This window comes from Nocardia sp. NPDC055029 (genome assembly GCF_053608525.1).
Genome location: NZ_JBSGVQ010000017.1, coordinates 1 through 114,082 on the forward strand (window position 1 = coordinate 1; position 114,082 = coordinate 114,082).

At 69.2% G+C, this 114,082-nt stretch carries 111 protein-coding genes (1 of these 111 cut by a window edge); 57 read left to right on the forward strand and 54 right to left on the reverse strand.

The window, feature by feature from the left end:
• From ACWF9G_RS16750 to ACWF9G_RS16760, 3 genes are all read left to right on the forward strand, one after another.
• Positions 1-491, forward strand: a 491-nt coding sequence (locus ACWF9G_RS16750) for a MarR family winged helix-turn-helix transcriptional regulator (RefSeq protein WP_452516230.1), incomplete at its 5' end; no start/stop codon positions are given.
• A gap of 95 nt (positions 492-586) precedes the next feature.
• Complete coding sequence (locus tag ACWF9G_RS16755; RefSeq protein WP_379307892.1) at positions 587-1,036, forward strand: hypothetical protein; 450 nt, start codon at positions 587-589, stop codon at positions 1,034-1,036.
• A 12-nt stretch (positions 1,037-1,048) separates the two neighbouring features.
• A complete protein-coding gene (locus ACWF9G_RS16760) occupies positions 1,049-1,357 on the forward strand; it encodes an antibiotic biosynthesis monooxygenase family protein (RefSeq protein WP_452516232.1) in 309 nt (102 codons plus the stop codon).
• Positions 1,358-1,417: 60 nt separating this feature from the next.
• On the opposite strand, the gene ACWF9G_RS16765 is transcribed toward ACWF9G_RS16760, so the two are convergent.
• Positions 1,418-1,753 (reverse strand): ArsR/SmtB family transcription factor, encoded by a 336-nt coding sequence (locus tag ACWF9G_RS16765; RefSeq protein WP_379307894.1) that lies wholly within the window; start codon positions 1,751-1,753, stop codon positions 1,418-1,420.
• Positions 1,754-1,813: 60 nt separating this feature from the next.
• Positions 1,814-2,950, reverse strand: coding sequence for a cytochrome P450 (locus ACWF9G_RS16770; RefSeq protein ID WP_452516234.1), 1,137 nt, complete (start codon positions 2,948-2,950; stop codon positions 1,814-1,816).
• A gap of 183 nt (positions 2,951-3,133) precedes the next feature.
• Between ACWF9G_RS16770 and ACWF9G_RS16775 the strand changes: the two genes are divergently transcribed.
• The 6 genes from ACWF9G_RS16775 to ACWF9G_RS16800 all read left to right on the forward strand — a co-directional run bounded on the left by ACWF9G_RS16775 (position 3,134) and on the right by ACWF9G_RS16800 (position 8,792).
• Positions 3,134-4,177 (forward strand): 3-oxoacyl-ACP synthase III family protein, encoded by a 1,044-nt coding sequence (locus ACWF9G_RS16775; protein WP_452516236.1) that lies wholly within the window; start codon positions 3,134-3,136, stop codon positions 4,175-4,177.
• Positions 4,178-4,207: 30 nt separating this feature from the next.
• Positions 4,208-5,050 carry a hypothetical protein gene (locus tag ACWF9G_RS16780; RefSeq protein WP_379307897.1) on the forward strand — a complete coding sequence of 281 codons (843 nt, stop codon included), beginning with the start codon at positions 4,208-4,210 and terminating at the stop codon, positions 5,048-5,050.
• Between the two features lie 143 nt (positions 5,051-5,193).
• A complete protein-coding gene (locus ACWF9G_RS16785; RefSeq protein ID WP_452516239.1) occupies positions 5,194-5,424 on the forward strand; it encodes a hypothetical protein in 231 nt (76 codons plus the stop codon).
• A 79-nt stretch (positions 5,425-5,503) separates the two neighbouring features.
• Positions 5,504-6,523: an NAD-dependent epimerase/dehydratase family protein gene (locus ACWF9G_RS16790; protein WP_452516240.1), complete on the forward strand. Its 1,020-nt coding sequence runs from the start codon at positions 5,504-5,506 to the stop codon at positions 6,521-6,523.
• Positions 6,520-7,278 (forward strand): glycosyltransferase family A protein, encoded by a 759-nt coding sequence (locus ACWF9G_RS16795; RefSeq protein ID WP_452516242.1) that lies wholly within the window; start codon positions 6,520-6,522, stop codon positions 7,276-7,278. The genes ACWF9G_RS16790 and ACWF9G_RS16795 overlap by 4 nt, the downstream gene beginning before the upstream one ends.
• On the forward strand, positions 7,275-8,792 hold the full coding sequence (locus tag ACWF9G_RS16800) for a class I adenylate-forming enzyme family protein (protein WP_452516243.1): 1,518 nt from the start codon (positions 7,275-7,277) through the stop codon (positions 8,790-8,792). The genes ACWF9G_RS16795 and ACWF9G_RS16800 overlap by 4 nt, the downstream gene beginning before the upstream one ends.
• 61 nt (positions 8,793-8,853) lie before the next feature.
• Here the strand turns inward: ACWF9G_RS16800 and ACWF9G_RS16805 are convergent, their stop codons facing one another.
• Entirely contained in the window at positions 8,854-10,182 is a 1,329-nt protein-coding gene (locus ACWF9G_RS16805; RefSeq protein ID WP_452516244.1) for a phthiocerol/phthiodiolone dimycocerosyl transferase family protein, read from the reverse strand.
• A gap of 77 nt (positions 10,183-10,259) precedes the next feature.
• On the opposite strand from ACWF9G_RS16805, the gene ACWF9G_RS16810 reads away from it, so the two are divergent.
• The 4 genes from ACWF9G_RS16810 (at position 10,260) to ACWF9G_RS16825 (ending at position 12,443) form a co-directional block, all read left to right on the forward strand.
• Positions 10,260-10,538, forward strand: coding sequence for a hypothetical protein (locus ACWF9G_RS16810; RefSeq protein ID WP_379307903.1), 279 nt, complete (start codon positions 10,260-10,262; stop codon positions 10,536-10,538).
• Complete coding sequence (locus ACWF9G_RS16815) at positions 10,535-10,858, forward strand: hypothetical protein (protein ID WP_379084836.1); 324 nt, start codon at positions 10,535-10,537, stop codon at positions 10,856-10,858. The genes ACWF9G_RS16810 and ACWF9G_RS16815 overlap by 4 nt, the downstream gene beginning before the upstream one ends.
• Before the next feature lie 56 nt (positions 10,859-10,914).
• Positions 10,915-11,592 (forward strand): pentapeptide repeat-containing protein, encoded by a 678-nt coding sequence (locus ACWF9G_RS16820; protein WP_379307904.1) that lies wholly within the window; start codon positions 10,915-10,917, stop codon positions 11,590-11,592.
• Between the two features lie 83 nt (positions 11,593-11,675).
• Positions 11,676-12,443, forward strand: coding sequence for a peptidase inhibitor family I36 protein (locus ACWF9G_RS16825; protein ID WP_452516247.1), 768 nt, complete (start codon positions 11,676-11,678; stop codon positions 12,441-12,443).
• Positions 12,444-12,516: 73 nt separating this feature from the next.
• Here the strand turns inward: ACWF9G_RS16825 and ACWF9G_RS16830 are convergent, their stop codons facing one another.
• From ACWF9G_RS16830 to secA, 3 genes are all read right to left on the reverse strand, one after another.
• Positions 12,517-12,924 carry a type II toxin-antitoxin system VapC family toxin gene (locus ACWF9G_RS16830; protein WP_452516248.1) on the reverse strand — a complete coding sequence of 136 codons (408 nt, stop codon included), beginning with the start codon at positions 12,922-12,924 and terminating at the stop codon, positions 12,517-12,519.
• On the reverse strand, positions 12,921-13,187 hold the full coding sequence (locus tag ACWF9G_RS16835) for a hypothetical protein (RefSeq protein WP_379311251.1): 267 nt from the start codon (positions 13,185-13,187) through the stop codon (positions 12,921-12,923). The genes ACWF9G_RS16830 and ACWF9G_RS16835 overlap by 4 nt, the downstream gene beginning before the upstream one ends.
• Positions 13,188-13,317: 130 nt before the next feature.
• A complete protein-coding gene (gene secA, locus ACWF9G_RS16840; protein WP_452516250.1) occupies positions 13,318-16,116 on the reverse strand; it encodes a preprotein translocase subunit SecA in 2,799 nt (932 codons plus the stop codon).
• Positions 16,117-16,363: 247 nt separating this feature from the next.
• Between secA and ACWF9G_RS16845 the strand changes: the two genes are divergently transcribed.
• The 6 genes from ACWF9G_RS16845 to bluB all read left to right on the forward strand — a co-directional run bounded on the left by ACWF9G_RS16845 (position 16,364) and on the right by bluB (position 23,239).
• A complete protein-coding gene (locus tag ACWF9G_RS16845) occupies positions 16,364-17,773 on the forward strand; it encodes a WS/DGAT/MGAT family O-acyltransferase (protein WP_379311249.1) in 1,410 nt (469 codons plus the stop codon).
• Positions 17,774-17,783: 10 nt separating this feature from the next.
• Positions 17,784-18,317, forward strand: a complete 534-nt coding sequence (locus ACWF9G_RS16850; RefSeq protein ID WP_452516372.1) for a DUF6912 family protein — start codon at positions 17,784-17,786, stop codon at positions 18,315-18,317.
• Positions 18,318-18,555: 238 nt separating this feature from the next.
• On the forward strand, positions 18,556-19,686 hold the full coding sequence (locus ACWF9G_RS16855) for a ferredoxin reductase (protein ID WP_379311248.1): 1,131 nt from the start codon (positions 18,556-18,558) through the stop codon (positions 19,684-19,686).
• A gap of 194 nt (positions 19,687-19,880) precedes the next feature.
• Positions 19,881-21,236 (forward strand): fatty acid desaturase family protein, encoded by a 1,356-nt coding sequence (locus ACWF9G_RS16860; RefSeq protein ID WP_452516251.1) that lies wholly within the window; start codon positions 19,881-19,883, stop codon positions 21,234-21,236.
• A gap of 99 nt (positions 21,237-21,335) precedes the next feature.
• Positions 21,336-22,580 carry a fatty acid desaturase family protein gene (locus ACWF9G_RS16865; protein ID WP_379311246.1) on the forward strand — a complete coding sequence of 415 codons (1,245 nt, stop codon included), beginning with the start codon at positions 21,336-21,338 and terminating at the stop codon, positions 22,578-22,580.
• Positions 22,581-22,603: 23 nt separating this feature from the next.
• Positions 22,604-23,239 carry a 5,6-dimethylbenzimidazole synthase gene (gene bluB, locus ACWF9G_RS16870; RefSeq protein WP_452516253.1) on the forward strand — a complete coding sequence of 212 codons (636 nt, stop codon included), beginning with the start codon at positions 22,604-22,606 and terminating at the stop codon, positions 23,237-23,239.
• A 49-nt stretch (positions 23,240-23,288) separates the two neighbouring features.
• On the opposite strand, the gene hpf is transcribed toward bluB, so the two are convergent.
• From hpf to ACWF9G_RS16900, 6 genes are all read right to left on the reverse strand, one after another.
• Positions 23,289-23,987 (reverse strand): ribosome hibernation-promoting factor, HPF/YfiA family, encoded by a 699-nt coding sequence (gene hpf / locus ACWF9G_RS16875; RefSeq protein ID WP_452516254.1) that lies wholly within the window; start codon positions 23,985-23,987, stop codon positions 23,289-23,291.
• Positions 23,988-24,172: 185 nt separating this feature from the next.
• Positions 24,173-24,817, reverse strand: coding sequence for a ComF family protein (locus ACWF9G_RS16880; protein WP_452516256.1), 645 nt, complete (start codon positions 24,815-24,817; stop codon positions 24,173-24,175).
• A 32-nt stretch (positions 24,818-24,849) separates the two neighbouring features.
• Entirely contained in the window at positions 24,850-26,661 is a 1,812-nt protein-coding gene (gene lpqB / locus ACWF9G_RS16885; protein WP_452516257.1) for an MtrAB system accessory lipoprotein LpqB, read from the reverse strand.
• Entirely contained in the window at positions 26,658-28,418 is a 1,761-nt protein-coding gene (gene mtrB / locus ACWF9G_RS16890) for an MtrAB system histidine kinase MtrB (RefSeq protein ID WP_452516259.1), read from the reverse strand. The genes lpqB and mtrB overlap by 4 nt, the downstream gene beginning before the upstream one ends.
• Positions 28,419-28,539: 121 nt before the next feature.
• Entirely contained in the window at positions 28,540-29,217 is a 678-nt protein-coding gene (mtrA, locus tag ACWF9G_RS16895) for an MtrAB system response regulator MtrA (protein WP_019048752.1), read from the reverse strand.
• A 77-nt stretch (positions 29,218-29,294) separates the two neighbouring features.
• Positions 29,295-29,942: a dTMP kinase gene (locus ACWF9G_RS16900; protein ID WP_452516260.1), complete on the reverse strand. Its 648-nt coding sequence runs from the start codon at positions 29,940-29,942 to the stop codon at positions 29,295-29,297.
• A 230-nt stretch (positions 29,943-30,172) separates the two neighbouring features.
• Here ACWF9G_RS16900 and ACWF9G_RS16905 point away from each other — a divergent pair, with 230 nt between their 5' ends.
• Positions 30,173-30,424: a hypothetical protein gene (locus ACWF9G_RS16905; RefSeq protein ID WP_379303658.1), complete on the forward strand. Its 252-nt coding sequence runs from the start codon at positions 30,173-30,175 to the stop codon at positions 30,422-30,424.
• A 196-nt stretch (positions 30,425-30,620) separates the two neighbouring features.
• Positions 30,621-30,863, forward strand: coding sequence for a hypothetical protein (locus ACWF9G_RS16910; protein WP_452516261.1), 243 nt, complete (start codon positions 30,621-30,623; stop codon positions 30,861-30,863).
• A 155-nt stretch (positions 30,864-31,018) separates the two neighbouring features.
• On the opposite strand, the gene ahcY is transcribed toward ACWF9G_RS16910, so the two are convergent.
• From ahcY to cofD, 9 genes are all read right to left on the reverse strand, one after another.
• Positions 31,019-32,500 carry an adenosylhomocysteinase gene (ahcY, locus tag ACWF9G_RS16915; protein WP_452516262.1) on the reverse strand — a complete coding sequence of 494 codons (1,482 nt, stop codon included), beginning with the start codon at positions 32,498-32,500 and terminating at the stop codon, positions 31,019-31,021.
• Between the two features lie 79 nt (positions 32,501-32,579).
• A complete protein-coding gene (locus tag ACWF9G_RS16920; protein WP_452516264.1) occupies positions 32,580-33,737 on the reverse strand; it encodes an alkane 1-monooxygenase in 1,158 nt (385 codons plus the stop codon).
• A 122-nt stretch (positions 33,738-33,859) separates the two neighbouring features.
• Positions 33,860-34,528 carry a TetR family transcriptional regulator gene (locus tag ACWF9G_RS16925; protein ID WP_452516266.1) on the reverse strand — a complete coding sequence of 223 codons (669 nt, stop codon included), beginning with the start codon at positions 34,526-34,528 and terminating at the stop codon, positions 33,860-33,862.
• A complete protein-coding gene (locus ACWF9G_RS16930) occupies positions 34,525-34,707 on the reverse strand; it encodes a rubredoxin (protein ID WP_189026616.1) in 183 nt (60 codons plus the stop codon). Before ACWF9G_RS16930 ends, ACWF9G_RS16925 begins: the two co-directional genes overlap by 4 nt.
• A complete protein-coding gene (locus tag ACWF9G_RS16935) occupies positions 34,704-34,877 on the reverse strand; it encodes a rubredoxin (protein WP_379303666.1) in 174 nt (57 codons plus the stop codon). The genes ACWF9G_RS16930 and ACWF9G_RS16935 overlap by 4 nt, the downstream gene beginning before the upstream one ends.
• Positions 34,874-36,109 (reverse strand): alkane 1-monooxygenase, encoded by a 1,236-nt coding sequence (locus tag ACWF9G_RS16940; protein ID WP_452516268.1) that lies wholly within the window; start codon positions 36,107-36,109, stop codon positions 34,874-34,876. The genes ACWF9G_RS16935 and ACWF9G_RS16940 overlap by 4 nt, the downstream gene beginning before the upstream one ends.
• Before the next feature lie 196 nt (positions 36,110-36,305).
• The gene (locus tag ACWF9G_RS16945; RefSeq protein ID WP_452516269.1) at positions 36,306-36,827 is read right to left on the reverse strand and encodes an NUDIX hydrolase; all 522 of its coding nucleotides are present in this window, start codon (positions 36,825-36,827) and stop codon (positions 36,306-36,308) included.
• Entirely contained in the window at positions 36,824-38,170 is a 1,347-nt protein-coding gene (locus ACWF9G_RS16950; RefSeq protein WP_452516271.1) for a coenzyme F420-0:L-glutamate ligase, read from the reverse strand. The genes ACWF9G_RS16945 and ACWF9G_RS16950 overlap by 4 nt, the downstream gene beginning before the upstream one ends.
• Positions 38,167-39,153, reverse strand: coding sequence for a 2-phospho-L-lactate transferase (cofD, locus tag ACWF9G_RS16955; protein WP_452516273.1), 987 nt, complete (start codon positions 39,151-39,153; stop codon positions 38,167-38,169). Before cofD ends, ACWF9G_RS16950 begins: the two co-directional genes overlap by 4 nt.
• A gap of 500 nt (positions 39,154-39,653) precedes the next feature.
• Between cofD and ACWF9G_RS16960 the strand changes: the two genes are divergently transcribed.
• From ACWF9G_RS16960 to ACWF9G_RS16995, 8 genes are all read left to right on the forward strand, one after another.
• Positions 39,654-39,887, forward strand: coding sequence for a WhiB family transcriptional regulator (locus tag ACWF9G_RS16960; protein ID WP_133733920.1), 234 nt, complete (start codon positions 39,654-39,656; stop codon positions 39,885-39,887).
• A gap of 146 nt (positions 39,888-40,033) precedes the next feature.
• Positions 40,034-40,516: a metallopeptidase family protein gene (locus ACWF9G_RS16965; protein ID WP_194826429.1), complete on the forward strand. Its 483-nt coding sequence runs from the start codon at positions 40,034-40,036 to the stop codon at positions 40,514-40,516.
• Between the two features lie 86 nt (positions 40,517-40,602).
• Positions 40,603-40,977 carry a DUF3499 domain-containing protein gene (locus ACWF9G_RS16970; RefSeq protein WP_452516374.1) on the forward strand — a complete coding sequence of 125 codons (375 nt, stop codon included), beginning with the start codon at positions 40,603-40,605 and terminating at the stop codon, positions 40,975-40,977.
• A gap of 185 nt (positions 40,978-41,162) precedes the next feature.
• A complete protein-coding gene (locus tag ACWF9G_RS16975; RefSeq protein ID WP_452516275.1) occupies positions 41,163-42,542 on the forward strand; it encodes a phosphomannomutase/phosphoglucomutase in 1,380 nt (459 codons plus the stop codon).
• A gap of 85 nt (positions 42,543-42,627) precedes the next feature.
• A complete protein-coding gene (locus ACWF9G_RS16980; RefSeq protein WP_379303678.1) occupies positions 42,628-43,848 on the forward strand; it encodes a tobH protein in 1,221 nt (406 codons plus the stop codon).
• On the forward strand, positions 43,848-45,068 hold the full coding sequence (manA, locus tag ACWF9G_RS16985) for a mannose-6-phosphate isomerase, class I (RefSeq protein ID WP_379303680.1): 1,221 nt from the start codon (positions 43,848-43,850) through the stop codon (positions 45,066-45,068). Before ACWF9G_RS16980 ends, manA begins: the two co-directional genes overlap by 1 nt.
• An 80-nt stretch (positions 45,069-45,148) precedes the next feature.
• Entirely contained in the window at positions 45,149-46,069 is a 921-nt protein-coding gene (locus ACWF9G_RS16990) for a cation diffusion facilitator family transporter (protein ID WP_452516276.1), read from the forward strand.
• Between the two features lie 120 nt (positions 46,070-46,189).
• Positions 46,190-47,140, forward strand: a complete 951-nt coding sequence (locus tag ACWF9G_RS16995) for a cation diffusion facilitator family transporter (RefSeq protein ID WP_452516278.1) — start codon at positions 46,190-46,192, stop codon at positions 47,138-47,140.
• On the opposite strand, the gene ACWF9G_RS17000 is transcribed toward ACWF9G_RS16995, so the two are convergent.
• Both ACWF9G_RS17000 and ACWF9G_RS17005 read right to left on the reverse strand, forming a co-directional pair.
• Entirely contained in the window at positions 47,131-48,600 is a 1,470-nt protein-coding gene (locus tag ACWF9G_RS17000) for a phytoene desaturase family protein (RefSeq protein WP_452516280.1), read from the reverse strand. The genes ACWF9G_RS16995 and ACWF9G_RS17000 overlap by 10 nt on opposite strands.
• 144 nt (positions 48,601-48,744) lie before the next feature.
• The gene (locus ACWF9G_RS17005; protein WP_379303688.1) at positions 48,745-49,320 is read right to left on the reverse strand and encodes a TetR/AcrR family transcriptional regulator; all 576 of its coding nucleotides are present in this window, start codon (positions 49,318-49,320) and stop codon (positions 48,745-48,747) included.
• Positions 49,321-49,431: 111 nt separating this feature from the next.
• Here ACWF9G_RS17005 and ACWF9G_RS17010 point away from each other — a divergent pair, with 111 nt between their 5' ends.
• Complete coding sequence (locus ACWF9G_RS17010; protein WP_379303690.1) at positions 49,432-49,854, forward strand: DUF4267 domain-containing protein; 423 nt, start codon at positions 49,432-49,434, stop codon at positions 49,852-49,854.
• Between the two features lie 79 nt (positions 49,855-49,933).
• Positions 49,934-50,152 carry a DUF4287 domain-containing protein gene (locus ACWF9G_RS17015; RefSeq protein ID WP_379303692.1) on the forward strand — a complete coding sequence of 73 codons (219 nt, stop codon included), beginning with the start codon at positions 49,934-49,936 and terminating at the stop codon, positions 50,150-50,152.
• A gap of 50 nt (positions 50,153-50,202) precedes the next feature.
• Here ACWF9G_RS17015 and ACWF9G_RS17020 read toward each other — a convergent pair whose 3' ends face one another.
• Positions 50,203-51,555, reverse strand: a complete 1,353-nt coding sequence (locus ACWF9G_RS17020; RefSeq protein ID WP_452516282.1) for a cation:dicarboxylate symporter family transporter — start codon at positions 51,553-51,555, stop codon at positions 50,203-50,205.
• Positions 51,556-51,634: 79 nt separating this feature from the next.
• Between ACWF9G_RS17020 and ACWF9G_RS17025 the strand changes: the two genes are divergently transcribed.
• From ACWF9G_RS17025 to ACWF9G_RS17055, 7 genes are all read left to right on the forward strand, one after another.
• The gene (locus ACWF9G_RS17025) at positions 51,635-53,188 is read left to right on the forward strand and encodes a sensor histidine kinase (protein WP_379303696.1); all 1,554 of its coding nucleotides are present in this window, start codon (positions 51,635-51,637) and stop codon (positions 53,186-53,188) included.
• Complete coding sequence (locus ACWF9G_RS17030) at positions 53,185-53,883, forward strand: response regulator (RefSeq protein ID WP_189026580.1); 699 nt, start codon at positions 53,185-53,187, stop codon at positions 53,881-53,883. Before ACWF9G_RS17025 ends, ACWF9G_RS17030 begins: the two co-directional genes overlap by 4 nt.
• Before the next feature lie 41 nt (positions 53,884-53,924).
• Positions 53,925-54,089 (forward strand): hypothetical protein, encoded by a 165-nt coding sequence (locus tag ACWF9G_RS17035; RefSeq protein WP_452516284.1) that lies wholly within the window; start codon positions 53,925-53,927, stop codon positions 54,087-54,089.
• A gap of 171 nt (positions 54,090-54,260) precedes the next feature.
• Positions 54,261-54,596: a WXG100 family type VII secretion target gene (locus ACWF9G_RS17040; RefSeq protein WP_452516286.1), complete on the forward strand. Its 336-nt coding sequence runs from the start codon at positions 54,261-54,263 to the stop codon at positions 54,594-54,596.
• A 1-nt stretch (position 54,597) separates the two neighbouring features.
• Positions 54,598-54,873 (forward strand): WXG100 family type VII secretion target, encoded by a 276-nt coding sequence (locus ACWF9G_RS17045; RefSeq protein WP_452516288.1) that lies wholly within the window; start codon positions 54,598-54,600, stop codon positions 54,871-54,873.
• A 6-nt stretch (positions 54,874-54,879) separates the two neighbouring features.
• Complete coding sequence (locus ACWF9G_RS17050) at positions 54,880-56,172, forward strand: putative toxin (protein ID WP_452516289.1); 1,293 nt, start codon at positions 54,880-54,882, stop codon at positions 56,170-56,172.
• Positions 56,169-56,789, forward strand: a complete 621-nt coding sequence (locus ACWF9G_RS17055) for a HEAT repeat domain-containing protein (RefSeq protein WP_452516291.1) — start codon at positions 56,169-56,171, stop codon at positions 56,787-56,789. The genes ACWF9G_RS17050 and ACWF9G_RS17055 overlap by 4 nt, the downstream gene beginning before the upstream one ends.
• Positions 56,790-56,802: 13 nt before the next feature.
• On the opposite strand, the gene ACWF9G_RS17060 is transcribed toward ACWF9G_RS17055, so the two are convergent.
• From ACWF9G_RS17060 to ACWF9G_RS17075, 4 genes are all read right to left on the reverse strand, one after another.
• Positions 56,803-57,213: a hypothetical protein gene (locus tag ACWF9G_RS17060; protein ID WP_452516293.1), complete on the reverse strand. Its 411-nt coding sequence runs from the start codon at positions 57,211-57,213 to the stop codon at positions 56,803-56,805.
• Between the two features lie 385 nt (positions 57,214-57,598).
• A complete protein-coding gene (locus ACWF9G_RS17065; protein ID WP_452516294.1) occupies positions 57,599-58,927 on the reverse strand; it encodes a cytochrome P450 in 1,329 nt (442 codons plus the stop codon).
• 114 nt (positions 58,928-59,041) lie between these two features.
• Complete coding sequence (locus ACWF9G_RS17070) at positions 59,042-59,755, reverse strand: TIGR03089 family protein (protein WP_379303712.1); 714 nt, start codon at positions 59,753-59,755, stop codon at positions 59,042-59,044.
• 3 nt (positions 59,756-59,758) lie between these two features.
• On the reverse strand, positions 59,759-61,177 hold the full coding sequence (locus tag ACWF9G_RS17075; protein ID WP_379303952.1) for an LCP family protein: 1,419 nt from the start codon (positions 61,175-61,177) through the stop codon (positions 59,759-59,761).
• Between the two features lie 228 nt (positions 61,178-61,405).
• Between ACWF9G_RS17075 and rfbD the strand changes: the two genes are divergently transcribed.
• From rfbD to ACWF9G_RS17090, 3 genes are read left to right on the forward strand one after another with little or no spacing between them, the layout of a single operon-like run.
• Positions 61,406-62,257: a dTDP-4-dehydrorhamnose reductase gene (gene rfbD / locus ACWF9G_RS17080; protein ID WP_452516296.1), complete on the forward strand. Its 852-nt coding sequence runs from the start codon at positions 61,406-61,408 to the stop codon at positions 62,255-62,257.
• A gap of 11 nt (positions 62,258-62,268) precedes the next feature.
• Positions 62,269-63,165: a glycosyltransferase family 2 protein gene (locus ACWF9G_RS17085; RefSeq protein WP_378852908.1), complete on the forward strand. Its 897-nt coding sequence runs from the start codon at positions 62,269-62,271 to the stop codon at positions 63,163-63,165.
• Positions 63,166-63,200: 35 nt separating this feature from the next.
• The gene (locus ACWF9G_RS17090; RefSeq protein WP_452516298.1) at positions 63,201-64,280 is read left to right on the forward strand and encodes a sugar phosphate nucleotidyltransferase; all 1,080 of its coding nucleotides are present in this window, start codon (positions 63,201-63,203) and stop codon (positions 64,278-64,280) included.
• Between the two features lie 87 nt (positions 64,281-64,367).
• Here the strand turns inward: ACWF9G_RS17090 and ACWF9G_RS17095 are convergent, their stop codons facing one another.
• From ACWF9G_RS17095 to ACWF9G_RS17135, 9 genes are all read right to left on the reverse strand, one after another.
• Positions 64,368-64,751 (reverse strand): type II toxin-antitoxin system death-on-curing family toxin, encoded by a 384-nt coding sequence (locus tag ACWF9G_RS17095; protein WP_452516300.1) that lies wholly within the window; start codon positions 64,749-64,751, stop codon positions 64,368-64,370.
• Positions 64,751-64,963, reverse strand: a complete 213-nt coding sequence (locus ACWF9G_RS17100; RefSeq protein ID WP_379303721.1) for a toxin-antitoxin system HicB family antitoxin — start codon at positions 64,961-64,963, stop codon at positions 64,751-64,753. Before ACWF9G_RS17100 ends, ACWF9G_RS17095 begins: the two co-directional genes overlap by 1 nt.
• Before the next feature lie 110 nt (positions 64,964-65,073).
• The gene (locus ACWF9G_RS17105) at positions 65,074-66,651 is read right to left on the reverse strand and encodes a carboxylesterase/lipase family protein (RefSeq protein ID WP_452516301.1); all 1,578 of its coding nucleotides are present in this window, start codon (positions 66,649-66,651) and stop codon (positions 65,074-65,076) included.
• A gap of 297 nt (positions 66,652-66,948) precedes the next feature.
• Positions 66,949-70,674 (reverse strand): ABC transporter ATP-binding protein, encoded by a 3,726-nt coding sequence (locus ACWF9G_RS17110; RefSeq protein ID WP_452516303.1) that lies wholly within the window; start codon positions 70,672-70,674, stop codon positions 66,949-66,951.
• On the reverse strand, positions 70,671-72,014 hold the full coding sequence (locus ACWF9G_RS17115) for an LLM class flavin-dependent oxidoreductase (RefSeq protein ID WP_452516305.1): 1,344 nt from the start codon (positions 72,012-72,014) through the stop codon (positions 70,671-70,673). The genes ACWF9G_RS17110 and ACWF9G_RS17115 overlap by 4 nt, the downstream gene beginning before the upstream one ends.
• A 32-nt stretch (positions 72,015-72,046) precedes the next feature.
• Positions 72,047-72,808, reverse strand: a complete 762-nt coding sequence (locus ACWF9G_RS17120) for an ABC transporter ATP-binding protein (RefSeq protein ID WP_452516307.1) — start codon at positions 72,806-72,808, stop codon at positions 72,047-72,049.
• Positions 72,784-73,635: an ABC transporter permease gene (locus ACWF9G_RS17125; RefSeq protein WP_452516309.1), complete on the reverse strand. Its 852-nt coding sequence runs from the start codon at positions 73,633-73,635 to the stop codon at positions 72,784-72,786. The genes ACWF9G_RS17120 and ACWF9G_RS17125 overlap by 25 nt, the downstream gene beginning before the upstream one ends.
• Positions 73,632-74,675, reverse strand: coding sequence for an ABC transporter substrate-binding protein (locus tag ACWF9G_RS17130; RefSeq protein WP_452516311.1), 1,044 nt, complete (start codon positions 74,673-74,675; stop codon positions 73,632-73,634). Before ACWF9G_RS17130 ends, ACWF9G_RS17125 begins: the two co-directional genes overlap by 4 nt.
• Positions 74,676-74,847: 172 nt before the next feature.
• The gene (locus tag ACWF9G_RS17135; RefSeq protein WP_452516313.1) at positions 74,848-75,981 is read right to left on the reverse strand and encodes an ROK family protein; all 1,134 of its coding nucleotides are present in this window, start codon (positions 75,979-75,981) and stop codon (positions 74,848-74,850) included.
• A 104-nt stretch (positions 75,982-76,085) separates the two neighbouring features.
• Here ACWF9G_RS17135 and ACWF9G_RS17140 point away from each other — a divergent pair, with 104 nt between their 5' ends.
• Positions 76,086-76,307, forward strand: coding sequence for an FmdB family zinc ribbon protein (locus ACWF9G_RS17140; RefSeq protein ID WP_189026561.1), 222 nt, complete (start codon positions 76,086-76,088; stop codon positions 76,305-76,307).
• A 2-nt stretch (positions 76,308-76,309) separates the two neighbouring features.
• Here ACWF9G_RS17140 and ACWF9G_RS17145 read toward each other — a convergent pair whose 3' ends face one another.
• Entirely contained in the window at positions 76,310-76,894 is a 585-nt protein-coding gene (locus ACWF9G_RS17145; RefSeq protein WP_452516315.1) for a TetR/AcrR family transcriptional regulator, read from the reverse strand.
• Positions 76,895-76,969: 75 nt separating this feature from the next.
• On the opposite strand from ACWF9G_RS17145, the gene ACWF9G_RS17150 reads away from it, so the two are divergent.
• On the forward strand, positions 76,970-77,311 hold the full coding sequence (locus ACWF9G_RS17150) for a DoxX family protein (RefSeq protein ID WP_379303728.1): 342 nt from the start codon (positions 76,970-76,972) through the stop codon (positions 77,309-77,311).
• A 3-nt stretch (positions 77,312-77,314) separates the two neighbouring features.
• Here ACWF9G_RS17150 and ACWF9G_RS17155 read toward each other — a convergent pair whose 3' ends face one another.
• From ACWF9G_RS17155 to ACWF9G_RS17170, 4 genes are all read right to left on the reverse strand, one after another.
• Positions 77,315-77,590: a SelT/SelW/SelH family protein gene (locus tag ACWF9G_RS17155; protein WP_132369677.1), complete on the reverse strand. Its 276-nt coding sequence runs from the start codon at positions 77,588-77,590 to the stop codon at positions 77,315-77,317.
• A gap of 12 nt (positions 77,591-77,602) precedes the next feature.
• Positions 77,603-78,001 carry a YchJ family protein gene (locus tag ACWF9G_RS17160; RefSeq protein WP_452516317.1) on the reverse strand — a complete coding sequence of 133 codons (399 nt, stop codon included), beginning with the start codon at positions 77,999-78,001 and terminating at the stop codon, positions 77,603-77,605.
• Between the two features lie 35 nt (positions 78,002-78,036).
• Complete coding sequence (locus ACWF9G_RS17165) at positions 78,037-78,462, reverse strand: hypothetical protein (RefSeq protein ID WP_379303732.1); 426 nt, start codon at positions 78,460-78,462, stop codon at positions 78,037-78,039.
• Between the two features lie 118 nt (positions 78,463-78,580).
• Positions 78,581-80,980, reverse strand: a complete 2,400-nt coding sequence (locus ACWF9G_RS17170) for an AAA family ATPase (protein ID WP_452516319.1) — start codon at positions 80,978-80,980, stop codon at positions 78,581-78,583.
• A 423-nt stretch (positions 80,981-81,403) separates the two neighbouring features.
• Here ACWF9G_RS17170 and ACWF9G_RS17175 point away from each other — a divergent pair, with 423 nt between their 5' ends.
• The 5 genes from ACWF9G_RS17175 (at position 81,404) to ACWF9G_RS17195 (ending at position 91,961) form a co-directional block, all read left to right on the forward strand.
• Positions 81,404-84,403: a DUF5691 domain-containing protein gene (locus ACWF9G_RS17175; RefSeq protein WP_452516320.1), complete on the forward strand. Its 3,000-nt coding sequence runs from the start codon at positions 81,404-81,406 to the stop codon at positions 84,401-84,403.
• Positions 84,400-85,500, forward strand: coding sequence for an ATP-binding protein (locus tag ACWF9G_RS17180; protein ID WP_452516322.1), 1,101 nt, complete (start codon positions 84,400-84,402; stop codon positions 85,498-85,500). The genes ACWF9G_RS17175 and ACWF9G_RS17180 overlap by 4 nt, the downstream gene beginning before the upstream one ends.
• Positions 85,501-85,547: 47 nt before the next feature.
• Positions 85,548-88,070, forward strand: a complete 2,523-nt coding sequence (locus ACWF9G_RS17185) for a DUF5682 family protein (protein WP_452516324.1) — start codon at positions 85,548-85,550, stop codon at positions 88,068-88,070.
• Positions 88,071-88,353: 283 nt separating this feature from the next.
• Positions 88,354-89,517: a VWA domain-containing protein gene (locus ACWF9G_RS17190; protein ID WP_452516326.1), complete on the forward strand. Its 1,164-nt coding sequence runs from the start codon at positions 88,354-88,356 to the stop codon at positions 89,515-89,517.
• Positions 89,518-89,573: 56 nt separating this feature from the next.
• Positions 89,574-91,961: an ADP-ribosylglycohydrolase family protein gene (locus tag ACWF9G_RS17195; protein WP_452516327.1), complete on the forward strand. Its 2,388-nt coding sequence runs from the start codon at positions 89,574-89,576 to the stop codon at positions 91,959-91,961.
• Positions 91,962-92,025: 64 nt separating this feature from the next.
• On the opposite strand, the gene ACWF9G_RS17200 is transcribed toward ACWF9G_RS17195, so the two are convergent.
• The 7 genes from ACWF9G_RS17200 to ACWF9G_RS17230 all read right to left on the reverse strand — a co-directional run bounded on the left by ACWF9G_RS17200 (position 92,026) and on the right by ACWF9G_RS17230 (position 99,599).
• Positions 92,026-94,545 (reverse strand): ABC transporter permease, encoded by a 2,520-nt coding sequence (locus tag ACWF9G_RS17200; RefSeq protein ID WP_452516329.1) that lies wholly within the window; start codon positions 94,543-94,545, stop codon positions 92,026-92,028.
• A 62-nt stretch (positions 94,546-94,607) separates the two neighbouring features.
• Positions 94,608-95,384, reverse strand: coding sequence for an ABC transporter ATP-binding protein (locus ACWF9G_RS17205; protein WP_452516330.1), 777 nt, complete (start codon positions 95,382-95,384; stop codon positions 94,608-94,610).
• Positions 95,385-95,439: 55 nt separating this feature from the next.
• The gene (locus ACWF9G_RS17210) at positions 95,440-96,354 is read right to left on the reverse strand and encodes a hydroxymethylglutaryl-CoA lyase (protein ID WP_452516332.1); all 915 of its coding nucleotides are present in this window, start codon (positions 96,352-96,354) and stop codon (positions 95,440-95,442) included.
• On the reverse strand, positions 96,354-96,521 hold the full coding sequence (locus tag ACWF9G_RS17215; protein WP_452516333.1) for a hypothetical protein: 168 nt from the start codon (positions 96,519-96,521) through the stop codon (positions 96,354-96,356). The genes ACWF9G_RS17210 and ACWF9G_RS17215 overlap by 1 nt, the downstream gene beginning before the upstream one ends.
• Positions 96,518-97,729 carry a CaiB/BaiF CoA transferase family protein gene (locus ACWF9G_RS17220; RefSeq protein WP_452516335.1) on the reverse strand — a complete coding sequence of 404 codons (1,212 nt, stop codon included), beginning with the start codon at positions 97,727-97,729 and terminating at the stop codon, positions 96,518-96,520. The genes ACWF9G_RS17215 and ACWF9G_RS17220 overlap by 4 nt, the downstream gene beginning before the upstream one ends.
• 68 nt (positions 97,730-97,797) lie before the next feature.
• Positions 97,798-98,730: a TauD/TfdA dioxygenase family protein gene (locus ACWF9G_RS17225; RefSeq protein ID WP_452516337.1), complete on the reverse strand. Its 933-nt coding sequence runs from the start codon at positions 98,728-98,730 to the stop codon at positions 97,798-97,800.
• A 98-nt stretch (positions 98,731-98,828) separates the two neighbouring features.
• Positions 98,829-99,599, reverse strand: coding sequence for a deoxyribonuclease IV (locus ACWF9G_RS17230; protein WP_379303756.1), 771 nt, complete (start codon positions 99,597-99,599; stop codon positions 98,829-98,831).
• Between the two features lie 117 nt (positions 99,600-99,716).
• Here ACWF9G_RS17230 and ACWF9G_RS17235 point away from each other — a divergent pair, with 117 nt between their 5' ends.
• The 3 genes from ACWF9G_RS17235 (at position 99,717) to ACWF9G_RS17245 (ending at position 105,121) form a co-directional block, all read left to right on the forward strand.
• Positions 99,717-100,871, forward strand: a complete 1,155-nt coding sequence (locus ACWF9G_RS17235) for a serine/threonine-protein kinase (protein ID WP_379303758.1) — start codon at positions 99,717-99,719, stop codon at positions 100,869-100,871.
• Positions 100,872-101,031: 160 nt separating this feature from the next.
• Positions 101,032-102,894 (forward strand): serine/threonine-protein kinase, encoded by a 1,863-nt coding sequence (locus ACWF9G_RS17240; protein ID WP_452516339.1) that lies wholly within the window; start codon positions 101,032-101,034, stop codon positions 102,892-102,894.
• A gap of 4 nt (positions 102,895-102,898) precedes the next feature.
• The gene (locus ACWF9G_RS17245) at positions 102,899-105,121 is read left to right on the forward strand and encodes a protein kinase domain-containing protein (RefSeq protein WP_452516341.1); all 2,223 of its coding nucleotides are present in this window, start codon (positions 102,899-102,901) and stop codon (positions 105,119-105,121) included.
• On the opposite strand, the gene ACWF9G_RS17250 is transcribed toward ACWF9G_RS17245, so the two are convergent.
• Both ACWF9G_RS17250 and ACWF9G_RS17255 read right to left on the reverse strand, forming a co-directional pair.
• Entirely contained in the window at positions 105,118-105,954 is an 837-nt protein-coding gene (locus ACWF9G_RS17250; protein WP_379303764.1) for a GNAT family N-acetyltransferase, read from the reverse strand. The genes ACWF9G_RS17245 and ACWF9G_RS17250 overlap by 4 nt on opposite strands.
• Positions 105,955-106,007: 53 nt before the next feature.
• Entirely contained in the window at positions 106,008-106,295 is a 288-nt protein-coding gene (locus tag ACWF9G_RS17255) for a hypothetical protein (RefSeq protein ID WP_379303766.1), read from the reverse strand.
• Positions 106,296-106,571: 276 nt separating this feature from the next.
• On the opposite strand from ACWF9G_RS17255, the gene ACWF9G_RS17260 reads away from it, so the two are divergent.
• On the forward strand, positions 106,572-107,165 hold the full coding sequence (locus ACWF9G_RS17260) for a hypothetical protein (protein ID WP_452516343.1): 594 nt from the start codon (positions 106,572-106,574) through the stop codon (positions 107,163-107,165).
• A 51-nt stretch (positions 107,166-107,216) separates the two neighbouring features.
• On the opposite strand, the gene ACWF9G_RS17265 is transcribed toward ACWF9G_RS17260, so the two are convergent.
• Positions 107,217-108,344, reverse strand: coding sequence for an acyl-CoA dehydrogenase family protein (locus tag ACWF9G_RS17265; RefSeq protein ID WP_379303769.1), 1,128 nt, complete (start codon positions 108,342-108,344; stop codon positions 107,217-107,219).
• 9 nt (positions 108,345-108,353) lie between these two features.
• Positions 108,354-109,526, reverse strand: a complete 1,173-nt coding sequence (locus ACWF9G_RS17270; RefSeq protein ID WP_452516345.1) for an acyl-CoA dehydrogenase family protein — start codon at positions 109,524-109,526, stop codon at positions 108,354-108,356.
• A gap of 199 nt (positions 109,527-109,725) precedes the next feature.
• Here ACWF9G_RS17270 and ACWF9G_RS17275 point away from each other — a divergent pair, with 199 nt between their 5' ends.
• Complete coding sequence (locus ACWF9G_RS17275; RefSeq protein WP_452516347.1) at positions 109,726-110,526, forward strand: hypothetical protein; 801 nt, start codon at positions 109,726-109,728, stop codon at positions 110,524-110,526.
• Positions 110,527-110,588: 62 nt separating this feature from the next.
• Here the strand turns inward: ACWF9G_RS17275 and ACWF9G_RS17280 are convergent, their stop codons facing one another.
• Entirely contained in the window at positions 110,589-111,455 is an 867-nt protein-coding gene (locus ACWF9G_RS17280; protein ID WP_452516349.1) for an SMP-30/gluconolactonase/LRE family protein, read from the reverse strand.
• 228 nt (positions 111,456-111,683) lie between these two features.
• Between ACWF9G_RS17280 and ACWF9G_RS17285 the strand changes: the two genes are divergently transcribed.
• The 4 genes in view from ACWF9G_RS17285 to ACWF9G_RS17300 are tightly spaced (at most 17 nt apart) and all read left to right on the forward strand, a layout consistent with a single transcriptional unit that may run on beyond the window.
• The gene (locus ACWF9G_RS17285; protein ID WP_452516351.1) at positions 111,684-112,283 is read left to right on the forward strand and encodes an alpha/beta hydrolase; all 600 of its coding nucleotides are present in this window, start codon (positions 111,684-111,686) and stop codon (positions 112,281-112,283) included.
• Between the two features lie 17 nt (positions 112,284-112,300).
• The gene (locus tag ACWF9G_RS17290; RefSeq protein ID WP_379081493.1) at positions 112,301-112,699 is read left to right on the forward strand and encodes a hypothetical protein; all 399 of its coding nucleotides are present in this window, start codon (positions 112,301-112,303) and stop codon (positions 112,697-112,699) included.
• On the forward strand, positions 112,692-114,053 hold the full coding sequence (locus ACWF9G_RS17295; protein WP_452516353.1) for a WXG100 family type VII secretion target: 1,362 nt from the start codon (positions 112,692-112,694) through the stop codon (positions 114,051-114,053). The genes ACWF9G_RS17290 and ACWF9G_RS17295 overlap by 8 nt, the downstream gene beginning before the upstream one ends.
• Positions 114,050-114,082, forward strand: the 5' portion of a protein-coding gene (locus tag ACWF9G_RS17300) for an ESX secretion-associated protein EspG (protein WP_452516355.1). The gene runs 672 nt beyond the window's last position; the window shows 33 of its 705 coding nt (coding positions 1-33); it begins with the start codon at positions 114,050-114,052; the stop codon falls past the right edge of the window. The genes ACWF9G_RS17295 and ACWF9G_RS17300 overlap by 4 nt, the downstream gene beginning before the upstream one ends.

The following is a 114,082-nucleotide window of genomic DNA, read 5'->3' on the forward strand; positions in this document are numbered from 1 at the left end:
GGCCTGTCATCGCCGGGCGCGGGCGCATGCGGGAAAATGGCTCGGTGACCACCGAGAATCCCCGCCCCCGGCCGCCGGCGATGAGCCCGACCATCCTGGTGATCACGCTGTCGCGGCGGGTCGAGGCGGAGTTGAGCGCGGGGCTGGCGCCGCTGGATCTCACGGTGGCGCGGCTCGGGTTGCTCGGGCATATCAACGGGGTGCCGGGGGCGTCGTTCAGCGAGCTGGCGCGGATGTCGGGGACCAGCGTGCAGAGCGTGCATACGGCGGTGAAGTCTCTCGTCGCGGCGGGGCTGGTGCAGGATCGCACCGCGCGGGCCGGGTCCGCGTCGGCGATCGAGCTCACCGAGGCGGGGAAGCAGCTGCTCGGCGAGGCGCGAAAAGTGGTGACACAGGTGGACACTCAGCTTTTCGGGCCGGCGGCCGACCCGATTCAGCGGCGGGTCGGCGCGGCCATCGTCGCCGCGTTCACCGGCGCGTCGCCGCCCTGACCTGCGCCGTCCGCGGACGTGACACATCCAACCTTCAATGTTGTTGAAACTCGCGCTAAGCTTCAGCCACATTGAAGGTCGGAGGGAGTCGGTAGGTGGAACATCTGTTGTTGTCCGTGCATGTGGTCGCGGGCATCGTCTTCGTCGGGGGTTCGGCGGTCGCGACCAGCCTGTTCCCCCGCTATGCCCCGGTCACCGCGGACGGGCCCGATCCTGAGTCGGTGCGCAGCAGGTCCGTGGCCGTCGCCATGCACCGGATCACCGGCAACTACGCCAAACTCGCGATCATCGTCCCGGTGATCGGCATCGTGCTGGCCACGATCCAGGGCCGGATGAACGAAATCTGGATCACCACCGCCATGGTGACCACGGCTATCGCGGGCGGCCTGCTCGCCGTGCAGATCCACCCGATGCAGCGCCAAGCGCTCGACGAACCCGACGACGGCAAGCGCCTGCGCGTGCTGTCGATGCTGGCAGGCATCTACAACCTGCTCTGGACGGCCGTTGTCGTCCTCATGATCGTCCGTCCCGGATCCGCGAGCTGAAGGAGTTTCGACATGACCGACCAGGGTGTCACTTTCATCAACGTCATCGAGGTGTCCGCCGACGAGGTCGACGGTTTCGTCGCGCAGTGGCGCGAGCGGGTCGCGCTGATGCGCACCGCGCCCGGCTTCCGCGATGTCCGCCTGCACCGCGCACTGCTCCCCGATTCCCGCTTCCAGCTGGTGAACGTCGCGCACTGGGACAGCGCGGAGGCCTGCGAGGCCGCCGGGCTCAACCCGACGGTCGTCGCGTCCGTCGACCAGGCGCGCCAGGTCGCGCGCGCCAACCCCGCGCTCTACCAGGTGGTCGCCGAATTCCCCTGAGCCACGACCGTTCAGACCGGCACGTCGAACCCCGCCCCGGCCGAGGCGGGGTTCGCGGCGTCAGGCGTGTTTGGCGCCGATGGTGTGGAGTATTTCGTGGATGATCGGGTCGGTCAGGCGGTTGGTGACCGTGCGGCCCTCGCGGGTCGAGGTGACGCAGCCCTCGTAGCGCAGGACGCGCAGGGCTTGGGAGATCGCGTTCTCGGTGCGGCCGATCGCGGCGGCCAGTTCGCCGACGCTGATGCCGGGGGTGCGGTGCAGGCAGAGCAGGATTTCCAGGCGGTTCGGATCCGAGAGCAGGTCGAATCGCTGGGCCCATGCGGCGATCTCGACGTCGCCGATCGCGCGCCGGCCGAGTTCGACAGGCGACCCTTCCAGTGTGCGTGGCTCTCCCATGACGAACCTCAGCTTAATCGCCGACTGGACGACCCCGCTATTACCTGGCCAGGGTGGTACTCAGTCCGCGAGGCGGATGCGCAGGGTCTCGTAGGTGGGGATGAAGACCTTGCGGCGGTAGCGGCGCTCGACGATCTCCCACGGCCTGCCCGCCGCGGTGAGCGCCGCGAGCAACGCGGTGAGCTCGGAGTGGACGAGCTGCGCGCCCAGGCACAGATGACGGCCCCCGCCGAACCAGAGCTGCCGGGTCTCGGGCACGTAGTCGCGGTGCACGCTGAACTCGCCGACCGCGTTGTTGATCGTCCAGGTGAGGATCTTGACGTGCTCGCCGGCGCGTAGCTCGCGCCCGGCGATGGTCACGTCGGCGGTGACCGAGCGTCCGACCAGATAGGCCGGACTGGTCACCCGCAGCGTCTCGCGGATCGCGTCGGGCAGCCGCTCGGGCGCGGCGAGCAGCGCCCGGTGCTGACCGGTGTCGTGCATGATCGCGACCATCCTGGTCATCGCGCTGGCCAGGGTGTCGGTGCCGGCCACGGCCATGAGAATCGCCAGCCCCGCCGCGTGCTCGACATCCAGACCCAGCTCCCGGCAGCGCCCGAGGGTGGTGTCGGGATCCGCGCGTGCGTAGGCGCTAGGGACATTGACAGCCAATTGCCCCGCCAGTTCCTTCGCGCGGGCCACCGCGACCGGGTCGAGGGTGGTCGAGGCCATGGTGCCGAAGCCGAGGTTGACCAGCTCCTCGACATGGTGGAACAGCCGCAGGAACAGCGCGTCCAGGTCGTCGGTGTGGTCGCCGCCGATGGCCGCGGCGATGTCCTCGGGGCGCATGCCGACCAGGTCGGACACGCTGCGCCCGACCAGGATCTGGGCGCGGGCGGCGATGTCGACGGTCTCGCCCGCGGCGAGCCGATCTCGCAGATCCCGCAGGTCGGGGCCGATGACACGCTCGACGAGGGCATCGGTGTGGGTGAGTGTGAACAGATCACGCACCGTGGTCCGCAGCTCGGTGTGGCCTGGTCCTTCGAACAGGTCCTCGACCCAGTCGCCGATGACCTGCGCCCACCAGTGTCCGGCGGCGCCCTCGGCGACGATGCTGAAATGCGTACTGTCGTTGTAGATCTGGCGCGCGACCAGCGGATCGGCAACGAACCAGCCGAGTTTGGGGACCTTGCGAATCGGCCGCGCGATCCTGCCCAACAGCAGAACGCCAGGCAACCAGGGCTGACCTGCGGCTAGTAGGGTGAGTTCATGGCGTCGGGCAGCACTCCACACCCCGGCACAATCTAGTTGACCGTGACCGAATAGTGAAGGTCTGTGACTAGGATCGGCGAGATGCGCTGATGGCGGACTGTGCATCGCGCGATATTCGGAAGTGAACACATGGTGAGATCGACAATCGAAGCCGTCGGCGCGTATCTGCCGGCCCGCGAGGTGACCACAGCGGAGTTGATGAGCCGATTGGCCGTCGACGCGCCGTTGGACCTGGAGAAGGTCAGCGGGGTCGTGGCGCGGCGCGTCCGCGGCGTCGACCCGGATGGCACGGCGGAGGACTCGTTCACCATCGCCCTCGCCGCCGCCCGTAGCGCGCTGGCGAATTCCCGGTACGACGCCGCCGACCTGGACGTCGTCATCTCCTGCTCGATCACCCGCACCCGCGGCGAGAACTTCTGCTTCGCGCCGTCATTCGCGCTGCTGCTGCGCAACACGCTCGGAGCGACGCGGGCCATCCACTTCGACGTGTCCAACGCGTGCGCCGGGATGATGACCGGAGTTCTGTTGCTGGACAGAATGATTCGATCCGGCGCGGTCCGGCGGGGCATGGTGGTCTCCGGCGAGTGCATCACGCCGATCTCCGACACCGCGGTGCGTGAGATCTCGGAGAAATACGATCCGCAGTTCGCCTCGCTCACCGTCGGTGACGCGGGCGCTGCCGTGATCCTCGACGGCACCGACGGACCCGGCATCGACTACGTCGAGCTCAACACCAGTGCGGCGTTCGCGAAGCTGTGCCTCGGCATGCCGAGCGATCAGGGTCCCGGTGTCGCGCTCTACACCGACAACCGCGCGATGCACAACGAGTCGCGGTACCTGCTGTGGACCTCGCGTCAGCGCGAATTCCTCACCGCCCGAGGCTCGGGCTTCGCCGACGAGGGCTACGACTACCTGATCCATCACCAGTTCAGCGGTCCCGCGGTGGAATTGATCGACAAGATCGCCGAGCGCGAGTTCGACTCGGTGATGCCGCCGAAGCTGGCGGTGCTCGACCGCTATGGAAACACCGCGTCGACTTCGCATTTCGTGGTGCTGCACGACGCATTGCGGCAGGGTCTGCTCGCGCCGGGGTCCAAGGTGCTGCTCGTGCCTGCCGCCTCCGGGGTGGTCGCCGGGTTCCTGTCGGTGACAATCGGCGATCTGCGGGTATAGGACAGTATGGGAATCATCATTTCTTCGGCCGTGACACAGACCGGCGGAGTCAGTTCGGTGGGCCAGGCGGCCGCCGCCGCGCGTGCCGCGCTGACCGGCGCGGGCTGCACACCGGAACAGATCGACGCGCTGATCAATGTCGGGGTGTACCGCGACGCGAACCTCGTCGAGCCCGCCGTGGCAGCGCTCATCCAGCAGGCGGCGGGCATCGGCCTGGAGTACCGGCCCGGTGACGTACCGTGTCTGTCGTTCGACCTGATGAACGGGGCATGCGGCGTGGTCAATGCCGTCGGTGTCGCCGCGTCGCTGCTGGCCGACCTGCCCGCCGGGCACGTGGTCATCGTCTCCGGCGACGCGCACCCGTCGATGCGGGCCGACGCCGACTTCCCGTTCGAACCCGTCGGCGCGGCACTGGTGCTCGAGAATTCCACCGCCGCTGTCGGTTTCGGCGGCGTGCACGTGAGCGCCGGTGACGCGCCGCCCGACCCGCAGGGGTATGTGAACCTGTCGACGATGGGCTCCACCGGCCGGTCGGCGTTGACGGTGGAACTCGGTACCGACACCACCGAACTCGTCGAGCACGCGGTCGCCGCGGCGCGCGAAGCGCTGGCCGCCGACGATATCGACGCGGCCCAGGTCGTGCTCGTGTGCGGCAAACCGACACCCGGCTTCGCCGCCGCGCTGGCCGCCGAGCTCGGTGTCGGCGCCGTGGTGACCGACGACCTGGCCGGTGACGCGCACACCTCCGCGCTGACGGCCGCCTATGTGGCGGCCCGCGATGCCGGGCTGGCGCAGCGGCCGCTGCTGTTCGTCGCGGCCGACGGCGGACCCACCGCAGCGGCGGTCACCTACCGCGGGCCGGGGGTGCGGTGATGACAACACACGCCGCTTCGAGAGCGGACGGAAACACGGAGAGGTGGACGGTGGCGGCACCGCAACACGGTCAGGCACGGCATCGCGCGGCTACGGCGAGCGCCCCCAGCAGAGGGACCGTACTCGCGCTGCGGACGATCCCTGTGCTGGGCTGGGCATTCGTGATACTCGGGATGGTGCGCCCGTTTCGTTCGCGCCTGCTGAAGATCGCGTTCTGGATCGACCTGGCGCTCAGCGTCGGCGCGCACCTGGCGCAGATTCCCGCCGCGCGCCGCGTGGCCGCCGAGCGGGGAATCGGGCCGCGGCGGGCCGCCGCGATGACGATGCTGTTCGGTGCGACGTGGTGGAAGACGCTGGGCGAGACCGAGCGGTGAGCCCGGCGTGGACAGCGGCGCGGCGACCGAATCGGTGTGCCCAGCTGTCCGCGCCGCGTCGACGCCTTATGGTGACGCGATGACTGTGCTGGTGACGGGGGCGAGCGGCTTCGTCGGCGGGGAGATCGTGCGCGGGCTGCTCGCGCGCGGTGTGCCGGTCAGGGCGATGGTGCGCGATCCCGCGTCCGCGCCTGCCGGCGCCGAGGTGGCGGTGGCCGATCTCGCGGACGCCGCCGCCCTGGCCCGTGCCGTGTCCGGGGTGCGGGCCGTGGTGCACGCCGCGGCGCTGCTCGGGGAATTCGGGCGGCCCGCGGAGTTCTTCGCGGTCAATGTGGCCGGGACCGATCGGCTGATGCAGGAGGCCGCGGCGGCGGGCGTGACGCGGTTCGTCTTCATCGGCAGTCCGAGTGCGCTGATGGCGCCCGAGGGCGGTGACCAGCTCGGCATCGACGAGACGGTGCCCTACCCCGCCCGGTTCCTGAACAGCTATTGCGAGACCAAGGCGGTGGCCGAGCAGCTGGTGCTCGCGGCCGATACGCCGGAATTCACGACGTGCTCGCTGCGGCCGCGCGCGGTGTGGGGGCCCGGTGACCGCCGCGGGCCGATCGTGCAGCTCCTGGCGAAGTTGCGGGCGGGCCGGTTGCCCGACCTGTCCGGCGGCCGGGATGTGCTGGCGTCGCTGTGCTACATCGACCATCTCGTGCAGGCGGTGGAACTGGCGCTCGAGGCCGAGAAGGTCGGTGGGCGAGCCTATTTCGTCGCCGATGCCGAACCGGTGTCGGTGTGGCCGACGATGGCCGCGGTGGCGCAGCGGTTCGGGTTGACCCCGCCGAGTATCGCCGTGCCCCCGCCGGTGCTGAGTGGTGCGCTGGCGGCGATCGAAACGGTGTGGCGGATTCCGGCGGTCGCGCAGCGCTGGACGCCCCCGCTGTCGCGGTACGCGGTCGCGCTCGTCACGCGGTCGGCGACCTACGACATCTCGCGGGCCGAACGGGAACTCGGCTACCGGCCGACGGTGTCGTTCGCCGACGGTCTCGAGCGCTTCCACGAGTGGGTCGCCGGGATCGGCGGTCTCGACCGGCTGGTGGCCGACCTGTGAACAGCGGTGCGCTCTGGGTGGTGATTCCCGCGTTCGACGAGGAGCGCGGGATCGGTGCGACCTTGACAGCGATTGCTGCGCAACGGGATACCGACTTCTCCGTGGTCGTGGTCGACAACAACTCCAGTGACGGCACCGTCGAGATCGTGCGGGCGTTCGCCGCGGCGCATCCGGTCCCGGCGATCGAGGTGATCACCGAGCCGCAGAAGGGCACCGGCGCCGCCGCGGACACCGGGATGCGGTACGCGATCGCGCAGGGGGCGACCTTGCTTGCCCGCACCGACGCCGACTGCCTGCCCGCGCCCGACTGGACCCAGCGGATCAAGGCGGGGTTCGATTCCGGGCTGCGGCTGGTCAGCGGGCAGCTGATTCCGCGGACCGACGAAGGAGTTTCGTGGCGTGATCGCACCATCATCCGGGTCGCGCTGGAGGTGGCGTCGGCCTTCGGGAAGGTGCGCTCGGGCAATCGCGATCCGAAATATCTCGGCCCCTACGTGATGACGCCCGGGTGCAATATGGCGATCACCGCCGAGTTGTACCTTGCCGCAGGCGGATTCCCGCGTACCGCGATCGAGGATCTGCACGAGGACCGCGCGCTGGTCAACGCGGTGCGCACGATCACCACCGAGTACGGGTTGCGCCGTGATGTCCGGGTGTACGGGTCCAACCGGCGGGTGCGCGCATGGGGCATCCGCAAGACGCTGGCCTGGTACGCCGACCACCGGTACCGGCCCGAGGTGGTCGATATTCGATGACGACCGACTTTCTCGAACGCCTCGCCATGCAGGCCGACCGTATTCCCGACGCGTCAGCGCTCGGCACGGTCGGCACGCGCGCGCTCACCTATCGCGAGCTCGTCGATACCGTCGGCAGGGTCGCCTACAACCTCGGGGCTGCCGGGTTCCTACCCGGTGATCGGATGCTGTTCTCGATCCGGCCGAGCGTGTCCTCGGTGACGCTGATCTTCGGGGTGATCGCGGCGGGCGGGACCATCGTCTTCGTCGACCCCGGCGTCGGACCCGAACTGTTCGCCCGGCGGGTGACACTGGTCGAGCCAACCTGGGCGGCGACCGAATCACTGCTGTACGCGGTGAGCGGCCCCTTGGCCGGTTTCGGGCGCAGGCGTGGGCTGAGCCTCCCCCGGTTCGGCGCACTCGACGTGCGGCACATCCACAGCGGTCCCTGGCTGCCGGGGACGCCGTCCGATTCGATTCCGTTGCCCCGCTTCACCGGTGCCGCGGCGGGCACGGCGGACGTGCCCGCCGATCCCGAGGCGGCCGCGCTGATCGTGTTCACCTCTGGCACCACCGACGAGCCGAAAGCCGTTGTGCACACCCGTGCTTCGCTCGGTGCGGGGCTGGCCGCGATGAGCGGGCGGACCAGTCTCGCGCCCGGCGCCTTCCTACACACCGAACAGCTCATGATGGGGTTGCCCGCGCTCATGGCGGGTGCGCGCTGGGCGATGCCGCCGTATCCGCGGTTCGGCACCCACATCGACCCCGTCCGGTTCACCCAGGCCCTGCACAGCGCCACCCACGCGTTCTACACGCCCGCCGACCTCGCCGTCGCGCTCGACGCGCTCGAGTCCGGCGAGATCTCCCCGCCGCCGTACCTGCGCCAGGCCGCGCTCGGCGGCGCTCCCGTCACCTCTTCCTTGCTGCGACGGGCCCGGAAGTCGTTGCCCAGCACCGAGTTTCTCGCGATCTACGGGATGACGGAGATCCTGCCTGTCGCCGTCACCAACGATGTCGCCAAGCTCGCGCACTCCGGCGATCTGCTCGGCGCTCCCGTACCAGGAGTGGTGGCCCGGATCGCCGACGACGGCGAACTCGTGCTGGCCGGACCGAATCTGTGCCGCGGCTACCTCGGCGCCGACCCGCTCCCGGAGGTCCGTACCGGCGATCTGGCGCGCTGGGACGGTGGCCAGCTCGTGCTCACCGGACGCAAGAAGGACATGATGATCCGCGGGAAGACCAACATCTACCCGGGGCTCTACGAGCCGGTGATCACGGCGATCGACGGCGTCCGCGAGGCGATCATGATCGGCATCCCCGACGAGATCGGCGACGAACGCATCGTCCTCGCCGTCGTCACCGACCCGGACGCCGGTGACGTCGCCACCCTGCTGCGCACACGGTTGCCGCAGATCATCGACACCACCGCGGTTCCCGACGACATCGTGATCGTCGACCGGATCCCGGTCAGCGGCCGCACGAACAAACCCGACCGAGCTGCGCTCCGGGAGATGCTGCGCGAACAGCTCACCTAGGGCAGCTTTCGAAGTCCGCCGACCGGTCCCGATTGCGACCGATCGGCGGGATCGTGACCGTTCAGCGCGGTGGTCGACGGGATTCGTTGGTGGTGGCTCGGCTCGTGGTGAGCGGGGCGAGGGTGTGGTCGGCCAGGGATTCGATGGTGGGGCGCGGGAGCATGGTGTCGACGTAGCAGAAGGTGATCGACAGGGTGGTGTCGAAGGTGGCTACGGCGACGGTGAGGGCGCTGGCGCAGGAGTTGGTGCCCGCGACGGTGAGGGCTGTGATCGGCAGGGGGCCGGGGGTTTCGGGTGGGGTGAGGCGGCCGAGGTTGCTGAGGGTGACGTTCCACGGGGCTCGGCGGTCTACGAGTTCGACGGCGCGCCTGCCTGTTTCGAGGGAACGGGGGCAGCCGTAGCGGATGGCGGCCAGGCCGGTCAGGTCGGCGTGGTGAACGAGACGTCGGTCCAATTGGGTTTTCGCCGCGCGGGCCGCGTCCCACAGTGAGCGGTTCGGACCGAAGGGGACGAAGGTCGGGAGTACGGCGGTGAACATGCCGGGTTCGTCATCGGCCGGTGGTGGTCGCAGCCGGGACCGCAGGTCGACCGGAATGCCGATCCCCGCCACGCCGGATCGGCCAGGGCGGTTCAGCTCGCCCAGTGCCTGGGCGAGGGCGGCGGCGAGCGCGGCATTGACGGTGACGCCGGCTCGGTGGCAGCGGGCGCGGAGGTCGGCGAGCTGGTCGCCTTCGATGGTGCGGTGCACGGTGCGGGTGCGGCGCACGGGCAGCGGGGGTAGGTCGCCGGGGAGGCCGACGGGGCGCCGGACAGTCGCGGTGAGCTGACCCGCGAGATTCGTGCGCAGGCACCGGAGCAGACGGGTGTGTACCGGCGGGATCAGGTCGTCGGCGGCCGGGATCGGTGGCCGGGTGGCGGCGGGGCCGGGTGCGCCGAAGGCGACGGCAAGGATGCGTGACGCGAGCGAGGCCATCGAACGGCCGTCGATCAGCACGTGCGAGAAGACCAGGATCAGGTCGTGTAGTTCGTCGGAAGTGCCTGGGCGCCAAGCCAGATCGACGAGACGACCCGGTGCCGTCGACAGGTCGACCGGTGCGGTGAGCTGGTCGTCGAAGACGGTGCGCCATTCCTCGGGATCGGCGACGATGCGGTGCAGGACCGGCAGGTGCGGGTCGTCCGAGGGGACGAAGCGAGGACCGTCGACGACGATCACGCGCAGCAGCGGGTATTCGGCGACGACGGCGTCCGCCGCCTCCTCCAGGCGATACGCGCCGATCGGGCCACGCACCCGCAACCGGACCACGCAGTTGGCCGGTGAAAGTTGATCGACCAGCCAGAACCAGCGTTCCGACGGCGACAGCGGGCGATCGATCTCGCCGGCGCGCACCATTTCCCTCCCCTTCCTCCGCACCTCGTCCAGATCCGCGGCGCTTTCCTACACACTTACTACGTGCGTATTATCGACATATGGGTTTCGAGTGGCCTGATTGGGCGATCGCTCACCTGATCGGCATCGAACCCAGCGAGGTTCGGCAGGTCCTCGCAGCGTCACGACGGTGGCCACGCCCGGCCTTCGACGGCCAGGTGACCGTTCTGACGGTGTGGGGGCGCACCACGGCCGGACGCCCGTTGATCGTGGTCACACGGCAGCGCGACGACTGGACGTGGGTGATCATCGGCGCACGAGCGATGCGCGCCGAGGAACTGGCGCAATTCGAGCAGTGGGAAAGTGGGAACCGGTCATGAGCGATCAGGACTATCCATCGAGCAAAGAAGAACTCGCCGACTACATGGACCGGCTGAGTTTCTCCGATGCGCCCGCCGAAGCTCCGCCCCGCCTGCCCGCCAACGAGGACATCATGGTGACCACCTCCATCCGGTTGCCGCTCGGCCTGCATTCCCGGTTGAAGGATCTCGCCGACGAACGGCGCGTCGGTGTATCGACCCTGCTCAGGGAGTGGGCCGAAGCCGCGGTCGCCGAGATCGACGACGAGGATCAGATGATCTCGCTCGCCGAGGCGAAGCGGGCGCTGTCCCGGGTCCACCCCATTCATCGGGCCAGCTGAGCGCCAACGTCGCGGGATCGTTCTCGGGCGAGAACCGGGGGGTGTAAACATGCCTCATGATGTTCTGGCGGCGCCGATCGAAAGGCGAGCTGCATACCGTCCCCCGCTGGCCCACCGACCCGGATGCCAGGAAGGCCCTGGCGCACTATCTCGACCGGCTGCCGACCGATCCGGCCGTGCCGCGGACCACCGAAATGCTGTTCAACGGTTGGGGACTCGACCTCGGCGGCAGTGATCTGTCCGGGCTCGATCTCGGCGGGGCCGAACTCGGCGAGGCGCGGCTGACCGGGGTCCGGCTGGTCGATACCGATCTCTACGGCGCCTGGATGTTGTCGACGGATCTGTCGGGGGCCGATCTCACCGGTGCCGATCTCGGCAAGGCCCAAGCCCGCGACTGCACGCTGCGCGAAGCCCGGCTGCACGGTGCGCGGCTGATGAAAGCCGACTTCGCGACCTCCGACTTCCATCGCGCCGACCTCACCGGCGCCGACCTGCGGCGAGCGACGTTCGGCGACACCGATTTCCGCGGCGCGAGCCTGCGCGAAGCGCGGATGGACAATGCCAGTTTCCGCGGCGCCCGATTGGCCGGCTGCGAGGTAGCGGGCGCGGTCGGCGCGATCGACGGTCCCGTCGATGTCGGCGAGCGCAGTCCGCAGTGGCTCGACGGTGCCGCCTTGGCGTCATGGTTCGCCTCGTCGGGCGCACCGGGCGTGACGGTTCGTTCGTTGCACTGAGAAATCGAAGCCACGCCCGAGCGCGGGTGACGTAGGCGTGAGAATCGTTGCGCAGGTAGGTAATCCGCGCGCATTCTGGCGCCGTGCAGAAGGTCTTCGCGGTGATGCTCGCCCTGGTTGTCGGATTCGGCGTCGTCGGCTGCAAGCACGACGCCGCCGGCGAGGACACGGCCGAAGTGGTGGAAGAAATCGTGTGCGAAATGGTGGTGCCGATCGTCGACGCCGTCCTGGTGAAATTGAAAGCCGGGGTGACGGTGACGGCGGCACTGATCGCCGGGGCCACCGGGCTCGTGCTGAGCAAAGCCTGCTCCTATCTGCTCGACCGCATCGGCCAGGCCCCGGACGAGGAGCACGAGGTCACCCTCGACAACGGCAAGGGTTCACAGACCACCAAGATCACCGGCAACACCTTCACCAGCGTCACGCAGGACTGGTGCGACAGGACCGGCGGCTGCACCGGCTACGACCGCTGCCCCACCTCCTACGTCTGCCTGTTCACCGGCAGCGAGGGCACCGGCAAGATGTCACTGTTCAAGATCGGCTCCCCCGACCTGGGCAACCAGCACATCGACGCCGCGACGATCTCGGTCTACAACCGCACCGGCAAAACAGCCACCCTCTTCGCCGCCCGCAACAACAAGGGCGACACCCACACCATCGAGAAATCGGACAGGGGCGACCTCCCCGAAGCCTGGCAGGCCACCGCCCGCTCGATCACCGTCGGCCCCCTCCCGACCACCACATCGAGCACCACCACCGGCCCGAGCACCCCACCGCCGTCCACCTCGCGCACCCCGAATTCGTCGACACCGTCGACCTCCAAGACACCAACCGCCGTCCCGACATCCTGAAATTTGGTCAGCGGCCGCGCCGTATCGCCACGATGGGAGATTCGGCAGAATGCCGATACGCCGGTCACAGCATTCAGGCCGAACCCACCTGCACCATCCGGACCGTGCAGGCGACTCCTGGCGCGTTCGCCAAGCGTGAGTCCGTGGTGAGCAGTTCGCAACCGTAGGCTTCGGCTGCTGCGACATAGGCGGCGTCGTAGGCGGTCAGGTTGTCACGGAGGTCCCAGATTCTGGGGACGAGTACGCGGGTGACGGGAACCTCGGGATCCAGGCTGCCGAGGGCGGTGACGGCGCGTTCGGCCTGGACGGGGGTGATCGTGCCGGCGCGGGTGAACCGGCGGATCACCGACAGAACCTCGACGGTCCAGTGTTGCGGGGCGATCCAGCGATTGTCGGCTTCCAGGGCTGCCCGGCAGGCATCACCGAGCGGACCAGGATTCAGGAGAGCGTGAACGAAGACCGACGCATCGACCACGATCACTCGCGGATCTCCGACTCGTCCAGCGCCGAATCCCGTTCGGCACGTTCGGCATCCAGCGCCACGACGACGTCCCGCGCGGTGAACGCGACGTCCACCGCGGCGGGGCTGAACTGTTTGAGCACGGCGATATTGTCCTGGCGCCGAGCTTCATCGCGGACCAGGTCGAAGAGAAATGCCTGCAGCGACTGCCCACGCTGGCGCGCCAGCGCCACCAGCTGATCACGGAGCGGCTCCGGTACGTCGCGAATCTGCAGGGCAACCATGCATGCAATTGTACATGCAGACGCTGGTGGAGAACATGCCCAGCCGCGCCGCAGGAGAACTCGTCGCCACGACGCGACAAAGGCTCCCACGGATAACCATGGGAGCCTTTGTCATTCAGTTACCACACGCTCAGCGCCGGCGCTTGCCCTTGGAGTCGGCGCGGGCGGCTTCGCGGCGTTCGCGGCGGGTGCCGGACTGGTGGCCGCCGTATTCCTGGGCGTCGGAGTGGGATTCGGCGCGGCCGTCTTCGGCGGGGCCCGAGTAGTTCAGGCCGCGGGGGGACGCGTCGGAGATGCCCTTGGCGCGCAGGGCGGGTGGGGCCTGGGTTTCGGCGGGGGCGTCCTGGGGGCGCGGGGCGCCGACCGGGGAACGCAGGCCCTGGCCGACCGAGACGCCCTCGGGCTGGGGCTGCTGGACCTCTACCTGGAGGTTGAACAGGAAGCCGACCGACTCCTCCTTCAGGCCCTCCAGCATCGCGGCGAACATGTCGAAGCCCTCGCGCTGGTACTCGACCAGCGGGTCGCGCTGGGCCATCGCGCGCAGGCCGATGCCCTCCTTGAGGTAGTCCATCTCGTAGAGGTGCTCGCGCCACTTGCGGTCCAGGACCGAGAGCAGGACCTGGCGCTCCAGGTTGCGCATCGCGCCTTCGCCCGCCAGGCCGTCGATCTCCTGCTCGCGCTTCTCGTACGCGGTGTGCGCGTCGTCGAGCAGCGCTTCGCGGAGTTCGTCGCGGGTGAGTTCGCCCGCCTCACCGGTGGCGGTCTCGCCCGCGAGTTCCTTGTGGTCCAGGCTCACCGGGTACAGCGTCTTGAGCGCGGTCCACAGCTTGTCCAGATCCCAGTCCTCGACATAACCCTCGGCGGTGGCGCCGTCGACGTAGGCGGTGGTCACGTCGGTGATCATGTTCTGGACCTGACCCTCCATGTCCTCACCACGCAGGATCCGGTTGCGCTCGCCGTAGATGACGGTGCGCTGCTGGTTCATCACCTCGTCGTACTTCAAGACGTTCTTGCGGATCTCGAAGTTCTGCTGCTCGACCTGGGTCTGGGCGGACTTGATGGCCTTGGACACCATCTTCGCCTCGATCGGCACGTCGTCGGGCAGGTTCAGGCGGGTCATGATCGCCTCGAGCGCGGCGCCGTTGAAGCGGCGCATCAGCTCGTCACCCAGCGACAGGTAGAAGCGGGACTCGCCCGGGTCGCCCTGGCGGCCGGAACGACCACGCAGCTGGTTGTCGATACGACGCGACTCGTGGCGCTCGGTGCCGAGCACGTAGAGGCCACCGGCGTCGCGCACGGCGTCGGCGTCCGCGGCGGTCTGCTCCTTGACCTGCTCGAGCGCCGAGTGCCAGGCGGCCTCGTACTCGTCGGGGGTGTTCACCGGGTCGAGGCCCTGCTTGCGCAGCAGGACGTCGGCGATGATGTCGGCGTTGCCGCCGAGCACGATGTCGGTACCACGACCGGCCATGTTGGTGGCGACGGTGACCGCGCCGGGCCGACCGGCCTCGGCGATGATCTGGGCTTCCTGCTCGTGGAACTTCGCGTTCAGCACCGAGTGCGCCACACCGCGCTTGGTGAACTGCTTGGACAGGTACTCCGAGCGCTCGACGCTGGTGGTACCGATCAGGACCGGCTGGCCCTTCTCGTGCCGCTCCACCACATCGTCGACGACGGCGCTGAACTTGGCCTCTTCCGACTTGTAGATCAGGTCGGCCTGGTCCTTGCGGACCATCGGCTTGTTCGTCGGGATCGGGACGACGCCGAGGCTGTAGATCGAGTGCAGCTCGGCGGCCTCGGTCTCGGCGGTACCGGTCATGCCGGACAGCTTGTCGTAGAGGCGGAAGTAGTTCTGCAGGGTGATCGTGGCCAGAGTCTGGTTCTCCGGCTGGATCTCGACCTTCTCCTTGGCCTCGATCGCCTGGTGCATGCCCTCGTTGTAGCGGCGGCCGACCAGGATGCGGCCGGTGAACTCGTCGACGATGATCACTTCGCCGTCGCGGACGATGTAGTCCTTGTCGCGGGTGTAGAGCTCCTTGGCCTTGATGGCGTTGTTCAGGTAGCTCACCAGCGGGGAGTTGGCGGCCTCGTAGAGGTTGTCGATACCGAGCTGGTCCTCGACGAACTCCACGCCGGCCTCGTGCACGCCGATGGTGCGCTTCTTGATGTCCACCTCGTAGTGGACGTCCTTCTTCAGCAGCGGCGCGATGCGCGCGAACTCGGCGTACCACTTGGACGAGGCGTCGGCCGGGCCCGAGATGATCAGCGGGGTACGTGCCTCGTCGATGAGGATGGAGTCGACCTCGTCGACCACGGCGAAGTTGTGGCCGCGCTGCACGAGATCGTCCAGCGAGTGGGTCATGTTGTCGCGCAGGTAGTCGAAGCCGAACTCGTTGTTCGTGCCGTAGGTGACGTCGGCGTGGTAGGCGACGCGGCGCTCGGCCGGGGTCATACCGCCGAGGATCACGCCGACCTCGAGGCCGAGGAAGCGGTGCACGCGGCCCATCCACTCGGCGTCGCGCTTGGCGAGGTAGTCGTTGACGGTGACGACGTGGACGCCCTCGCCGGAGATCGCGTTCAGATACGCGGGGAGCACACAGGTCAGGGTCTTGCCCTCACCGGTCTTCATCTCCGAGATGTTGCCGAGGTGCAGCGAGGCGCCACCCATGATCTGGACCTTGTAGTGCTTCTGGTTCAGCACTCGCCAGGACGCCTCGCGGGCCACCGCGAACGCCTCGAGCAGCAGGTCGTCGAGGGTCTCACCGTCGGCGTGGCGCTGCTTGAACTCGGCGGTCTTGGCGCGCAGCTCGTCGTCGGTCAGCTGCTCGATCTCCTCGCCGTACGCGATGACCTCGTCGGCGAGGTTCGAGAGCCGCTTGACCGTGCGACCTTCACCAATCCGTAGCAACCTCGTCAGTGTCAGCGCAGGCACGGGTCTCGTCAGTCCTCTGGTCGGGGTGTGTTCGGCTGGTTGGCCACAGTGTTGATGGCCATGGTAGTCCGCAGACCACCGTACCCGGCGGCGCGGACCCATGCCCGGCGTACCGGAGACAGACATCGGCCCTGGTCACGGCGCCCGACGGGCCTCGTTGCCCGGCACCGCGATTCACCTGCCGTGACGTAGGATGTAGCGCGTGCCTGGTCGGGGTCAGCTGGCACCGGAAGGAGTATCAGAGCGCGTGATCACGAGATTGACGCCGCAGGATGCGTCGTTCTACCGGCTCGAATCGAGCAGCAACCCGATCCACATCGGCTCTCTCGCGATCCTCCAGAACTCCGAGCCCGATGCATCCGGCCAGGTCCTGGACTACGACAAGCTCATCGACCTGGTCGAAACCCGGCTGCCGCTGGTCCCCCGCTACCGCCGCAAGGTCCGCGAGATCCCACTCACCCTCGGCAGGCCGGTGTGGGTGGACGACAGCCGCTTCGACATCAGCTATCACATCCGCCGCTCGGCGCTGCCAGGTCCGGGCAGCGACGAACAGCTCTACGACCTGGTCGCCCGGCTCGCGTCCCGCCCGCTGGATCAGGGCAGGCCGCTGTGGGAGATGTATCTGATCGAGGGGCTCGCCGACGGCCGCAGCGCGGTGTTCACCAAATCGCATTCGGCGCTCGTCGACGGTGACACCGCGCTCGAGATCGGACACGTGATCCTCGACAACAGCCCCCTGCCACGGGAGCTGGCCGACGTCGTGTGGCGCGCGCCGCGCGAACCCACCGACGTGGAACTGCTGGCCGGCGCGCTGTCGCACCTCGCCGCGCAGCCACGCGAGGCCTACGAGGTCGCCCGCGACGCGGGCTCCAACGCGTTCGGGCTGGTCAGGGGCACCAGGATGGCGGTGAAGGCGGCGGCAAACGCGGTGCGCGCCGCGACCTCGGGCGTCGCGGACAGCCCGCTCAACGCCCGCACCTCGCGCAGCCGCCGCTTCGATGTCGTGCGCACCGACCTCGACGACTACCGCACCATCCGGCGCCACTTCGACTGCTCGATCAACGACACGGTGCTCGCCGTGGTCACCGGCGCGCTGCGCAACTGGCTGCTCTCGCGCAACGAGGCGCTGGTCGAGTCGACGAATCTGCGGGCCGTCGTACCGATGTCGGTGTACGTCGACGGCGGCGACCAGCTGGCGCCTGCCAGCGAGGTGTCCTCGTTCCTCATCGACCTGCCGGTGGGCGAACCGAATCCGGTGATGCGCCTGTCGCACATCGCGCACGCCACCGAAGCCGCAGGTCGGCAGCGTCGGGGGGTGCGGGCGCGCACGCTGGTGCACCTGGCCGGGTTCGCGCCTGCCAGCCTGCACGCGATGAGTGTGCGGGCGGCGAGTACCTTCGCCGACAACACGTTCAACCTGGTGATCACCAACGCGCCGGGACCACAGACCGCGATGTACATCGGCGGGGCGCGCATGCTGGAGATGTATCCGGTATCGCCGCTGCTGCGCAATCAGACGTTGAGTTTCGGGCTCACCTCGTACGACGGTCAGGTCTTCTACGGACTCAACGCCGACCGCGACGCCATGGCCGACATCGACGTTCTCGCGGCGTCGGTGCACGAATCGATGGAGGAGTTGCTCGGTGCCTGTCTCTGAGAACGGCAAGTTGCGCGTCTACATCCCGGCGACGATCCCGATGCTGCGCCAGCTCGTCGACGAGCGGGAGGTGTTCCCGCTCGGCGCCACCGCGTTCGCCGTGACGCCCGCCCTGCGCGAGGCCTACGCCGCCGGTGACGACGAGGAACTGGCCGAGGTGGCGATGCAGGAGGCGGCCAGGGCCTCGCTGCGGCTGCTGGCCGCCGAACGCGACGGGCTCGACGACGCCGAGGGCGAAGCGGCCACCCCGGGCAGCCCGGTGTACCGGCGCGCGGTGATCGCCGCCGACGTCACCGGCGCGAAGCTGCGGCCCGACCTCGACGACGCGGTGGTGAAGCTGGCCGGGCCGATCACCTACGACCAGGTCGCGTCCGTGCATGTCGACCTGGCCGACGCGGAGCCGCAGGTCGCCAAGGCCGTCGACGTCATCGACGCCGCCGATCTCGGCGACACCGACGCGGAATTCGTCCTGGGTGACGCCGAAGATCACCAGCTCGCCTGGTACGCCACCCAGGAGCTGCCCTTCCTGCTCGATCTGCTTTAGCAGTGCCGTGGGAGGCACGCCACGATTCGACGATGTCTCGCGAGCACATGGGTAACTCGTCGGGTACGAGCTAACACGCCCACCCTGATACCGCCGGCCGCATCCGATCTGCCGACGCTCCTGAGTCTGGCCTGAAGTCGCGGGGAGGCGGACAGCCACGAAACCTACGATGCCGTAACCTGGCAGCGAGCGAGCTACCCCACGGCGGCTCCGAGCACACAGGGAGACAACGGCAAGCATGGTCATGAACAAGTTCCGGGAATGGCTCGAAGCACCGGCCGCGCAGGTCGGCGACCGCGGCGGCAAGCTCAACGTGCTGCGTGGCGCGGTGGCCCGGGTGACCACTCCCCTGCTGCCCGACGACTACCTGCACTTGGCCAACCCGCTGTGGTCGGCGCGGGAGCTGCGGGGGCGGATCGTCGAGGTGCAGAAGGAGACCGCCGACTCGGCGACGCTGGTGATCAAGCCGGGCTGGGGCTTCGACTTCAAGTACCAGCCAGGCCAGTACATCGGCATCGGCATCCTGATCGACGGCCGCTGGAACTGGCGTTCGTACTCGCTGACCTGCCCGCCGGACTGGACCGGCGAGGGCGGCAAGCGGCTCATCTCCATCGCGGTGAAGGCGATGCCGGAGGGCAAGCTGTCCAGCCACCTTGTCAACGGGGTGGCCGCGGGCACCATCGTGCGCCTGCAAGCGCCGCAGGGCGGGTTCGTGATGCCGGAGCCGCCGCCGGCGAAGGTGCTCTTCCTCACCGCGGGCAGCGGCATCACCCCCGTGATGTCGATGCTGCGGACGATGGACCGGCGCAACGGCGTCAGCGACGTGGTGCACGTGCACTCGGCGCCCACCGACGCCGACGTCATGTTCGGCGCCGAACTGCGCGCGCTGCACGCCAAGCACCCGAGCTTCGTCTCGCACCTGCAGCTGACCGATGAGCAGGGCCTGTTCTCCCTGGCGAGCCTCGACGAGCTCTACCCCGACTGGCGCGAGCGCGAGACCTGGGCGTGCGGCCCCGCGCCGATGCTCGACGCGATCGAACAGCATTGGAAGACAGCGGGAATCCCCGGCAAGCTGCACATCGAACGCTTCGAGGTCGAACGTTCCGCGATCGGCGAGGGCGGCACCGTGACCTTCGGCACCACCGGCCGCACCCTCACCGTCGACGGCGCGACCAGCCTGCTCGAAGCGGGCGAGTCCGTCGGCGTGCAGCTGCCCTTCGGCTGCCGCATGGGTATCTGCCAGACCTGCGTGGTCACCCTGTCCGCCGGACACGCCCGCGACCTGCGCAACGGCGACGAACGCCAGCCGGGCGACAAGGTACAGACCTGCATCTCGGCCGCGGCGGGCGACTGCACGCTCGACATCTGAGCATCCCCTCCGCTGAGGACAGCAGGTACCCTCGGAGTCATGCGCCGGCCATATCAATGGCCGGCAGCGGCTGGTCTAGGCCTACCTCGCGCCGACCGGCGCAGCAGGGCCGAGAACACAGCGGCGTAGCCGCGGCGTTCTCGGCCCGCCTCCATTCTGAACCGACCAGCCGCCAACCGACAGAGAGGACCCCGGTGGCCATCACCGATATCCAGGCCTTCGCCCATCTCACGGCCGCCGACATCGAGACACTGGGGAAAGAGCTCGATTCGATCCGCCGTTCGGTGGAGACCTCCCGCGGCGCGCGCGACGCGAAGTACATCCGGCGCACCATCGCCGCACAGCGGGCACTCGAGGTGGCGGGCCGCGCGGTGCTGTTCGGCAGCCGTAACCGCTGGGCGTGGCTCGGCGGCACCGCGCTGCTGTCGGTGGCCAAGATCATCGAGAACATGGAGCTCGGGCACAACGTCAGCCACGGGCAGTGGGACTGGATGAACGATCCGGAGATCCACTCCACCAGCTGGGAGTGGGACATGACCGGGACCTCGGCGCAGTGGCGCCGGGCGCACAACTACTCCCATCACACCTACACCAACGTCCTCGGCAAGGACGAGGACCTGGGCTTCGGCATCCTGCGGATGACCCGCGACGAGGTCTGGCACCCGAAGCACCTGGTACAGCCCGCGGCGAATCTGCTGCTGGCCGCCACCTTCGAGTGGGGCATCGCGCTCCACGACCTCGGCATCGAGAAGGAGCTCGCCGGAGTTCCGCAGAAGCAGCTGCTGTCCGAGCCCAACAAGGAGTTCGCCCGTAAGGCGGGCCGTCAGGTGGTCAAGGACTTCGTGCTGTACCCGGCGCTGACCGGGCCCGCGTGGAAGTCGACACTGAAGGCCAACGCGACCGCGAACCTGGTCCGCAACCTGTGGGCGTACGCGGTGATCTTCTGCGGGCACTTCCCCGACGGCGCGGAGAAGTTCACGATCTCCCAGCTCGACGGCGAGACCCAGGGCGAGTGGTACCTGCGCCAGATGCTGGGCAGCGCCAATTTCAAGGCCGGTCCGGTGATGGCCTTCATGAGCGGCAATCTCTGCTACCAGATCGAGCACCACCTGTTCCCCGACCTGCCGAGCAACCGGTACCCGGAGGTCGCGGTGCGGGTGCGCGAACTGTGCGACAAGTACGACCTGCCCTACACCACCGGTTCGCTGGGCAAGCAGTACCTGCTGGCGTTCCGGACCATCCACAAGCTGGCACTGCCCGACCGGTTCCTCAAGCGGACCGCCGACGACGCGCCCGAGACGTCCTCGGAGCGCAAATTCGCCGGAATCTCGCTGCCGGACGCGCTGCGGGTCGACCCGGAGTCGGGCAAGCGCTTCGGGCTGCGCTCGGCACTGCACGACGCGAAGGTGTCGCTGGAGATCAAGGCCAGGCACGAGAAGGAAGTGCTGCGCGAGGCCAAGGCGACACTGAAGGCGCGGGCGCGGCAGGAAAAGCTGGCGTTGCGCGAGGCGAAGCGGGCGCTGGGCGAGCGTGCCCGCCGTCGCGGGTGAGATAACATCTCGGTCTCTTTTTCGCAATAGGATGCTTCACACAATTCAGCGCTCGAATCGCCAACCTACGCTCTCGTAACCTACGGTAGTGTAGCCGCCATGGCGATCTCGGATGTCAAGGAATACGCGCACCTCACCGCCGCGGATGTCGAAGCTCTCGGTGCGGAGTTCGACGCGATCCGCCGCGAAATCGAATCTTCGCGGGGGGTCGCCGACGCGCGATATATCCGCAATGTCATCCGGCTACAGCGAGCGCTGGAGATCAGCGGCCGCACGGTGCTGTTCGCCAGCTTCCTGCCGCCGGCCTGGCTGGCCGGCGTCGCCCTGCTCGGCACTGCCAAGATCATCGAGAACATGGAGATCGGGCACAACGTCATGCACGGGCAGTGGGACTGGATGAACGATCCGGAAGTCCACTCCACCTCGTGGGAATGGGACAACGCGGGCCCGTCGGCGCACTGGAAGATCACCCACAACTTCCTGCACCACAAGTACACCAACGTCCTGGGCATGGACGACGACATCGGCTACGGCCTGCTGCGCGTCACCCGTGACCAGCGCTGGATGCCGTTCTACCTGGGCAACCCGGTCTACAACCTGCTGCTGCAGATGCTGTTCGAGTACGGCGTCGCGATCCAGCATCTGGAACTGGGCAAGGTCGCCAAGAAGAAGTGGGACAAGGACTCGCCGGAGTGGCGGCAGTTCGACGCCGACCGCAAGCTGGTGCTCAAGAAGATCGGCAAGCAGGCCGCCAAGGACTACCTGATCTTCCCGCTGCTCACCGGCCCGTCGTTCCTCACCACCCTCACCGCCAATATGGCCGCCAACGTGATGCGCAACGTGTGGACCAACGCGGTGATCTTCTGCGGGCACTTCCCCGACGGCGCGGAGAAGTTCACCAAGGCCGACATCGAGAACGAGACGCAGGGCGAGTGGTACCTGCGCCAGATGCTGGGCAGCGCCAACATCTCCGGCGGCAAGGTCATGCACTTCATGACCGGCAACCTCAGCCACCAGATCGAGCACCACCTGTTCCCCGACCTGCCGAGCAACCGCTACGCCGCCATCGCCGTGCGGGTGCGCGAGCTGGCCGAGAAGTACGACCTGCCCTACACCACCGGGTCGATGCCGGTGCAGTACTTCAAGTCGTGGCGCACGATCCTCAAGTTGTCGCTGCCCAACAAGTACCTGCGCCACACCACCGACGACGCCCCGGAAACCAAGTCGGAGAAGCTGTTCGGTGGCAACGCCGTCACCACAGTCGACCCGGTGACCGGCCGTCGCCGTGGTCTGCGCACCGCGCTGTCCGCCGGGCGCAAGCTGGCCCGCCGCTCGATGGCCTGACGGCCTGAGGTTGACTGGTCGGCGTGTGTGCCGACCAGTTGAGCGTCTACGACGCGATCCGCCTGCGCCGTGATGTGCGCGCCGAATTCACCGGCGAGCTCGTCGACGACGAGACGCTGTGGCGGATCCTGGACGCGGCCCATCGCGCGCCCAGTGTCGGCAACTCCCAGCCGTGGGATTTCGTCGTTGTCCGGCAGCCGGACACCCTGCGCCGCTTCGCCGACCATGTCGCGGACAAGCGGGTCGAGTTCAGGGACGCGCTGCCTGCCGACCGGGCCGAGACGTTCGAGCCGATCAAGATCGACGGGATCGTCGAGAGCGGCACCGGCGTCGTGGTCACCCATGACGACCGGCGCGGCGGACCGCAGATCCTGGGCCGGGCGAGCGTGCCCGAGACCGGGGTGTACTCGACGGTGCTGGCGATCCAGAACCTGTGGCTCGCGGCGACCGCCGAGCAGGTCGGCGTCGGCTGGGTGTCGTTCTACAATCCGGACTTCCTGCGCGAGCTGGTCGACCTGCCCGCCGGCATCAAGCCGGTGGCCTGGCTGTGCGTCGGGCCGGTGCGCAAGTTTCAGCGGGTGCCCGACCTGGAACGGTTCGGGTGGCGCTCGGGTCGCTCGCTCACCGAGGCCGTGCATCACGAAACCTTCGGGGGCTGAACACGATCCGGGCACCCGCCGGTGGCGGGTGCCCGGAGGTGTGACGGTGTCAGGCCAGTCTGATCAGGCCGTAGTCGAATGCGTGTCTGCGGTAGACCACCGAGGGCCGGTCGCTCTCGCGGTCGTGGAACAGGAAGAAGTCGTGTCCGACCAGTTCCATCTGATACAGCGCGTCGTCCACCGACATCGGTGTCGCGTTGTGCACCTTGGTGCGCACGATGTGGCCGGGACCGCCTTCGTCTTCGGCGTCCTCGGCATGGGCGTGCGCGGCAGCGCCGTTCGCCTGGGTGAACAGGGATTCGTCGACCAGTGTGGCGGTGGCCCGTGCGACCGAGACGGGCGTCTTGTCGCCGTAGTGCACGACGCGCCGCTTGTCCTTGGACCGGCGCAGTCTGGTCTCGATCTTCTGGGTGGCCGAGTCCAGCGCGGCGTAGAAGCTGTCTGCACAGGCTTCCGCGCGCACGATCGGTCCACGGCCGCGCGCGGTGATCTCCACACGCTGACAGGCCTTGCGTTGACGACGGTTGCGTTCGTGGAAAAGTTCCACATCGAAGAGGAAAATCGACGGATCGAAGCGCTCGAGGCGAGCCAGCTTCTCCGCGACATGGATTCGATAGTGGTCGGGGACTTCGACATTCCGACCGGAGACCACCACTTCGGCGTTCGGGCTCTCGGTCGTGTCGGGGGCACTGTCAGCCAGTGCCGTAGGGTCAGCATCTCGCACTGATGCCCGTGAAGAAGTCGTCACGCGTACCTCCCGGATATGGCCGCACACGATAGAGCGAATGCGGCGGGATTGAGCTGTGCCGATCGGGAATCGCTCGGCACCAGATGTCCGCGGCGCCACCTCCCAAACTTGTCGTTCGGTGTGTGTGTCCGCGACGCTAGTCCGCCACGGGCAAGCGCGCCACTGTTCACGCAAATTTCGCGTCGTCAAGCCGCGCAGGTCACCAAAACGGCACGCGGACGTACGCCGATTCGACCAAGAACGCGCACCGATTCGGTGACAGTCGCCCCGGTGGTGAGCACATCGTCGACCACAACGACCTCGGCGTTCGGCGCGAGACCAGCGGGTCCGAGCGCACCGGCGACCGTCGTGATCTTGTCGCGCAGATTGTGCGCGCGCTCAAAGGTCGTCAAGCCCACCGAATCGCGCACGCCGGGCCGCATCCGCAGCAGCGGCACGGCCCGGCAATCGATCAGCCATTGCGCCGCGGCCACCGCCGACCGCGCCACCGGGTCGCCGCCACGGCGCCGGGCGGCCGCGGCGCGGGTGGGGGCGGGGACGAGAACCAGCGGCCGATCGGGGGCCCGCAAACGGGCGAGAGCGACGGCCAGCGCCAGGCCGAGCGGTGCGGCCAGATCGCGTCTGCCGCGTTCCTTGGCGGCCAGCACAGCGCGTCGGGCTGGACCGCGATAGGGGCCGAGCGCCCAGCACGGGACACCGGGATCGGTGCGCGGCCTGACCCGCACCGGATCCAGGCTCAGCTCGGCCGCGCAGTAGGCGCACCAGGCCGCGCCCGCCGTCGCGCAGCCGGCGCAGTGCACGGGCACCACCAGATCGAGCAGGGCTCTCATAGCGCGTGAGTATCACACCGCGCACCGACAGATCAGCTGGGCAGCACCGGGACGACCTGTTCGCCGGTCAGCCCCGGCACCTCGCGCCAGAAGCGGTCGTTGCGGGCCGGGTCGGCGGTCTGCAACTGCAGCACGGCGCGGGAGTCGGCGACGTACTGGGTGTTGGGCGCCGCGGTCACCACGCGCACCGGCGGGGTCAGGTTCTGCGAGGTCACCGGGGTGAACTGGGAACCGTCGATGGACACGGTGAAGACCGGGTCGACGTTGCCCTCACGCGCCACCATGATGGTGTCGCCGGTGACCCAGCTCAGCGAGACCGCGCGGCTGCTCAGGCCAAGCGCGATCGGCAGCGGGGAGGTGAGCGCGTACTTGCCGTCGGGCCTGCGCTCGATCACCGCGACGTAGACCTTCCCGTCGGCGATCAGCGCCGCACGCGCGCCGGTGCGCGACACCATGATCTCGCTGATCGGCGGACGCGGCGAACCCGATCCCTCGAACAGCGCGGTAGTGTCGACGTCCTGCACCGAGACGTTGCCGGTCGCGCGATCGGTGACCGCACGGATGACACGGTCGCCGTCGACGACGGTCCACGCCGCGCCGCCGTCGGCGGTCCACGACGGACGGGCGATGCTGGCGCCCTCGGCGACCGCGAACGCCTTGGCCCCGTAGTTGCCGATCAGCAGGGTCCGGCCGGGTTCCGGTGCGGGCCTTCCGGTGTCGGCGACCGCGGCGACGAACTGGCCGTCGGCGGAGATCCCGACCGACTGCAGGTTGGTCGCGTCGCCGAAGGATCCGTTCGGTGTGACGATGCCGTCCGGGGTCACCTGGACCAGCGTGCCGTCGCGCAGGGCGTGCAGGCCGATCCGGTTCTGGCCGGGCGCGGACGCGCTGTACTGGTCGAGGTCGGCGACCGACCAGCCGTTGGCGTAGCGCTCGTCGAGCGGTTTGCCGTCGGCGAGCAGCACGTACGGGCCGAGAATGTCGGCGCCGGCCAGCGTCATCACCACCTGCGCCGCGAGCAGTTCGCGTTCGCGCTGGCCGAGGGCGCCGACGCCGCCGAAGTCGATGCGGACACCGCCGATGCCGATGCCGACCTCGCCGGGTTCGTTGTTGGCCTTGGTGATCGGGCTGCGCACGGTGATCGGCGGGGCGAGCTGGTTGCGCACCACCGGGGCGATCGTCGACTGCGGGCCCGCGCCGAGCATGCCGATCAGCCGCTCGGTCAGCTGGGCGCGCGGGACCGAGACCCAGCGCGGGTCCGGCACGAGCACGGAACTGCTCGAGTCGATGTACTGCAGGACGTAGCGGCGGTAGGACTTGTCGAACGCGCTGGAGTCGATGACGACGCCGTCGGGCAGCTCGGTGATCCGCCACTCGCCCTCGATCTTGCTCATCTCGATCTTGTTCTCGAGTGTGCCCTCGACGGCCCGGTAGCCGCCGTCGCTCGCGAGCTCGCCGACCTTGCGGGCGCGGATGACGTAGCTGGCCTTGTCGCCCGAGCGCGACTCGCGCAGGGTGTCGGGCCGGTCGACGATGGTGGTGCTGGCCTCGTCGTTCCAGCTGCCCGCGGTGTCGGCGGCGATGTACTGCCTGGCCGCCGCGTGCCGGTTGGCTGGATCGGCGCTGGCGGTGAGGAAATCGCTCACCAGCAGGTCGGGGTCGCGGCCGGAGATCGGCGGTGTCGGGCCTTCCGAGGTCGGGGCGCGGTTGATGGTGCCCAGCGCCTGGGGCGCCGAGGACTCCGGCAGGCTGGCACAGCCGGTGAGGACCAGCAAGCAGGCCAGGACAGCCGCAGGCAGCACGGCGCAACGCCGCGGCGAGCGATCACCACCCGCGTTCGTCATGACTGTCGGTCTCCGGTCTCGGTGGACATCGGCTCCTCGTGGTCGGCTTCGGTCGCCGCGCGCCCGTTGGTCTCGGGGCGTGCCTGCTCGGTCGGCTCGGCGCCGGATTCCGGTGCTTCGGCGGACGGCTCGCCCGATTCCGGGTCGACCACCACCTCCGGTTCGTCGGCCGGGTCGGTCTCGGGCAGCGGCGGCACCTTGCGCAGCATCGGCTCCAGCGCGAGCGGGCTCGCACCCAGCTTACGACCGCGCACCATCGGCAGCAGCAGCCGGAAGCTGGCGCCGACGCCGGGATCACCCCAGGCCTCCAGCCTGCCCTCGTGCAGATTGGCGTCCTCGACGCTGATCGACAGGCCGAGGCCGGTGCCGCCCGAGCGGCGCACCCGCGAGGGGTCCGAGCGCCAGAACCGGTTGAACACCAGTTTCTCCTCGCCCGGCCGCAGCCCGACGCCCTGATCACGCACGACGGTCGCGACCGCGTTGGCCTCGGCGTCGCCGCGCATCCGGATCAGCACCGGCTTGCCCTCGCTGTGGTCGATCGCGTTGGCGAGCAGGTTGCGCAGCACCCGCTCGACGCGCCGCGGGTCGACCTCGGCGACGACCGGTTCCTCCGGCAGGTCGATGACCACCTCGACTCCGGCTTCCTTGGCCAGGTGGCGCACCGTGGAGATCGCGGCCCGCGCGCACATCCGCACGTCCAGCGATTCCACCTGCAGCTCGGCGACACCGGCGTCGTGGCGGGAGATCTCGAGCAGGTCGTTGAGCAGGCCCTCGAACCGGTCCAGTTCGTTTACCAGCAGTTCGGAGCTGCGGGCCAGCGCGGGATCGAGATCGTCGCTGGAGCCGTGGATGAGGTCGGCCGCCATGCGCACGGTGGTGAGCGGGGTGCGCAGCTCGTGGCTGACGTCGGAGGTGAACCGGCGTTGCAGGTTGCCGAACTCTTCGAGCTGGGTGATCTGGTTCGACAGGCTCTCGGCCATCTCGTTGAACGCCTGCGCGAGCCGGGCCATATCGTCCTCGCCGCGCACGAGCATGCGTTCCTTGAGCCTGCCGTCGGCGAATCGGCCGGCGATCCGCGCGGCCGACCGGATCGGCAGCACCACCTGCCTGGTCACCAGTGCGGTGATCGCGGCGAGCAGCACCAGCAGCACGACGCCACCGATGAGCATCGTGCCGCGCATCAGCGACAGGCTCGATTCCTCGCTGGCCAGCGGGAAGATCAGGTAGATCTCCAGTGTCGCGATCTCGGCGCTCGGGCTGCCGATGATCAGCGCGCGCCCGCGGTAGCCGTCCGGGTCGGCGACAGTGGTGAACTGGTAGGAGACCTGGTTGCGCTGGACGAACCGGCGCAGCTCCTGTGGCACTTCGGAGATGGGGCCCGCGGTGATCTCCTGCGGCGGGGTGCCGCCGACCATCGCCAGCGCCGAGTCGAAGCTACCGGCGGCACCCGTGGACTGGCCGGTGCCGCCACGGCTGGACAGCGCGGCGCGCGCGTCGGCGAGCTGTTGCTGCTGACTGTTCGCGTCGTGGACGCCGGAGAGAATGTCCTCGATCGTGCTGCGGGCACGATCCATCTCCTCGACCGCCGCGTTGATCTTGGCCTCGAGCAGCCGGTCGGTGATCTGACCGGTCAGCACGACACCGAGGATCGTGATCACGATGAGCGAGAGGGTCAGCGTGGACACGATGACACGCAGCTGCAGCGACCGGCGCCACAGATGGCCCAGCGCGGTCCCGACAGCCTGGAACCAGGCCATGACCGGAGCCGCCCATCGCCGCACCTGCGTGACGAAGGTTTGCGCACGTCCGTGCGCTGGAGGCGCTGACGCTGTACCGGCAGGTCGACCGTCGGTCACAGCGGCGCCTCACAGGTACCGATCACGGCGGTCCGGCCTTGTAGCCGACACCGCGGACGGTCAGCACGATCTCCGGGTTCTCCGGATCCTTCTCGACCTTGGCGCGTAGTCGCTGCACGTGCACGTTGACCAGGCGGGTATCGGCGGCGTGCCGGTATCCCCAGACCTGCTCGAGCAGCACCTCGCGGGTGAACACCTGCCGCGGCTTGCGCGCGAGCGCGACCAGCAGGTCGAACTCGAGCGGGGTGAGCGAGATCTGCGCACCGCCGCGCGTCACCTTGTGCGCGGGCACGTCGATGACGATGTCGGCGATGGAGAGCAGCTCGGCGGGCTCGTCCTCGGTACGGCGCAGGCGCGCGCGCACGCGGGCGACGAGTTCCTTCGGCTTGAACGGCTTGACGATGTAATCGTCCGCGCCGGACTCCAGACCGAGCACCACATCGACCGTGTCGGTCTTGGCGGTGAGCATCACGATCGGAACGCCGGAATCGGCCCGCAGCACACGGCATACGTCGATGCCGTTCATGCCGGGCAGCATCAGGTCCAGCAACACCAGGTCGGGGCGGATCTCCCGCACCGCCGACAGGGCCTGCGTGCCGTCGCCGACCACGTGCGGGTCGAACCCTTCCCCGCGCAAGACGATGGTCAGCATCTCAGCGAGTGCCATATCGTCGTCGACGACCAGAATCTTGGGCTTCATAGTCCTATGTTGTCATCTCCCAGGCCAGGATCGGGCCGCCACGCCATTAATGGTGTGAACCCGTCGCGTATCCAACCTTATCCGGCAAAGATTTCCGAGCAGAGGGTGAGTAGGGCAGGCCCATCGTCATCGGATCGGTATGTCCACCATCGACCGAACCAGTCGCGGTCGGCCAGCTCACGATAGACCTCGCCGGTGCGCCGCTGCAGACCGCCGTCCCGCTCGTAGGCGTCCAGCGCCCTGGTCTCGTCGAGTTCGCCACGGCGGCGGGCACGTTCGGCCGCGACCTCGGTGGGAATGTCGATCAGTACGGTCAGCTCGGGGGCGGGCAGCCCCAGCCTGCCGAACTCCAGATCGCCCACCCAGGCGACGATTTCGCCGTCGGCGTCCTGTTCGGCGCGGGCCGCCGAGTACGCGGCGTTGGAGGCCACCCAGCGGTCGAGGACGACGATGTCGTTGGTGTCCAACAGGTTCGACAGCTCCGCGCTCGCCGCGGCCCGGTCGAGGGCGAACATGATCGCCATCGCGTTGATCGAGCCGGCCAGGTCGCCGTGCCCGCCGCGCAGCGCCTCGGCGGCCAGATCGGCGTGGATCGATCGGCCGTACTGCGGAAAGGCCACACTGCCCGCCCGCAATCCCTTGGCGGACAATTCGGCGATCAATCCGTCGATCAACGTCCGTTTACCGGCGCCGTCGAGGCCTTCCACCGCAATCAGTACGCCCATGAGCGGTGAGATTACCCGGCGGGATTCGGCGGGCGCCCAGCGAGCCGAGCATGCGGGCAGCCGTGTCGTCCGGCGCGCCGGGCATGCGGCGACCGGATTCCCCGTTTCGCCCACTCGACCCAGTGTGAAGTGGTCTCATTCCAAAGTCCTCGGCTGACCGATTCCGTCCGGTCCATCGAGGGCACTCACCACCCCGGACCCCCGCCGGGCCGCTCGATCCAGGAGTCACCATGCCCCACCGAACCATCCTCCGCGCCGCCGTGGCCGCCACCGCGCTCGGCATCACCCTCGCAGGCTCCGGTGTCGCGACCGCCGCGCCCGCGATCGATCCCGTCGGCCGCGGCCACCACTCCGGCTCGGCCGCCCTGCTCAGCGGCTCCGCCGAGGCCGGCTCCGCCGCCGCGGGCTCCGCGGCCGAACTCGCCGCCTGCGCACTCCTGGAAGCCGTCATCCCCCTGCCGGTGTGCCTGCTGCTGGTCTGATCACCGGATTCCCCGCGGCCCGTCGATCCCCCGATCGGCGGGCCGTCGCCGTTCTCCAGCGCAACGGCAACCACCCCACGATCTGCGACACCGGCCCCATCGGCTGACACCGGCCGATCCGCTCCCGATCGAGCGGTGCGCTCACCCCCAGAACTGCGGTCTGGTCCGCACCCCCACCACCGATGAGGATTTCGCCATGAGAAAGATCGTTCACACCACCGTCGCCACCCTCACCGTGGGTCTCGCCCTCGCAGGCGCCGCCGCCACAGCGACCGCCGAGCCGCGACCGCTCGAGCCCCACTCGCCCGCCCAGGTGGCTGATTCCGGGAGCAGCATCAGCCCCGTGACGATCACCTCGCTGCTTCGCTCGCTCGCCGTCGCAGTCGGAAGCGCCGAGCCGTGCGACTACACCAAGTTCCCGTCCAACTGCGCCTTCTGATCCGGGCAGGCTGTCCCTGCTCCGCGAATGCGGCCTGCCGATCACCGATCGGCAGGCCGTTGTCATGCCGTCTCGTACCGCACGCGCCGAAACGAACACCGGCCCGCCGATCTCTGCGATCGGCGGGCCGGTGTGCACGAACTACCCGCGCTGCCTCAGTAGCGGTAGTGGTCCGGCTTGTACGGGCCTTCCACGTCAACGCCGATGTATTCGGCCTGGTCCTTGGTGAGCTTGGTCAGGGTGCCGCCGAGGGCCTCGACGTGGATCTTGGCGACCTTCTCGTCGAGGTGCTTGGGCAGGCGGTAGACCTCGTTGTCGTACTCCTCCGGCTTGGTCCACAGTTCGATCTGCGCGATGACCTGGTTGGAGAAGCTGTTCGACATGACGAACGAGGGGTGGCCGGTGGCGTTGCCCAGGTTCAGCAGGCGGCCCTCGGACAGGACGATGATCGCCTTGCCGGAGTCGAAGGTCCACAGGTCGACCTGGGGCTTGATGTTCAGGCGCGCGGCGCCCGAGCTCTCCAGCGCGGCCATGTCGATCTCGTTGTCGAAGTGACCGATGTTGCCGAGGATGGCCTGGTCCTTCATCGCCTTCATGTGCTCGAGGGTGATGATGTCCTTGTTGCCGGTCGAGGTGATGACGATGTCGGCCTGCGAGATCGCCTGCTCGACGGTGACCACGTCGTAGCCGTCCATCAGCGCCTGCAGCGCGTTGATCGGGTCGATCTCGGTGACCTGCACGCGCGCGCCCTGGCCCGCCAGCGACTCCGCGCAACCCTTGCCGACGTCACCGTAACCGCAGATCAGCACCTTCTTGCCACCGATGAGCACATCGGTGCCGCGGTTGATGCCGTCGATCAGCGAGTGGCGGGTGCCGTACTTGTTGTCGAACTTCGACTTGGTGACCGAGTCGTTGACGTTGATCGCCGGGAACACCAGCTCACCCGCGGCGGCGAACTGGTACAGCCGCAGCACGCCGGTGGTGGTCTCCTCGGTGACGCCCTTGACCGAGTCGGCGATGACACTCCACTTGGTCTTGTCGGTCTCGAGGCGCTCACGCAGCAGGTTGAGGAACACCTTGTACTCGGCCGAGTGGTCGGTGTCCTCGGGCGGAACGACACCGGCCTTCTCGAACTGCGCGCCGCGCAGCACGAGCATGGTCGCGTCGCCACCGTCGTCGAGGATCATGTTGGCGGGCTCGTTCGGCCAGGTGAGCATCTGCTCGGCCGCCCACCAGTACTCCTCCAGCGTCTCGCCCTTCCAGGCGAACACGGGGGTGCCCTTTGGCTCGTCGACGGTGCCGTTGGGCCCGACGACGATGGCGGCCGCGGCGTGATCCTGGGTGGAGAAGATGTTGCACGAAGCCCAGCGCACCTCGGCGCCGAGGGCGACGAGCGTTTCGATCAGGACGGCGGTCTGCACCGTCATGTGCAGCGATCCGGAGATGCGCGCGCCCCTGAGCGGCTGCACATCGTGGTATTCGCGGCGCAGAGCCATCAGGCCGGGCATTTCGTGCTCGGCGAGGCGGATCTCCTTGCGGCCGAATTCGGCCAGCGAGAGATCTGCCACCTTGTAATCGATGCCGTTGCGGACGTCAGCGGTGAGCTCGGTGCGCGCGGGAAGTTCTGAGGTCGTCATCAGCCTCTCCTGGTAGTCAGTACCGAGGCAAGGCTACCGCGTGCGGGCGCCGCCGTTCCCCGGTCCTTCGAGGCCGCGGTCAGGCCGCGGCGCGGTATCGGGCCAGCAAACGCCGCGGCTTGGGCGGCGCGACATTGGCCAGGGTCAGGTCGCCGCCGTAGTGGGCGGCCACCTTGGGGTCCATCACCGCTCGCCACAGCGGCGGGACGGCGGCCAGCAGCAGCATCGTGGCGTAGCCGGCGGGCAGCTGCGGCGATTCGCTGCTGCTGCGCAGGGTCTGATAGCGGCGGCCGGGGTTGGCGTGATGGTCGCTGTGGCGCTGCAGATGGAACAGGAAGATGTTGGTGACCAGGCGATCGCTGTTCCAGCTGTCGCGCGGGGAGCAGCGTTCCCAGCGGCCGTTGGGCTTGCGCGCGCGCAGCAGGCCGTAGTGCTCGACGTAGTTGACGGCCTCGAGCAGACCGAACCCGATGACGGCCTGCAGGGCCAGCCACGGCAGGATCGCCGGGCCGAACGCCAGCGCCAGCGAACCGAAGAGCACCGCGCTCATCGCCCACGCCTGGAGGATGTTGTTGCCGGTGCTCCACCAGCCGCGGCCCTTCCTGGCCAGGCGCGCGCGTTCGAGTCGCACGGCCGAGCGGAAGCCGCCGATGATGCTGCGCGGCAAGAACTCCCACAGCGATTCACCCAGCCGGGCACTGGCCGGATCCTCCGGTGTCGCGACCCGGGCGTGATGGCCGCGGTTGTGCTCGACGAAGAAGTGCCCGTACCCCGACTGGGCGAGCGCGATCTTCGACAGCAATCTTTCAGCGCTCTCCACCCGATGGCCCAATTCGTGGGCGGCGTTGATGCCGATGCCGCTGACGAAGCCGACGGTGGCGGCCAATCCGAGCTTGTCGACGAGGTCGAGATCGTTGCCCGCCCACATCGCGCAGGCGATGACGAGGCCGATCAGCTGGACGGGCAGAAACAGATAGGTGCACCAGCGGTAGTACCGGTCGGCGGAGAGCGCTTCATAGTCCTCGTCGCGCGGATTGTTGCCGTCCTCGCCGACGATCCAGTCCAGGACGGGGATGGCGATGAGCACGATCACGGGCCCGATCCACCAGAACACTTCGGCACCGGTGCGGTACACGAGCTGGGAAGGCAACAGCGCGGACGCCGGAGCGATCAACCCTAGAGCCCAGAGATACCGTTTGGGATCACGAAGACCCCCCGGTTTGCCAACCGTTTGCACACCCGCTCCGCTGTAAAAAGACCAATCGCCGACCGATGTGAATACTGACAGACAGTAGGCGCGTTACACAGAGGCAGATCGGCAAACGTGGTGATGGTTACACGGTGGCGAATCAGAGCCGCTCAAGCACCGGAGTGACCTCCGTCACCGCCCTGGGTTCGGAGACCTCGTACCTGCACGATCGCCTCCACGTACGGACTGAGCAGAGCGCTCATCTCCGCCGGTGCGTCGCGCTCGGGGACCGGCGGATTGGGGATGTAGCTCAGCGCGATGCGCACCAGCGCGTGCGCGATGACATCGGCCTCCTCGTCGGTCGCGTTCACCCAGCTGTGCTGGAACACATGGGCCAGCCGCGCGGTGGCGTGTTCGAGCAGCGGGCCCGCGTCGAGGGTGATCAGCCGCAGCAGGTCCGGCTTCATCTCCCCGGCCAGCAGCGAGCGCACCAGCGGGTCGGCCGCGGCGGCGAAGAAGAACCCGGTCATGCCGACCCGGATGGCGGCGCGTGCATCGCCGACATTGTCGAGGAGCGCCTCGCCGACGTGATCGACGAGTTCGTCGGCCAGGCGCAGCGCGTAGGCCTGGGACAGGCCGGCGCGCGAACCGAACTCGTTGTAGAGCGTCTGCCTGCTGACGCCGGCCCTGGCCGCGACGTCACCGAGCGTGATCTTGGACCAATCACGCTCGGTGAGCAGGTCGCGCATCCCGTCCAGGACCGAGGTGCGCAGCAGTTCTCGCGCCGCCTCCTGGTACGGGATGCGCGACCCGGTGCGCGGAGTGCCCGCGACGCTCACGAACGTTCGATCTCGACCATGAAGAAGTCGGACTTGGCCGCGCCGCAGTCCGGGCAGGTCCAGTTGTCGGGAATGTCCTCCCACTTGGTGCCCGGGGCGATGTTGTCATCCGGCCAGCCCTGCGCCTCGTCGTATTCGAAACCGCACTGCACACACTGGTAGAGCTTGTACTCGGTCACCGCGATACTCCTACCGCCTCGAAGTCGATCTTCTCCCGCACCCCGCAGTCCGGACAGCACCAGTCGTCGGGCACCGACGACCAAGCCGTGCCCGCCGGAAATCCTTCGCGCGGCGCGCCTTTCGTTTCGTCGTAGACATAATCACAGACCGGGCACTTGTACGCACTCATGCCTGCTTCTCCTGTCCGTATTGCGCGAGTACCTTCGCCCGGCGCTTCGGTTCGATATTGGCCAGGGTGACGTCGCCGCCGTAGTGCGCGAGCACGCGCTTGTCCATGACCTTGCGCCAGATCGGCGGGAAATAGGCGAGCAGGATCATGCTCGCGTAGCCGCTGGGCAGGTTCGGCGCGCCGTCCCAGCTGCGCAGCGTCTGATAGCGCCGGGTCGGGTACGCGTGGTGATCGCTGTGCCGTTGCAGGTGGTAGAGGAAGATGTTGGTGACGATGTGGTCGCTGTTCCAGCTGTGCTCGGGCGCCGGCCGCTCGTAGCGCCCGCGTGCGGTCTTCTGCCGGACCAGGCCGTAGTGCTCGAGGTAGTTCACCGACTCGAGCAGGCTGAACCCGATGACGGCCTGCAGGATCAGATACGGCAGCACCTCGATGCCGAAGACCGCGATCAGGCCGAGCCACAGCACCACCGACATCGCCCAGGCGTTGAGCACGTCGTTGCGCAGCGTCCACGGGCTCTTGTCCAGCCGGTGCAGGCGCTCCTTCTCCAGATGCCAGGCGGAGCGGAAGCTGCCCGCCACCGTGCGCGGCCAGAACGCCCAGAACGTCTCGCCGATGCGGGCGCTGGCCGGATCCTCCGGCGTGGCAACGCGCACGTGATGTCCACGGTTGTGCTCGATGTAGAAGTGGCCGTAGAACGACTGCGCCAGCGCGACGCGGGCGAGCCAGCGCTCCAGGTGGACCTTCTTGTGGCCGAGTTCGTGCGCGGTGTTGATGCCGATGCCGCCGATCATGCCGACGCTGATCGAGATGCCGATCTTGTCGACCACGTTCGCGCCGCCGGGGAAGCCGAGCCAGTGCAGGTTGTCGGCGGAGATGACGTAGCAGGCGAAGATCAGCGAGGCGTACTGGAACGGCAGGTACAGATAGGTCAGGTAGCGGTAGTACTTGTCGTTCTCCAGGTACTCCATCACCTCGTCGGGCGGGTTGTCGCCGTCGGGACCGAAGAACAGGTCGGCCAGCGGAATGATGAGGTACACCAGGATCGGCCCGAGCCAGAACGGCACTTCCGCGAGCCGGTGCCAGCCGAGCTGGTTGAGTCCCCAGATCAGCGGGATTCCGATGGTGAACAACCCGGTCGGGGCGAACAGGCCCCACAACCAGAGATAGCGCTTGGAATCGCGCCACCGCGGGGGCGCCACCCGCTGTTCGGACGCGTTGGCATCTGTCGACATCGTCGTCTCCATCCTGCGACACACTTCACACCTGTGATGTGCGTAACTCTCTGTCACAGACGATATGTCCCGATTTGTCCGACGTCTAGACAAATTCGCGGATTTGTAAAGATGCAACAGTCGGATAACGAAACAGCGGCCGCGCCACCTGGGCACGGCCGCTGTCATCACAGGTCAGCGAACGATTCAGCCGCCTTTACGGAACGAGCAGCACGTCGGCGCCAGCCGGTAGCCCGTCCACCGGCCACCACCGCAGATCCGCCGATTCGGCGCTGCGCACCGGCACCGCACCGGGCGGCGCGACGATCTCGAACAGCAGGTCGAGATGTCGCGTCGGCACGCCGAGCGAGCAGGTGATCGGGTGCGCCTGCGCGCCGTAGAGACCGGGCGTCAGCCGCAGATCCGGGATGCCCGACTCCTCCACCGCCTCGCGCAGCGCGGCGTCGGCGACCGTCTCGTCACCCGGCTCGCAATGCCCGCCGAGCTGGATCCAGCGGCCCACCCGCGGATGCAGGGTGAGCAGCACCTCGCGGCGATCGTGCGACAACACGATCGCCGAGGCGGTGATGTGGCCGGGCGCGTGTTCACGCAGGCACCCGTTCGGCGCCGAGCCGAGGAAGGCGAGTATCGCCTCCCGCAGCGAGCGGTCCGGTCCGGCCTCGGGCTGCCAGGCGGTGAGCAGCTCGGTCGCGGACGCGTGCAGCGACTCCGCGCTCACAGCTCCACCAGGCCGGCGCCGGGCGAACCGACGGTGCGCGGGGCGGGCTCGTCGAGTGGATGGCCGATCGCGATGGCGCCCAACGGCATCCAGTCCTCGTCCAGGCCGAGGACATCGCGGGTGACCTCCGGCGCGAAGATCGTCGACCCGATCCAGCAGCTGCCGAGCCCGTCGGCGGCCAGCGCCACCAGCAGGCCCTGCACCGCGGCGCCGACCGCGACGGTGAACATCGTCTGCTCGGCGGCCTGGCGGCGGGCGTCGGGATAGGCATGCGCGCCGTCGGGCACGCAGAACGGGATGATCACCTCGGGAGCGTCGAACAGGATGCGCCCGCGCGCGACACGGCGTTCCACCCGTTCGGGCGCGAGGCCGTCGGCGGTGAGATCGGCCCGCCACTGCTCGGCCATGGCCTCGAGCAGCTGGGCGCGCAGCTTCGGCTTGCGCAGCCAGATGAAGCGCACCGGGCGGGTGTGATGCGGCGCCGGCGCGGTGAGCCCGGCCGCGACGGCCGCTCTGATCCGTTCCGGGTCGACCGGCTCGTCGGCGAAGGCACGCACGGAACGACGCAGCGGCACAGCCTCTTTGCGGCCCCGCTCGATCGCCTCGGCGGTGCCGAGCCAGAACAGGTCGTCGACGCCGCCGCGTAGCAGTGCCGACGCGCTCGACCCGTCGTCGTCGGTGGCCAGCCCGCGCACCACCGCGACCGGAACGCCGCCGAGCTTGCCCTTGACCAGATCGGCGGCGGCGGCGAGCTCGTCGGCCACGGCCACCTGGGTGACGTGCAGTTCGTTGCCCTGCCCGTCGACCGCGCCCGCGTAGTCGTGCAGCACGCGCAGCCCGGCCGCGCCGATGGCCGCGTCGATCTGGCCGTTGCGCCAGGCCCTGCCCATGGTGTCGGTGATGACCACGGCCACGTCGACGCCGAGTCGCTGGGCCAGCGCGGCGCGCAGCGACTTGGCGCTGGCGTCGGGGTCGGTGGGCAGCAGCACCAGTTCGCCCTCGGCCACATTCGAGCCGTCGACCCCGGAGGCCGCCTGCACGATGCCGAGGCGGTTCTCGGTGATGAGGGTGCGGCCCTTGCGGGCGAGCACCCGCACGGCCTCGTCGTCGACCAGCTTGCGGCGGGCGGTGTCGCGCTCCTCCGGATCGGTCGGCGCGGTGACGATGCGGCCCTCGACCTTGGAAATGATCTTGCTGGTCACCACGACGACGTCACCGTCGGCGAGCCACGGCGCCTGCGCGGCAAGGTGTTCGGCGACGTCGTCGCCGGGCCGGAACTCCGGCAGCCCGGTGACCGGGAGGATCCGCAGCTCGTCGGCCGCGTGGTCGGGCAACACGCTCATGCCTTCACTCCCGCCAATTCCAGTGCGGCACGGGCCATTTCAGCCGTCGCCTCGGGGTCTGTCATGAGCAGCGGCACGCTGCGCACCTCCACACCGGGCACCTCGGCGGTGTCGGTGGAGTGCACCAGCCAGCCGTCGAGGATGCCGGTGGCCGAGCGGGCGCCGTAGTGCCGACCGATCGCCTCGGCCGTCGACTCGACGCCGATCACGGACAGGCACTCATCGGCCATGCCGCGCAACGGCTTTCCGTCGATCACCGGCGAGAGGCCGATCACCTTGGCCTCGGTGGTGCGCAACGCGCCCCTGATTCCGGGGACGGCGAGGATCGCGCCGATGCTCACGACGGGGTTCGACGGGGCCAGCAACACGGCGTCGGCGGCGGCTATGATTTCGGTCACATCTGGGGCCGGGGAGGCTTGTTCGGCGCCGATCGAGGCAAATCCGTGGGTCGGGAGCGCCGCGCGGTACCGCACCCACCATTCCTGGAAGTGGATCGCGCGACGTTCGCCGGCGTTGTCGGGATCGCTGACGACGACGTGGGTTTCACAGCGATCGTCGGTTGCCGGGAGCAAACGCACGCCCGGCTGCCACCGATTGCACAGCGCTTCGGTGACCGCGGAGAGCGGATATCCGGCGCGCAGCATCTCGGTGCGGATGAGGTGGGTGGCGATATCGCGGTCGCCGAGGCCGAACCAATCGGGCTGGGCGTTGTATTTCGCCAGCTCCTCTTTCGCGTGCCAGGTCTCGTTCGCGTGGCCCCAGCCGCGCTCGGTGTCGATGCCGCCACCGAGGGTGTACATGCAGGTGTCGAGGTCGGGGCAGATACGAAGCCCATGCATCCAGACGTCGTCACCGACATTGACGATGGCCGAGATGTCGGCGTCGGGCAGGAGTTGCCTGACGCCCTGGAGGAACCGTGCACCGCCGACGCCGCCGACCAGAACGGCGATCTTGGGCTCGCGCACCGCGTGTTGTGCAGTCACAGGGTCACAGCCTAGGCGGTGCCGGTTGCCGGGTTATTTCGTGACGAATTCCAGCAAAGTTGCTGGTCATTTGCCACAGCACATAACAAGATCAACACGAAAGGCGGGTGCGGAGTGTAACGGAAGGGTGACGGCGGGTTGACCACCGGCGAGTGCGGCGTGTCTAATCACAGACATGTCATTCCGGTCACCGCGAGAAGACATAGCGCGGGGGCGTTTGCGAGAGGGTGTTGGCTCGCCGGAAGACAGGTTCGGGGAAGCCCGCGGGACTACGTCGCGGTGTTGGGCCGTCGGGGTGTGTGTTGGTCCGACGGAAAGAATCATTCTGCGCTAACACATAGTGAGGAGGCGGAACGATGACCGAAAACATGGTCTCGCCGACCGATTCCACAGCAGGCGCAGCTCACGCTGTCTGCGCCGAGGAGAGCTGGCCGGAACCGGACGTGGCAAGCGAAGTCGCGGCTCCCCGGCTGAGTCTGGTCGTGACGGGCTTCGACGAGATGTTCGAGTCCATCGAAGAGCAGTGGCAGGAACGCGCTCTCTGCGCGCAGACAGACCCCGAGGCGTTCTTCCCCGAGAAGGGCGGCTCGACCCGTGAGGCCAAGCGCATCTGCTTGGGCTGCGAGGTGCGCGATCAGTGCCTGGAGTACGCGCTGGCGCACGACGAGCGTTTCGGCATCTGGGGCGGACTCTCGGAACGAGAGCGTCGCAGGCTGAAGCGCGGAATCGGTTAAGAGAATGTTCGAAAGTAGACTCTGAGGCTCCAGCCCGGAGCACGCAGGCGCAGTACGTCGGTGCTTCGGGCGAACGCCCAGTAGTCGCGCCGTCCTCCGGCTCGACGGGCACGACAGGTGCACGCGAGAAAGGTGGACGAGTTCCCATGGCACGTTCCCGGCGTCATTCCCCGGCCCCCACCGCACGGTCGGTGACCCGCCGCGGTCGTGGCGTTCGTGGACCCATGCTCCCGCCCACCGTTCCCGCGTGGCGCACCAGAGGACAGAAGTTCGACCGGCTCGTGCTCGAGGCGTTCGCCCCGTTGGACACCCGCTGGCACGACCGGCTCACCAAGCTCGACATCGCCGTCGACGATGTACCGAAAATCCGTCCGCTGCACCCTGATTCGGTCACCTGGCCGGATGAGGTGGTCGCCGACGGGCCGGTGCCGCTGTCGCGGTTGATTCCCGCGGGCGTCGACCGGCACGGCGCGGCGACCCGCGCCAGGGTGGTGCTGTTCCGCAAGCCGCTGGAGCTGCGCGCCGCCGATCCCGACGATCTCGTCGAGCTGCTGCGCGAGGTCCTCGTCCAGCAGATCGCGACCTATCTCGGCGTCGATCCGGACCTGATCGATCCCGAACCCGAGTAGCGCGGCGGCCGATAACGGGCGCGTATCACCGCGTGTCCGTATCCACTTTTACGGGCCGGAGGGCTAATCTCGACGTCGTGATCCCCATGCGTCGTTGCTGCCGACCCGGCTGCAAGAACCCGGCTGTAGCGACGCTGACGTATGTGTACTCCGACTCGACCGCCGTCGTCGGACCGCTGGCCACCGTCGCCGAACCGCATTCCTGGGATCTGTGCGAAACCCACGCCTGCCGCATCACCGCCCCCAAGGGCTGGGAACTGGTGCGCCACGAAGGCGGATTCTCCTCGAGCACCCCCGACGACGACGACCTGACCGCACTGGCCGAAGCCGTGCGCGAAGCGGGCCTGCGCCGCCGCCCCGCCGACGCCGACCAGCCCGGCTACCGCGACAACACGCCCACCGCGCCGCGCACCACCCGCACCGGCCGCCGCGGCCACCTCCGAGTCCTCCCGGATCCCTAGCCGCCTCTCCGCGAACTCAGGCCATACAGGTCCGGGAGCTCGGCTGTACGTACAGGTCCTGCGTTCGCACCGCCCAGCTAGAGGTGGTCGGTGAGTTACCCATGTGCGTACGAAATCAGCGGGTCACCGCTCTTGCCGACAGGTACATGCCTAACCGCAGCCCGTCCCCCACTAGGGTGTTGGACATGACGACTGTCGCGCGCTCCGGCGAACTCGTGAACGCCGTGATCAAGGCTTATGACGTCCGCGGGGTGGTGGGCGAACAGATCGATGCGGGGTTCGTCATGGATGTGGGCGCCTCGTTCGCCCGGCTGATGCGCGACGAGGGCGCCACCCGGGTCGTGATCGGCCACGACATGCGTGAGTCCTCCCCCGAACTGGCCGCCGCCTTCGCCGACGGCGTGCGGGCCCAGGGCCTCGATGTGGTGCACATCGGGCTCGCCTCCACCGATCAGCTCTACTTCGCCTCCGGCAAGCTCGGCTGTCCCGGCGCCATGTTCACCGCCAGCCACAATCCGGCCCGCTACAACGGCATCAAGCTGTGCCGCGCGAACGCGCTGCCGGTCGGCCAGGACACCGGGCTGGCCACCATCGCGGCCGAGGTCGTCGACGGCGTGCCCGCCTACGACGGCACCGCGGGCACCGCGACGACCACCGATCTGCTCGCCGACTACGCGAGCTTCCTGCGCGAGCTGGTGAACCTCGACGACATCCGCCCGCTGACCATCGCGGTGGACGCGGGCAACGGCATGGGCGGCCACACCGTCCCCGCCGTGCTCGGCACGCTCGGCCAGATCACGATCGTGCCGCTGTACTTCGAACTCGACGGCTCGTTCCCCAATCACGAGGCCAACCCGCTCGACCCGAAGAACCTGGTCGACCTGCAGGCGCTGGTGCGCAGCAGCGGCGCCGACATCGGCCTCGCCTTCGACGGCGACGCCGACCGCTGCTTCGTCGTCGACGAGCGCGGCGAGCCGGTCTCCCCGTCGGCGATCACGGCGCTGGTCGCCCAGCGCGAGCTCGCCAAGGAGCCGGGCGCGACCGTCATCCACAACCTGATCACCTCGCGCGCGGTGCCCGAGCTGGTCGAGGAGCTCGGCGGCAAGCCCGTGCGTACCCGGGTGGGGCACTCGTTCATCAAGCAGGAGATGGCGTCGTCGGGCGCTGTCTTCGGCGGCGAGCACTCGGCGCACTACTACTTCCGCGATTTCTGGGGCGCCGATTCGGGCATGCTGGCCGCGCTGCACGTGCTGGCCGCGCTCGGGGAGGGCCCGCGTCCGGTCTCGGAGCTGATGGCCGCCTACGACGTCTACGCTGCCTCCGGCGAGATCAACTCGACCGTCGCCGACGCCGCCGAGCGCACCGCGGCGGTGCTCGCCGCGTTCGCCGACCGGACCGTCTCGGTGGACCGTCTCGACGGCGTGACCGTCGATCTCGGCGCCAACGCCTGGTTCAATCTGCGCGCCTCGAATACCGAACCGCTGCTTCGTCTCAACGTCGAAGCCGGATCGCAGGCTGAAGTCGACGAACTCGTGACCGAGATCCTGGGCATCGTCCGCGCCTGACTGGAATAGTGGAATCACAGACCTTGTATTCGCCGACGGCTCGCCGGCAGACGACACAGCGCGATGAGGGGAGGTGGGATCGGCGATGATCGCTGGAACACCGGTATTCGACCTCGACGATGCCGCGTCGCTGGAGGCGGCCGACACCGGCGGCGCCCTACGTTCGGCGGCTTCGGGCGGCGCTCAGGTGCGGGCGACGGCCGCGGCGGTGGCCGAAACCTCGCTCATCGAACGCCTGTCCGAGTTGCGTCCGCGCAGTCTGGTCCTCGTCTCCGGTTCGGGCCGGGCGGCCCGCGCCGCCGGGCTGCTCGTCGCCACCCTCGGTGACCGGGCCGGGCTGCCGATCGTGCCCGTCACCTCGCTGCCGCCGTGGGTCGGTCCGCTGGACGTGGTGCTGGTCGCCGGCGACGACGCGGGCGATCCGCGGCTGATCGACGCCGTCGACCGGGCGCTGCGCCGCAGCGCCGAAGTGGTGATCGCGGCGCCGAACGAGGGTCCGCTGCGCGCGGTCGCGGCAGGCCGCGCGATCGTCCTCGAACCGCGGGTGCCCGTCCTCGACCACAACCGGCTGCTGCGATTCCTGGCCGTCGGCATCGCGGTGCTGCGCGGCATCGACGCCCAGCGCAGCGTGCCCGTCACGCCCGATCTGACGGCGCTGGCCGACATGCTCGACGCCGAGGCGCTGCGCGACGGCCCGCACAACGAGGTCTTCCACAATCCGGCCAAGACGCTCGCCGCGCGCATGCTCGGCGTCGGTGTGGTCCTCGCGGGTGACTCACCGGCCGCTGTCGAACTGGCCGGGCACGGCGCCGAGGTGCTGTTGCAGTCGGCGGGCAGGCTGGCCGCGGCCGCCGACCTGGCCGACACCATCGCCGCCGTCGGACAGCTGACCGAGGTCGCGGGCGGTTCCGCACCGGGATTCGATCCGCTGTTCCACGACGAGGAACTCGACGGACCGGCCCCGGTCGACCGGGTGCGGGTGCTCGCGCTGAGCGTGCATCCCGATCAGGCCGCGGTCCGGCGCAAGCTGGCGGTGTTCCACGGCGTCGGCAGCGGACTCGTCGACGCCGATCTGGTGCACGCCGATGTCGACGTGCTGCAGGACCAGCTCGCCGAGCCGGGCGCAGCGCCGACCATCGACAGCGCCGCTGCCACGTCCGCCGCAGGGGGCGGGCACGGCAGCGAGATCGAGCAACTGGCGGTGCTCGCGCTGCGCTTGGACATGGCCGCCGCTTATCTACGACTGACGGGTGCGCGCGGTACGACCGCGCCCTCGGATCGCTACCACGACGGGGGACACTACTAGTGCACGAACTCGTTGGTGCGCTGCGTTCCTACGCATGGGGCTCGCGCACCGCGCTCGCTCAGCTGTGCGGTCGGCCGGTGCCGTCGGCCCATCCCGAGGCCGAGCTCTGGTTCGGCGCGCATCCCGCCGACCCCGCGCGGGTGAAGCTCGCCGATGGCACCCGCTCCCTGCTCGAGGTGGTCGCCGCCGACCCGGCGCGCGAGCTGGGCGCGGTGGCCGACACCTTCGGTGCCCGGCTGCCCTTCCTGCTCAAGATCCTCGCCGCCGAGGAACCGCTGTCGCTGCAGGCGCACCCCAGCTCGGCGCAGGCGCGGGCGGGCTTCGAGCGGGAGAACCGCACCGGGGTGCCGCTGGACTCGCCCATGCGCAACTATCGCGACGACAGCCACAAGCCGGAACTCGTTGTGGCGCTGGACCGATTCGAGGCGCTGGCCGGTTTCCGCGACCCGCACCGCACCGTCGATCTGCTGCGCGCACTCGACGTGCCCGGCCTCAATATCTACGCCGAACTGCTTGCCGCCCAGCCCGATTCGGCCGGGCTGCGGACGCTGTTCACCACCTGGATCACGCTGCCGCCCGCCGCGCTGTCGACCCTGCTGCCCTCGGTGCTCGAAGGCTGTGTGCGGTATCTGTCCGGCAAGGGCGCGCGCGAGTTCACCGCCGAGGTGCGCACCGCGCTGGAATTGGCCGAGGTCTACCCCGGTGACGCGGGGGTGCTCGCCGCGCTGCTGCTGAACCGGCTGACGCTGGAACCCGGCCAGGCCCTGTACCTCGACGCGGGCAACCTGCACGCCTACCTGCGTGGGGTCGGCGTGGAGATCATGGCCAACTCCGACAACGTGTTGCGTGGCGGTCTGACCCCGAAGCACGTCGACGTGCCGGAGCTGTTGCGGGTGCTCGACTTCGAGCCGATCGAGCTCCCGGTGATCGAGCCCGCGGTCGACGCGGACGGCAGCGTGCGATACCGCACGCCCGCACCGGAGTTCGCGCTGTGCCGGTTCGACCTGTCCGCCGACGCCGAGCCGGTCGCGCTCGCCGATGCCGGGCCCGGCATCGTGCTGTGCACCGAGGGCACCGTCGAGCTGTCCCAGAACGGGCGCGCGCTCACCGTCGCCTGCGGCAGCGCGGCGTGGATCTCCGCGGTCGACACCGACATCAAGGCACGCGCGATCGGCGGGCCCGCGCAGCTGTTCAGCGCCTGCGTCGGCACCGGGAACTGACGCCGAAGCGCAACTTTCGCGCGTGTCCGCTTAGGCTGTTGCGGGCACGAGCGTGTACAGCGAAGCAGAAGGGCGGGCAGATGTCGGCTGGTGGTGGCAAGAAGGCGATCCTCGCCGCGTTGACGGCCAATGCGGGTATCGCGGTGGCGAAGTTCATCGGCGCGGCGATCACGGGATCGGCATCGATGCTGGCCGAGGCAGTGCACTCGGTCGCCGACACCTCGAATCAGGGCCTGCTGCTGTACGGACAGCGCGCCGCGGCCAAGGACGCCGACGAGCTGCACCAGTTCGGATACGGCCGCAATCGCTACTTCTACTCGTTCGTCGTCGCCCTGGTGTTGTTCACCCTCGGCTCGGTGTACGCGATCTACGAGGGTATCCACAAGATCCAGCATCCCGAGGAGCTGAGTCAGCCGATCGTCGCGATCGTCATCCTCGGCATCGCGATCGGCCTGGAGACCTTCAGCTTCATCACCGCGGTGCGTGAATCCAGGCCGCTCAAGGGCACTGCCAGCTGGTGGCGGTTCATCCGCAACTCGCGCAGCCCCGAGCTGCCGGTGGTACTGCTCGAGGACACCGGCGCGCTCATCGGTCTTGTGCTCGCGTTCGGCGCGGTCGGGCTGACCATGATCACCGGCGACCCGATCTTCGACGGCATCGGCACCCTGGCCATCGGTATCCTGCTCGGCGTCATCGCGATCGTGCTGATCGTGGAGATGAAGAGCCTGCTGATCGGTGAGGGCGCCACACCGGAACAGGATCGCGCGGTCCGCGAGAACCTGGTCGACGGCGCCAAGATCACCTCGGTGATCCACCTCAAGACCGAGTACCTCGGCCCGGAGGAGATGCTGGTCGCCGCCAAGGTGGCGATCGCGCCGAACCTCGACATCGCCGAGATCGCCGAGGCGATCGACGCGGCCGAGGTGCGGGTGCGTGCCGCGGTGCCCACCGCCCGGCTGATCTACCTCGAGCCCGATCTGTACCGGACCCAGTCCGTCTGACCCATAGGCTCCGACCCGATCGCCGTCGTCCCTCCGGGGCGGCGGCGATCGGCGTCGATGGGCCGACACGGTCGGCGATCGGGACGGCCGGGGCCGCGACGGCGGGTACCGTTCGGTCCCATGGCCGCCGAAGGTGGAGACAGCAAGGTCGCGATCCTCGCTGCGCTCGCCGCGAACGCGGGCATCATGATCGCGAAATTCATCGGCGCCTTCATCACCGGCTCGTCGTCGATGCTGGCCGAGGCCGTGCACTCGGTGGCCGACACCGGCAACGAGGCGCTGCTGCTGGTCGGGCGCAACCGGGCCGAGCAGGACCCCGACACGCTGCATCCGTTCGGGTACTCGCGCAACCGGTACTTCTATTCGTTCGTGGTGGCGCTGGTGCTGTTCACCATGGGCTGCCTGTTCGCGGTGAACGAGGCGATCCACAAGATCCGGTTTCCCCACGAGATCGAGTCCCCCGCCGTCGCGATCGTGATCCTGCTGGTGTCGATGGCGCTCGAGGGCGGTAGCTTCCGCACCGCGCGCAAGCAGTCGGCGCCGTTGAAGGGCAAGCACTCCTGGTGGCATTTCATCCGCAACACCCGTAATCCCGAGCTGCCGGTGGTGCTGCTCGAGGACATGGGCGCGCTGGTCGGCCTGCTGTTCGCCCTCGGTGGCGTGAGTCTGTCGGTGCTCACCGGCCACGGCGTGTGGGACGGCGTCGGCACGTTGCTCATCGGTCTGCTGCTCGGGGTGAACGCGATCGTGCTGATCGTCGAGACCAAGAGCCTGCTCATCGGCGAGGGCGCGACGGCCAAGGAGGACATCGCGATTCGCGCCGCCCTGCTGGCCGACCCGCGCATCGTGCACGTCATCCGGATCCAGACCCAGTACCTCGGCCCGGAGGACCTGCTGGTCAACGCGAAGATCGCGATGCGGCCCGAGCTCGATATCAGCCAGGTCGGCGAGGCCATCGACGCCGCCGACACCCGCGTACGCGCCGCCGCCCCGAACGTCTGCACCGTCTACCTGGAACCGGACGTCGTCAAGCCCGAAGCGGCGCACGCGACACCGGAGAGTCAGTGGTAGGCGGGTGCGGTGCCGCGCAGGAGATCCAGCGGCTCGGTGACGATGCCGAAGCGGGTGCGCAGCATGTGCCGGGTGGCGTGCAGGCCGGGCATGCCGTGGACGCCGGGGCCGGGTGGGGTCGAGGACGAGCACAGGTAGGTGCCGGGGATCGGGGTCGAATACGGGTTCCAGCGGGCCAGTGGGCGGAAGGCGGTCTGGCGCAGGGTCATCGCGCCCGCGGAGATATCGCCGCCGACGTAGTTGGCGTTGTGGGCGGGCATGAAGGCCGCCGGTGTCACGTGTTGGGCGAGAATCAGGTCGCGGAAGCCGGGGGCGAAGCGCTCGACCTGGGCGATCACCGCCTCGCTGATGTCGCGGTCGGAGCCGTTGGGCACGTGGGCGTAGGTGTAGAAGGTGTGCTTGCCCGCCGGCGCCCTGGTGGTGTCGACGACGCCGGGCTGGATCGCGAGGACATACGGTCGCTCGGCGAATTCGCCCGCGGCGACGCGACGTTCGGCGCGCATCGCCTCCGCGCGGGTGCCGATCAGGTGCAGGGTGCCCGCCAGGTCGCAGCCCTCGGCGGTCCACGGCACCGGGCCCGACAGTGCGAAGTCGACCTTGCAGGCCGCGCCGCCGTAGCGGAATCGGCCGAGGCTGTTGCGGTATCGCGTGGGCAGGCGGTCACCGGCGACGCGCAGGAGTTCGGCGGGCGAGGTGTCGAACAGGACCGCACGCGCGGTCGCCAGCTCGGCGAAGTCGTCGACGCGATGTCCGGTGACGATCTCGCCGCCGAGCCGTTCCAGCTCGGCGATCATGGCGTTCGGGATCGCCTGGCTGCCACCGCGCGGAATCACCCAGCCGCCCGCGTGGGCCAGAGTGCCGAGCAGCAGGGCGGCGCCGACCGCGGGCAGCGCGCGCGGCTGAGTAATGGCATGGGTGGCGACACCGGTGAGCAGCGCGGGTGCCAGCTCGTCGTGAAAGCGGTTGTTCCACAGGGGCGATCCCTGTTCGAGCAGGCGCAGGCCGAAGCGGACGGCGGTGGGTATCCGGGTCGGTGGATGCCGTAGATCCGACATGGCGAGGTCGACGACATCGGGCCAGTGCTGGACCAGCGGACCGAACAGCTCGCGCCAGGCCGGGCCGTCACGACCGAGGTCGGCGACGGTGGATTCGAGATTGCGCCAGGCCAATCCGGCGATGCCGCCGTCGAGGGGATGCGCGTACGAGATGGTCGGGGTGAGCAGGTCGACGCCGTGCGCCGTGAGGTCGAACGCGCGAAAGAACGGCGACGCCAGCGCCATCGGATGCGCGCCGGCGCACACGTCGTGGTGGAATCCCGGCAGGGTCAGTTCCGCGGTCCGTGACCCACCGCCCGGCTGTTCCTGGGCCTCGAGCACCCGCACCGACAATCCGGCCCGCGCCGCGATCACCGCCGCGGCCAGGCCGTTCGGTCCCGACCCGACTACTACGACTTCCACCATCTGCCGTCCCTTCGCCCTCGGCCGCCGCGGGCGACCTGCGTCGTTGTCTCCAACCTACGCGGAGCGGTGACCTCCGCCGACGAGTCTTCGGTCACCGCGATGGGCAGGCCGAGGCCCGCGGCCCGCGACCACGGGCGGATGCGGTCAGGCGAATGCCGCCCAGCTCTCGACAAGCAGGGCGATCCGCCGTTCCCGCAGTTCCGGGCGCAACCTGTCACTGCGTTCCAGCGTCGCGATGCCGTGCAGGGAGGCCCAGGCCACCTCGGTGCGCGCGCCGAGTTCGTCACCCTCGGCGCCCGACCTGAACATCGCCTCGAGGCCGGCGAAGGCATCGCGCAGCGGCTGGGGAGCGTCGAGGCCGAAGGTGAGGTCGGTGGTGAGCACGAAGATCGCGTCGTAGCGGGCCGGGTTGGCGGTGGCGAAGTCGAGGTAGGCGCGGGCGACCTTGTCGAACATCTCGGTCCGGGTCGTTGCGGCCTCGCGCGCGCGACGCACGTCCTCGGCCAACTCGACGCAGCCTTGCAGGGCGACGGCGCCGAGGATGGCCGCCTTGTTCGCGAAGTGGCTGTAGAGCACCGGCTGGCTGTACTCGATGCGTTCGGCCAGCTTGCGGATGGTGACGGCGTCCCAGCCCTCCGCTTCGGCCAGCTCCCTGGCGGTATCGATGATCTGCTGATGTCGTTGGGCGCGTTCACGTTCCTTGCGCGGTTGGGTGCTCATGCTCGCAATTCTAGCAACGCTAGACAAGATAGCGATGCCACGCTATCGTTCTCCACAACATCTAGCGCCGCTAGATTTCAGAGCAACACAAAACAGATCCAGGAGAACACCATGACCATCTCGCGCATCGCCACCGCCCTCTCCCTGGCCGGCGGGGCGTTCATCATCTACGTCGGCCTCAGCTACCTGATCGTCCCCGAAGCCACGGCAGCGGGCTTCGGCCTGCCTGCCTGGCCCGCGGGCGACGCGGTGGGCTTCCTGAACGTGAAAGGTGTGCGCGATGTGGCCACCGGCATCGTGATTCTCGCGCTGCTGGCCACCCGGCAACGCTTCGCGCTCGGCATCACGATGCTGGCGTTCGCGCTGATTCCGGTCGGCGACATGATCACGGTGCTGAGCTGGAACGGCTCCACCGCCACCGCGTTCGGCGTCCACGGCTTCACCGCGGCACTCGTCGCCCTCACCGGCGCCCTGCTGATCCGCGAACGCCGCACCACCACCGCATCCGAACAGCGCGTCGCGGTCGCGGTGTGACCCCGCTCACCCCGGCGATGAATTCCGCGCGGCCCCATCGTCATCACCCATAACGAGCATCCACCGAGGAGGAACCACCATGGCGAACGCACCGCACGGCCCCGCGTCCTACTTCCCCACCATCGAGGCCAAGTACGGCCGCACCGTGGACGAGTGGCTCGCCCTCCTCGGCGCGACCGAACAGACCAAGCACGCCGCCCTGGTCACCTGGCTCAAGACCGAGCACGGCATGGGCCACGGCCACGCCACCGCCCTGGTGCAGTACCACCTGAACCCGGAGAAGTGGGCGCGCGCCTGATCCCGCACACCCCGAAAGGCCCCGCAGACGCTGCGGGGCCTTTCGCGTAGTCACTGCACCGGAACGGGTTTCGGCTCGAGCGCCGGGGCGTCGACCGGGTGGTCGTCGACCATCGTCTCCTCGTCGAAGGGCAGTTCCCGATCGAGGACGCGGCGGGTGCGGTCGGCGTCGACGGTCTTGGTCCAGGTGCCGATGAGCAGGGTCGCCACCGCATTGCCCGAGAAGTTGGTCAGCGCACGGGCTTCGGACATGAAACGGTCGATGCCGACGATCAGGCCGACACCGTCGAGCAGTTCGGGGCGATGGCTCTGCAGGCCGCCGGCGAGCGTGGCCAGGCCGGCGCCGGTGACACCCGCCGCGCCCTTGGAGGCGATGATCATGAACAGCAGCAGGCCGATCTGCTCGCCCAGGCTCAGCGGCTTGCCCATCGCGTCGGCGATGAAGATCGACGCCATCGTCAGGTAGATCGCGGTGCCGTCGAGGTTGAACGAATACCCGGTCGGCACAACGACACCCACGGTCGTGCGCTCGACACCGGCGTGCTCCATCTTCGCGACCAGGCGCGGCAGTGCCGATTCCGAGGACGAGGTCGCCACGATCAGCAGGTATTCACGCGCCAGGTACCGGCACAGTTTCAGGATCGACACCCCCGAGACCACCCGCAGCACGACGCCGAGCACGCCGAAGACGAAGACCAGGCAGGTCAGGTAGAACGCGATCATCAGCGTCGCCAGCTGCACCACCGCCGACCAGCCGGTCCGGCCGACCACATTGGCGATCGCGCCGAACGCGCCGATCGGGGCCAGCCACAGGATCATCGACAGGATTCGGAACACCAGTTTCTGGCCGAGCGCGACGGCCCGCAGGATCGGCGTGCCCGCCTCGCCCATCGCCTGCACCGCGAACCCGACCAGCAGCGCGACGAACAGCGCCTGCAGCACACTGCCCGCGGTCAGCGAGGACACCAGGGTGGTCGGCACGATGTTCTGGATGAAGTCCCAGGTGCCGCCGGCGCCGTGCGCCTGCTCGGCGTACTTGGCGCCCGCCCCCACACTGCCCGCGCCGAGTCCGGTCCCCGGTTCGATCAGGTTGCCGACGACGAGACCGATACCGAGCGCGACGGTCGACATCGCCAGGAAGTAAGCGATGGCCAGGCCGCCGACCTTGCCGACAGTGGCTGCCGCGCGCACCGATCCGATGCCGAGCACGATCGTGCAGAAGATGACGGGTGCGATCATCATCTTGATCAGGTTCACGAACAGGGTGCCGAGCGGCGCCAGCGACTGACCGAATTCCGGCGCGAGCCGGCCGACCAGGATGCCCGCAAAGACCGCGAAGATCACCGCGATGTACAGCCAGTGGGTATGGTCGCGTTTCCGCGATGATGCGGTGGTTGTGCTCATGGCGTCCAAGCATGCGCAACCGCTGTGATACCCATCACATTTGGTGCATAACGTTCAAGATGAGGTCGGAGGGTCAGGGATGCGACGAGTGCGGCTGTCGCTCGCCGGGCAGGCCTTCGTCTGGCAGCTGGTTGTGCTGGCGCTGATGATCGGCACCGGGGCCATCCTGGCCGTCTTCGACGCCCGTCACGACCACGATGTGGCCACCGAACTGCAGGTCCGCGACGTGGCTGTCTCCGTGGCACGGGCGCCGTCGACGCTGGCCGCGGTGAACTCCCCCTACCCCAGCGGGCTGCTGCAACCGACCACCGAGCGGATCCGCGCCGACACCGGCATGGACTTCATCGTCGTGATGGCCCCGGACCGCACGCGCTACACCCACACCAATCCCGCGATGATCGGCAAGCCGTTCTCCGGCAGCATCGACGCCGCGCTGGCCGGGCAGACGTTCACCGAGACCTTCACCGGCACGCTCGGACCCTCGATCCGCGCGGTCACCCCGGTCTATGACAGCGGCCGCGTGGTCGCGCTGGTCTCGGCGGGGGTCACCCGCGCCAGGATCGGCACCCAGGTCGCGTCGCAGGTGCCTGTGATCCTGAGTGTCTCCGCGGCGGGTCTGGCGCTGGCCGCGCTGTCGTCGTTCCTGATCAGCCGCAGGCTGCGCCGCCAGACCCACGGCCTTGCGCCCGACGAACTGCGCGCGCTCTACGAACACCACGACGCGGTGCTGCACTCCGTGCACGAGGGCCTGGTGGTGTTCGGGTCGGGTCCCGGGCCTGCCGAGGTGGTCAACGATCAGGCGCGCACACTGCTCGACCTGCCCGACGGGCCGGTGCATCGCAGCGACCTGCCGACCTCGCTGCGGCAGATGCGCTGGGGCGTCGTGCGCGACGAGACGCACGTGACCACCGATCGGGTGCTGCTGGTCAACCAGGATGTGGTCAGCTGGGAGGGCCGCCCGATCGGCACCGTGCTCACCATCCGCGACCAGACCGAACTGCGCGCGGTCCTCGGCGAACTCGACTCGGTGCGCGGTTTCGCCGAGTCGCTGCGGGCGCAGGCGCACGAAGCGGCGAACCGGCTGCACACCGTTGTCACGATGGTCGAGCTGGGCCGTCCGGAGGAGGCCGTCGCCTTCGCCACCGCGGAGTTACAGCTCTCGCAGGTCCTCATCGACCGGCTGCTGGCCGCGGTCGGTGACGCGGCGCTGGCCGCGCTGCTGCTTGGCAAGGTCGATCAGGCGGCCGAGCGCGGGGTGAGCCTGGCCATCAGCGAGGACACCGCGCTGGACTCCACCGATCCCCTCTCGGCGCACGAGGCCGTCACCCTGGTCGGCAATCTCGTCGACAACGCGATCGACGCCGCCGCCGGCACCGTCGACAAGCGGGTGGAGGTGTCGGTCTGCCACCGTGACGGCGAACTGCTGGTGCGGGTCGCCGACAGCGGACCCGGCATGTCGGCACAGATGTTCGTGCGCGCCGCCGAACGCGGCTACACCACCAAATCCGACCACGCCGGACTCGGCTTGGCACTCGTGCACCGCCTCGTCGATCGGCACGGCGGCGCCATCACCACCACGGCCGCACCACACAGCGCGGTCATCGTTCGCATTCCGCTGAGGGAGAAACAATGATCCGCGTCCTGATCGTCGAGGACGAACCGCTGATCGCCCAGGCACATCGGGCCTATCTCGAGCGGCTCGACGGATTCGTCACCGGCGGTGTCGCGCACACCGGTCGCGACGCGCTCGGCCTGGCCGCCGAGGCGATCGCCGACGGCAGGCCGTTCCACCTGGTGCTGATGGATATCGGCCTGCCCGACATCAGCGGACTCGAGGTGGCCGCCGCGCTCAACAGTCTCGAACCGCGGCCCGACGTCATCGCGATCACCTCGGCCCGCGAGCTGAACATGGTGCGCAGCGCCGTCGCCCACGGCGTGGTGCTCTACCTGCTCAAGCCCTTCACCTTCGCCGCGTTCCGCGAAAAGCTGGAGCGCTACCGCGATTTCGACACCGCGCTGCCCGCGGGCGAGGCGGCCCTGTCGCAGTACGACATCGACCGCGCCCTCGGCGCGCTACGCACCGCCGATCAGCGGGCCGGCGCACCGAAAGGCGTTGTGCAGCACACCCTCGAGGAGGTGTCCCGCGCGGTGCGCTCGGCCGAAGCGGGCATCACCGCGACCGACGCTGCGGCCGCCGTCGGTGTCTCCCGCATCACCGCCTGGCGCTACCTGGAGAAACTCGCCGACGACGGATTGGCCGAGCGCCGCGCCGATTACGGCCGCGCGGGTCGCCCGAAGACCCGCTACCGCTGGCGCGCAGGGGCGTAGCCGAACTCAGCTAACCGACTCGCGGCGATCGAGTACACCAAGTGTTCGACATCGCCGGACTCGGCGATCGCCGCTACTTGGTCCGGTCCTATGACACTCCGGTCTGGTGCGTGGTCGACACGCCAGAACTGGACTTCGACCAGGCTGGAGTGACCGCTGTCGACACCAGGGCGAACTGGTTGGTCGACGAGACACCGTCAGCCTGACCGCCTGCGCCGAAGCGACTGATCGACTTTCGTCGGGGGCGGGTCCCATCGGTCATGCCTGGCTTTGGTCCCCGAGCTGCAGCAAGGGGTAACAGCCCGCAGTGAACTCCCTTGGGCCGCAGAACTGTTCAACCTCAGCCGCTATCATGTCCCAAGATCGTAGGGGGCAAGATGGGCGATGAAACACCACCATTGCAGGCAACACCGGCGGAACTCACCGCAGCCGCAACCGCAGTACGGACCTTGCTCGATGGGATGGTGTCGGGTTTCAAAGCCCTCGATTCAGATGTCACATCACTGACCGATACGTGGACGGGCAGACAGGGCGAACAGTTCGCCGCGGGTTTCGCCGAGGTTCGTGAGGGGCTCTCCGAACTGCTGGACGCCATCCGCGACACCACGGTTGCTCTGGACGACACCGCCGAGGCCTACCTCGGTCAGGAGGGCGCGAACGCGGCGGCCATCGAAGCCGTTGCCTGGCAACTGAATCTATCCGATGTCTCATAGCGTGAACCTGGCGCAACTCGACTCCGTCATCGCCCGGATGCAAGGCTTCGAGGGGTTCTTCGACGACCAGATCGAGGCATTCGACACCGCGATCAGCAAGCTACAGACCGGATGGGAAGGTGAGGCGGCAGCTTCCCAGGAAGCCGCGCACACCCGGTTGATGGCAGCGGCGAAGGAGATTCGCGAAGGAGTGGAAATGATGCGGCGCGCCGCACAAGCCGCACACTCCAACTACACCCAGGCCATTGCCGCCAACGTCGCGATGTGGCGAAGCTGACCGCGCGTGAGCGAACTCGATGTCGACCCGGAGTTGTTCTACGACCTCTCCGGTCAGTACAGCGTGGCCAGTCGTGCGGCGAGCACCGCACTCAGCACCATGGACCGTGAGCTACGGAGTGCGGAGAACATGGCGGGCAACGACCCGTGCGGGGTCAGTTGGGGACGCGGATACTTCACGAGCGGTATCGAGGCTACGGTCACGGCGGGCAGAGCGACCGAGGTACTCGCGAAGATGGCACTGTTGGTCCGGCAGAGCGGCATCAACCATGACCAGTCCGAAAACGCGGAAGACTACAACAGCGGCAAACAGTTGCCCCCGTCGGACCCAGGATCCAAGACCTTCATCTGTCGCCCGTTGAAGTCACCCAAAGGTGGAAGCCGCGCCAAACCAGCTGCCTGGGATCTCGTCATGTCACCCGAGATCTGGTTCGACGGCAATGCCGCGCTGATGGCACAGGTCGCCACAAGCTGGCTCAACGCAGCATCGGTCTACGGCACGCTCGACACCGAGATCCGAAAGAAGATGCAGAATCTCGACGGCTCGAAGACCGATGAGCTTCCCGACATCAAGGACGCGCACAACTCGGTGGTAGGCGCGGTCGACACGCTCAGTGATGCCATGCGCAATATTTCCGGCGCGGTCGACGGATACGCGACAACGCTGAAGGACGTGCAGGAATACTCTGAGTTGCAGCTCACCCTGCTCGCCAGCGCCCTCGGCGCCGATGTACTCGGCGCGCTCATCGGCGGACGGCCGGTAACACCTCTCGCCAAAAAACTCGCCGAGACGGAAATCGACGTTACCCGCGATCGCATCCAGACTGCGATGAAGGCTCTTACCCAAGCTGAAGCGCTGAGCACGGGTACGTTCACCGCCGCGTCGGGAACGGTCCGGTTTGTGATGACCTCCCAGTTTCAGCCGTTGTTGAACAAGCAGTTGAAAACCCCACCGCCGCCGGCCAGTTCGGGAACTACCCGCCGGAACAGGCTCGAAGGCGAGAAGGCCGAGGTGCGCGCCGGGGTCGACCCGATGAAAAAGAAGGAGTCTATCATCGGCGACTCAGGAAAACGGCGCACGCCGGATATTCTCGATCACAGTCAGCGGCGGCTCACCGAGGTCAAGAATGTGCAAACCCAAGGCATGACCGACCAGATCAGAGATGAACTAGCGTACTGCGATCGGCGAGGATACGAGTTCGTTCTCATCACTGACAACAACACCAAGCTGACCGCCGAGATGCAGAGCCTGGTCAACCAAGGCAAGATCAAACATGTGAGGATGGATTTCCAAAGTTGACGCCTACCGATGACCGCGCGGGAACTGCACTGCTCGACGAGTACCGACGCGCGGGCGGCTACGCCCAAACCATATTCGATCTTCCCGACAAACCGGTCGACACAAAGATCATCGACGTGCTGTCCGCTTGGCTTGTCAACCTCGAAACCCGCTGGCCCGGCGACGAAACCAGGGGGCGCGATATGGCACGGCTGATGATCGCTCGGACGCTCGGCACAAAGGCATCCCGAAAGTCCGTTGCGATACCGGCGCTGATTTCCCAATTCGACCACGCCAAAGCCATTAGCCTGGATACTCGGTGGGCCGCAGGCAACGCACTGTACGACATTCCCGCCGGAAAAGAACACTTCGACGCCCTGGCAGCCATCGCCGCCGACCGAGGCTTCGGCCGCAGTCGCGGCATGATCGTGACCTGGCTCGGTAAATCACGTCACCCCGATGCAACCGCCGTCGCGCTCAGCCTGATCGACGACGAATCCGTCGAAGGCAATGCGTTGGAAGCTTTGGCGAAGATGCGGGTGCAAGGCGCGCGCAACCAGATCGAGCCATTCCTGAGTTCAGGAAAGCCCCGCATTCGCCAGCTCGCGAAACGAATCCTCGATCACGACCAGAGCTGACGCGGCCGCAATCTCACCACACCGCACGGACCGCGGTGTGTCCTTCCAACGCTTCGGCCTCGAGTTCCCCGCCGGCGAGGCGGTAGGGTTCGAGCACGCCGATGGCGATCCCGTGGGCATGCTCGAGATGGACCTCGATACCACTGGACGCGGTCTCCGGCAGCGCTACGTCGGTAACCACGGCGGCCGCACGTAGCTCGCCCCGCATCTGTGCCAGCGCGCCGAAGATCATCGGCTTCGCCTGCCGGGCATCCGGCGCGTCGACATCCACCACTCTTACGCCGCCCTCGAGATCGACGACCAGGCTGAACGGGAAGAATTCCCCCCGCTCCCGCAGATGGCCCTCCGCCAATGTCAAGGCGGAATCGAGGAGGTTGTCCACGTCGTCCTGTACCGGCTGGGGTGTACTGTCGCGCCACGACATTCGCGATTCCTCTTCCTGTCCCATCGGATGATGACCGCGCGCGGATGCGAATCCAGCATCCGGACAGCGGCCACCGCGTACACCGCCATATCTCGGCGAGCGAATCCTAGCGCCCTGAGGCTAGCCGAACTACGTCCGCGATGCCTCCTTCGACGAAGACCGATGCCGAGCCCGGATCGGGTCGTCATCGCAGTACACAACCGACTTCAACCGACGCTTCCAACTGATCTTGACCTGCTGAATGACGACTTGACGGAACCCTGGTTGCGCACGGACTCGGCACGCCGGGCACGCCTAGAACTCATTGCGGGGCCGTGGTGACTTCGATAAGGCGGGATCGGTCGGGCTGGCGCTGCACGGAGTAGGTCGGGACGTGGCGGGCAAGTCAGGACAGGCGCGCGGCATCGGCCAGACCGTCGGGTGCTTTCGTCCGGGCGACCGGGCCCAGGTCGACCGGCATGTGCTCGAAACCGTGCAGGGTGAACAGGTTTCGGCGGGTCGGTGCCTCGCGCAGGCGCAGGTCGGGGTAGCGGGTGTAGAGGGCGTGCAGGGCGTGGACGGCTTCCATGCGGGCCAGGCTCGCGCCGAGGCAGGCGTGGATGCCGCTGCTGAAGGCCACGTGTTCGCGCAGGTTCGGGCGGTCGATGTCGAAGCGGTGTGGGTCGGGGAAGACCGCGGGATCGCGGTTGGCGCCTGCCAGGGACAGGATGACGGTGGCGCCCTCGCGAATCGTGACACCGTCGATCTCGATATCCTCGAGCGCCTGGCGCGCCGTGGTCTGCACCGGCGGATCGAAGCGCAGGGTCTCCTCCACCACATCGGACCAGCGGTCGGGATCGGCCTGGGCGATCGCGAGCTGATCCGGGTTGGCCGACAGCGCCGCGATCGCATTGCCGATCAGGTTGACCGTCGTCTCGAAACCCGCGCCCATCAGCAGGCTCGCACCGGCCTGCAATTCGCGCAGATCGAGATCACCCGAGCTCACCAGGGTCGACAGGATGTCCTCGCCGGGTTCCCGGCGCAGCTTCGCGATGTGGGCGGCCAGGTACTCGTCCATCGACTCGATCGCGGCCATCGCGCCACGGTAGGACCGCCACGAGGTACCGATGTCGAGCAGCGGCGTCACCCGGTCACCCCAGCGCAGGAACAGTTCCCGGTCGGACGCGGGGAAGCCGAGCATCTCGGCGATGATCGCGATCGGCACCCTGGCCGCGAAATCGGTGATCAGGTCGACCGATCCGTGCGCGGGCATCGCGTCGAGCAGTTCGGCGGTGACCACCTCCACCCGATCACGCAGCCGGGCGATGGCGCGCGGGGTGAACGCCGAGGACACGGGCTTGCGCATCCTGGTGTGCTCGGGCGGATCGAGGACCAGCATCGACGGCGGCTCGACCGGATTGGGCGGCACCGTCACCCGCTCGGCGAGCTTGCGCCACGGCCCTGGCAGCTCGCCGCCGAGCGCCTGCCGCACACCGAATCGGGTGTCGCGCAGGATGCCCCGCACCTGCGGGTGATCGAAGGCGGCATAGGACAGCGGAGTCCGGAGCAAACCACCGGGCTCGCGCAGTTCGTCGATCAGCGGGTAGGGGTCGTGCAGACCGCGCTGCCCGCTGAGCAGGACGGCGAACGGGTCACCCCGCCGGACCTGCCAGCGCAGGATCGCCCGCGGCGCTCCGTGCTCGGCTGACCATCGCAACCAGTACTGCGCAATCATCGCCACCCCTGCCGCTCTGCCGAAAGGTGTCCTCCACGGTACGGACTTTTCGAGCGGCGCGGAACGTGTTCCAGTCGGAGATCGACCTATACCTGGGTAGGAGACCCGGCGGGGTCAGCGCCGGACCGTCACCCGTTCGGTGGCGGCCCGATGCTCGACCGCGGCGGGATCGGGATTGACGACCTGTACCAGCGAGGCACCGGCGAACAACACCGCGATATACCCGTCGATCAGCTCCTGCACGGTCTCCCACGGCGAGCTCGACAACACCCGATCACCTGCGGAGATATCCTGCAGCGCGGCAGATCTCCGCGCCTGGGCGAGCACCTCGCCGACCGAGAGCCCGTCGAGCGCCGCCCGGAATCCGCCGGGCAGGAACTGGTCGCCGTGCACGCGCACCGCGCTCGCGAAATCGGTGACGCCGACCGGCAGGTCGCGCACGGGCGAGCCCATGGCGTCCAGCGACAGCACCGCCACCTCGCCGACACCGTCGGCGTCGTCGAGCCGGTCGGGGGTGACCAGCGCGAGGTCGGCGTCGGGATCGGGCGTGAGCACCACTTCCGTGCCTGCCCACCAGCAGCCGAGCAGCACCGCGGCGGTCTGCCAGTGCGCGGGCAGCAGCACCGCGACCCTCGCGCCGGGGCTGAGCGCGAACTCGTCACGGATCAGGTTGGCCGTCTTGGCGGCCCAGTTGGCCAGCGTCAGGCCGGACAGTTCGATGCGGGCGCCGGTGGCGTCGTCGTACCAGGTGACGCGCGGACCGGCGGGGTCGCGTTCGAGAATCGGGTCGAGGAGGGCGTCGGTGAGGGTCGAGTTCGGCTCAACCATGGGTCAGTTCACGCATTTCGGTCCGTTCTGGCCTGCATCGATCGGCGGGGCTGGCGGTACTGGCGTCGCGGTCGCCGAGGATGTTCCGTCGAAATCGAACATGCCTGCCGCGGCCGAGCCCGGACCAGAATAGTCGCTCGCCAGCACCACGCTCACGGTATCCGCCGACAGTGACGGATCCGCGACCACGGTGAGACCGCCGAGTGCCTCGGCCACCGCGACAGCCTTCGGATTCTCGGCGTCGAGAGCGAGCACCCGGCTCGAACTGACGCTGCCACCTGTGTAATTGCCCACCAGACCCTCGCGGAAACCCTTGCCCGTCAACGCCGTCGACACCTTGGCGGCCAGCCCGGCGGTGCCGCCCGCGTTGAACACGCTCACCGAGACCGTCGACGGGTCGACCTCCGGATTGTCGTCCGACTCCTTCTTCTCTCCGACGAGCCCGGCGACATAGTCCTGCACCGCCTTCGGCTCGACCCGCACGACCGATTCGCCCGCCGAGGTCATGCTGTTGAGATCGGCGACCGGGATGGTCTCGAATTCCACCTTGCCGCCGGACAAGTCCTTGAGCTGCTGCAGGAAGGCCAGCACATCCCAGTCCTCGTCGAGCACGACGGTCCGGCCGACCGCCTCGCTGATCTCGCCGAGCTTGCCCGGATTCGCCAGCACCTTCGCATCGAGCAACTGGCCGACCAGCTGGGCCATGAACACCTGCTGACGCACGATCCGGTCGATGTCGCCGCGCTGCAGCCCGTGGCGCTGGCGCACGAAGCTCAACGCCTGCCCACCGTCGAGGCGCTGCTTCCCGGCCGGGAAGTCGGCGCCCGACATCCATTCGTCGACCGCGTTGTTCAGGCACACCTCGACGCCGCCGACGGTATCGGTGAGCAGCACGAAGCCGAGCAGGCTCACCTCGGCGTAGTGATCGACGGTGATGCCGGTGAGCGAGGCCACCGACTTGATCAGCGCCTGCCTGCCCGCCTTCGTCGAATCCCGTTCGGCGTCGGCCTCGGAACCGCCCTTGGCCAGCAGCTTCGCGCGTTCGGTCTCCTTGGTGGCGCCGTAGGCGGAGTTGATCTTGCCTTTGCCCTGGCCGGGAATGTCGACGTAGGAGTCGCGCGGGATCGAGATCGCGGTGGCCGAGCGGCCGTCGTTGGGGACACGGACCAGCACGATGGTGTCGGTGTTGGTGCCGACCTCGTCGCCGGCGTGCAGCAGCTTGCGTTCGGCGGAGGTCAGCGGATTGCCGTGGGCGTCGGTGCGGCTGTCGACGCCGACCAGCAGGATGTCGACCGCGCCGTCGCGGCCGCCGCCGAGACCGAGCCCGCCGATGCGGTCGATATTGGCGATCAGATTGTCGACACTGCGCCACGCGAAGCCGGTGAGGGCAAGCACCAGGACCGCCGCGATCGCCACCATCATCTGCGCCGGGCCGACCGCACCGGTCTGCGTGGCGACCGTGGGTGGTCGTGTCGACTCTCGCACTCGTGCATCCTCTCGACGAACTCCGCGCCCGGCTCCGAATCTCCCCCGGCCATCCCGCCATCTCGTACACCTGGGCTCGTCCGCCGCAACCGGCCATCACAGGCTAACCAACAGTTACCACAGTCGAGCCGAACCGCAGGTGCCACGGCGTGCCAGACTGGCCGCGTGTACACCGATTTCCCCGCCCCCGCTCGCCTGATCGTAACCGGAGCGCGCGGGCTGCTGGGGCGAGAGATCCTGCGGCTCGCCCCCGATGCCGCGGGCTACGGCAGGGCCGAGCTCGACATCACCGACCGCGCCGCCGTCGACGCGGTCCTCACCCCGGGGGCGGTGCTGATCAACTGCGCGGCCTACACCGCGGTCGACGCCGCCGAGTCCGACCGCGACGCCGCCTTCGCCGCCAATGCCACCGGTCCCGCCGTCCTCGCCGCCGCCTGCGCCGCCGCGGGCGCCCGGCTGATCCACGTGTCCACCGACTACGTCTTCCCCGGCACCGCCGACACCCCCTATGAACCCGGCGATCCCACCGGTCCCGCGACGGTCTACGGGCAGTCGAAGCTGGCGGGCGAGCAAGCCGTGCTCGCGCTCGGCGGCCAGGTCGTGCGCACCGCCTGGGTGTACTCCGGTGTCGAGGGGGATTTCGTCGCGACCATGCGCAGGCTGGAAGCCGAACGCGACACCGTCACCGTCGTCGACGACCAGGTCGGCTCCCCCACCAGCGCCGCCGACCTGGCCGCCGCGCTGCTCGAACTGAGCACCCGCCCCGACGCACCGCGGGTGTTGCACGCCACCAATTCCGGCACCGCCACCTGGTTCGACCTGGCTGTAGCCGTTTTCACCGAGCTCGGCGCCGATCCGGCCAGGGTGCTGCCGTGTGCTTCGAGCGCCTTCCCCAGACCCGCACCGCGCCCGCCCTATTCGGTGCTGTCCCCCGCGACGTGGAACGCGGCCGGGCTCACCCCGCTGCGGGCTTGGCGTTCCGCACTAGCCGACGCGCTACAGCGCGTGTCCGGCTAGGCTGCGCAGTCGTGAACGCAGCCGATTCCGCGGCCCCTGCGGGCCTTGCCGTCGTCACGGTGACTTATTCACCGGGCGAGCACCTCGAGCACTTCATCACCACCCTGGCCGATGCCACCAGCGAGAAGCCGCAGGTGATCCTGGCCGACAACGGCTCGACCGACGGCGTGCCCGAGCTCGTCGCCGAGGCCAACTCACACGTGCGGCTGCTGCGGACCGGCGGCAACATCGGCTACGGCGGCGCCATCAACCGGGCCGTCGCCGAGATCGACCCGTCGATCGAGTTCGTGATCCTGGCCAACCCGGACATCCGCTGGGGCGTCGACTCCATCGACAAGATGCTCGAGGCCGCCGAGCGCTGGCCGCGCGCCGGCGCGTTCGGGCCGATGGTCCGTGAGCCCGACGGCAGCGTCTACCCGTCCGCGCGCCGCGTCCCCGGCCTCGCCGACGGCGCAGGTCACGCGATCCTGGGCGCGATCTGGCCGAAGAATCCGTGGTCGGTGCGCTACCGCCAGGAGAACGAGGAGATCGCTGAGCGGGTGGTCGGCTGGCTGTCCGGCTCGTGCCTGCTGGTGCGCCGGGCCGCGTTCGACACCATCGACGGCTTCGACTCGCGCTACTTCATGTACATGGAGGACGTGGACTTCGGCGACCGCATGGGCAAGGCGGGCTGGCACAACGTGTTCGTCCCCGACGCCGAGGTCACCCACGCCAAGGGCCACGCCGCGGGCAAGCACCCCGAACTGATGCTGCCCGCCCACCACGCCAGCGCCTACCGCTTCCAGGCCGACCGGCATCCGCACTGGTGGCAGGCGCCGTTGCGGGGCGCGCTGCGCGCCGGACTTGCGGTTCGCTCCCGGATTGCGGTTCGATCGGCCCTGCGCGAGAAAGCGCGAACCGGCGCCTGAGCAGGTACCGGTCCACTGTGAACAGGGGAAACTCGATGGCAGGCAACTCAGGCACCGACGCGGTCATCCTCGTCGGCGGACAGGGCACGCGGCTGCGTCCGCTTACCCTCTCGGCGCCCAAGCCGATGCTGCCGACGGCCGGGCTGCCGTTCCTGACCCACCTGCTGGCCCGCATCGCCGAGGCCGGGATCACCCACGTGGTGCTGGGCACCTCGTTCAAGGCCGAGGTGTTCGAAGAGCACTTCGGTGACGGCTCCGAGCTGGGGCTAGAGCTCGAGTACGTCACCGAGACCGAGCCGCTCGGCACCGGTGGCGGTATCCGCAACGTGCTGCCCAGGCTGCGCGCGGACAACGTGATGGTGTTCAACGGCGACGTGCTCGGCGGCACCGACCTCGGCGCGATCCTCGACACCCACGAGTCGACCAACGCCGACGTCACCCTGCACCTGGTCCGGGTCAGCGACCCGCGCGCCTTCGGTTGCGTGCCGACCGACGCCGACGGCCGGGTCACCGCGTTCCTGGAGAAGACCCAGGATCCGCCGACCGACCAGATCAACGCGGGTTGCTACGTGTTCCGCCGCGAGTACATCGAGAAGATCCCGACCGGTCGCCCGGTCTCGGTGGAGCGCGAGGTCTTCCCCGCGCTGCTGGCCGAGGGCGCGCGGTTGCAGGGCCATGTCGACGCGTCCTACTGGCGTGACATGGGTACCCCGGAGGACTTCGTGCGCGGCTCGGCCGACCTGGTCCGCGGCATCGCCCCCTCGCCCGCACTGCCTGGTCAGCGTGGCGAGTCGCTGGTCCATCCCGGTGCCGGGGTTGCGCCGGGCGCACTGCTCATCGGCGGCACCGTGGTCGGGCGTGGCGCCGAGATCGGTGCGGGCGCGCGACTGGACGGCGCGGTCATCTTCGACGGCGCGGTCGTCGAGGCGGGCGCGACCGTGGAACGCTCGATCGTCGGGTTCGGCGCCCGGATCGGTCCGCGCGCGCTGGTGCGCGACGGCGTGATCGGTGACGGCGCCAATATCGGCGCGCGTTGCGAACTGCTGCGCGGGGCTCGGGTCTGGCCGGGCGTGGAGATCCCCGACGGCGGCATCCGCTTCTCCACCGACGTCTGATCTGCTCGACGCGGGGCCGCCACCGGACATCCGGTAGCGGCTCCGCGGTGTCTCCACCGGGAGTAAAACCGCCTGGCCGGAGGGCGATCAGGCAGTCGACGACGCAGGCGCGACGTGCGGACGGACCGCGAACCGGGTCGCAATCCAGGCAACCTCGGTGCGTTCCGTCGCGACGGCGTCGATCAGCGCGACCACTGCGGTGGGCTCGATGCCCGGGACAAGCCCATAGCATCCGAGGAGCAGACGAACGGCAACCCACGCGGTCATCTCGTTGCCCTCGGTGAATGGCTGATCACGGATGACCGATTGGAAGACCGCCGCGGCCTTCAGCTCCGGTGTCGGGTACGCCTCGCGACCCAGCACGATCTGGTCCGCACGCGTCGCGGCCGCGGCGACCAGCCCCAGATCACGAATCGCACCGCTCCCCTCGGTGACTCGCTGGTTGCATTTGATCAGCGCTTCTGGACGCACTACTCGATTCCCCGGATCAGCGCGAGCAGATCCGCATCCTCGTTCATGACGCGATCCAGAATGGCATCCTCCTTGCGGCTGAGCGCACGCAAGGCGACCCATTCTCGGAGGGCATCGCAAATCACACTGTTGAGCGACATGTGCGCCGCGTCGGCTTCAGCCGCGGCGACGGCATGCAGGTCGTCGGGTAGCCGCAGATTCAGATTCGACATAGCACCAATTTAGCACCATCCGTGTGATCGGCCGCGTGCCTAGACCCGCCCTCGCGCGGTGGCTGGGCGCGCTCGGTGCGCCGATCCTGGGTCTGCTCGGCTAGGCGGGATCAGCTGAAGCCGACGGCTTGGTCGCCCCAGGCCGTGTGCAGGTCGGCGTCGGGGTTGTCGACGACGCGGTCGATGGTGTCGATGAGCAGGGTGGTGCGGGCGGCGGGCAGATAGTGCGGCCAGTGTTTGGAGCCGTCCAGTGCCGCGGGCACGCCGTGTTCGGCGAAGGCGAGCCAGCGGCGCTGCATGCGGCCCGACACCGCGACCGAGGCCTTGCGGCCGCCGAGCCAGAACGTCGGATCGTGGTTCAGGGTGCCGAAATTGCCGAAGACGTACGGCAATTCGGTGGCGTGCCCGGCACCGACGCGCGCCGCCTTCAACATCGGGGTGGCGTAGTCGAAGCGGTACATCCAGGTCGGTGAGTGCTGGGCGTGGCCCTCGGCGACCCAGGCGGCGGGCATCCGGAAGGCGGCGTCGGTGGACATGGCCAGCGCCCCACGGGTTTTCGTGAGGTCGGGGTAGGCGGAGGTGATCTCGGCGATCCGTTCCGGCGACATCTCCGGATGCGAGGCGGCGACATCGTTGAGCATCGCGTTCACCGCGTCGGGAGTCACCGGCATGATCGGTGACCGCAGCACGCGAAACAGCGAGGCCTCGTCGCGGTTGGTGCCGATCAGCAGCGGCACCCGGTGCGAGAGTCCCTGCTGGAAGCGGTCGATCGGATAGCCGGGCAGCAGGTCACCGTCGACGACCGGCGCCGCCGCGAGCCTGCCCGGCTCCTTGATCGGTACCTCGTCCAGCAGCACCGCACCGACCTCGACGAGCTGCTCGATCGGCAGTTCGAGCAGCCGTTCCGCGTCGCCAGGGCCGAGTTCGAGCAGTTCGAGATAGCGCTGGGCGACGACGGCGGCACGTTCCTGCCCGAATACGGTGGTGGCCGGCGGGCTCTGGGCGATCGCCTTGTGGAACAACCCGGCCGCGGCGGGCGAGGTGAGCAGGGCGGTGACGCAGCCGGCGCCCGAGGACTCACCGAACACCGTGATATTGCCCGGATCACCACCGAACGCGGCGATATTGTCGCGCACCCAGGCCAGCGCGGCCAGCTGATCGTGCAGGCCCAGATTCGGGGTGAACGGCGCACCGAACGAGGACAGGTCGAGGAAGCCGAGCACCCCGATCCGGTAGTTCACCGAGACCACGACCACGTCGCCCGCTTCGGCCAGTCTGCGCCCGTCGTAGATGGTCTGGGCGGCAGTGCCGAGGCAGTACGCGCCGCCGTGCAGCCACACCATCACCGGCCGCGGTTCGTCGTCGCTCGGCTCCGGTCGCGGCGACCAGACATTCACCCACAGACAGTCCTCGCCCATGGCCAGATCGGAGTCGACCGGGACCATCGAGCCCATGGCCTGCGGCGCGATATCACCGAAGACGACGCAGTCGCGCACGCCGTCCCAGCGCGGCGGGGGCTGCGGCAGGCTGAACCGGGCCGGTCCGGCAGGCGCCGCGGCGTAGGGGACGCTGCGCCACACGGCGACCGGCCCGTCCCAGGTCCCGCTGACGATTCCGTACTCGGTTCGCGCCAGCGGTTCGGCCTCGTGCGTCCGCACGTCGGGGTCGAGATCGGACTGAATGCTCATCGCACACCTCCTAGCCGGCGCGACCCCACGGGTGCCTGTGTATTTGCTCCCGCAGGCCGCAGCACCTGGTGACTCTTTTCGAGAGTACGTCCGCTCGCCCCGGACGGCCTCCCAACGCACCATTCCCGCAGGTAACAGTTACTCCGCGGAACACACCGAACCCGCCTTTCAGCGCGCTGCCCAGCGGTCATGATGCGGATTCGGCCACACCCGCGGCCTGCGCCGCGCCCGGATACCCGACGAAGCCGGCCGCTGCCCGGAGATCCCCGTCCGGGCGGCGGCCGACACCGCACATTGTTAGCTGGAAATACGCTGCGCTTCGTCGCTGACGTAGGCGGCCCACAGCCGTCGGTACGGGCCGTCGGCGGCGAGCAGCTCGGCATGCGTGCCGACCTCCACCAGCTTCCCCCCGCCGACCACCGCGATCAGATCGGCGTCGGCGGCGGTCGCCAGCCGGTGCGCGACGACGATCGTGGTGCGCCCCGCCGTCAGCACGTCCACCGCGGCACGCACCCGCGCCTCGGTGGCCAGATCCAGCGAGGCGGTCGCCTCGTCCAGGATCAGGATGTCCGGGTCGATCAGCTGGGCCCTGGCCAGCGCGAGCAGCTGTCGCTGACCCGCCGAGAGGCTGCGCCCGTGCGCGCCGATGGACTGGTGGTAGCCGTGTTCGAGCGCCGCGATCATCTCGTGCGCGCCGACCGCCCGTGCGGCCCACTCGATCTCGGCCGGTTCCGCCCCGGGGTTGCCGTAGGCGATGGCCTCGCGCACGGTGTCGCCGAACAGGAACGGTTCCTGTGGAACGACGCCGAGCCGTTTGCGGTAGTCGCGCAGCCGGAATCGGCGGATGTCCACACCGTCGACGATGACGGCGCCGCCGGTCGGGTCGTAGAACCGGGCGAGCAGCTTGACCAGCGTCGACTTGCCGGCGCCGGTCTCCCCGACCAGCGCGACCTTCTGTCCCGGCGCGATCCGCAGATCGAGCCCGTCGAGCACGGTGCGCTCACGCGCGGCGTAGCCGAAGCTCACCGCGCGCAGTTCGATCGCGCCGTCGAGCCGGGTGACCGGCAGCGGGTCGTCGGCCTCGGGGGTGTCGACCGGGGTGCGCAGCAGGTCGCCGATGCGGTCGACGCCGACCACCGCCTGCTGATAGCTGTCGAACACCTGCGACAGCTGCTGGATCGGGGCGAACAGCAGCTCGATGTAGAGCAGGAACGCGATCAGCGTGCCCGCGGTGAGCAGGTCGTCGCGCACCTGGTGCACCCCGACCGCGAGCACCGCGGCCGTGGCGATCACCGACATCAGCTCGATGCACGGGAAGAACACCGCCATCAGCACCTGCGAGCGCAACCTGGCGTCACGGTAGGCCCACGAGCGCCGTTCGAACTCGGCCTGGTTCACCGCTTCCCGGCGGAACGCCTGGGTGACGGTGATGTTGTCGACGTTCTCCTGCAGGTAGGCGTTGACCGCGCTCACCCGCTCCCTGGCCAGGTTGTAGGCAGGCACCGAGGCCCGCCGGAAGGCGACCGTGGCCACCGCCAGGATCGGCAGCAGCGCGAGCACCACCATGGCCAGCCCGGCATCGATCACCAGCAGCGCCGCGACCACACCCGCGATGGTGACCGTGCTGGTGAGCGCGGTGGCAAGGCCGGTCTGCAGGAATGCCGACAGGCCGTCGACATCGGTGGTCATCCTGGTCATGATCCGGCCGCCGAGCTCGCGCTCGTAGTACTGCAGGCCGAGCCGTTGCAGGTGCGCGAAGGTCTTCAGGCGCAGTCCGTAGAGCAGCCGCTCCCCCACCCGCCCGGTGACCCGCACCTGGGCGACGCTGATCCCCCAGTCCACCACCACGACCACGATCGCCAGCGCGGCGGCGCCGAGTACCACATCGCGCGCGCCGGCCAGCACGCCGTGGTCGATGCCGTAGCGCACCAGGAATGGGATCAGCACCTGGGCGAGGGCGTCGAGCCCGACCAGGCCGAGCCCGGCCAACAGCGGCCAGGTGAACGGCCGCAGCAAGCGCGGCAGCGAGAACGCGGTGTCGGGGGTGTGCGAGAAGGACCGCTCGACGTCCGGTTCGCCCGACACCGGCGGCAGCCGGTCCAGCAGGGCGACGACATCACCGGTCGGCGGAGCGACCGCCATCATCCCGCCGCCCGGTCCGCCCGGACCGGCAGGCGCGCCCGCCGACCGGCGCGCGAACGCCTTGGCCAGGTGTTCCATGGTGCGGTCGTCGTCCTCGTCGACCTCGGGCGCCACCCATAGTTCGTCGGTCGCCACCCGCGCGGTGTCGCGGTGCGGGCCTGCGCCGATGCCGACGACCTCGGGCGGGGTGAACAGGGCGCGGAACAGTTCGCCGGACTGCTGGAGTTCGCGCAGGGTCCCGAGTTCGGCGACGCGGCCGCCATCGAGGACCGCGACCCGGTCGGCCAAGGCGAGCGTCGAGAGCCGGTGGGCGACAACGATCGTCGTGCGCTGCCGCAACTCGGCGCCGATGCGCTGGTGGATCTGTTCCTCCACCTGGGCGTCGATGGCCGAGGTGGCGTCGTCGAGCACCAGGACGGGAGCATCGGTGAGCAGGGCCCGGGCGAGCGCGATGCGCTGGCGCTGGCCACCCGAGAGTCGCTGGCCGCGTTCGCCGATGGTGGTCTCGAGCCCCTGCGGCAGCGCGTCGACGAACTCGTCGGCTGCGGCGAGATACAGCGCGTGCCGGACCTGGTCGTCGCTCGCGTCGGGTCGGCCGTAGGCGACATTGGCCCGGATCGTGTCGGCCATCAGGTGCGTGTCCTCGAAGACCATCGCCACCCGCTCGCGCGGATCGGGCAGCGCGCGTAGATCGACGCCGTCGATGAGGACGGCGCCCGCCTCGGGTTCGAGCAGCGCGGGCAGCAGCGACACCAGGATCGATTTACCGCTGCCCGCCCCACCTGCGATGGCGACAGTCTCGCCGGATCCGATGGTCAGATCGAGGCCGTCCAGGATCGGGGCGTCCCCGAAACCGAAACGGACCGAGCGGAATTCGACGCTCGGTGGCCGCCCGGCGACCACGGTCCCGGTTCCGGCCGCGCGCGCGTCGGAGCCCGGCGCCTCGATCACCTCGCGCACCCGGTCCAGCGAGGCCTTGCCCTGCTGACTCACCGTGAGCAGCATCGAGAACTGGCGCACCGGGCCGACGAACGCGCTCAGATACGTCATGAACGCGAGAAACGTGCCGAGCGTGATGGCCTGGCGCAGCGCGAGCAACCCGCCGACGACCAGGATCAGCGCCTGGCCCGCGGCGGGCACCGCCTGCACGACCGGGATGAACCGGCTGGTGATCCGGGCGACCCGCAACCGCGACCGATACAGATCGCGCGCGCTGTCCCCGAGCTGGTCGAGCTCGTGCTGTTCCTGCCCGAAACCCTTGACCACCCGCACCCCTGCCACCGCGGCCTCCACCCGCATCGCCACCTCGGCGGCGCGGGCCTGGGCGTCCCAGTTGGCCGGGAAGAGCTGGCGCTGACTGCGCTGGGTGACGACCCACAGCCCCGGCAGCACCAGCAGCGCGATCACGGTGAGCGCGGGCGACATCACCGTCATCAGCACCAGCACCGCGAACAGCAGCGCGACATTGCCCGCGATCATCGGGATGAGCTGCAGGAACATCTGGATCAGCGTCACGTCGGTGATCGCCCTGCTCACCACCTGCCCCGTGCGCAGCTGCGCCTGCTCGCGCCCGTTCAGCCGCAGCAGCGCCGCGAACAGGTCACGGCGCAGGTCGTGCTGCACGCCGAGCGACAGCTCCGAGGAGGCGACCCGGCGCGCGTAGGACGAACCGAACCTGGCCGCACCGAGCACAAGCAGCACCGCGACCCACGGCGCCACCGAGGCCGCCGTGGCGCTGAGCGTGTCGACCACATGGCGCACGACCAGCGGCAGCGCCGCGGTGAGCAGCGCCGCCGCCAGCGCGCCGGTGTAGCTGACGACCACCAGCCGCCGGTGCTCCAGACAGCGACCGATCAGGTAGCGGATCCAGTCCACTCTCATCGGGCAGCCACGAGCGCGTCCGCCTGGTCGAATTGGTTGGCGGGCCGGGCCAGGCCGTAGTGACCACGCAGGGTGGTCTCGGTGTACTCGGTGCGGAACAGGCCGCGCTCCTGCAGGATCGGGACCACCTCGTCGACGAATCGCTCCAGGCCCGACGGCAGCACGGCGGGCATGATGTTGAACCCGTCGGCCGCGCCCTGCCGGAACCAGTCCTCGATGGCGTCGGCCACCTGCACCGCGGTGCCCGCGAAGGTGCGGTGCCCACGCCCGCCGCCGAGCCGCGCGATCAGCTCGCGCAGCGTGAGCCGTTCGCGCCGAGCCAGATTCACGATCAGGGTGAAGCGGCTCTTGGAGCCCTGGATGTCGTCCTCGGTGGGCAGGTCCTCGGGCAGCTCGCTGTCCAGGTCGAGCTGGTCGATGGGCAGCTTGAAGTGCGCGGCGAGCTGCTTGCGGGCGTACTCGGGCGAGATCAGCCGGGCCAGTTCGTCATCGAGCGCGCGGGCCTGCTCCTCGGTGTCGCCGATGATCGGGACGATGCCGGGCAGGATCTTGATGGTCTCCGGGTCACGGCCCGCGGCGACGGTGCGCGCCTTGAGATCGGTGTAGAAGGCCTTGGCGTCGTCGAGGGTCTGCTGCGCGGTGAACACGGCCTCGGCGTAGCGGGCCGCGAACTCCTTGCCGTCCTCCGACGAACCCGCCTGCACCAGCAGCGGATACGCCTGCGGGGAGCGCGGCACGTTGAGCGGGCCGTCGACCCGGAAGAACTCGCCGTGGTGCAGGATCTTGCGCACCTTGGACGCGTCGGTGTGGATGCCGAGTTCCTTGTCGGCCAGGATGGCGTCGTCGTCCCAGCTGTCCCACAGTTTCGTCGCGACATCGACGAATTCGGCGGCCTTCTCGTAGCGCAGCTTGTGGTCGGGGGTGTCGTCGAGGCCGAAGTTGCGGGCCGCGTCGGCGCCCGCGGTGGTGACGATGTTCCAGCCCGCCCTGCCGTTGCTCGCCCAGTCCACCGAGGAGAACCGGCGGGCCAGGTTGTAGGGGTCGTTGTAGCTGGTCGAGGCGGTGGCGATGAGCCCGATCCGGCTGGTCTGCACGGCCACGGCGGTCAGGATGACGGTCGGCTCGAGCTTGCCGCTCGGCCTGCGGCCCGGATCGCCCATCAGAACGGGACTGTCGGCGAAGAAGATCGAGTCGAGCTTGCCACGCTCGGCGGTCTTGGCCAGCCTGACGTAGTAGTCGATGTCGGTGTGCGCGTGCGGATCGCTCTCGGGCAGCCGCCAGGCCGCCTCGTGATGGCCGACCGACATCAGGAAGGCATTGAGGTGCAGTTGTTTGGTCATGAGGGTCCTTTCCGGTCCGCGCCGTCGAAAGATCAGGCGACGGTGGCGGGTTCGAGGATGGCGTCGGCGGCGACACCGAGCGCGGTCAGCAGGGAGCGCCGGACGCGCTGGAAGGCGGGCAGGCTCGGATCGCGCTCGCCGGGCAGCTCGACCCGGATGTCCACGGTCAACCTGCCCTCGTCGAGCACGATCACCCGGTCGGCGAGGGCGACCGCCTCGTCGACATCGTGGGTGACCAGCAGCACGGTCGGGCGATGCCTGCTGATCAGATCCCGCAGCAGGGCGTGCATCTTGATCCGGGTGAGCGCGTCGAGCGCGCCGAACGGTTCGTCGGCCAGCAGCAGGTCGGGCTCGCCGACCAGCGACCGGGCCAGCGAAACCCGTTGCTGCTCACCGCCGGAGAGCTCGTTGGGCCAGGCCCGTTCCCGCCCGGCCAGACCCACCTCGGCGAGTACCTGTTCGGCCGCGGGACGCCGGGAGCGCGGCTGCCCGTAGAGCACGTTGGGCAGTACCCGCTGCCAGGGCAGCAGCCGCGAATCCTGGAACACCACGGAGGTCTTCGCCGGAATCCGCAGCGTGCCGGTGCCGTCGACGTCGTAGTCGAGTCCGGCCAGCGCCCGCAGCAGCGTGCTCTTGCCCGAGCCGCTGCGCCCGAGCAGGGCGACGAACTGCCCGGCCGGAATGGTCAGGTCGATCGAATCGAGGACGGCGCGATCGCCGAACTTGCGGGTCAGCCCGCGGACCGCCACACCGGTCACCTCGGGTTTGCTCACCCCGCGATAGTGCGTCGCCATGACAGCACCTTTCGTTCCAGCAGCCGGATCAGCGAGTCCGAGACCAGGCCGAAGACGCCGTAGACCACGAGGCCGACCAGGATCACATCGGCCTGTCCGTAGTTCTGCGCGTTGGTCATCATCTTGCCGAGACCGTCGGTGGCGTTGACCGTCTCGACCACGATCAGCACCAGCCACGCGCTGGTCACCGAAAGCCGCAAGCCGAGGAAGAAGCCGGGCAGCGAACCGGGGATCACCACGCGGCGGATGAACTCGGCGCGCGAGACCCCCTGCACCTCCGACAGTTCCACGAGTTTCTGATCGATCGTGGTGAGCGAGGCGTGGGTCTGGATGTACATGTGCACGATCACCCCGAGGGTGATCAGCACGACCTTGAACTCCTCGCCGATGCCGAGCCACAGGATCATCAGCGGGATCAGGCCCAGGGTGGGGATGGCCCGCTTGATCTGGACCGGCCCGTCGATGAGCGACTCCCCGAACCGGGACAGCCCGGCGATCACCGCGAGCGTGGTGCCGACGAGCACCCCGATGACCAGGCCGAGCATCGCCCGTTGCAACGAGACACCCAGGTTGGCCAGCAGCGGGCCGTCGACCGTCAGTTCCCAGCCGGTCTGCAGGACGGTCCACGGCGCCGACAGTTTGCGCGGATCGATCAGCCCGAACAGCGCGCCGCCCGCCCAGGCGCCGAGCAGCAACGCCACGCCGAGCAGGCGGGCCGCGGGGATGGCCTTGCGCAGCCCGAGCCTGCGCAGTGCCCGCCGTTCGACGAATCCGTCGGTGGTGGGCGCGGCGACCGGAACCGCCGTGCGGGACAGGGCGATGGTCATTGCGTCCCCTTGCCCCGATACGTGGCCGACACCGCGTCGAACGCGATCTTCTCGAAGCGCCGGTCGAACAGTTTCTCGGCGTCGAACTTCGCACCGAAGAATCCGGCACCGGTCACCAGGTCGATCGTTTCCTGCTCCCAGGAGATCGCCTCGTCCCATTTCTCCGGGAAGTACGGCTTCTCGACGGTCGTCAGAATGCGCTTGCCGTCGTCCACCGATACCGTCTGATCTTTGACGTAGTACGCGTCGATCCATTCGTTGGGATGTTCCCAGGCCCACACCTCACCGCGCGCCCAGAATTTCACGAATTCGGCGACGGCGGCGGCCTTGCTGTCGTCGCGCAGCACCGTGGTCGGCGCCCACAGCACGCTCAGCGCGTCGACCGCCGGGGTCTGGACCGCGGTCGCGCCCTCGGAGGCGTACTTGTCGAGGTACTTCGTCAGCGTCGGCTCACCGAGCGGGGCGACGTCGATCTCCCTGGCCTGCAGGGCGGTCAGGAACTTGGTGCTGGACAGTTCGATCAGCTCGACCTCGTCGGTGCGGATGCCCGCGGCCTTGAGGGTGCGCAGCACCACCACGCCCTGGGCCTGGCCCGGCGAGAAGCCGATCTTCTTGCCACGCAGGTCATCGAGGCTGTCGATGCTCGAACCGGGCGCGGTGGCCAGCTTGTACAGCGGCGTCGTGCGCACCTTGACGCCGACGATCTTGGCGTCGAAACCGGTGGCGTTGGCGTGGATCGGCGGAATGCCCGCGTTGGTGGCCAGGTCGACCGAGCCGCCCCGGAAGGCCTGGATCACGTCGGGACCGGCGGAGACAGCGGGCCACGACGACACGGTGAACGGCAGTTTGCCCAGCTCGCCGGAGGCCGTCAGCGCCACCTTGGCGGTGTTGGCCGCGACGGTCAGCGAGACGCCGGGCGGCACCTGGGTGAGCAGCGGAGCGGTGAGCGCCGAGCTGTCCTCGTCTCCCGTAGCGCACGACACCGCCAGCAGCGAGGCGGCCGCGGCGAGCAGCGCTATTCGTCGAATATTTTTACGCATGATGATTTCCCGGATCGAATCGAAGTAAGGGTGTGAAGCGAATTCGAACCGCGACAACACCGCAGCTCCGGCAATTCCCGGACGCAGCCGGTGTTCATTCTGTTCATGCCGATAACTGTCGCTTTTCGGGACCATTCCGGTCAATATTCGACTGTCTTAAAATAACCACGAATCAAACCGCGTCGGCGACCACCGAGGTCAGCGGTTCGCGGAACAATTCGTGGAGCACCACGCCGGCCGCCGACATCGCCAGCACCTGCCCGGTGAAGGCCGATTCGCACACCACCTCCGTCGGGTCGGCACCGATCGCCGAGTGCGCGCGGACCGCGTCGTCATAGGCCTCGCGTACCCCGGGCACCTTGCCAAGGCCCCGATCGACGAGCACCAGCGCCTCGGGATCGAGCAGATCGATGAGCGCGGCCGCCACTTCGCCCATCGCCGTGGCTCGTTCGAGGAAGTACGCCCGTTCCGGGCCACCCGCCGCCGCGGCCGCCACCAGCCCCGCCATGCTGTCGACCTGCCCGGCCGTCACCGCGCGCGCCAGGAGCGCGTGGTCACCGAAATCGTCGAGCGCGAACGCGGATCCGACTGTCGCGCCGAGTAGTCGAGCGATCGAACCAGCGCCGGAGTGCGGGCCGTAGTGCACCCGGCCGTGCACCGCGATCGCGGCATCGATGACATTGCCGACGAACAGCACGATCGAACTCGTCGTGCCGCGCAGGCGCCCGTAGAGCTGCTCGACGTGCGCCAGCGCCCGGGTATGACTGTCCACGCTGGTCGGCAAACCCGTTCGCGCGGCCAGGTATTCGCGGACCGGCACATCGCGCCAGCGCAGGTAGGAGTGGTCGACGACCGAACCGGTGGTGGTGTCGACGCGACCACCGACGGCCACCCCGAGCCCACGGACCCGGACGTCGTCGGACAGGCTCGCCGCGACCGCCTGCACCCGCTCGATCGCGGTGTCGAGGATGTCGTAGGGCGCGCGCGTGCGGTGCGGCACCAGCTCACTCGACAGCACGTTCCCGGCGATATCGACCACGGCGACGGTGATCTGCGCCGCGGCGATGTGCACCGCGAGCACCACGTTCCCGGCGGCATCGAGCGCGATCGGACTGTGCGGGCGGCCGACCCCGGCCGGCCCCGCCGTCTCAGGCAGCTCGACCAGTAGCCCGGCCGCCAGCAGGGCCTTGCTCTGCCAGGTCACCGTCGCGGGCGACACCCCGGCTCGCCGCGCCACGATACTGCGCGGCGCGGCCCCGAGCTCGAGCACCGCCCGCAACACTGCCCCCGCGCTGCTGTTCGTCATGTGCCACCTCGCCGTCACCGCTGACCGATGAGGCTACGGAGCCACCTCCGCCGGGCGAAGACTTCGGCGCACGCTGATCACAAGTGCCCGCCTACACTGTGCCGATGCCGAACTACAGCTTCCGGTGTCGCTCCTGCGGCGACACGTTCGAGGTGAACCGGCCGATGGCCCAGGCTTCGGATCCGGCCGCTTGCCCCGCCGGGCACGACGACACGGTCAAATTGCTGACCACATTCGGGACCGTGGGGCGCGGTGCCGCACCAGCGCCGGTCGCGGCACCCCGGCCCGCCGGTGGCGGCTGCTGCGGTGGGGGCGGCTGCTGCTGAGGTCAGTTGCCCTGGCCCGCAAGGGCATCGGCGATGCGCTGTAGCGCGTCGGCGATCCGGTCGCCGGACAGTGCCAGATCCTCGTCGAGCAGGGATTGGACGAGCAGACCGGTGAACATCGCGTGCATCAGTGCGCCCGCGTCGACACCGATGTCATCGGCGCCGAGGCCCAGCACCGAGGCCACCGCGGGTCTGGTGCGACGGAAACCATCGATGAGCCGCTCGGCGACGACCGGGTCGTGCTGCGCGCGGCCGAGCGCCACGACATAGGCACGGGCCAGGCCCTCGTGTTCGCCACGCGAGGCGTCGGCCGCGTCGACAGCGCGCCGGAAGCGGTCGGCCGGATCGGCGCCCGCGCGCACGACGCTCGCCCGCGCGGCTATCTCGTCCAGCCAGCGATCGAGGCCCGCGACAACGGCTGCGGTCACCAGTGCGTCCTTCGAGCCGAAGTGATAGCCGATGGACGCCAGGTTCGCGCCCGATTCGGCGGCGACCGCGCGGGCGGAGACCTGATCGACCGGCATCCGCGCCAGACAGCGCAACGCACCCTCGAGCAAGGCGGTGCGGTTACTCGGTTGCGGACTCATGCTTCGACCCTAGAACGAATCTATACAAACGTATAGAATCGAGGAGACCTATCCGCTCGTGGAAGAAGACGCGCCATGACCGTCGCGCGTATCGTGGTCGCCTTGCTGCTGGCCGCCCTGCTTGTCTACTCGGCCCGTGCGAAATTGTCGGGGAAGCCCGAGGTCGTGGCGGCCTACGCCAGGGTCGGGGTCGAACGGCGAAGACTTCCGCTGCTCGCGGCCGTGCTGTTCGCGGCGGCGGGTGGTCTGGTGGCCGGATTGTGGTGGACGCCGCTGGGTCTGGCCGCTGCACTCGGCCTGGTGGTCTATTTCGTCCTCGCGCTGATCGCGCATGCCATCCACCGCGATCTCGGCCATGCCGGACCGCCCGCGGTCATTCTGGGACTGTCGGTCGCCTGCGCCGTCCTGTTCGCCTGAGGTTCAGTCGCGCCGGTCGACGTGGCCGAGATCGCGGTCGGGGGCGATGCGGTCGCGGACGCGCTGCTTGAGGACGGCGATATCGGGAAAACCGCCGTCCGCCTTGCGTTCCCACAGCTGCTCGCCGTCGAGGGTGATCCGGAAGATGCCGCCCTGACCGGGTACCAGCGCCACCTCGCCGAGTTCGGTGGCGAAGGTCGTCAGCAGTTCCTGTGCCATCCAGCTCGCGCGCAGCAGCCAGCGGCATTGGGTGCAGTATTCGATCGCGATCCTGGGCACGAGGTCAGTGTGTCAGGCCTGGAAGGTGCCGTCGAGGTATACCCACGCGCCGTCGACGCGGACGAAGGTGCTCAGCTCGTGCATCGCGTCGCGCACGCCGTCCAGCTTGTAGTGGGCGATGAACTCGACAGTGCCGTTGTCGTCGAACGGGCCGCCGCGCTGGGCACCGACGATCTCCAGGAACAGCCACCGCTGGCCGGGGTCGAGCTCCAGGTCGGCGGGACGGGTGTTCGGGTGCCACGACCGCAGCAGGTAGTCGGTGTCGCCGACGACGTAGGCGGTGTAGCGCGAGCGCATCAGGGTCTCGGCGGTCGGCGCGGGTCGCGTGCCTGCCAGGATCGGTCCGCAGCACAGGTCGAACGGCTCGCCGCGGCGGCACGGACACGGTTTCGGTTCACCCATGCCGGTCATCCTGCCGGGTCGCGGCGTCCGTCGCCCACGCGGGCTCAGCCGAAGGGCTGATGTGCCAGCGGCACCAGCTCGAGCGACCTGGCGAGGTCGGCGGTCTGATCGCGCCAGCGCCGCAGATCGGTGACGCTGGGCGCCATCTCGTAGTCGAGGTGGTGCGCCGCCCGGGACAGCGCGGCCCACAGCGCACCGACCTGTCCCGCGGTCTCCGGCCCCGCGTAGACGCGCAAGGCGAGCAGCTGCGCCCGCATCGGACACCGCATGAGTTCCGGGGCGATCTGCGCCCACAGTTCGTCTACGGCCTGCTCCAGCGCGAGCCGCAGAATCCACGCGACGGCCCGCGACCAGACTCCACCGGCGTCGGAGACGGCGCCGGACAGGAGATGTTCGGCAGCCTCGAGCCGTTCGGATACCGAGGGGCGAGGCGTGTATTTCGCGCGTCGTTGCCTGTTCCGGTGGTTCACCGGGACTCCGCCGAAGCACCAGCGGAGCTGGTCCCCGCCGTAGCCGACTTGCCACCGCGCCCCGTGGAAGTGCGGTTACCACACCGCACGGCTGTTCCACCCCGGCGTGCACGCCGGCTCATGAGCGGACCGCGGCGGGCTCGTGGGCGCGCAACCAGGCGATGAATCGTTCGGTGTCGCTGATCAATTCGCGCATCGGACGGTCGATCGGCACGTGCGCGCCCGCGGTGGCGTCGCGCAGGACGCCGACCAGCCAGCGGCCGCCGACCGCGCTCAGGTGCTTGTTGAGGTCGTCGACGCGGGCGCCGGGACCCATGATCGCGAGGGTGAGCATGGCGCGGGTGGTGTGGGCGTTGCGCACACGACGTTCCACTTCGGCGTGGTCGAGGCCGGTGGCGAGCAGTTCGTGGCGGGCCTTCGCCAGGCCTGCCGCTTCGATCGCGGATCGGCAGCACGTGGCGACCAGTTCGTCGGCGATGGCGGGCGGCAGCTGGGGCGTGCGCAGCAGGGAGCGGGCGTCGTCGAGGTAGCGGCGGACCGGATCGCCGGTCACCCTGACTTCGACGATGGAGCGTTCGCGGCGCTGGACCTCCAGCACCGTGGCATCGAGCTGCATGCGGCGCACCGCCTCGGCGAGCCGCTCGTCGTGGGTGAACACCACCACCTGCCGGGTGATCGCCACCTCGGCGAGCACCCTGGCCAGCCCGTCGACCTTCGCCGGGTCCATCGCCTGAACGGGATCGTCGATCATGACGAAGCGGAAAGGGCTGTGCGCCATCGTCGCTCGTGGCAGGAACAGCGACAGTCCGAGCGCGTGCAGCTCACCCTGGCTCATCACCCCGAGCGCCGCGCCGTCCACCTCGTCGACGGTGACATCGAGCAGCACCCGCCGCGCCGTCCCCGCACTGCCCTGCAGCCGGATCGCGCCGAGCTCCACATTGCTCTGCTGCCGCAGCGTGCTCCACACCCACCTGGCAGTGCTTTCCAACGGCCGCATCCGCTCGCCCCGGATCGTCGCTGTCGCCGATTTGAGCCAGTCGGCCGCCTTCTTCACCACGCGCAGTTCGGCCGCGTCGGCGGACACGGCGCGAGCGGGATCGAGCCAGGCGAGAATGCGCGGGACCAGCGGCGACCACACCGAGTCGAGCCGCGCGAGTTCGGTACGCGTAGCACGGTGCAGAGCTGCGAGTTCGGCGGAAAGGTCGGTATGCGTGGCACGGATACGCCCGGGAACCCCGTCGTCGTAGTCGGCCGCACCGAGCTCGGCCCACACCGACCACAGACGCCGAACCGCCGCATGCCGCGCCAGTTCGGCGGGTAGGCGGGAGGTGAGCGAGCGTGTGGCCGCCAGGGCCGCGTCGAACTCGGCGCGAGCGGAACGCAGGGCGGCGAGGTGGGCACTGCGCTGGGTGATTTCGGCGTCGGCGGCGGTGAGCCAGGCAGTGTCGAGGTCGCCGCGGCCGCAGACGGGGCACGGGCAGGTTTCGACGGCGGTGACATGATCTCGTGCGAGGGTGAGTAATTCGAGGACGCGGAGATCGGACTCGGCGTCGGTGGTTGCGTGTCGCGACAGGTCAGCGGCCGCATCGGCGAGGCGGTCCACCGTCGCCGCGACCTGGGCAGCGTCGGGCAGGGTCAGGCGCAGGATCGCCCGCAGTCCGTCGGGGCCGTCGACGCCGAGCACCGAGCCCGCCACCGCGGTCGCCACCGCGTCGAGGTCGGGTTCGGGGGCACGCAGCAGGTCGGCGACGCGGCGGGCGCGGTCGTCGTCGACATCGGCGAGTTCGGCCAGCAGGTCGGTTCTGGATTGGCGCGAATCCCGCACGGCGCGTTCGAGTTCCAGTTTGCGCAGCCGGATGTGTTCGGCGGCGGCGGCGAGTTCGTCGAGGCCGAGCAGGCGGTGCAGCGCGTCGAACAGGTCGCTCGGTTTGCCGTCGACCAGTGCGCCCAGTTCGCTGTAGGACAGGAACGGCCGGTACAGGTCGAGGCGTTGCCGCCTGCTGCGTGGATCGATCGGGACCGGCCGGGCCGATCCGCGCTGCTCCGTCCAGTGCGCCTCACCCAGTTCGCTGCCGGGCGCCCACTGGGTGGCGACCGTGAGCTCGGTGTTCGCACCCGCGGTGAGCAGCCCGACCTCGATGCGGGCGAGATCGGGTTCGTGCAGGTTGCGCCACCCTTCCCGCCACGCGGTCGACCGGCCGTCCCAGCGCCGGTTTCCGCCGGTCAACGCGAATTCGGCGGCCTCGGCGAAGCTGGATTTACCGCTGCCGTTGCGTCCGACCACCAGGGTGAGCCCAGGTCCCGGGTTCAGTCCCAGCGTGGCCGTCGGCCCGATTCCACGGAAACCGTGCACCGTGATCGAGCGCAGGAAGACGCCGGTATCACCGGAATCCGGTGCGGCCCTGTCGTCGTCGGCCTCGGACAGGGCGGCCAGCACGCACTCGGCGACCCGTGCTTCCACGGCGGGGTCGGCCGCGAGCTCGCGCGCGACCACCTCGGCGATCCGATCCGAGCACATGTGCGACATCCCCCTTCGCGCCCGCGCGCAACGCGGCGGCCGATGTGCCCGACCGACGAGATCCTCCTCGGCAAACGCTACCTGATCGCGGAGCGTTCGCCCAGGGGATGCGCAGTGCCCCAGCGAATCTGCCCGCGGGAGTGGAATGGCCATCGTGGTGCCGCGGCGGGCCCTCGATGTCCACCCCTCGCCCACCCCGGCGGGCAGCTCGATGAGGTGCTCACACCCGCGATACGCTGCGTTGAGCGGCGCGGGCGGTCCGGGCGAGCCGAACAGGTCAGAATGCCAGACTTTCCCGCGGGCAGCAAGTAGAGAAACGCGAATCCGTCACAGCACCAGCGTCTTCCAGGCGGTTCGCGCGCCTGGACGGCAGTTGTCGGTGGGCTGCTGTAGATATTTCGGCGACAGAGAACGGGGGAACCGATGACCGACCGACAGGCGCCGTGGACCGAGGACCAGGTCCGCGCTCTCGCACCGGACGCGAGCTCACTGGCTGCCGCACGCAAGCTGGCCGGTCGCTGGCGGGGCACCGGTGCCGCCGGAACCGCCGTGTGGGGCCTGTGCCAGGGCAGCGGGTCCAAGCCGTATCAGACGATCGTCGACCTGGCCGGGCCCGCGTACAAGTGCTCGTGCCCGAGCCGCAAGTTTCCCTGCAAGCACGCGCTGTCGCTGCTGCTCATCTGGTCAGGTGGCGCGGTGCCCGTCCAGGACGCGCCCGCCGATTTCGCGGCGGAGTGGCTGGCAGGCCGGGCGGCCAAGGCCGCGGCCCCGCCGAAGACCAAGGCCACCGCAACGCCGTCGCAGGCAACCGTCGAGCAACGGCGAGCCCGGGTATCGGCGGGGCTGACCGAGCTCGAGGTGTGGCTCACCGATCAGATCCGTACCGGGCTGGCCCAGACCGATCGCTCGTTCGCGGCCTACGAGGCGATCGCGGCCCGCATGGTCGATGCCCAGGCGCCCGGTGTCGCGGCGACGCTGCGCAGGCTGCCCGCGCAGGTGGTGACCACCGAGCACTGGCCCGAACTGCTCCTGCGCGAGTACGCCCGGTTGCATCTGCTGGTGCTGGCCCATCGCACCCTCGACGCGCTGCCCGAGCCGCTGCAGGCAGGCATCCGCACCCACGTCGGCTACCCGACCCAGGCCGAGACCGTGCTGGCCGAGCCCGCCGTGCGCGATCGCTGGCTGGTGCTCGGCATGCGGGTGAGCGAGGAGGATCGCCTGCACACCCGGCGTACCTGGCTGCGGGCGCGCGGCAGCGGACGCTGGGCCGTGCTGATCGAACATTCCTTCGGCACACCGAATTTCACCGGCGAGGTGCCGGTGCCCGGCCACGAGGTGGACGCCGACCTGCACTACTACCCCGGCGCGGCGCCATTGCGAGTCCAATGGGGCACCCGCCACGGCGCCCCCGAACCCTTCACCACCGTGCCCCCGACCGGCGGCACCACGATCGATGACGCGCTGGACGCCTACGCGGGCGCGCTGAGCAACGATCCCTGGCTGCGCGCCTGGCCCGCGCTGCTGACCGAGGTCGTGCCGGTGCTCGGTGAACACGGCTGGCAGCTCGTCGACGCCGACGGCGTGGCCTTGCCGTTGTCGGCGGGGGCGCGGCCGTGGCGATTGATCGCCGTGTCGGGCGGTCATCCGGTGACGCTCACCGGTGAATGGCGCGCCGACGGTTTCGACCCGATCTCGGTGTTCGCCGCGGGCGAGGTGACCGATCTGGAGACGGAGTTCCCGACGCAGTCAGCGGCGACTCCCGAACTGGCCGACCTGGTTTCGGTCGCCCTGCTCGGCACCGCCCGCCGCACTGCCGACAGTGTGGAACTGGCCGGCGCGGTCGCGGCCGCCGTGCCGCAGCGTTCCGGTGAGCCTGCCGTCCGGCTGCTCGACACCGCCGCACTGCAAGATCTGTATCTGCGCGGTGGTCGCCTGCCCAGCTCGGCGCCGAAACCCGAACCCGCCTGCGATGATCCGCGGCGCCTGCTGCCGAGGCAGGCCGCCGATCGACTCAGCCGCCTGCTGGCCGACAAGTCGGTGTTCCTGCCCGAATGGTTCGCTGCCGCGGCGCCCTTCGACTTCCGGCTGCCGGATGTGCTGTGCGTCCAAGCGCTCACGGCGGCATCCGACAGCAACCTGCGCGCGCCGCTGCTCAAGCTGGCAGGTCGGCGCGGCCGCTGGCTCGCCGCACGCAATCCCGCGTGGTCGGGTCTGCTGGATTCGTTCCCGGTCGATCGAGCCGCGACGGTCGAGCCGGACGCGGAAGGATCCGAACCCTCTGGCACTGCGGACATCTGGCTTTTCGGCGCGCCCGGTGAGCGCAAGGACTGGCTGGCGCAGGTGCGCCGAACCGATCCTGCCGCCGCCCGCGAGGTGCTGAGCACTGCCTGGGCCAAGGAGTCCGGCCCGATCAAGGCCGAACTGCTGGCACTGCTCGGCCGCGGACTGAACCTCGACGACGAACCACTGCTCGAGCGGGCTCTCGACGACCGGCGCGGCGACGTCCGGCGCACCGCGGCGGGACTGTTGGCCCGGCTACCGGGTTCGGCGTTCGGGCAGCGGATGGCGGCGCTGGTGTCGTCGTGGGTCCGGGTGGACGCCAACGGCACGGTGACGGTCACGGTGCCTGCCGAAGTCGACGCCGAAGCCAGGCGCGACGGCGTCACCGACAGCACCGATCAACCCAAGATGCGCTGGGACACCCCCGATTCGACGGTGAAGACCCTGCACCAGGCGATCGCGGCGACACCACTGACAGCGTGGGCACCACTCGTCCCAGCCACCGCATCGGCCGCACCGACCAGGACGCCACCGTCCGGTGCCGTGCGGGGCGTGTCCGGTTCCGCCGAGCCGGTCGTCGGTAACAGGGTCGATGCCACCTCCGCCCAGCGCGACACCGCGACCGCCGCGCTGACCTTGACGCTGCCGCCACGCTATGCCAAGGCGATCGTCGACGGCTGGGTCGACGCCACCCTCGCCCAACGCGACACCACCTGGGCCCGAGCGCTGTTCGCGCACGCGACGCCGACCGAACAAGCAGTGCTGCGCCGCCGCGAACTGTTCACCCTGCTCGATGCCGCCGACCGGATCGAGCACGTGCTCGACCTCGATGCCCACCAGCTCACCGAACTGCACGCGATCCTGCCCGGCCTCGACCATCCCTGGCCGCCGCAGGTCGCCGACCACGTGCTGCGGCTGCTCGGCGAGCGCGCCCGCACCACGGCCCGCCAGCCGCATGCCACCGCAGGCGTATACACCGACCGTGCCCTGCTCACCGCCGCGGGCGTGCACCTGCCCGTCGACCTGGCGACCCGCGTCACCGCGCTCGCCGGCACCACCGAGGACCCCGCCTGGCAACAGGCCTTCCACCGACTCGCCCACGATCTCACCGACCGCGCGACCATGCTCGAGGAGCTGCGATGACCACCACCGAACCGGCAACCACCCTGCTGCGTCCCCATGCCGAACAGGCCTTCGCCGACGAGCTGGCCGCGCTGGCGCGCGTCGACGACCGGCCGCGTCCGCCGTCCTGGCGGTTGTCGCCGTGGGCCGTGGTCACCTATGTGCTCGGCGGGACTCTCGACGACGGCACCGTCATCACGCCCAAATACGTCGGGCCGCGACGGCTGATGGAGGTTGCCGTCGCGACCCTCGCGACCGACCGCGCGCTGCTGCTGCTCGGTGTGCCCGGCACGGCGAAAACGTGGGTGTCCGAACATCTCTCGGCGGCGATCAGTGGCGAATCGACCCTGCTCGTGCAGGGCACCTCCGGCACCGCGGAGGAAGCGATCCGCTACGGCTGGAACTACGCCCGGCTGCTCGCCGAGGGGCCGAGCGACGCCGCGCTGGTCGCCTCGCCGCTGATGACAGCCATGCGGACCGGGGCGATCGCCCGCATCGAGGAACTCACCCGCATCCCCTCCGACGTGCAGGACGCGCTGATCACCATCCTGTCCGAGAAGACGCTGCCGGTGCCCGAACTCGGTGCGGAAGTACAGGCCGCCAAGGGTTTCAACGTGATCGCCACCGCCAACGACCGCGATCGCGGCGTGAACGACCTGTCCTCGGCGCTGCGCCGCCGCTTCAACACCGTGGTGCTGCCGCTGCCCGCCGACGAGGATTCCGAGGTCGCCATCGTCAGCAGGCGCGTCGAACAGCTCGGCGCCGCACTGGAACTGCCGACGGTGCCCGCCGCCGCCGAGGAGGTGCGCCGGGTCGTGCGCGTGTTCCGCGAACTGCGCTCCGGGATCACCGCCGACGGCCGCACCAAACTCAAGTCCCCCTCGGGCACCCTGTCCACCGCCGAGGCCATCTCGGTGATCACCAACGGCCTTGCCCTGTCGGCCCACTTCGGCGACGGCGTCCTGCGCGCCTCCGACATCGCGGGCGCCGTCCTCGGTTCGGTGATCAAGGACCCCGTCGCCGACTCGGTGATCTGGACCGAATATCTCGAGGCCGTGGTGCGCGAGCGCCCTGACTGGGCCGACTTCTACCGCGCCTGCCGCGAGCTCGCGAACTGACACGGGCCGGCGGGAGGACGGAACAGACAGCACACATGGGGTTTTCGATGCGTGAACAGATCGACGGCGAGACCAGCGCGGCGAGTGCGGTACCCGCTCCCGCGAGCAACGCCGGTGCAAGTACCGATGCCGGCGCGGTGGTCGGTGCCGATGCGGGTGCGAATACCGTGACGCGGGTTTTCGGCATCCGTCACCATGGGCCGGGCTCGGCGCGATCGCTGCGGCAAGCACTCGAGGAGTTCCGGCCCGATGCCATCCTCATCGAAGGTCCCGCCGACGCCGACCCGCTCGTCGGGTTCGTCGCCGCCGACACCATGACCCCGCCGGTGGCGCTGCTGGCCTACGTCCCGGATTCGCCTGCCCGCGCGGCATTCTGGCCGTTCGCGGTGTTCTCGCCGGAGTGGCAGGCGATGCGCTACGGCGTCGACCACGCGGTGCCGGTCCGCTTCTGCGACCTCCCGGCCACGAACGTCCTCGCTGCCGAAGACGACTCCCGCGGTGACCGCACCGACCCGCTGGCGGCTCTGGCCTCGGCGGCAGGTTACGACGACGCCGAGCGCTGGTGGGACGCCGTCGTCGAATCAGTGCCCGACAGCGCGGCTTTCGACGCGATCACCGAGGCGATGGCAGCATTGCGCGAGGACGCCATCCAGCACGGGCAAGCAAGGGACTCTGACCATGCGGCACCGGGGTCGGACATGGCGCATCCGGAGGACAACAGCCAACGCGACCAATCGACGCGGCGCGGCGATACCAGCCAGGCAGGCACACCCTCGTCGGTCAGCGCGTCGGAGCCAGCGGAAAATGCCTCGGCACCAGCCGGATCAGGCGCTCCGTTGCCGGTCGATCCCGAGGATCCGGCGGTCGCACCGCTCGTCGTCGATCAGCACACGCTGCGGCGCGAGGCGTACATGCGGCAGGTGATGCGGCAGACGCTCAAGGACGGGGCGAAGCGGCTGGCGGTGGTGTGCGGCGCGTGGCATGCGCCTGCGTTGGCCGGGGCGCTCGGGCCTGCCGCGCCGGATGCGCGACTGCTCAGGGGGTTGCCGAAGACGAAGGCGGCGTTGACCTGGGTGCCGTGGACGCATTCGCGGCTGGCGGCAGGATCGGGGTATGGGGCCGGGGTGACCTCACCGGGCTGGTATCACCATCTGTTCACCGAGACCGAGCGGCCGGTGGCGCGGTGGCTGACCAAGGTCGCCGGTGTGCTGCGGTCGCACGATCTTCCGGTGTCGAGCGCGCACATCATCGAGGCGGTGCGGTTGTCGGACACGCTGGCCGCGTTGCGTGGTCGGCCGCTGGCGGGATTGTCCGAGGTCACCGAGGCTGTGCGGTCGGTGATGTGCGGTGGTGACGAGACCATGCTGCGGCTGGTGGTGGACGAACTCGTCGTCGGCGAGACCCTCGGTGCTGTCCCCGATGACACCCCGACGGTGCCGTTGGCGGCGGATCTGCGCGCGCGGAGCAAGACCCTGCGGCTCAAACAGGAAGCCCTCGCCCGCACTGTCGACCTCGACCTGCGCAAGGAGCGCGATGTCGAACGCTCGCATCTGCTGCACCGGCTGCGGCTGCTCGGCATCGACTGGGGCACTCCGACCGTCGGCGAGGTCCGTAACACCGGCACCTTCCGGGAGACCTGGACCCTGCGCTGGGAACCGGAATTCGAGGTCCGCATCGTCGAGGCGGCGGTGTGGGGAACGACGCTGCGCACCGCGGCCGAGGCCAAGATCCTCGACACCGCGAGCCGTGACGGCGTGTCCGTCACCGAACTCGCCGACGCGCTCGAGATGGCCCTGCTCGCCGATCTGGGTGGTGCCACCGACGGGTTGATCACCCGGCTGGAAGCGGCCGCTGCCCTCGACAACGACGTCACCCACCTCCTCGGCGCCCTGCCCGGGCTGACCCGAACGCTGCGCTACGGCGATGTCCGCGGCACCGACACCAAGGCGCTGGCCCATGTCGCCGACGGCCTGCTGGTGCGGATCTGCGCCGGCCTGCCCGGTGCGGTCACCGGTCTCGACACCGACGCGGCCGAGGCATTGCGCGCCCAGATCGACGCCGCACACACCGCGATCAGCACCCGCGACGACGACCACGCCACCACCGACTGGCTGGCGACCCTGCAGCGCATCGCCGACCGTGACGATGTGCACGGCGCGATCGGCGGCCGTGCGGTGCGCCTGCTCTGCGACGCCGAGCGCATCGACGACGCCGACTCGGCCCGCCGCCTGGCCGCCGCCCTGTCCATCGGCAACACCCCCGCCGCCAAGGCCGCCTGGATCGACGGCTTCCTCGGCGGACGCGGCCTGCTCCTGGTGCACGACCGGGAGTTGTTGCGCCGCATCGACGAGTGGCTCCGCGAACTCACCGAAGACCAGTTCGTCGCCACCCTCCCCCTACTGCGCCGCACCTTCGGTTCCTTCGAATCCGGCGAACGCCGCGCCATCGGCCAGGCCCTGCGCGACACCGGCTCCGCGCCGGCCGCCCCCACGGGCTCCACCGCCATCGACCCCGCCCGTGGGCAACTGGCCCTGCGCGCCGCCACCGCGATCCTCGGCGCCGCCGGATGATCGCGGCACCGTTCCCAGACCAAGGGCAGGCGACAATCTCCCCGCCGTACCTCGGGATCGCCCTCCGGTCGACCTGCGCATCGCGCTCCGGCGTATCGGACGACGTCCCGCGTGTCGTCGCATCTGCTGCGGCGCCGCACTCGGCTTCGCGGCCAACGGATTTCGAGTCGACCAGTCACAGGCCCCTTTCGGCGCAGTCGACTGGAAGGGGCCGAGTCGCCGTATCACGACCGCCATTGCAGCACGCGCCCCCGCGAACCCCGCTCGATCACCAGGAGCAGCCATGACCGACAACGACGAAAACCATTCGCGCCGATGGCGGCTCGTGCTCGGCCAAGCCGCCGAAGAACAGCTCGGCGGCCTGTCCTCGGGCCCCGACCAGGCGATGGACCAGGCGCTCGGCGCGCTCTACAACACCGGCGAGGCAGGTGGATCGACGAAACGGTCTGGTGGGCTGGGTGGTTCGGCGCCACGGGTGGCGCGCTGGCTCGGCGACATCCGCACCTACTTTCCCGCGACCGTGGTCGAGGTGATGCAGCGCGATGCCGTGCAGCGGCTGAATCTCACGCAGTTGCTGCTCGAGCCCGAGCTGCTGGAATCGGTGGAACCCGATGTGCATCTGGTGGGTACGCTGCTCGGCCTCAACCGGGTGATGCCGGAGACCACGAAGGCCACCGCGCGGATGGTGGTCGAGAAGGTGGTGCGTGAGATCGAGCGGCGCATCGCCGCCAAGACCGTCGCCGCGGTCTCGGGCGCGATCAACCGCGCCGCCCGCACCCACCGGCCGAAGCTGCGCGACATCGATTTCGATCGCACCATCCGCAAGAACCTGGCCAACTATCTGCCCGAGCACCGGACCGTGGTGCCCGAACGGCTGGTCGGCTACGGGCGCAAGGCGCAGTCGATCCAGCGCGATGTGGTGCTGGCGATCGACCAATCCGGGTCGATGGCGGCCAGTGTCGTCTACGCGTCGGTGTTCGGTGCGGTCCTCGCGTCGATGCGCTCGCTGAAGACGTCGCTGGTGGTGTTCGACACCGAGGTCGTCGACCTGACCGAACAGCTCAGCGATCCGGTCGACGTGCTGTTCGGCACCCAGCTCGGCGGCGGCACCGACATCAACCGCGCCATCGCCTACTCGCAGTCGCTGATCACCCGGCCCACCGACAGCCTGTTCGTGCTCATCTCCGATCTGTACGAGGGCGGGGTCCGCGAGGAGATGCTGCGGCGGTGCAATGCGATGAAGGAAGCGGGCGTCCAGGTGGTGGTCCTGCTCGCGCTCTCCGACGAGGGCGCACCCGCCTACGACCACGACAACGCCGCCGCGCTGGCCGCGCTCGGCATCCCCGCCTTCGCCTGTACACCCGACAAATTCCCCGACCTGCTGGCCACCGCCCTGGACCGGGGCGACATCACGCACTGGGCCGACACCCACGCTCCGGCCGTGTGAGACCGTGAGTTTCGCTAGGCTGCACAGCGATCGGGTTCGGTGAACGGGGTGAGGCGATGTTGCGGCGCGGGGAGGTGTTCGCCGGGTTCGTCATCGAGCGGGAGCTGGGACGCGGCGGGATGGGTGCGGTGTACGCGGCCCGTGATCGGCGGCTGCCGCGGCTGACCGCGCTGAAATTGATGCACCGTGACCTGTTCAGCGACGTCGAGATCCGGACCAGGTTCGAGCGGGAAGCCGATCTGGTCGCCCAGCTCGACCACCCGAACATCATCACCGTCTACGACCGTGGCGTCGACGAGGAACGGCTGTGGATCGCCATGCAGTTCGTCGACGGTGTCGACGCGGCGGCGGTGCCCGCCCAGCAGTTCGGGGTGGAGCGGATCGCGCAGATCGTCACCCAGACGGCGAGCGCGCTGGACTACGCGCACCGTCAGGGCGTGCTGCACCGCGATGTGAAACCGGCCAACATCCTGCTCTCGCGCACCGCAGGCGTCGGCGCCGGATTCGACGAGCGGGTGCTGCTCACCGACTTCGGCATCGCGAAACTCCTCGACGGCACCGGCGGCCTGACCCGCACCGGCCAGTTCACCGCCACCATCGCCTACGCCTCCCCCGAACAGCTCAGCAGCGCACCGCTGGACGGTCGCGGCGATCAATACTCCCTGGCCTGCACCGTCTTCCGGTTGCTGACCGGCAGCGGCCCGTTCGACGCGCCCAACCCGGCGACCGTCATGCTCGGTCACATCAACGCCGTTCCCCCGCGGGCCAGCACCCGCCGGTCCACCTTGCCCACAGCAGTCGACGCCGTCCTCGCCAAGGCGATGGCCAAGGACCCGGCGCGACGATTCTCCACCTGCACGGATTTCGCCAACGCTTTCACCGAAGCCCTCACCCGTCGAGCGCAGGCCCCACCCAGCGGCTCCTTCCCCACCGGGGCCTCGGCTCCGGCACGGACCAGCTCCGTCCCTTCCACACCTGCCACAGGTCGCACGCCGGATTACCGATCCGGCACCGACATCCGTGGCGGCGCCGTGCCGTCGACCAGCACAGAGAGTCCGTCACGCACCGGTTCTCAGCAGGCTCGCCGGGCCGCGGAACCCGACCTGGCACGGCGGCTCGACCCGACCGCGCGCGGCGAAGCGGCCGCAGACCACCGGCCGCGAATCGACACACGACACCCGGAAAGGCACACCGGCACATCAGCCTCCGGTCAGCGCAGCGCCGGGAAGCAGGCCGGTGCGGGGCAGGGCTCTGCGCCCCGGCTCGAACACCCGCGGCGGAGCAGCGACGCCGTGGCCAGCGCGGCATCGGTGTGGTTGAACGCGGTACATGGTTGTCTGATCGGCGGTGCGATCGGTGACGCGCTCGGCGCACCGGTGGAAACCAGGACGCTGCAACAGATCCGGGACCAATTCGGGCCGCAGGGAGTCAGGGATGCCGACCCGCTGCGTATCTCCGAGGAGACGCAGCTGACCGCGTTCACTGTGGAGGCGTTGATCCGCGGTTCGGTGCGCGCCAGAGCCAAGGGCATCGGCGGGGCGACCATGGGCCTGTTGCAGCAAGGCTTGCTCGTCTGGCTACGGGGACAGGTCGTCGAACTGCCCGACCAGCCGTTCGCATTGCACAGCTCGCTCGGCAAGCACCCCGAACTGACCGAGCAACGGGGCGTGGCGAATTCGGTGTACACGGCCCTGCGGCAGGCTGCGGCGCGGCGCGCGCCGACAAACCCGCTCGGCACCCGCGATCAGCCGATCAACCACTCCAAAGGCAGTGGTGCGGTGATGCGCGCCGCGCCGTGCGGATTCGGATACGCCGCAGACCGTACCGGAGCAGCTACCGGCGCGATCTTCGAGTTGGGCTGCGACGCCGCCGCACTCACCCACGGACACCCGAGTGGATGGCTACCGGCAGGCACCCTGGCCGCCCTGGTCTACCAGCTCACACGTGGCTCCGACACCGCGACGGCGCTGCACCACGCCAGGGCCGAGCTGACGGGTTACCCCGACCACGAGGAAACGTCGGCCGCGCTCGACGCCGCGAACGCACTGGCCGCGCGGATCGAACGCGAACGCCGCGTCCCGACCCCGGAAGACGTCGAGTCACTGGGCCAGGGCTGGATCGGCCCCGAAGCACTGGCCATCGCCGTCTTCGCCCTACTCGCCGCGGAATTCCGTGGCGGCGCACCGCACGACATCGTCCGCACCGGACTCCTGTTGTCGGTCAACCACTCCGGCGACAGCGACGCCACCGGCTCGATCGCAGGCAGCCTCCTCGGCGCCCGCTACGGCCGCACCGCGCTGCCTCACCGCTGGTCGCGCACCGTCGACGCGCGCCCCGTCCTGGACCGCCTGGCCACGGACTACTGCACCGAATTCGGCCTCACCCCACCCCGGGACGACCACGGCCATCCCACCGACGACTGGTACGACCGCTACCCGGCGTAACCGGGGCCGCTCGCACTCGGCCCCTGGCGGAAACATCCGCCAGGGGCCGAAGCGCTTGCTACTCCTACAGATCCGCGATAGCCGCCAGCGGTGGCGTGCGGGCAGCGCGCACACCCGGCCACACCGCAGCCAGCACACCGACCACACCCGAGGCGATCAGCACGGCGACCAACTGCGACCACGGGATGGTGATCTGGTCGATGCCCAGGTCACGCAGGGTGCGCAGGAAGCCGACGCCGAGGGCGATGCCCAAGATGAGGCCGACGATGGCGCCGAAGATGGCGATCAGCATGGATTCCAGGTAGATCGTGCGGCGCACCTGGGATCGCTGGGTGCCGACGGCGCGGAGCATGCCGATCTCGCGGCGGCGTTCGACCACCGACAGGGCCAGGGTGTTGATGATGCCGAGTACGGCGATCACGACCGCCAGCGCCAGCAGGCCGTAGAGGATGGCGAGCAGGGTGTTGATCTGCTGGCCCTGCGCGCCCTTGAACTGCTCGTGGTCCTGCACCTGCACGACGACGAACGGTTCGGTGGCCTTCTCCAGATTCGCCCGCATGGCGGTGAGATCGGTGCCTGGCTCCGCCTTCACCAGCACGAAGGCATTGGTGCGCAGGCTCGGCGGCATCAACTGCTCGTAGACGCCGGGGTCGACGACCATCGCACCGAGCAGCGGCGAGTTGGCGAAGACGCCGCCGACGGTGAGCTCGAACTTCTTGTTGTCGAGGCTGGTGATGGTGATCTTGTCGCCGACCTTCCAGCCGCGATCGCCTGCCTCGGTCTCGTCGACGAGCACCTCGTTCGCACCGATCGTGGTTGCGCCACTGAGCAGGTCGATGTCCATCACCGGGTCGATCGGCCCGTCCGGTGAGGTGGCGACGACCTGCTCGTCACCGACCTTGAACGCGACGACCCTGATCCCGGTGACCTCGCTGACGCCGGGCACCTGGGTGCGCACGGCGTCCACCGCACCGAGCGGCGCACCGATCATCTGCGGACCGGCGAGCACGTATTCGGCCTTCACACCCTTGTCGATCAGCACGCCCACGCTGGTTTTCGCCGAGGCGCCGAGGATGCCGATCGCCGAGACCAGCATCAGCCCGAGGGTGAGCGCGAACGCGGTGGCCGCGGTGCGGCGCGGATTGCGCACGGCGTTGTTGCGGGCCATCTGCCCGATGGCGCCGAACGGCCTCGTGAGCACACCGAGCACGAGCACCATCGGCCGTGACAGCGCGGGCGCGGCCAGCAGCACGGCCAGAATCAACCCGAGCGCGCCGATGCCGACGGTCACCGCCGAGCCCTTGCCGGTGCCCTGGGCGCCGACATACACGAGCACGCCACCGGCCACGGCCATGACCGCACCGACGGCGGTGCGCACATGCAACGAGTCACCGGCGCTGGCGAATTCGGCGCGCATCGCCTCCACCGGCGGCACCTTGGCGGCGCGGCGAGCAGGCGCGTAGGCGCTGGCCACAGTGACGATCAGGCCGACGAGCAGCGCGACGATCGCGGTGCGCGGCAGCACCGTCAGGGATCCGGTGGGCAGGCCGACATCGAAGGCGTTCAGCACCGCCGACAACCCGAACGCCAGCCCGATGCCCGCGGCGAGACCGATCGCGCTGCCGATCATGCCGATCACGACGGCCTCACCGACCACCGACCGGCCGACCTGCTGGCGGCTGGCGCCGATCGCCCGCAGCAACGCCAGTTCGCGCAGGCGCTGGGCCACGATCATCGAGAAGGTGTTGTAGATGATGAACGTGCCGACGATCAGCGCGATCGCGCCGAAGGCGAGCAGGAAGTAGTTGATGAAGGTGAGCGCCTCCGAGACCTCCTTCTTCATGTCCTCGCGGACCTCGTCGGCGTTCTGCACCTTGTAGTTGGGCAGGCCGGCGGCGAGCTGGTCGCGCAGCTCGTCGGCCGAGACACCCGGTGCGGCCGCGAGATCGGCGTAGGCGACGTGCGAGCCGTCGGTGAACAGCTTGCGCGCCTGCGGTTCGGTGAACATCACCGCGACCACACCGCCGCCCTCGGTACCCGGCATCTCGTAGACGCCGGAGAGGGTCACCTCGAACGGGTCACCCTTGGCCGGGATGAGCACCTTGGTCTTGTCGCCGACCCGCAGCCCGGCCTTCTCCGCGCCGCTGGTGTTGAGCGCGATCTCGCCCGGCTGGGCGGGCGGCGCACCCGCGACGAACGTGTTCGGCTCTTCGACCGACTTGTCCGGCGGCAGGTAGGACAGGCCGAAACTCGGTGCGCCACCGGTCTGCACGGCCTTCTTGCCGTCGGGTTCGAGCAGCACCACCGGGCCGTTCATGGCCGGGGCGACGCGGTCGACGCCCTCGGTCTTGGCCAGCGCGTCCACGATATTGGTCGGTACGCCCAGCGACTGCCGGTCCTTGGGGCCGACACGCACGTCGACACCCTGGGCCTGGCCTTCGAAGATGCCGTCGAAGGTGCGCTGCAAGGTGTCGGTGAAGACGAACGAGCCGGAGATGAAGGCGGTGCCCAGCACCACCGACAGCAGCGTCAACGCCAGTCGCACCTTGTGCGCGGCGAGATTGCGCAAAGCGACCTTGCGCATCGGGTTGGCCCTACCCGTCACCCGACCTCCGCCCCTCACCGAATCGCTTCGCGATGCTGTGCTCATCGGGTCTCCAGCGCCTTCATCCGGTCGAGGATGGAATCCTGGGTCGGATCGCGCAGCTCGTCGACGATGCGACCGTCGGCGAGGAACACGACGCGGTCGGCGTAGGCGGCCGCGCGCGGGTCGTGGGTGACGATCACGACGGTCTGCCCGAACTCGTCGACCGAGGCGCGCAGGATCGCCAGCACCTCACCGGAGGAGTGCGAGTCCAGGTTGCCGGTCGGCTCGTCGCCGAAGATGATCTCCGGCTTGCCGACCAGGGCGCGAGCGCACGCGACGCGCTGCTGCTGGCCGCCGGACAGCTCGGAGGGCCGGTGCTCGAGGCGGTCGCCGAGGCCGAGGCGCTTGACGACGGTGTCGAGCCATTCCTGGTCGACCTTGCGGCCCGCGATGTCGAGCGGGAGGGTGATGTTCTCCAGCGCGGTCAGCGTCGGCACCAGGTTGAACGCTTGGAAGACGAACCCGATCCGGTCGCGGCGCAGCGCGGTCATCTGCTTGTCGGACAGCCCGGTCAGCGCGGTCTCGCCGATGCGGACATGGCCCTCGCTGGCGCTGTCGAGCCCGGCCAGGCAGTGCATCAGCGTCGACTTGCCCGAGCCGGAGGGGCCCATGATCGCGGTGAACTCGCCCTTCGCGAAGTCAGCCGACACCCCGTCCAAGGCCTTGACCTGTGTGTCTCCCGATCCATACAACTTGACCAGGTCTTGCGCGGCGGCCGCGATCTCGGTGGCGGCCGCCGCGTCGACGGCCTCGGTGCCCATGGCGTGCGAAGTCATGATGTCCAGTCTGTCTGCCGACCGGTCAGCGCGCCATCCGGAATCCCCCCGATACCTAACTGATGACCCAGTCGAAGGCCTCGGCCTTCGAGCGCGCGCCTTCCGCGGTGCGGGAACGGTTGGGTTCGCCGAGGTCGGCGAGCAGCTCCTCGGTGAGGCCGACCAGGCTCGCCAGGGCCGCCGGGGTGAACCAGCCGGGGCGGGTCGCGAAGAGGATGTCCTCGGAGGCGGTGTTGCCGCTGGCGCCGGGGGCGAAGGGGCAGCCGCCGAGGCCGCCGAGGGCGCCGTCGACCATCGTCGCGCCCGCCGTGACGGCGGCGAGGGTGTTGGCCACGCCCATGCCCCAGGTGTCGTGGCCGTGGAAGACGATGCGGCGCGACGGTGAGCGGTCGCGGACCGCCGAGACCAGCGCGCTCACCTGGCCGGGGTGGGCCTGGCCGAGGGTGTCGGCCAGCACGATGTCGGCGGCGCCGTCGGTGCGCGGATCGTTGGCGATGGCCAGCACTCGCGCGGGGTCGACCTGGCCTTCGAACGGGCAGGTGAAGCTGGTGGCCAGGCAGAGCTGGATCTCGCCGCCCGCCTCCTCGGCGAGGCGGATCGCGTCGGGCATGGCCGCCACCGAAGCCTCGGTGTCGCGGCCGATATTGGCCTTGTTGTGGCTGTCGGAGACCGAGAAGCAGTACTGGAAGTTGCGCGCGCCTGCGGCGGCGGCCTTCTCGATGTGCCGCGGTGTGGCCACCCAGACCCAGCATTTCGCCAGCTCGTCCGGGGTGAGCGCCGCGATCAGCTCGAGCGAGTTGGCCATCGGCGGCACCAGATCCGGCCGGGCCATCGAGCCGATCTCCAGCGCGGGCACACCAGCGGCCAGCAGCCGCCGGACGACATCGATCTTCTGCTCGGTGGGCAGCACCTTGCCGGTGAGCTGCAAGCCGTCGCGCAGGGTCACATCCCGCAGCAGCGGGGCGGTCATCACCGCTGGTCCGGTTCCTGGGCGGGCACGCACATCACGCCGCCGCACGGTTTGTCGCCGACGCTGGCCGGCGTCGGATGCACGGTCGGGCGCACATGGCCCGGCCCGCGCTGTTCCCACTTGCTGCGCACCGGTGGGCGGCGTCTGCCGTGTACTCGCCTGCTCACGATGCCTCCAGCGCGTCGATCTGATCCTCGCTCATCCCGAGCAGCCCGCCGAGCACTTCTCTGGTGTGCTCGCCGAGGTCGGGGCCGACATTGCGGATCGGCAGCGACTGTCCCCCGATCACCGGGACGATGCCGGCGAACCCCACCTGCTTGGGTTCGGGCTCGCCCACGTCGACGGGGAACGACTGGATCATATTGCGTGCGCGGTACTGCTCGTCGGCCACGATGTCGGCGGCGGTGTAGATCGGGCCACACGGGATGGCCGCGTCGTCGAGCAATTTCAGTGCCTCGTCGCGGGTGCGCTGAATCGACCATTCGGCGATGGACGCGTCGAGTCGTTCCCGATTGCGCCAGCGGCCCGCGTTGTCGGCCAGCTCCGGGTCGGCCGCCAGATCGGGACGGCCGATGACCTGCATGTAGCGCTGGAAGATGGCATCGCCGTTGCCGCCGATGATGATGCTGTAGCCGTCGCTGGTCGGGTAGGCGTTGCTCGGGGCGATGCCCTCCATGCGGCCGCCGACCCGCTCCCGGTTGATGCCGTAGGCGAGGTGGTCGGGGACCAGCGATTCCATCACCGACAGGATCGACTCGTTGAGCGCGACGTCGATGATCCGTTCCCTCTGCGGCACCTGACCGGACACGCGCTCGCGCTGGAACAACGCCATCACGGTGCCGAAGGCGGCGTAGATGCCCGCGATCGAGTCACCGATCGAGACTCCCACCCGCACCGGTGGGCGGTCCGGATCGCCGACGAGCTCACGCAGACCGCCGACGGCCTCGGCGACCGCCGCGAAACCCGGACGCGCGGCCATCGGGCCGGTCTGGCCATAGGCGGAGATGCGGGTGATGACCAGCTTCGGGTTCACCTCCTCGAGCACCTCGGGGCCGAGACCCCATTTCTCCAGCATGCCGGGCCGGAAGTTCTCCAGCAGCACATCGCAGTGCCGCAGCAGATCGAGCACGACCGTGCGACCCGCCTCGGTGCGCAGGTCGAGCACGATCGACTTCTTGTTGCGGTTCACGGTGCGATACAGCATGGAGGTGTCGCCACCATAGAGCCGCCAATTGCGTAACTCGTCGCCCGTACCTGGGCGTTCCACCTTGATCACCTCGGCGCCGAAGTCGCCCAGAATACGTCCGGCAGTGGGAGCGGCAACATAGTTACCGAGTTCCAGGACGCGAACACCGTCCAGCGGCCGAATACTCATAGGGGCAGTATCGCAGTGCCGCGCGGACCGGCGCCGGGCACATGCGCACCCGGCGCCGAAGCGGAATTTCAGCTGGCCAGGAGTTCCACTTCCTCCACGATCGAGTAGTGCTCGGCGTCGCCCTCGATGACGGTGCTCGGCGTGCCGTCGACGCCGATCGGGATGTCGCCGGCGAGGGTGATGCGGGTCAGGCGGCGGGGCTGGTTGTCGTAGTCGTCGATCGCGTAGTGCTGGGTGGCGCGGTTGTCCCAGATGGCGACGTCGCCGTCGGCCCAGGTCCAGCGGGTGGTGTTCTCCAGGCGGGTGACGCGGTCCTGGAACAGGCGGAACAGCGCCTGCGACTCGCTGGTGGACAGGCCGACGAAGTTCTTCACGAAGTGGCCGAGCAGCAGCGCGCGCTCGCCGGTCTCGGGGTGCACGCGCACCACCGGGTGCTCGGTCTCGTAGTAGGTGGACTGGAACTCCGCGCGGTACTCCTCGGACTTCGGGCGCAGCGGCTCGACAGTGCGGGCGGCGTAGTCGTAGACGTTGGTGTGCACCGCGCGCAGATTCTCGGCGAGGGCCTTGAGCGGTTCGGGCAGCGAGTTGTACGCGGCGACGGTGGAGGCCCAGGTGGTCGAGCCGCCGTAGGTCGGCAGGTACTCGGCGCGCAGGATCGACGCCTTCGGGATGCGGTCGACGAAGGTGACATCGGTGTGCCAGGAGTTGGCGCGGCCGTTCTCGGAATCGATCGCCAGGCTCTTGACGCCCTGCGACTTCACCGTCGGGTGCGGTGTGGTCGGGCTGCCGAGCAGCTGCGCGAACTCGTGCTGGCCGTCCTCGGTGAGGTGCTGCTGACCGCGGAAGAAGATGACCTTGTGCTCAGTGAGCGCACGACGAATCGTCGCGACGGTCGCCGCGTCGAGGTCACCACCGAGACGGACCCCGTCTACCTGGGCGCCGATGTGGGCGCCGAGCTTGGTCACCGTCACGGTGGCTGGGGTGGCGTGGTCGACCGTCATGGGGATCACCTCTGTCGTTGTGGATCGGTTGATATGCATCAAGCACACCGCGAATCCCGTTCGACTGACAGGTTTTCCCTCCGGGTGATCGGAAGGCCTCAGCCGAGGTTCTCCCGCAGGTAGGCGAGGTCTTCGGCGACACCGTCGACGGGCGTCTCCAGGATGACCGGTGCCCCCGCCGTCCGGCAGACCTCGGCCAGCAGCTGCGGGTCGATGGTGCCGTCGGCGAAATTGGCGTGCCGGTCGGCGCCGGAATCGAATTCGTCGCGCGAGGAGTTCAGATGCACCAGGTCGATCCGGCCGGTGATCGCCTTGATCCGCTCGACGACGCCGACCAGTTCCTCGCCGCCCGCCCAGGCGTGGCAGGTGTCGAGACAGAAGCCGGCGCCGTAGTCGCCGACCGCGTCCCAGAGCCGGGCGATCGAATCGAAGTGCCTGGCCATCGCGTGATTGCCGCCCGCGGTGTTCTCGATCAGGATCGGCACGGCGAATCCGCCCTTGTCCTGCTGGCGTTCGAACAGCTTGCGCCAGTTATCGATTCCGGTGTCGAGCTCGGCGTCGGAGCGCACGTGCCCGCCGTGCACGACCAGGCCGAACGCGCCGAGCTCGGCGGCGGCCTTCGCCTGCTGGGCCACGGCGTTGCGCGAGGGCATCCGCAGCCGGTTGTTCAGGCTGGCCACATTGATCTGATACGACGAGTGCACGACGACATCGATCGGACTGGCCAGGATTTCGGCGGCCTTGGGATGGGGCTGCGGTTTGTCCCAGCTCTGCGGATCGACCACGAACAGCTGGATGACCTCGGCGCCGAGCTTCTCACCGAAGCCGATCGGATCGCTCTCGTCGCGAACGTGTGCTCCAATGCGCATGATGTCACCCTAATCCGCGGCACCGACATGATCGGCGATGTTGCACTCGGCGGGCATCAGGAGATACATCGGTAGAATTCGGACGGGTGCTTCTGCCCTGGAGGGGGTGACTTCGCGGTGTTGCGCAAAGGCGACGTGTTCGCCGGGTACACGATCCGGCGCGTGCTCGGTTACGGCGGGATGGGCGTGGTCTATCTGGCCCGGCATCCCCGGTTGCCCCGGCTCACCGCGCTGAAGCTGCTCAGCCACGAGCTGTCCGCCGACGACGAGAGCCGCCGCCGGTTCGAGCGCGAGGCCGACCTGGTCGCCCAGCTCGAGCATCCCAACATCGTCAACGTCTACGACCGCGGCAACGACGACGACCAGCTGTGGATCTCCATGCAGTTCGTGGCGGGCACCGATGTCGCGACCGCCGATGTCAACGTGCTCACCCCGGACCGGGCGGTGCAGATCGTCGCCGAGACCGCGACCGCCCTGGATTTCGCGCACGCGGGCGGCGTCCTGCACCGCGACGTGAAACCGGCCAACATCCTGCTCGCGAAGCCGCCGATCGGGCGCCCGGAACGGGTGGTGCTCACCGACTTCGGGATCGCGGCCGTGCGCGACAGCGAGACGACGCTGTCCTCGGCGGGCACGATCACCGCCACCCTGGCCTACGCCGCCCCCGAACACATCGCCGGCGCTCCGCTCGATCACCGTGCCGACCAGTACTCGCTGGCCTGCACCCTGTTCTGGATGCTCACCGGCTCGGTGCCGTTCCCCGGTCCCAACCCGGCCGCGGTGATCCAGGCGCACCTGAGCAAGCCGGTGCCGCCGCTGCGCAGCCTGCGCCCCGACCTGCCGCCGACCCTGGAGACCGTGCTGGCCAGGGCCACCGCCAAGCAGCCGGAGGCGCGCTACGCCAGCTGCACGGAATTCGCCCTGGCCGCCAAGGCCGCGCTGTTCGCGGTCCCCGGCCCGTGGCATCACCACCAGCAGCCGACGGCGACCGGCGTGGTGCTGCGAGCGCGCGAACCGTATCCGCAGCAGCACTATTCGCGACCGGCCACGCCGCCGCAGCCGTATCGGCAGGCGCGACCGGCGACGCCGCCGCAGCCGCATCAGCAGGCGCAGCCGACCACCCCGGCCCAGCCGCATCAGCACGTACCGCGGCCGCCGGCGAGTGCGATTCCGCCGCGGCGCGGGACGCAGCGGCCGGGCACCATCGACTTCCCCGGCGGCCGTAACCATCCCGGCTATATCGTGCCGCCGCAGCCGAGGCGGCCACCGTGATCGGTGCGGGCTGGACGGTCGCTATACGAGCAACTGTCCACCCGGTCGGCTGCTGCTAAGGTTTCGTTGATTTTCCCGTGGCGGGCCACCCGGCCGCGGCTTTCTTGCTGTACGCGTGTGTGCTGGTGGGTCCCGGCGCACGGCGGGAAGTGGAGCAGACATGCTGGCCAACGGAGATGTCTTCGCCGGCTACGTCATCGAACGGCAGCTCGGCCGTGGTGGCATGGGTTCGGTCTACCTCGCCAAGCACCCTCGTCTACCGCGCATGACCGCGCTGAAGTTGCTCAATCGCGAGATGTTCTTCGATCAGGAGGTGCGGGCGCGGTTCGAACGGGAGGCGGATCTGGTCTCGCGCCTGGATCACCCGAACATCGTCACCGTCTACGACCGCGGTCTCGACGACGAACAGCTGTGGATCTCCATGCAGTTCATCGACGGTATCGACGCCGCCTCGGTGGACCCGCAGACGCTGCCGCCCGCTCGCGCGCTGCAGATCGTGAAGGAAACCGCCGACGCGCTCGACTACGCACACGGCATGGGTGTGCTGCACCGCGATGTGAAGCCCGCCAACATCCTGCTCGCGCGTTCCGGCGCGGGCCGCGGTGAACGGGTCTATCTCACCGACTTCGGCATCGCCCGATTGCGTGACGACACCGGTCATCTCACCCAGACCGGCACCTTCACCGCGACCCTGGCCTACGCCTCCCCCGAACAGCTCACCGGTGCCTCGCTGGATCACCGCTCCGATCAGTACTCGCTGGCCTGCACCCTGTTCTGGCTGTTCACCGGGTCGGGGCCGTTCACGGCGACCAATCCCGCCGCGGTCATCCAGGGTCATCTGCAGCAACCGCCGCCGCCGCTGAGCAGCGCGCGGCCCGGCCTGTCCTATGCACTCGACGCGGTGCTGGCCAAGGCCATGGCCAAGCGGCCGGACGACCGTTTCGACTCCTGCTCGGATTTCGCGAACGCCGCGATCGCCGCTCTGAACAACCCGAGCGCCCCCGCCATGCCGATCGTCGGACAGCGTCCGACCACGGGCGGTGCGATCCCGGTGACCGGTGGTCCGCGTCCGACCACCGGCGGTGCGATCCCGCAGACCGGGTCGCCGTATCCCCTTGCCGCGCAAGGCCCGATGACGGGCGGGCCGATGGGCACCGCGACGCAGGGTCCGATGACCGGCGGGCCGATGGGCACCGTGGGCCACGGGCCGATGACCGGCGGCGCCATGGGCACCGCGGCACAAGGCCCGATGACCGGCGGACCGATGGCCAACCAGGCGTCGCCGCTGACCGGTGGTGCGGCGACACAGAATCCGTACAACCAGCAGTCCCGGCCGCAGTATCCGGCGCCGCCTGCCCCGCCGCGTCCGCCGACGGGCGGGGGTTTCGGCCAGTATCCGCAGGGTCCGCGACCGCCGTCGAAGTCGAACACCGGCCTGATCGTCGGCATCGTCGTCGCCGTCGTCGTGGTGCTCGCGCTGCTGATCGGCATCGGGGTCGCGGTCAGCGGCGACGATTCCGGCGGCTCCACCACCACGACGACTTCGGTCGCGGCGGGCAAGCACGTCACCCCGGACGCCGACGCCATCAGCGCCGAGTTCGCCCAGATGGTGCCCGCCGACACCGACGGCGACACCGGCTACAACGGCGCGTCCTGCTGGGAGACCGACACCGGCTACACCCCCTCGCCCAACGACGGCGACCCCGACTTCGGCGCGTGGGTCTGGCAGTGGCGCTGCTACGACGGTGGCGGCAGCGGCGGCAACGATCCGTTCTACCGGATCTACGTCTACAACTCGGCGGCCGACGTGCAGGCCGTGATCGACGGGCTGCCGACCAACACCAAGTCGGTCGACACCAACGGCGGCAAGCAGTACACCAACTACAAGTACACCGACAACGGGAACAAGATCATCACCCAGTTCACCGGCGACCCCGATCGCGCCCAGTTCCTGATGTTCACCGACGCCTACGGCACGGCCGACGAGGTGCTGCGCTGGTGGCGCTCGGCACCGCTGAACTGAGCGAATGATCGACGAGGGCGGCGTTTTCGCCGGGTACACCATCGAGCGGCTGCTCGGCCGCGGCGGCATGGGCTCGGTGTACCTGGCGCGTCATCCGCGGCTGCCCCGGCGCACCGCGATGAAGCTGCTGAACCGGGAACTGTTCTTCGACACCGAGATCAGGGCCAGGTTCGAACGCGAGGCGGACCTGGTCGCGCAGCTCGAGCATCCGAACATCGTCACCGTGTACGACCGCGGCGTCGAGGACGACCAGCTGTGGATCTCGATGCGCTACATCGACGGCGCCGACGCGGCCTCGCTCTCGGCCCCCGTCGATGCCGCGCGGGCGGTGCGCATCGTCGCCGAGACCGCGGCGGCACTGGACTTCGCGCACAGCAGGGGCGTGCTGCACCGCGACGTGAAACCGGCCAACATCCTGCTCGAGCCGGTCGACGGCGGCGAACGCGTCTACCTCACCGATTTCGGCATCGCCCGCCTGCACAACGACAACGCCGCCAAACTCACCCAGACCGGAACCTTCACCGCCACCCTCGCTTTCGCCTCCCCGGAGCAGCTGTCGGGAATCGCGCTGGACGGCCGCGCCGACCAGTACTCGTTGGCCTGCACGCTGTTCCGGCTGCTCACCGGCACCACCCCGTTCGAGGCGGGCAACCCGGTCGCGGTGATCCAGGGCCATCTCCAGCAGCCACCCCCGCGTGCGAGCTCGCTGCGGTCCGATCTCCCGCCCGCGCTGGACGCGGTGATCTCCCGCGGCATGGCCAAGCGGCCGGACGAGCGGTTCGGCTCGTGCGCCGAGTTTGCCGCGGCCGCAGGTCAGGCACTGACCGACCCGACGGCGAGACAATCGTTCCCGACGTCTGCGCAGACCAGGACATATCCACCGAACTCGCCCTACACGCCGGCGCCTGGATACCCGGTCGCCGGGATGACGCCGTTCCCCGGTTCGGATGCGGCGTCCACACCGAACGCGTCGCCCGCTACCGGTACCCCGTCGTGGCAGGACGCCCAGCAGCCGTCATCGCCCGGGCTGCCGCAGGCATCGTGGCCCGGCGCGCAACAACCTTCGTGGCCAGGCGCTCAGCAGCCGTCGTCGCCTGGCGTGCAACAGCCGTCATCGCCCGGCATGCCGCAGGCGTCGTGGCCCGGCGCGCAACAGCCCTCATCGCCCGGCATGCAACAGCCTTCATGGCCCGGCGCGCAACAGCCCTCATCACCTGGCATGCAACAGCCTTCATGGCCCGGCGCGCAACAGCCCTCATCACCTGGCATACAACAGCCTTCATGGCCAGTCGGTCAGCAGCCTTCGTCGCCCGGTTTCCAGCAGTCTTCGTCGCCAGGCGCGCAGCAGGCGGGGTGGCCGGGGGGCGCCCAACAGCCCTCATGGCCGGGTGCCGGGGCACAGCACGGATCGTGGCAAGCCGGTTCCTCGCCGCATCGTCCCGCGCCGAATGTTCGGGCCGAGCGGCCGCGCGACGCCTCGACGCCGCGTGGCGACGACGGGCGGTCGAAGGTGGCCGAGGACTATCTCGGTCCGAAACGGGGCTCCCGCTGGCAGGCGTCACCGGTGAGTTGGGTCGCCACGATCACCTTGCTCGGGCTGATCGCCTGGTTGATCGTGGGTGCGCTGACCGGCCCGGAGGGCACCGCATCGTCGTCGGGCGTCTCGACCACGACCGAGTCCGCGTCGCACACAGCCACTTCCGTCGCCCAGCGCACGACATCGAGCCCCGCGCCGACGACCAGCGACCGCAAGGTCATCGGGGCGAACGCCGCGCGGCTCAGCGAGCAGTTCCCGCGCATGCTGCCGCAGACCTCCGCGAGCAATCTGGTCCACGCGGGTTCGGGCCTGGGCAATGCGGGCTGCTTCGCCTACGACCGGGCCACCGCGAGCCGCGACACCACCGACGCCGACATGGGCGATTGGGTGGTCATGTGGCACTGCTTCGGCGGCGGCAACAAGGCGATCTACGAGTTCTTCCTCTACCCGTCCGCCGACCAGGCACAGCAGGCCGTCGCCGCGCTGCCCGCCCACGATGTCCGGGCAACGACGCACACCGGTCACGCCTATACGAACTTCGTTCTGCACGACAGCCAGCCGAAGTCGCCGCGCATGGTCACCCGGTTCGACGCCGACCCGGACCGCGCGGCCATGCTCATGTACAGCCGCGGGTTCATCGCCGACGAGGCGCAGATGCTCGACTGGTGGCACACCGCGCCGCTGACCTAGCCCGCGGCGGTCAGCGTGTAGTTCACGAAGTCGCGCACCGGCTCGTATCCGATCGCCTGGTAGATCTTGTTCGACGTCGGATTGGCCAGATCGGTGAACAGGCAGACGCCGGCGCCCTCGGCCCGCACGACCCCGGAAACCGCGGCGGTCAGCGCACTGGCAAAGCCATTGCCACGCAGTTGCGGAGGCGTGTAGACCGGCCCGATTCTGGCCCAGCCGAGTACCTCGACGTTGCGGCCGACGAAGGCGGCGGGCGCCCCGTCGTGCTCCCACAGCCACCAGAACCCGGCGTCGATCCGCCGCCGCGCGGCCTCCTCGTCGAACGGCCGCGGTTCACCGATCTCGGCACAGAAGGCCTCGATGAAGGCCCGGCAGACGCCGAGATCGTCCTCGGTGGCCGGACGCGGCTTGCCGACGGCCTCGGGAACGGACAGGGTCGCGAGCCGGAACAGGCGGGCCGAGAACGATTCCGCGTTGGTCCCGCCCGTCTCCCGCGACCAGTACCCGGCGAAGGCAGCCGCGTCGGCCCCGACGCCTTCGACGCTGGTCGGCGGGGCCTGCTCCGCCGAGAAGGCATCGGCCACGGCCGAGATGCTGTGCGATGGCAACTCGCCGAGGTAGACCCTGCCGCCGAAGGCACTGGTGGCGACGCCGACGACCTGACCCGCGTCGTCGCGCACCGTCAGGAATCGGGTCATCGCGCCGCCCGCCCGGCCGCCGAGTTCGTTGGCGACGGCGGTGGCGATCACCGTATGCCGCAAGGGGTCTTGACGCAGAAATTTCTCGGCCTCGGCCAGGAAGCGGGCGGCGTCGCCGGTGATGTCGATACGCACAGCATCGACGGTAGGCCCCAGACGGGCCGATCGCACCTGAATTCGGCTGCTGCTCAGTCCTTCTCGAGCACGTCCCGGTCGGTGCGCAGCTTCAGCAGGATGAGACCCGCTGTGCAGGCCAGGATCAGGCCGGCGACGGTGATCTCCACATGCAGGCCGGCGATGCCGAGCCCGGCGCCGACGAGACCGCCGACGAAGAACAACCAGCCCATGACCCGTGCGGTGACCGCGCCAGCGCGATTACCCGGCGGGTTCGACAGTGCGTGCTGAAGATTTGCCGCCGCGGACGAATCACCGTTCGCCGCCGCGGGTTTCAGCCGGGGTGTCGAATAAGCTCCCATCAGTTTCTCCTCGATGACGCCGATCAGATTCTTTCGTCGCGCAACCCTCGCGCGTCAGCAGTGTCGTTCCGGGCGTCTCATGCGTAACTTCGCTCACACACGCTACGACCCGGCGACGCCGATCGCGCGCGACACGTCCCCGCGACACGCTGACGAAATCAATCCGATATCTGAATCACAAATGTTTAAAAACTACTGATTCACCGGACCCGTACTGCCGAATCGCCGGTCCTGCACTACTGTGAGGCGACTCGAAGCCGACGAGGAGTGCACGCGATGGATGACAGCCCGACCAAGCTCGTAGGTCCGGCAATCGCTGTTGGCGCGGTGTCGCTCGGACTGATCGTCATCGGTGCGTGTGGTGTCGGGCAGCAGGACGTCTACGTTCCGCCGCCACCGCTGAACGCGAATCTGGCCGCCGCACCGAGCCGGATCGCCGAGGAGACCTCCTCGACGACCGTACGGATCTCGATCCCGCCCTCCCCCAGCTGGCGGATCGCGCCGTACATGTCGCCGCGGAAACCGTTCAGCCTCAGCTCGACCGAGACCTCACCGTCGGAACCGCCGCCCGAGGGCGAGACGACGACGGAGTCCCAGCCCGCGGAGGCGACCACCGAGTCGCGTCCGCCCGCGACCACCGCCGAGGATCAGTCGACGACGACCGCGCCGCGCAGCACCACCCGGCCGGTGCCGACGCGCACCTCTCCGCCGCGGACCACTCCCCCGGTCGAGGAGACCACCGAGCCGGACTATCCGACGACGCACGAACACGACCACACCACCCCGGCGATCGCCACCCCGGCCGACACCGGCGCCACCCCGACGCCGGGCGCGACCACCGAGCCGACGACCACCGACGACGAGGACTGACACAGCGATGGTGCGCACCCCGGCCGGGGCACGCACCATCACCGATCCGTCCTACAGCTCCGGCAGGTCGTAACTGCCGACGCGGTCGGCCAGCACCCGCCGGTGTTCCAGCGCGCCGCCGAGTGTCTGCCCGATCGCGGTCAGCCGGGCGACGTAGTGGCTCACCGGATATTCCGCGGTGACGCCGATGCCGCCGTGCATCTGGATCGCCTCGCGCCCGATGTGCTCGGCGGAGCGTCCGACCTGTAGCCGCGCCCGCGAGGCCACCACCGGATCGTTGCCGCCGTCGGCCAGCGCCGCCGTCGCGAACAGGCTGATGCTGCGGGCCAGTTCGAGCGAGACGTAGCAGTCCGAGGCGCGCTGGGTCAGCGTCTGGAACTTCGACAGCGTGACGCCGAACTGCTTGCGGGTCTTGAGGTAGTCGGTGGTCAGGGTCAGCGCGATCTCCATCGCCCCCACCGACTCCGCGCACAGCGCCGCCTGCGCGTACCCCTGGGCCAGCGCGATCTGCTCGGCGGCGTCGACGGTGTCGCCCAGCAGTTCGCCGGGGGCGCCGTCGAAGTCGAACTGCGCGCCGCGCCTGCCGTCGAAGGTCCGGTAGGCGCGTTTGGTCACCCCGGACCCCGTCGGGTCGACCAGGAACAGGCCGGTCCCGCCGCCGGGCAGCACGGCGCTGACGATCAGTTCGTCGGCACAGTCACCCCGCAGCACCGGGTTCTTGACGCCGGTCAGCGCGTACCCGTCGCCCTGTGCGGTGGCGGCCGTGGTGATCTCGGTCGACGGCCAGCGCAGGCCGGGCTCGGCGTGCGCGAACGCCAGCAGCTTCTCCCCCGCCGCCAGCGCGGGCAGCAGGCGGCCGCGCTGTTCGGCGCTGCCGGTCAGTTTCAGCAGCTCGGCCGGGATCACGACCGCGTCGAGCACCGGTTCCGGGGCGAGCGCGCGACCGAGCTCCTCCTGCACCAGCATCGCCTCGACCGGGCCGGCGCCGACGCCGCCGTCGTCCTCGTCGATGGTCAGGCCGAGCACGCCCAGCTCGGCCAGCTGCTTCCAGACCGTGCGGTTCCAGCCGGGGTCGGTCTCGCCGACCTTGGCGAGGGCTTCGCCGTCGTAGAACCGGTGCAGCAGTTCGCGCACGGTGTCGCGCAGCATCGTCTGTTCGTCGGTGAGTTCGAGATCCATGTCAGCGCCTCACAATCCGAGGATCGTGGAGGAAATGATCGAGCGCTGGACCTCGCTCGAGCCTCCGTAGATGGTGACCTTGCGGTAGTTCAGATAGCTGGGCCCGGTGTGCTGGGCCCAGGCGGGCGAGGCGATGCCGTCGGCGTCGACCGGGAGCGCGTCGGCGCCCGCGATCTCGAGCAGCAGTTCGGTGGCCTGCTGCTGCAGCTCGGAGCCGCGCAGCTTCAGCACCGAGGAGGCCGGGTTCGGCTTGCCGTCGGCGGAATTGGAGACCACCCGCAGCTGGGTGAGTTCCAGCGCGAGCAGCTCGTTCTCCAGCTCGGCGACGCGGGCCGCGAACACCGGGTCCTCCAGCAGCGTCCCGTGGCCGGTCCTGGTCTGGCGCGCATAGTCTTTCGCGAGCCCGATCTTGACCTTGGTCTTGCCGACGCCGGTGATCGAGGTGCGCTCGTTGCCGAGCAGGAACTTGGCGTAGGTCCAGCCCTGGTTCTCCTCGCCGACCAGCTGATCGGCGGGCACCCGGACGTTCTCGAAGAAGACCTCGTTGACCTCGTAGCTGCCGTCGATCAGCTTGATCGGGCGCATGGTGACGCCGGGCGACTTCACGTCGAACAGCAGGAAGGAGATGCCGGCCTGCTTCTTCGGCGCGCTCGGATCGGTGCGAACGAGGCAGAAGATCCAGTCGGCGTACTGGCCGAGCGTGGTCCAGATCTTCTGGCCGTTGACGATGTAGGAGTCGCCGTCGCGGACCGCGGTGGTGCGCAGCGAGGCGAGGTCGGAGCCGGCGTCGGGTTCGGAGAAGCCCTGGCACCACCAGATGTCGAGCGCCGCGGTCGGCGGGAGGAAGCGCTGCTTGAGTTCCTCGGAACCGAACTGGGCGATGACCGGCCCGACCATCGAGGCGTTGAAGGTGAGCGGCTCGGGCACCGAGGCCAGCTGCATCTCGTCGAGCCACAGGTGGCGCTGCATCGGCGTCCAGTCCTTGCCGCCCCAGGCCACCGGCCAGTTGGGCACGGCGAGGCCGTGGTCGTTGAGGATCTTGTTCGCGGTGACGATGTCGTCGCGGGACAGCTCGTGGCCGTATTTGACGCGGTCGCGGATTTCGACCGGGATCTCGGTCTTGTAGAAATGCCGGAGCTCGTCGCGGAAGGCGACCTCGTCAGAGGAAAGGGCTAACTTCATCCGGGTCTCCCAGCGTGGGTCGGTAGCCGTCGAGAAAAACCTACCCCTGAGTAAACGCCAGTGTCGACTACATCACACTTGCCCACGCTCAGCCCTCGCGGCCGCACCCTCGCCGGTGGCTCGGCGACCCGGTCGGCGACCTGGTACGTTGCCAGACGAGCCGGGGAACCGGTGACGAGCATCCACCGAGGAGTTACGGGTGAACGGCAGATCCATCGCAGGCAGGGCAGCGACGGTCACCGCGGCGAGCATCGGCGCGCTGGCACTGCTGGCCACGACTGCGAGTGCGGCCCCCACCCCGGTCGAGGACGGCATCGGCCACCTGACCCACCTCGCCGGTGAGGACATCTCGGCGAAGGCGGGCGTCGGCGCGCTGGACAGCTTCACCACGCTGGTCGGCGCCGACACGCTGCGCGACATCTCGGCACAGTTCATCCCGTTCTCCTACGCGGCGCCGACATTCGGCTGCGGCAGCAACGGCCCGATCACCACGATCATCGCCGCCGCCACCTTCGAGGGGCCGGGCCCGCGCACCGAGACCAGCATGGCGCCCGGTGACATCCGGTTCAGCGCCAGCCCGCGGCACACCGGTTTCGCGCTGTCCTCGGGCCTGAGCGTGGCCTGGCTGAACGTGAACACCGGACAGAGCGGCATCGTCGCGCTCGACGACCAGACCGAATTCCAGCTGCCGTCGCTGTCGAAGACCGTGCACAGCGGCGCAGGCACCGTGATCGCCTCGATGTGGGGCACGATCGACTACCCGGGCGCCCGCTGCGTGATGACCCCGACCGTCGGCACTTTCGTCGTCCCCGACCTGCCGGTCCAGGCCACCGAAGCGCCCGCCGCGCCCGCGCCCGCACCCCAGGCCACCAGCCCCGGCTCGGGCGGGGCTCCGGCACCGGAAACCGCCGCTCCGGCACCGGCTCCCGCGCCCGCCCAAGCACCGCAGCCCGCGCCCGCCCCGGCCAACCCGCCGTCGGCGCTCACTGTCGACGGCTGATTCCACGACCTCGTCCGGTGGCTTCTGTTCGGATCTACCGCGCAGGCGACACCTGGATCGGGCTAGGCGATCGGGCGGATGCGCAGGACGGTACCTTCCTCGGATCCGGCCAGCAGGGCCGACGAGTCGGCGGGGTCGGCGACGACCGCGGTCAACGGCTGCGTCGAGACGACGGTGCACGCGGCGCCCGACTTCGGGTCGACGCGGACCAGGTGACCGGCCAGGGTGGTGACGTACAGTGCGCCGTCCCGGACGACCAGGTCGTCGACGAAATCGGGCAGGGTGCCGAACGAGGTCAGGTCGGCGACGGTGGTGCTGTCGGCCGGGTTCGTGCGGGACAGGCGAAGCACCCGGCCTACGGGCGCGCCGTCGGTGGCGACGAAGTTGGCGGTGACGTAGACCGAATCACCGGCTACCACAACGCCGTTGGAGCCTTCTACCTTCACGCGGGCCCACCAGTCCATGTCCTCGCTGCCGTCGCGGCGTAGCCGGTGCAGGCCGTTGGCGGTCGTCACGTAGAGGTTGCCGTCGGCGTCGAACGCGGCGCCGTTGGGCTGCGGGAAGCCGGTGGCGAAGGGGGCGGGCACCGGGTCGGCCGCCATCGGGTCGAAGCGGACGATCCCACCCGAGCCCGCCAGCGGCGAATTGCCGGTGACGACATAGAGCAGCCCGTCGGGGCCGAGCCGGACCGCGCCGGGCGCGGCGACCGCGACGGTGGCGGTCAGCCTGCCCTCGCGGTCGTAGCGCTGTACCTCGCCGCGCATGACCCGCGCGACCCAGAGGTTCCCGGCGGTGTCGAGGCCGAAGTTCTCCGACCAGTCCAGCAGCGGCACACTCGAGCGGATCGCGACATCCTGGCGCGCCTGCCCGCAGTTGGTGAGTGGGGCGGCGGCGGCCGGGCGGCCGGTACCGAGCGAAGCGGTGGTCACGATGGCCGCGCCGACAGCAACGTGGGCGACGCAACGGCGGAACGACGACATGCAAGACCTCGACTCAGTTGACCCAGCTCGACGCGCGAAGTCTAACGGCTACCAACGGGTAGTGGTGTGCCCACTCTGCACAGCGAACCGCGTCGCCACCACGCATCGTGCACAGCAACGGTATCGCGCACCGGTTCTGTCGCACACGACAATTCGCCCGGCGGTCATAATCGGTGCGTGCCCTACTTCGACAGCCCCCGCGGACGGCTGCATTACCGGCGGTGGTCCGTCGACGCGCCGGCGGCGACGCTGGTGCTGCTGCCGGGCACCGGCCAGCACAGCGGGCACTATCACCGTTTCGCCACCACGCTGGAACGGCTCGCGCGGATCGAGCTGTGGACGCTGGACACCGCGGGTCAGGGCCTGAGCGAAGGCGATCCGGATGCGCCGGGCACCATCGACGAGCTCGCCGCCGACGCACGGGGACTGCTCGGCGAGGTCGCAGCGGCGGCGCCGGTGCTGATGGGTCATTCGCTCGGCGCCGTCACCGCGCTCGCCGTCGCCGCCGAAAACCCCGGCGACCTGGGCGGACTCGTCCTCTGCGGCACGCCACGCCGCGCCACCGAGATCGCACCGGACCCGCGTCTGCCGGTCCTCGCGGTGCACGGAGCCGACGACCGGCGGGCGCCCATCGATGTGATCCGGCTATGGACAGCGCGGCACGGATCGGTAGATTTGCGCGAGTACGCCGACGCCGGACACGACCTGTTGCACGAACCGGTGCAGCAGCGCGTGACGGCCGATATCGCCGAGTGGGTACTGGCCGCGGTGCGATGAACGACGAAGGGGGAACGGTGCAACCGAATCGAACGGGGCTGCCGAATACGGCGGCCCTCGGCCAGGCCGTGGACGAGGGTGGACTGTGGATCGACGGCGTGCTCGTCGCCGACGGTGCGCCGGAACGCTGCGCCCAGCGCTACGAGCGGCTGGCCGCCGCGGTGGAAGCCCAGGTGCAGGCGCTCGGCGGCGCGGAGGTGATTCCCGGTTTCGGCGGACTCGCCTCGGGCGCCGCGCTGCGCACCGGATTCGAGGGCAAGGCGGGGGACGCGCTGGAACAGCTGCGCGCCTACGCGAGCACCGCGCGTGCGCTCGCCGCCGTCTTCCGCGCCGCGGGCGTCGCCTATCAGGAAGGCGATCAGGCGCTGGCGGGCGCGGTCGCCGCGATCGAGGTTCCGGGAGCGAGCCATGCGTAGCATTTCCGGCATTTCCGCACCTGGCACCGATCCCGATTACTGCCCCACCGTCGAGGTCTTCGACAACCTCTCGCACGCCGAGATCTATCAGGCTGTCCGGCAGCTCGATCCGGCGGCGCTGGCCGGTGCGGGCCAGTTGTTCCTGGCCGCGTCGACCGGGCTCGGTGACGAGGTCGAGAACGCGCACAGTGAGATCAGGGCCGCGATCGCCGACGGGTGGAGAGGCGCTGCCGCCCAGCAGGCGAGCGACGCGGTGCGTGACTTCGAGCAGGCGGGCAGGCGGATCGCCGATGTGCTGACCGCGGTCGGTGTTCGGCTGAGCCAGGCGGGCGATGCCGCCGAGTCGGTGCGTGCCGCGATCGCGGAACCCGATGGGGTGCGGCCCGATCCTGCCGCGGCACTACTGGATTCCCAGCAGGCTTCGGACAATGCCACGATCGTGCGGCAGGCCGAGAACGCCCGCCTCGACGCGGTGCGGGCGATGGAGTCGATCTACGCGGGGGCTTTCGTACCGACGGGGTCGGGGGTTCCGGCCTTCCCGGACATCACCACGGAGCCAGGGGCGCTGCCCGCTGCGGCCGTGTCGAATGGTGCCGCGGGGGCTCTCTCCACCACCGAACCCGGGGTCGTGACCGTGCCGGTCACGACCGCGACCGACACCGCCTCGGGTGCCGGAACACCGGCGGAGTGGGCAGGTACCGAGGCGGATACGACCGCGGCAGGTGCACCGGTGAGCGACGGAAACTGTACGCCGACAGGAACTTCCGTCGCACCGGCGGCGTCTGTCGCGGCTGCGGTAGCGCCCACGCAGGTTGCACAGATCGTGCAGTCGAACAGCGGCGCCGCGATCTCGCCGGCCGGCAGCCCGGCGTCGACCGCCTCGGCCGCTCCGACCGGGTTCGTTCCCTCGGCGGACCCGCGCACCCGCCGCGACCGTCGCTCGGCCGGACAGCCCTCGGATGACAAAGTCTCCGCCGCGTCAGCCCACCCCGTCGCGACGGGTATGGCCGGCGGGCAGCAGTCCACCAGCAGTGCGAACTCCGGAACAGACATTGCGACGGCATCGACCGGCCACGACCCAGCCGCCGCCGGTGGCGACGCCGCGGCAGGCATGAGCGCGGGCGCGATCGGCGGCATGATGGGCGGGGCGATGATGGCCGCCGATACGACCCGCCCGAACGGTCCGCGTCCGCAGCCATCGCAGGAGGACGACCTGGAAGACGACGACGAGTTCCTGCGGTTCCTAGACGAGGAACCGACCTATCTGGAACCCGCCGACGAGGTCAACGCGCTGATCGGCAAGATGGAACCGACCAGTCCCGCCGTGCTCGGTGAGTGGACCGAGCGGGGGTGAACTGGCACCTCACGCCGGACCAGTTCGCG

Bases quoted from the DNA above. Each gene is read 5' to 3' on its own strand.
- ACWF9G_RS16790 (WP_452516240.1), top strand. From the start codon at position 5,504: ATGACTGTGCTGGTGACGGGGGCGAGCGGCTTCGTCGGCGGGGAGATC.
- ACWF9G_RS16905 (WP_379303658.1), top strand. From the start codon at position 30,173: ATGCCCCACCGAACCATCCTCCGCGCCGCCGTGGCCGCCACCGCGCTC.
- ACWF9G_RS17195 (WP_452516327.1), top strand. From the start codon at position 89,574: ATGTTGCGGCGCGGGGAGGTGTTCGCCGGGTTCGTCATCGAGCGGGAG.
- ACWF9G_RS16995 (WP_452516278.1), top strand. From the start codon at position 46,190: ATGGCCGCCGAAGGTGGAGACAGCAAGGTCGCGATCCTCGCTGCGCTC.
- lpqB (WP_452516257.1), bottom strand. From the start codon at position 26,661: ATGACGAACGCGGGTGGTGATCGCTCGCCGCGGCGTTGCGCCGTGCTG.
- ACWF9G_RS17255 (WP_379303766.1), bottom strand. From the start codon at position 106,295: ATGGGAGCTTATTCGACACCCCGGCTGAAACCCGCGGCGGCGAACGGT.
- ACWF9G_RS17245 (WP_452516341.1), top strand. From the start codon at position 102,899: ATGATCGACGAGGGCGGCGTTTTCGCCGGGTACACCATCGAGCGGCTG.
- ACWF9G_RS17205 (WP_452516330.1), bottom strand. From the start codon at position 95,384: ATGACTTCGCACGCCATGGGCACCGAGGCCGTCGACGCGGCGGCCGCC.
- ACWF9G_RS16970 (WP_452516374.1), top strand. From the start codon at position 40,603: ATGCGTCGTTGCTGCCGACCCGGCTGCAAGAACCCGGCTGTAGCGACG.
- ACWF9G_RS17110 (WP_452516303.1), bottom strand. From the start codon at position 70,674: ATGAGAGTGGACTGGATCCGCTACCTGATCGGTCGCTGTCTGGAGCAC.
- ACWF9G_RS17210 (WP_452516332.1), bottom strand. From the start codon at position 96,354: ATGACCGCCCCGCTGCTGCGGGATGTGACCCTGCGCGACGGCTTGCAG.
- ACWF9G_RS17030 (WP_189026580.1), top strand. From the start codon at position 53,185: ATGATCCGCGTCCTGATCGTCGAGGACGAACCGCTGATCGCCCAGGCA.
- ACWF9G_RS16805 (WP_452516244.1), bottom strand. From the start codon at position 10,182: ATGGTGCGCGCCGGCGAGATCGATCGCCCGCTGTCGCCGTCGGAACGC.
- ACWF9G_RS16815 (WP_379084836.1), top strand. From the start codon at position 10,535: ATGAGCGATCAGGACTATCCATCGAGCAAAGAAGAACTCGCCGACTAC.
- ACWF9G_RS16935 (WP_379303666.1), bottom strand. From the start codon at position 34,877: ATGAGTGCGTACAAGTGCCCGGTCTGTGATTATGTCTACGACGAAACG.
- ACWF9G_RS17265 (WP_379303769.1), bottom strand. From the start codon at position 108,344: ATGGATCTCGAACTCACCGACGAACAGACGATGCTGCGCGACACCGTG.
- ACWF9G_RS16910 (WP_452516261.1), top strand. From the start codon at position 30,621: ATGAGAAAGATCGTTCACACCACCGTCGCCACCCTCACCGTGGGTCTC.
- ACWF9G_RS17180 (WP_452516322.1), top strand. From the start codon at position 84,400: ATGACCACCACCGAACCGGCAACCACCCTGCTGCGTCCCCATGCCGAA.
- ACWF9G_RS17065 (WP_452516294.1), bottom strand. From the start codon at position 58,927: ATGATTGCGCAGTACTGGTTGCGATGGTCAGCCGAGCACGGAGCGCCG.
- mtrB (WP_452516259.1), bottom strand. From the start codon at position 28,418: ATGGCCTGGTTCCAGGCTGTCGGGACCGCGCTGGGCCATCTGTGGCGC.
- ACWF9G_RS17200 (WP_452516329.1), bottom strand. From the start codon at position 94,545: ATGCGCAAGGTCGCTTTGCGCAATCTCGCCGCGCACAAGGTGCGACTG.
- ACWF9G_RS17120 (WP_452516307.1), bottom strand. From the start codon at position 72,808: ATGGCGACGCACTATCGCGGGGTGAGCAAACCCGAGGTGACCGGTGTG.
- ACWF9G_RS17090 (WP_452516298.1), top strand. From the start codon at position 63,201: ATGGCAGGCAACTCAGGCACCGACGCGGTCATCCTCGTCGGCGGACAG.
- ACWF9G_RS16940 (WP_452516268.1), bottom strand. From the start codon at position 36,109: ATGTCGACAGATGCCAACGCGTCCGAACAGCGGGTGGCGCCCCCGCGG.
- ACWF9G_RS17040 (WP_452516286.1), top strand. From the start codon at position 54,261: ATGGGCGATGAAACACCACCATTGCAGGCAACACCGGCGGAACTCACC.
- ACWF9G_RS17130 (WP_452516311.1), bottom strand. From the start codon at position 74,675: ATGCGTAAAAATATTCGACGAATAGCGCTGCTCGCCGCGGCCGCCTCG.
- ACWF9G_RS16765 (WP_379307894.1), bottom strand. From the start codon at position 1,753: ATGGGAGAGCCACGCACACTGGAAGGGTCGCCTGTCGAACTCGGCCGG.
- ACWF9G_RS17225 (WP_452516337.1), bottom strand. From the start codon at position 98,730: ATGACGGTCGACCACGCCACCCCAGCCACCGTGACGGTGACCAAGCTC.
- ACWF9G_RS17270 (WP_452516345.1), bottom strand. From the start codon at position 109,526: ATGAAGTTAGCCCTTTCCTCTGACGAGGTCGCCTTCCGCGACGAGCTC.
- ACWF9G_RS17160 (WP_452516317.1), bottom strand. From the start codon at position 78,001: ATGACCGGCATGGGTGAACCGAAACCGTGTCCGTGCCGCCGCGGCGAG.
- ACWF9G_RS17125 (WP_452516309.1), bottom strand. From the start codon at position 73,635: ATGACCATCGCCCTGTCCCGCACGGCGGTTCCGGTCGCCGCGCCCACC.
- ACWF9G_RS17145 (WP_452516315.1), bottom strand. From the start codon at position 76,894: ATGAGTCCGCAACCGAGTAACCGCACCGCCTTGCTCGAGGGTGCGTTG.
- ACWF9G_RS16820 (WP_379307904.1), top strand. From the start codon at position 10,915: ATGATGTTCTGGCGGCGCCGATCGAAAGGCGAGCTGCATACCGTCCCC.
- ACWF9G_RS17170 (WP_452516319.1), bottom strand. From the start codon at position 80,980: ATGTGCTCGGATCGGATCGCCGAGGTGGTCGCGCGCGAGCTCGCGGCC.
- ACWF9G_RS17135 (WP_452516313.1), bottom strand. From the start codon at position 75,981: ATGACGAACAGCAGCGCGGGGGCAGTGTTGCGGGCGGTGCTCGAGCTC.
- ACWF9G_RS16810 (WP_379307903.1), top strand. From the start codon at position 10,260: ATGGGTTTCGAGTGGCCTGATTGGGCGATCGCTCACCTGATCGGCATC.
- ACWF9G_RS16880 (WP_452516256.1), bottom strand. From the start codon at position 24,817: ATGAGAGCCCTGCTCGATCTGGTGGTGCCCGTGCACTGCGCCGGCTGC.
- ACWF9G_RS16975 (WP_452516275.1), top strand. From the start codon at position 41,163: ATGACGACTGTCGCGCGCTCCGGCGAACTCGTGAACGCCGTGATCAAG.
- ACWF9G_RS17240 (WP_452516339.1), top strand. From the start codon at position 101,032: ATGCTGGCCAACGGAGATGTCTTCGCCGGCTACGTCATCGAACGGCAG.
- ACWF9G_RS16800 (WP_452516243.1), top strand. From the start codon at position 7,275: ATGACGACCGACTTTCTCGAACGCCTCGCCATGCAGGCCGACCGTATT.
- ACWF9G_RS17150 (WP_379303728.1), top strand. From the start codon at position 76,970: ATGACCGTCGCGCGTATCGTGGTCGCCTTGCTGCTGGCCGCCCTGCTT.
- ACWF9G_RS17260 (WP_452516343.1), top strand. From the start codon at position 106,572: ATGGATGACAGCCCGACCAAGCTCGTAGGTCCGGCAATCGCTGTTGGC.
- ACWF9G_RS17185 (WP_452516324.1), top strand. From the start codon at position 85,548: ATGCGTGAACAGATCGACGGCGAGACCAGCGCGGCGAGTGCGGTACCC.
- ACWF9G_RS17010 (WP_379303690.1), top strand. From the start codon at position 49,432: ATGACCATCTCGCGCATCGCCACCGCCCTCTCCCTGGCCGGCGGGGCG.
- ACWF9G_RS16965 (WP_194826429.1), top strand. From the start codon at position 40,034: ATGGCACGTTCCCGGCGTCATTCCCCGGCCCCCACCGCACGGTCGGTG.
- ACWF9G_RS17115 (WP_452516305.1), bottom strand. From the start codon at position 72,014: ATGACCAAACAACTGCACCTCAATGCCTTCCTGATGTCGGTCGGCCAT.
- ahcY (WP_452516262.1), bottom strand. From the start codon at position 32,500: ATGACGACCTCAGAACTTCCCGCGCGCACCGAGCTCACCGCTGACGTC.
- ACWF9G_RS16835 (WP_379311251.1), bottom strand. From the start codon at position 13,187: ATGGTTGCCCTGCAGATTCGCGACGTACCGGAGCCGCTCCGTGATCAG.
- ACWF9G_RS17175 (WP_452516320.1), top strand. From the start codon at position 81,404: ATGACCGACCGACAGGCGCCGTGGACCGAGGACCAGGTCCGCGCTCTC.
- ACWF9G_RS17025 (WP_379303696.1), top strand. From the start codon at position 51,635: ATGCGACGAGTGCGGCTGTCGCTCGCCGGGCAGGCCTTCGTCTGGCAG.
- ACWF9G_RS17015 (WP_379303692.1), top strand. From the start codon at position 49,934: ATGGCGAACGCACCGCACGGCCCCGCGTCCTACTTCCCCACCATCGAG.
- ACWF9G_RS17140 (WP_189026561.1), top strand. From the start codon at position 76,086: ATGCCGAACTACAGCTTCCGGTGTCGCTCCTGCGGCGACACGTTCGAG.
- ACWF9G_RS17070 (WP_379303712.1), bottom strand. From the start codon at position 59,755: ATGGTTGAGCCGAACTCGACCCTCACCGACGCCCTCCTCGACCCGATT.
- ACWF9G_RS16900 (WP_452516260.1), bottom strand. From the start codon at position 29,942: ATGGGCGTACTGATTGCGGTGGAAGGCCTCGACGGCGCCGGTAAACGG.
- ACWF9G_RS16760 (WP_452516232.1), top strand. From the start codon at position 1,049: ATGACCGACCAGGGTGTCACTTTCATCAACGTCATCGAGGTGTCCGCC.
- ACWF9G_RS17020 (WP_452516282.1), bottom strand. From the start codon at position 51,555: ATGAGCACAACCACCGCATCATCGCGGAAACGCGACCATACCCACTGG.
- mtrA (WP_019048752.1), bottom strand. From the start codon at position 29,217: ATGAAGCCCAAGATTCTGGTCGTCGACGACGATATGGCACTCGCTGAG.
- ACWF9G_RS16865 (WP_379311246.1), top strand. From the start codon at position 21,336: ATGGCGATCTCGGATGTCAAGGAATACGCGCACCTCACCGCCGCGGAT.
- ACWF9G_RS16775 (WP_452516236.1), top strand. From the start codon at position 3,134: ATGGTGAGATCGACAATCGAAGCCGTCGGCGCGTATCTGCCGGCCCGC.
- ACWF9G_RS16960 (WP_133733920.1), top strand. From the start codon at position 39,654: ATGTTCGAGTCCATCGAAGAGCAGTGGCAGGAACGCGCTCTCTGCGCG.
- ACWF9G_RS17230 (WP_379303756.1), bottom strand. From the start codon at position 99,599: ATGCGCATTGGAGCACACGTTCGCGACGAGAGCGATCCGATCGGCTTC.
- ACWF9G_RS17075 (WP_379303952.1), bottom strand. From the start codon at position 61,177: ATGATGGTGGCGATCGCGGCGGTCCTGGTGCTTGCCCTCACCGGCTTC.
- ACWF9G_RS17000 (WP_452516280.1), bottom strand. From the start codon at position 48,600: ATGGTGGAAGTCGTAGTAGTCGGGTCGGGACCGAACGGCCTGGCCGCG.
- ACWF9G_RS16950 (WP_452516271.1), bottom strand. From the start codon at position 38,170: ATGAGCGTGTTGCCCGACCACGCGGCCGACGAGCTGCGGATCCTCCCG.
- ACWF9G_RS17105 (WP_452516301.1), bottom strand. From the start codon at position 66,651: ATGAGCATTCAGTCCGATCTCGACCCCGACGTGCGGACGCACGAGGCC.
- ACWF9G_RS16990 (WP_452516276.1), top strand. From the start codon at position 45,149: ATGTCGGCTGGTGGTGGCAAGAAGGCGATCCTCGCCGCGTTGACGGCC.
- ACWF9G_RS16855 (WP_379311248.1), top strand. From the start codon at position 18,556: ATGGTCATGAACAAGTTCCGGGAATGGCTCGAAGCACCGGCCGCGCAG.
- ACWF9G_RS17295 (WP_452516353.1), top strand. From the start codon at position 112,692: ATGCGTAGCATTTCCGGCATTTCCGCACCTGGCACCGATCCCGATTAC.
- ACWF9G_RS17190 (WP_452516326.1), top strand. From the start codon at position 88,354: ATGACCGACAACGACGAAAACCATTCGCGCCGATGGCGGCTCGTGCTC.
- ACWF9G_RS17060 (WP_452516293.1), bottom strand. From the start codon at position 57,213: ATGTCGTGGCGCGACAGTACACCCCAGCCGGTACAGGACGACGTGGAC.
- ACWF9G_RS17220 (WP_452516335.1), bottom strand. From the start codon at position 97,729: ATGAGTATTCGGCCGCTGGACGGTGTTCGCGTCCTGGAACTCGGTAAC.
- ACWF9G_RS17100 (WP_379303721.1), bottom strand. From the start codon at position 64,963: ATGTCGAATCTGAATCTGCGGCTACCCGACGACCTGCATGCCGTCGCC.
- ACWF9G_RS16980 (WP_379303678.1), top strand. From the start codon at position 42,628: ATGATCGCTGGAACACCGGTATTCGACCTCGACGATGCCGCGTCGCTG.
- ACWF9G_RS17005 (WP_379303688.1), bottom strand. From the start codon at position 49,320: ATGAGCACCCAACCGCGCAAGGAACGTGAACGCGCCCAACGACATCAG.